The 115,343-nt window shown below is 47.8% G+C and carries 99 protein-coding genes, 1 tRNA gene and 1 pseudogene (1 of these 101 running past the window's edge); 41 read left to right on the forward strand and 60 right to left on the reverse strand.

Translation table 11 applies throughout. From position 1 onward, the window contains the following. The coding region (locus tag C8R30_RS15715) for a transposase (protein WP_146162679.1) at positions 1-572 on the reverse strand (572 nt) is incomplete at its 3' end. A gap of 268 nt (positions 573-840) precedes the next feature. Further along, positions 841-2,544 (reverse strand): FAD-binding oxidoreductase, encoded by a 1,704-nt coding sequence (locus tag C8R30_RS04980; protein WP_107789679.1) that lies wholly within the window; start codon positions 2,542-2,544, stop codon positions 841-843. Between the two features lie 246 nt (positions 2,545-2,790). On the opposite strand from C8R30_RS04980, the gene C8R30_RS04985 reads away from it, so the two are divergent. Together C8R30_RS04985 and C8R30_RS04990 are read left to right on the forward strand one after the other, a co-directional pair. Then, positions 2,791-4,026 (forward strand): ABC transporter permease, encoded by a 1,236-nt coding sequence (locus C8R30_RS04985; RefSeq protein ID WP_107789680.1) that lies wholly within the window; start codon positions 2,791-2,793, stop codon positions 4,024-4,026. Between the two features lie 263 nt (positions 4,027-4,289). Further along, positions 4,290-5,252 carry an ABC transporter permease gene (locus C8R30_RS04990; protein WP_338065848.1) on the forward strand — a complete coding sequence of 321 codons (963 nt, stop codon included), beginning with the start codon at positions 4,290-4,292 and terminating at the stop codon, positions 5,250-5,252. A gap of 87 nt (positions 5,253-5,339) precedes the next feature. Here the strand turns inward: C8R30_RS04990 and C8R30_RS04995 are convergent, their stop codons facing one another. Together C8R30_RS04995 and C8R30_RS05000 are read right to left on the reverse strand one after the other, a co-directional pair. Continuing rightward, positions 5,340-6,602, reverse strand: a complete 1,263-nt coding sequence (locus tag C8R30_RS04995; RefSeq protein WP_239654266.1) for a DUF1302 family protein — start codon at positions 6,600-6,602, stop codon at positions 5,340-5,342. A gap of 175 nt (positions 6,603-6,777) precedes the next feature. Further along, positions 6,778-7,467 (reverse strand): ABC transporter ATP-binding protein, encoded by a 690-nt coding sequence (locus C8R30_RS05000; protein WP_107789681.1) that lies wholly within the window; start codon positions 7,465-7,467, stop codon positions 6,778-6,780. Positions 7,468-7,494: 27 nt separating this feature from the next. On the opposite strand from C8R30_RS05000, the gene C8R30_RS05005 reads away from it, so the two are divergent. The 4 genes from C8R30_RS05005 (at position 7,495) to C8R30_RS05020 (ending at position 14,741) form a co-directional block, all read left to right on the forward strand. After that, entirely contained in the window at positions 7,495-8,301 is an 807-nt protein-coding gene (locus C8R30_RS05005) for an outer membrane lipoprotein-sorting protein (protein ID WP_239654265.1), read from the forward strand. A gap of 50 nt (positions 8,302-8,351) precedes the next feature. After that, entirely contained in the window at positions 8,352-9,161 is an 810-nt protein-coding gene (locus C8R30_RS05010) for a PEP-CTERM/exosortase system-associated acyltransferase (protein WP_107789683.1), read from the forward strand. A gap of 911 nt (positions 9,162-10,072) precedes the next feature. Then, positions 10,073-12,346, forward strand: a complete 2,274-nt coding sequence (locus C8R30_RS05015; protein ID WP_239654264.1) for a TonB-dependent siderophore receptor — start codon at positions 10,073-10,075, stop codon at positions 12,344-12,346. Positions 12,347-12,476: 130 nt separating this feature from the next. Further along, on the forward strand, positions 12,477-14,741 hold the full coding sequence (locus C8R30_RS05020) for a hypothetical protein (RefSeq protein WP_107789685.1): 2,265 nt from the start codon (positions 12,477-12,479) through the stop codon (positions 14,739-14,741). A 259-nt stretch (positions 14,742-15,000) separates the two neighbouring features. Here C8R30_RS05020 and C8R30_RS05025 read toward each other — a convergent pair whose 3' ends face one another. After that, positions 15,001-15,615 (reverse strand): calcium-binding protein, encoded by a 615-nt coding sequence (locus C8R30_RS05025; protein ID WP_107789686.1) that lies wholly within the window; start codon positions 15,613-15,615, stop codon positions 15,001-15,003. A gap of 158 nt (positions 15,616-15,773) precedes the next feature. Between C8R30_RS05025 and C8R30_RS05030 the strand changes: the two genes are divergently transcribed. The 6 genes from C8R30_RS05030 (at position 15,774) to C8R30_RS05055 (ending at position 33,251) form a co-directional block, all read left to right on the forward strand. Next, positions 15,774-17,318 (forward strand): adenylyltransferase/cytidyltransferase family protein, encoded by a 1,545-nt coding sequence (locus tag C8R30_RS05030; RefSeq protein WP_107789687.1) that lies wholly within the window; start codon positions 15,774-15,776, stop codon positions 17,316-17,318. 374 nt (positions 17,319-17,692) lie between these two features. After that, the gene (locus C8R30_RS05035; RefSeq protein ID WP_107789688.1) at positions 17,693-27,583 is read left to right on the forward strand and encodes a DUF4347 domain-containing protein; all 9,891 of its coding nucleotides are present in this window, start codon (positions 17,693-17,695) and stop codon (positions 27,581-27,583) included. A gap of 237 nt (positions 27,584-27,820) precedes the next feature. Beyond that, on the forward strand, positions 27,821-28,444 hold the full coding sequence (locus C8R30_RS05040) for a phage tail protein (protein WP_204800347.1): 624 nt from the start codon (positions 27,821-27,823) through the stop codon (positions 28,442-28,444). Between the two features lie 105 nt (positions 28,445-28,549). Further along, a complete protein-coding gene (locus tag C8R30_RS05045) occupies positions 28,550-29,524 on the forward strand; it encodes a tetratricopeptide repeat protein (RefSeq protein ID WP_107789689.1) in 975 nt (324 codons plus the stop codon). 321 nt (positions 29,525-29,845) lie between these two features. Beyond that, a complete protein-coding gene (locus C8R30_RS05050; protein WP_107789690.1) occupies positions 29,846-31,354 on the forward strand; it encodes an alkaline phosphatase PhoX in 1,509 nt (502 codons plus the stop codon). Positions 31,355-31,910: 556 nt separating this feature from the next. Next, positions 31,911-33,251 carry a DUF2325 domain-containing protein gene (locus tag C8R30_RS05055; protein WP_107789691.1) on the forward strand — a complete coding sequence of 447 codons (1,341 nt, stop codon included), beginning with the start codon at positions 31,911-31,913 and terminating at the stop codon, positions 33,249-33,251. A gap of 86 nt (positions 33,252-33,337) precedes the next feature. Here the strand turns inward: C8R30_RS05055 and corA are convergent, their stop codons facing one another. The 13 genes from corA to C8R30_RS05115 form a co-directional block, all read right to left on the reverse strand. Next, on the reverse strand, positions 33,338-34,303 hold the full coding sequence (corA, locus tag C8R30_RS05060) for a magnesium/cobalt transporter CorA (RefSeq protein WP_107789692.1): 966 nt from the start codon (positions 34,301-34,303) through the stop codon (positions 33,338-33,340). A 143-nt stretch (positions 34,304-34,446) separates the two neighbouring features. Further along, positions 34,447-35,781: a PepSY-associated TM helix domain-containing protein gene (locus C8R30_RS05065; RefSeq protein WP_107789693.1), complete on the reverse strand. Its 1,335-nt coding sequence runs from the start codon at positions 35,779-35,781 to the stop codon at positions 34,447-34,449. Positions 35,782-35,848: 67 nt separating this feature from the next. Then, positions 35,849-38,044: a TonB-dependent siderophore receptor gene (locus C8R30_RS05070; RefSeq protein ID WP_107789694.1), complete on the reverse strand. Its 2,196-nt coding sequence runs from the start codon at positions 38,042-38,044 to the stop codon at positions 35,849-35,851. A 630-nt stretch (positions 38,045-38,674) separates the two neighbouring features. Further along, positions 38,675-39,049, reverse strand: coding sequence for a DUF6746 family protein (locus C8R30_RS05075; RefSeq protein ID WP_177182299.1), 375 nt, complete (start codon positions 39,047-39,049; stop codon positions 38,675-38,677). A gap of 603 nt (positions 39,050-39,652) precedes the next feature. Next, on the reverse strand, positions 39,653-40,618 hold the full coding sequence (locus tag C8R30_RS05080; RefSeq protein ID WP_090667520.1) for a GlxA family transcriptional regulator: 966 nt from the start codon (positions 40,616-40,618) through the stop codon (positions 39,653-39,655). Between the two features lie 270 nt (positions 40,619-40,888). Next, positions 40,889-42,565 (reverse strand): carbon-nitrogen hydrolase family protein, encoded by a 1,677-nt coding sequence (locus tag C8R30_RS05085; RefSeq protein WP_090667522.1) that lies wholly within the window; start codon positions 42,563-42,565, stop codon positions 40,889-40,891. Positions 42,566-42,965: 400 nt separating this feature from the next. Then, a complete protein-coding gene (locus C8R30_RS05090) occupies positions 42,966-43,193 on the reverse strand; it encodes a hypothetical protein (protein WP_146162680.1) in 228 nt (75 codons plus the stop codon). A 227-nt stretch (positions 43,194-43,420) separates the two neighbouring features. Continuing rightward, positions 43,421-43,903 (reverse strand): lysozyme, encoded by a 483-nt coding sequence (locus tag C8R30_RS05095; RefSeq protein ID WP_219908821.1) that lies wholly within the window; start codon positions 43,901-43,903, stop codon positions 43,421-43,423. Positions 43,904-43,927: 24 nt separating this feature from the next. Continuing rightward, on the reverse strand, positions 43,928-44,389 hold the full coding sequence (locus C8R30_RS05100; protein WP_090667525.1) for a lysozyme inhibitor LprI family protein: 462 nt from the start codon (positions 44,387-44,389) through the stop codon (positions 43,928-43,930). A 25-nt stretch (positions 44,390-44,414) separates the two neighbouring features. Beyond that, entirely contained in the window at positions 44,415-44,915 is a 501-nt protein-coding gene (locus C8R30_RS05105; protein ID WP_177182300.1) for a phosphate-starvation-inducible PsiE family protein, read from the reverse strand. Then, positions 44,912-45,034 carry a hypothetical protein gene (locus C8R30_RS16385; protein ID WP_258191940.1) on the reverse strand — a complete coding sequence of 41 codons (123 nt, stop codon included), beginning with the start codon at positions 45,032-45,034 and terminating at the stop codon, positions 44,912-44,914. The genes C8R30_RS05105 and C8R30_RS16385 overlap by 4 nt, the downstream gene beginning before the upstream one ends. A 56-nt stretch (positions 45,035-45,090) precedes the next feature. After that, on the reverse strand, positions 45,091-45,570 hold the full coding sequence (locus C8R30_RS05110; RefSeq protein ID WP_090667527.1) for a phosphate-starvation-inducible PsiE family protein: 480 nt from the start codon (positions 45,568-45,570) through the stop codon (positions 45,091-45,093). A gap of 240 nt (positions 45,571-45,810) precedes the next feature. Then, complete coding sequence (locus C8R30_RS05115; protein WP_107789696.1) at positions 45,811-46,254, reverse strand: GNAT family N-acetyltransferase; 444 nt, start codon at positions 46,252-46,254, stop codon at positions 45,811-45,813. 75 nt (positions 46,255-46,329) lie between these two features. On the opposite strand from C8R30_RS05115, the gene C8R30_RS05120 reads away from it, so the two are divergent. After that, positions 46,330-46,851, forward strand: a complete 522-nt coding sequence (locus C8R30_RS05120) for an HPP family protein (RefSeq protein ID WP_258191941.1) — start codon at positions 46,330-46,332, stop codon at positions 46,849-46,851. Between the two features lie 24 nt (positions 46,852-46,875). On the opposite strand, the gene C8R30_RS05125 is transcribed toward C8R30_RS05120, so the two are convergent. Continuing rightward, positions 46,876-48,114, reverse strand: a complete 1,239-nt coding sequence (locus C8R30_RS05125) for an NnrS family protein (RefSeq protein ID WP_107789697.1) — start codon at positions 48,112-48,114, stop codon at positions 46,876-46,878. 237 nt (positions 48,115-48,351) lie between these two features. Here C8R30_RS05125 and C8R30_RS05130 point away from each other — a divergent pair, with 237 nt between their 5' ends. The 6 genes from C8R30_RS05130 (at position 48,352) to scpB (ending at position 53,386) form a co-directional block, all read left to right on the forward strand. Further along, on the forward strand, positions 48,352-49,203 hold the full coding sequence (locus tag C8R30_RS05130; protein ID WP_090667536.1) for a 3',5'-nucleoside bisphosphate phosphatase: 852 nt from the start codon (positions 48,352-48,354) through the stop codon (positions 49,201-49,203). An 84-nt stretch (positions 49,204-49,287) separates the two neighbouring features. Then, the gene (locus tag C8R30_RS05135) at positions 49,288-49,920 is read left to right on the forward strand and encodes an L-threonylcarbamoyladenylate synthase (RefSeq protein WP_107789698.1); all 633 of its coding nucleotides are present in this window, start codon (positions 49,288-49,290) and stop codon (positions 49,918-49,920) included. Continuing rightward, positions 49,913-50,578 (forward strand): site-2 protease family protein, encoded by a 666-nt coding sequence (locus C8R30_RS05140; RefSeq protein WP_107783799.1) that lies wholly within the window; start codon positions 49,913-49,915, stop codon positions 50,576-50,578. Before C8R30_RS05135 ends, C8R30_RS05140 begins: the two co-directional genes overlap by 8 nt. Positions 50,579-50,643: 65 nt before the next feature. Beyond that, complete coding sequence (locus C8R30_RS05145) at positions 50,644-51,846, forward strand: tryptophan--tRNA ligase (RefSeq protein WP_107789699.1); 1,203 nt, start codon at positions 50,644-50,646, stop codon at positions 51,844-51,846. Positions 51,847-51,963: 117 nt separating this feature from the next. Further along, entirely contained in the window at positions 51,964-52,782 is an 819-nt protein-coding gene (locus tag C8R30_RS05150; protein ID WP_090667548.1) for a segregation and condensation protein A, read from the forward strand. Further along, a complete protein-coding gene (gene scpB, locus C8R30_RS05155; RefSeq protein ID WP_107789700.1) occupies positions 52,748-53,386 on the forward strand; it encodes an SMC-Scp complex subunit ScpB in 639 nt (212 codons plus the stop codon). The genes C8R30_RS05150 and scpB overlap by 35 nt, the downstream gene beginning before the upstream one ends. Positions 53,387-54,073: 687 nt before the next feature. Here scpB and C8R30_RS05160 read toward each other — a convergent pair. Next, positions 54,074-54,889, reverse strand: a complete 816-nt coding sequence (locus C8R30_RS05160) for an inositol monophosphatase family protein (protein WP_090667558.1) — start codon at positions 54,887-54,889, stop codon at positions 54,074-54,076. A 50-nt stretch (positions 54,890-54,939) separates the two neighbouring features. Here C8R30_RS05160 and C8R30_RS05165 point away from each other — a divergent pair, with 50 nt between their 5' ends. The 6 genes from C8R30_RS05165 (at position 54,940) to C8R30_RS05190 (ending at position 60,287) form a co-directional block, all read left to right on the forward strand. Then, positions 54,940-55,677 carry an RNA methyltransferase gene (locus tag C8R30_RS05165; RefSeq protein WP_090667561.1) on the forward strand — a complete coding sequence of 246 codons (738 nt, stop codon included), beginning with the start codon at positions 54,940-54,942 and terminating at the stop codon, positions 55,675-55,677. 93 nt (positions 55,678-55,770) lie between these two features. Further along, a complete protein-coding gene (locus C8R30_RS05170; protein ID WP_090667564.1) occupies positions 55,771-56,517 on the forward strand; it encodes a 4-aminobenzoate synthase in 747 nt (248 codons plus the stop codon). A 429-nt stretch (positions 56,518-56,946) separates the two neighbouring features. Beyond that, a complete protein-coding gene (locus C8R30_RS05175; RefSeq protein ID WP_107783802.1) occupies positions 56,947-57,342 on the forward strand; it encodes a glycine zipper family protein in 396 nt (131 codons plus the stop codon). Between the two features lie 254 nt (positions 57,343-57,596). Continuing rightward, complete coding sequence (locus C8R30_RS05180; RefSeq protein WP_107789701.1) at positions 57,597-58,691, forward strand: alpha/beta hydrolase; 1,095 nt, start codon at positions 57,597-57,599, stop codon at positions 58,689-58,691. Between the two features lie 162 nt (positions 58,692-58,853). Then, positions 58,854-59,696, forward strand: a complete 843-nt coding sequence (locus C8R30_RS05185; protein ID WP_107789702.1) for a transposase — start codon at positions 58,854-58,856, stop codon at positions 59,694-59,696. Positions 59,697-59,999: 303 nt separating this feature from the next. Continuing rightward, the gene (locus tag C8R30_RS05190) at positions 60,000-60,287 is read left to right on the forward strand and encodes an Lpp/OprI family alanine-zipper lipoprotein (protein WP_090667576.1); all 288 of its coding nucleotides are present in this window, start codon (positions 60,000-60,002) and stop codon (positions 60,285-60,287) included. Positions 60,288-60,337: 50 nt separating this feature from the next. Here the strand turns inward: C8R30_RS05190 and C8R30_RS05195 are convergent, their stop codons facing one another. From C8R30_RS05195 to C8R30_RS05250, 12 genes are all read right to left on the reverse strand, one after another. After that, complete coding sequence (locus tag C8R30_RS05195) at positions 60,338-61,282, reverse strand: L,D-transpeptidase family protein (protein ID WP_258191942.1); 945 nt, start codon at positions 61,280-61,282, stop codon at positions 60,338-60,340. A 174-nt stretch (positions 61,283-61,456) separates the two neighbouring features. Next, positions 61,457-62,581, reverse strand: a complete 1,125-nt coding sequence (locus C8R30_RS05200; protein WP_090667582.1) for a Kae1-like domain-containing protein — start codon at positions 62,579-62,581, stop codon at positions 61,457-61,459. Further along, positions 62,571-63,488: a hydrogenase nickel incorporation protein HypB gene (gene hypB, locus C8R30_RS05205; protein ID WP_107789704.1), complete on the reverse strand. Its 918-nt coding sequence runs from the start codon at positions 63,486-63,488 to the stop codon at positions 62,571-62,573. Before hypB ends, C8R30_RS05200 begins: the two co-directional genes overlap by 11 nt. Positions 63,489-63,502: 14 nt before the next feature. Continuing rightward, positions 63,503-63,835: a hydrogenase maturation nickel metallochaperone HypA/HybF gene (locus tag C8R30_RS05210; RefSeq protein ID WP_239654261.1), complete on the reverse strand. Its 333-nt coding sequence runs from the start codon at positions 63,833-63,835 to the stop codon at positions 63,503-63,505. A 115-nt stretch (positions 63,836-63,950) separates the two neighbouring features. After that, positions 63,951-64,445, reverse strand: coding sequence for a cytochrome P460 family protein (locus tag C8R30_RS05215; RefSeq protein ID WP_258191943.1), 495 nt, complete (start codon positions 64,443-64,445; stop codon positions 63,951-63,953). 207 nt (positions 64,446-64,652) lie between these two features. Continuing rightward, positions 64,653-65,372, reverse strand: a complete 720-nt coding sequence (locus C8R30_RS05220) for a M48 family metallopeptidase (RefSeq protein ID WP_258191944.1) — start codon at positions 65,370-65,372, stop codon at positions 64,653-64,655. After that, positions 65,344-66,126 (reverse strand): lysophospholipid acyltransferase family protein, encoded by a 783-nt coding sequence (locus tag C8R30_RS05225; protein WP_107789705.1) that lies wholly within the window; start codon positions 66,124-66,126, stop codon positions 65,344-65,346. Before C8R30_RS05225 ends, C8R30_RS05220 begins: the two co-directional genes overlap by 29 nt. Next, positions 66,123-66,662, reverse strand: a complete 540-nt coding sequence (gene gmhB / locus C8R30_RS05230) for a D-glycero-beta-D-manno-heptose 1,7-bisphosphate 7-phosphatase (RefSeq protein ID WP_090667595.1) — start codon at positions 66,660-66,662, stop codon at positions 66,123-66,125. The genes C8R30_RS05225 and gmhB overlap by 4 nt, the downstream gene beginning before the upstream one ends. A gap of 1 nt (position 66,663) precedes the next feature. After that, positions 66,664-68,871 carry a glycine--tRNA ligase subunit beta gene (glyS, locus tag C8R30_RS05235; protein WP_090667597.1) on the reverse strand — a complete coding sequence of 736 codons (2,208 nt, stop codon included), beginning with the start codon at positions 68,869-68,871 and terminating at the stop codon, positions 66,664-66,666. A gap of 3 nt (positions 68,872-68,874) precedes the next feature. Beyond that, entirely contained in the window at positions 68,875-69,792 is a 918-nt protein-coding gene (glyQ, locus tag C8R30_RS05240; protein WP_107789706.1) for a glycine--tRNA ligase subunit alpha, read from the reverse strand. Between the two features lie 42 nt (positions 69,793-69,834). Next, positions 69,835-71,307 (reverse strand): apolipoprotein N-acyltransferase, encoded by a 1,473-nt coding sequence (lnt, locus tag C8R30_RS05245; protein WP_146162681.1) that lies wholly within the window; start codon positions 71,305-71,307, stop codon positions 69,835-69,837. Positions 71,308-71,401: 94 nt separating this feature from the next. Beyond that, the gene (locus C8R30_RS05250; RefSeq protein WP_090667604.1) at positions 71,402-71,770 is read right to left on the reverse strand and encodes a DUF6164 family protein; all 369 of its coding nucleotides are present in this window, start codon (positions 71,768-71,770) and stop codon (positions 71,402-71,404) included. Between the two features lie 131 nt (positions 71,771-71,901). On the opposite strand from C8R30_RS05250, the gene C8R30_RS05255 reads away from it, so the two are divergent. After that, positions 71,902-72,738 carry an SDR family oxidoreductase gene (locus C8R30_RS05255; protein ID WP_090667607.1) on the forward strand — a complete coding sequence of 279 codons (837 nt, stop codon included), beginning with the start codon at positions 71,902-71,904 and terminating at the stop codon, positions 72,736-72,738. A 244-nt stretch (positions 72,739-72,982) separates the two neighbouring features. Here the strand turns inward: C8R30_RS05255 and C8R30_RS05260 are convergent, their stop codons facing one another. After that, the gene (locus C8R30_RS05260; RefSeq protein ID WP_258191945.1) at positions 72,983-73,822 is read right to left on the reverse strand and encodes a porin family protein; all 840 of its coding nucleotides are present in this window, start codon (positions 73,820-73,822) and stop codon (positions 72,983-72,985) included. Between the two features lie 178 nt (positions 73,823-74,000). Here C8R30_RS05260 and aat point away from each other — a divergent pair, with 178 nt between their 5' ends. The 6 genes from aat to C8R30_RS05290 are packed head-to-tail and all read left to right on the forward strand — an operon-like array spanning position 74,001 to position 78,267. Beyond that, on the forward strand, positions 74,001-74,702 hold the full coding sequence (aat, locus tag C8R30_RS05265; protein WP_107789709.1) for a leucyl/phenylalanyl-tRNA--protein transferase: 702 nt from the start codon (positions 74,001-74,003) through the stop codon (positions 74,700-74,702). Between the two features lies 1 nt (position 74,703). Continuing rightward, positions 74,704-75,411 carry an arginyltransferase gene (locus C8R30_RS05270; protein ID WP_090667795.1) on the forward strand — a complete coding sequence of 236 codons (708 nt, stop codon included), beginning with the start codon at positions 74,704-74,706 and terminating at the stop codon, positions 75,409-75,411. A 60-nt stretch (positions 75,412-75,471) separates the two neighbouring features. Continuing rightward, positions 75,472-76,494 (forward strand): quinone-dependent dihydroorotate dehydrogenase, encoded by a 1,023-nt coding sequence (locus tag C8R30_RS05275; RefSeq protein ID WP_107789710.1) that lies wholly within the window; start codon positions 75,472-75,474, stop codon positions 76,492-76,494. Next, positions 76,491-77,153, forward strand: coding sequence for an electron transport complex subunit RsxB (gene rsxB / locus C8R30_RS05280; protein ID WP_107789711.1), 663 nt, complete (start codon positions 76,491-76,493; stop codon positions 77,151-77,153). The genes C8R30_RS05275 and rsxB overlap by 4 nt, the downstream gene beginning before the upstream one ends. 12 nt (positions 77,154-77,165) lie before the next feature. After that, complete coding sequence (gene nth, locus C8R30_RS05285) at positions 77,166-77,837, forward strand: endonuclease III (RefSeq protein WP_090667622.1); 672 nt, start codon at positions 77,166-77,168, stop codon at positions 77,835-77,837. Next, a complete protein-coding gene (locus C8R30_RS05290; protein ID WP_177182301.1) occupies positions 77,830-78,267 on the forward strand; it encodes a DUF1841 family protein in 438 nt (145 codons plus the stop codon). The genes nth and C8R30_RS05290 overlap by 8 nt, the downstream gene beginning before the upstream one ends. A 115-nt stretch (positions 78,268-78,382) precedes the next feature. Here C8R30_RS05290 and C8R30_RS05295 read toward each other — a convergent pair whose 3' ends face one another. From C8R30_RS05295 to C8R30_RS05310, 4 genes are all read right to left on the reverse strand, one after another. Then, on the reverse strand, positions 78,383-78,709 hold the full coding sequence (locus C8R30_RS05295) for a c-type cytochrome (protein ID WP_090667628.1): 327 nt from the start codon (positions 78,707-78,709) through the stop codon (positions 78,383-78,385). 28 nt (positions 78,710-78,737) lie between these two features. Next, positions 78,738-79,028, reverse strand: coding sequence for a c-type cytochrome (locus tag C8R30_RS05300; protein ID WP_090667798.1), 291 nt, complete (start codon positions 79,026-79,028; stop codon positions 78,738-78,740). A gap of 158 nt (positions 79,029-79,186) precedes the next feature. Then, positions 79,187-81,106: an ATP-binding cassette domain-containing protein gene (locus C8R30_RS05305; protein ID WP_090667630.1), complete on the reverse strand. Its 1,920-nt coding sequence runs from the start codon at positions 81,104-81,106 to the stop codon at positions 79,187-79,189. Positions 81,107-81,251: 145 nt separating this feature from the next. Further along, complete coding sequence (locus tag C8R30_RS05310) at positions 81,252-81,689, reverse strand: Hsp20/alpha crystallin family protein (protein WP_090667633.1); 438 nt, start codon at positions 81,687-81,689, stop codon at positions 81,252-81,254. A gap of 337 nt (positions 81,690-82,026) precedes the next feature. Between C8R30_RS05310 and C8R30_RS15825 the strand changes: the two genes are divergently transcribed. Next, on the forward strand, positions 82,027-82,191 hold the full coding sequence (locus C8R30_RS15825) for a hypothetical protein (protein ID WP_177182302.1): 165 nt from the start codon (positions 82,027-82,029) through the stop codon (positions 82,189-82,191). Positions 82,192-82,248: 57 nt separating this feature from the next. On the opposite strand, the gene C8R30_RS05315 is transcribed toward C8R30_RS15825, so the two are convergent. Further along, positions 82,249-82,950, reverse strand: a complete 702-nt coding sequence (locus C8R30_RS05315) for a hypothetical protein (RefSeq protein WP_090667636.1) — start codon at positions 82,948-82,950, stop codon at positions 82,249-82,251. Between the two features lie 356 nt (positions 82,951-83,306). On the opposite strand from C8R30_RS05315, the pseudogene C8R30_RS05320 reads away from it, so the two are divergent. After that, positions 83,307-83,752, forward strand: a pseudogene (locus tag C8R30_RS05320) (YbhB/YbcL family Raf kinase inhibitor-like protein). A gap of 142 nt (positions 83,753-83,894) precedes the next feature. On the opposite strand, the gene argB reads toward C8R30_RS05320, so the two are convergent. Next, positions 83,895-84,782 (reverse strand): acetylglutamate kinase, encoded by an 888-nt coding sequence (argB, locus tag C8R30_RS05325; protein ID WP_090667642.1) that lies wholly within the window; start codon positions 84,780-84,782, stop codon positions 83,895-83,897. A 184-nt stretch (positions 84,783-84,966) separates the two neighbouring features. Between argB and C8R30_RS05330 the strand changes: the two genes are divergently transcribed. Together C8R30_RS05330 and C8R30_RS05335 are read left to right on the forward strand one after the other, a co-directional pair. Continuing rightward, a complete protein-coding gene (locus C8R30_RS05330) occupies positions 84,967-85,545 on the forward strand; it encodes a BON domain-containing protein (RefSeq protein WP_090667645.1) in 579 nt (192 codons plus the stop codon). A gap of 10 nt (positions 85,546-85,555) precedes the next feature. Beyond that, complete coding sequence (locus C8R30_RS05335) at positions 85,556-86,923, forward strand: FAD-binding oxidoreductase (protein WP_107789712.1); 1,368 nt, start codon at positions 85,556-85,558, stop codon at positions 86,921-86,923. 66 nt (positions 86,924-86,989) lie between these two features. On the opposite strand, the gene cyoE is transcribed toward C8R30_RS05335, so the two are convergent. From cyoE to C8R30_RS05400, 13 genes are all read right to left on the reverse strand, one after another. Continuing rightward, a complete protein-coding gene (gene cyoE / locus C8R30_RS05340; RefSeq protein WP_090667649.1) occupies positions 86,990-87,883 on the reverse strand; it encodes a heme o synthase in 894 nt (297 codons plus the stop codon). Positions 87,884-87,990: 107 nt separating this feature from the next. Continuing rightward, entirely contained in the window at positions 87,991-88,572 is a 582-nt protein-coding gene (locus tag C8R30_RS05345) for a hypothetical protein (protein WP_090667653.1), read from the reverse strand. After that, on the reverse strand, positions 88,544-89,212 hold the full coding sequence (locus tag C8R30_RS05350) for an SURF1 family protein (protein ID WP_258191946.1): 669 nt from the start codon (positions 89,210-89,212) through the stop codon (positions 88,544-88,546). Before C8R30_RS05350 ends, C8R30_RS05345 begins: the two co-directional genes overlap by 29 nt. A 195-nt stretch (positions 89,213-89,407) precedes the next feature. Next, positions 89,408-90,256, reverse strand: a complete 849-nt coding sequence (locus C8R30_RS05355; RefSeq protein WP_107783817.1) for a cytochrome c oxidase subunit 3 — start codon at positions 90,254-90,256, stop codon at positions 89,408-89,410. Between the two features lie 28 nt (positions 90,257-90,284). Next, positions 90,285-90,494, reverse strand: coding sequence for a DUF2970 domain-containing protein (locus C8R30_RS05360; protein WP_107783818.1), 210 nt, complete (start codon positions 90,492-90,494; stop codon positions 90,285-90,287). A 20-nt stretch (positions 90,495-90,514) separates the two neighbouring features. Continuing rightward, positions 90,515-91,045 carry a cytochrome c oxidase assembly protein gene (locus C8R30_RS05365; protein WP_107789714.1) on the reverse strand — a complete coding sequence of 177 codons (531 nt, stop codon included), beginning with the start codon at positions 91,043-91,045 and terminating at the stop codon, positions 90,515-90,517. 131 nt (positions 91,046-91,176) lie between these two features. Next, positions 91,177-92,754: a cytochrome c oxidase subunit I gene (gene ctaD, locus C8R30_RS05370; protein WP_107783820.1), complete on the reverse strand. Its 1,578-nt coding sequence runs from the start codon at positions 92,752-92,754 to the stop codon at positions 91,177-91,179. 64 nt (positions 92,755-92,818) lie between these two features. Further along, positions 92,819-93,640, reverse strand: coding sequence for a cytochrome c oxidase subunit II (coxB, locus tag C8R30_RS05375; protein WP_107783821.1), 822 nt, complete (start codon positions 93,638-93,640; stop codon positions 92,819-92,821). A 492-nt stretch (positions 93,641-94,132) separates the two neighbouring features. Beyond that, positions 94,133-94,648: a hypothetical protein gene (locus tag C8R30_RS05380; RefSeq protein WP_107789715.1), complete on the reverse strand. Its 516-nt coding sequence runs from the start codon at positions 94,646-94,648 to the stop codon at positions 94,133-94,135. 242 nt (positions 94,649-94,890) lie between these two features. Next, entirely contained in the window at positions 94,891-97,650 is a 2,760-nt protein-coding gene (locus tag C8R30_RS05385) for a valine--tRNA ligase (protein ID WP_107789716.1), read from the reverse strand. 81 nt (positions 97,651-97,731) lie between these two features. Further along, entirely contained in the window at positions 97,732-98,091 is a 360-nt protein-coding gene (locus C8R30_RS05390) for a hypothetical protein (RefSeq protein WP_107783824.1), read from the reverse strand. Positions 98,092-98,197: 106 nt separating this feature from the next. Next, entirely contained in the window at positions 98,198-98,638 is a 441-nt protein-coding gene (locus C8R30_RS05395) for a DNA polymerase III subunit chi (RefSeq protein ID WP_107783861.1), read from the reverse strand. Between the two features lie 115 nt (positions 98,639-98,753). Continuing rightward, positions 98,754-100,244 (reverse strand): leucyl aminopeptidase, encoded by a 1,491-nt coding sequence (locus C8R30_RS05400; RefSeq protein WP_107789718.1) that lies wholly within the window; start codon positions 100,242-100,244, stop codon positions 98,754-98,756. A gap of 135 nt (positions 100,245-100,379) precedes the next feature. Here C8R30_RS05400 and serB point away from each other — a divergent pair, with 135 nt between their 5' ends. Beyond that, on the forward strand, positions 100,380-101,210 hold the full coding sequence (gene serB, locus C8R30_RS05405) for a phosphoserine phosphatase SerB (protein ID WP_090667682.1): 831 nt from the start codon (positions 100,380-100,382) through the stop codon (positions 101,208-101,210). Positions 101,211-101,639: 429 nt separating this feature from the next. On the opposite strand, the gene cysM is transcribed toward serB, so the two are convergent. The 4 genes from cysM to C8R30_RS05425 form a co-directional block, all read right to left on the reverse strand. Beyond that, on the reverse strand, positions 101,640-102,524 hold the full coding sequence (gene cysM / locus C8R30_RS05410) for a cysteine synthase CysM (protein WP_090667685.1): 885 nt from the start codon (positions 102,522-102,524) through the stop codon (positions 101,640-101,642). Between the two features lie 120 nt (positions 102,525-102,644). Next, positions 102,645-102,959: a ComEA family DNA-binding protein gene (locus C8R30_RS05415; protein ID WP_090667688.1), complete on the reverse strand. Its 315-nt coding sequence runs from the start codon at positions 102,957-102,959 to the stop codon at positions 102,645-102,647. Between the two features lie 123 nt (positions 102,960-103,082). Beyond that, positions 103,083-104,735, reverse strand: coding sequence for an MFS transporter (locus C8R30_RS05420; RefSeq protein WP_107783827.1), 1,653 nt, complete (start codon positions 104,733-104,735; stop codon positions 103,083-103,085). A gap of 105 nt (positions 104,736-104,840) precedes the next feature. Next, the gene (locus C8R30_RS05425) at positions 104,841-105,974 is read right to left on the reverse strand and encodes a Do family serine endopeptidase (protein ID WP_090667693.1); all 1,134 of its coding nucleotides are present in this window, start codon (positions 105,972-105,974) and stop codon (positions 104,841-104,843) included. Positions 105,975-106,030: 56 nt separating this feature from the next. Between C8R30_RS05425 and C8R30_RS05430 the strand changes: the two genes are divergently transcribed. Together C8R30_RS05430 and mltA are read left to right on the forward strand one after the other, a co-directional pair. Then, the gene (locus C8R30_RS05430) at positions 106,031-106,777 is read left to right on the forward strand and encodes a Nif3-like dinuclear metal center hexameric protein (RefSeq protein WP_107783829.1); all 747 of its coding nucleotides are present in this window, start codon (positions 106,031-106,033) and stop codon (positions 106,775-106,777) included. 248 nt (positions 106,778-107,025) lie between these two features. Next, complete coding sequence (mltA, locus tag C8R30_RS05435) at positions 107,026-108,249, forward strand: murein transglycosylase A (RefSeq protein ID WP_090667699.1); 1,224 nt, start codon at positions 107,026-107,028, stop codon at positions 108,247-108,249. 52 nt (positions 108,250-108,301) lie between these two features. On the opposite strand, the gene C8R30_RS05440 is transcribed toward mltA, so the two are convergent. Beyond that, positions 108,302-109,015 carry a DsbC family protein gene (locus tag C8R30_RS05440; RefSeq protein ID WP_107789719.1) on the reverse strand — a complete coding sequence of 238 codons (714 nt, stop codon included), beginning with the start codon at positions 109,013-109,015 and terminating at the stop codon, positions 108,302-108,304. A 46-nt stretch (positions 109,016-109,061) separates the two neighbouring features. Next, positions 109,062-110,231, reverse strand: a complete 1,170-nt coding sequence (locus C8R30_RS05445) for a UbiH/UbiF family hydroxylase (protein WP_090667705.1) — start codon at positions 110,229-110,231, stop codon at positions 109,062-109,064. A gap of 119 nt (positions 110,232-110,350) precedes the next feature. On the opposite strand from C8R30_RS05445, the gene C8R30_RS05450 reads away from it, so the two are divergent. Then, positions 110,351-110,426, forward strand: a tRNA-Met gene (locus tag C8R30_RS05450). 759 nt (positions 110,427-111,185) lie between these two features. Then, positions 111,186-112,724, forward strand: a complete 1,539-nt coding sequence (murJ, locus tag C8R30_RS05455) for a murein biosynthesis integral membrane protein MurJ (protein ID WP_107789720.1) — start codon at positions 111,186-111,188, stop codon at positions 112,722-112,724. Positions 112,725-112,742: 18 nt separating this feature from the next. Here murJ and folE2 read toward each other — a convergent pair whose 3' ends face one another. Further along, positions 112,743-113,558 (reverse strand): GTP cyclohydrolase FolE2, encoded by an 816-nt coding sequence (gene folE2 / locus C8R30_RS05460; protein ID WP_107783834.1) that lies wholly within the window; start codon positions 113,556-113,558, stop codon positions 112,743-112,745. 202 nt (positions 113,559-113,760) lie between these two features. Further along, positions 113,761-115,343 carry the 3' portion of a 1-deoxy-D-xylulose-5-phosphate synthase gene (gene dxs / locus C8R30_RS05465; RefSeq protein WP_090667714.1) on the reverse strand. 262 nt of this gene lie beyond the right edge of the window, so only the last 1,583 of its 1,845 coding nucleotides appear in the window; its start codon lies beyond the right edge, outside the window — the gene reads right to left on this strand; it ends in the stop codon at positions 113,761-113,763.

Below are 115,343 nucleotides of genomic sequence, written 5' to 3' on the forward strand. Positions count from 1 at the left end.
TTCTCACCAATCCACAGCAGTCGCTTGCAATGTGCATCAATCTGATAAACCAGCGTCAAATAACAGTGTCCTCGCTGCCAAGCAATTTCGTCAACGCCGATTGCCGTAACATTCGATAAATCCTGATGCTCACGCCCCCAGATCACAGCCCGTTCGACTGCGCTGAATACCTGATCCCAGGTCGTACGAAATGCTTGGGCAACTTCTTTCCAACTCAAACGCTTCGCCCAACCCGCTAAAAACCAACTATACGCCTCTGTCAGCCGATGTTTGCCAGACACCCAAGGCATCCATTCCACCCGAATACCACAATCAGGACACGCAACACGACGTGGCGCATAGAGAAAAAATACCTTGATGCCCCACAACGGAATAAATTCAGTGCGACGAACCGGCTGCCTGTCGTAACCAGGCCTCTCACGCCTGCATCCGCTACACACCGGGCGGCTATTCCTGCGTGGCTGTAGTTCAACATCTACTGTCGGGACTAACGCATTCTTCACCCAACAGACTCTTCCATATACAAAAGACTTGAATTTTTGAACACGATTGAGGATAGTCTTGATGTGCATCCTGTTCCTTTCCTTCTGGTTGATGGTTGCTCAACACCTCCATCTTCTCAGAAGAACAACAGGATGCACACCTCTTACCTCAAAAACCCAAAAAACTAGCGCCTTTGTTACATATTCGTTATAGCATTACCCACAAATTTTCCTGAAGAGCCAAATTTTTTTACGTTCTAGAATATATTCGTACATTTAACCACGGCCCACTGAACAGTGCCATACTTAAATTTGATCAGTTTTTTGAGACCAACACTATAACCCCACACAATAAGAATCAATCTATTCCATATCGACCTGGCGCCAATATTCCCTTGGGATCAAGAGCATTTTTGAGTTTACGATTGAAAGCTTTCAGTTCTGGGCAGCACTGATACAATTTCTTCCATCCATTAATACCCGCGCGAAAATGCTGATAACCCATTCTGTGTGATAAATCCAGAATAGCATCGTATAGTTGCTCGGCTCGCTTACATTCTATATCATCCATGCGATCATATAGAATGACCATCAGCGGACAAACACTGCGCGCATTGAAAATCATTATTGTCATGTAAAAATCAAAGTTAAATTGATCAAATAATAATTCGCACTCACGAGTAAATTCGACTACCTCGCTCCCCCTGAACGGCAGCACCGGTACAGACCATAAAATACCTAAATTGTCTCGCCCGACATGAATATCTTTTATAGGCCGTTTCTTCTGGTAACGAAAATAGCCACGCCTCACCACGGTTTCAACAGGCTTACCCTCATGCAAATCAACCAATCCAGGGAAAAGACGGATTAGCGCTGGTGAAGTACCAAATAATTTTTGAATAGTCGAATCAAATAATTTCAACAGCATTCCTGATTGAATTTTCTCTACTCTACCAATCATGTCACAAATCATGTGTGCGCGTTTTTTGGTGAACACATTGACACGTGAGCATGATCCTGATGCTTTCAATAATTTCTTTGCAAGTTGGCTCGCCGTTCTAATCAGAGGACTCTGTCCATAAATACCGAAAGAGCCCGTCCAGCTAGGCACATGGTATTTATGCTTGAGCCTTTCTAGTTCTTCCTGGCTGATTGCTTTTTTGAGTTCTATACCTTCATCTATTGCCTGTGTCAGCAAAGTAAGAATCGCCACGCTGTTTGAAAACCTCCCGGTCTCGTGAATCACACCCGAGAGCATCAGTTCGCGCACAGTATCCATACATTTTGCAAGCGAGATATTATCTTTGATATCCATACTAAATAAAGCATAATCGTCAGGTCTACGCATCAACCAGATTCCCGCTTTAGTTACAATACCGTAATTCGACTGACTGAAGAGTCCTTCTACATACGGTCCTACCCCCCATTTGTATAAATGAGCAGCCCCCTTACCACTGTTATTATTAGCTATTCCAGTATGAATAATACTTCCATCAGCAAGCACTACTTCATAACCACAAAGGTGGGCAAAGTGATCGCCATATTTAGTAACACCTACACCTCGATCTAAAGCATTACCGATAACACTACCTGTAGGTGGTCCACCGGGGGAATCCATCCATAAATTATAGTTATTTTCGGTAAGAAAACGATTTAATGCTTCGTAAGTCACGCCAGGTTCAATAATTGCATAAGCGAGCTCCTGGTCAATATGAATAATTTTATTCATGCGATTTAGAAGTACCACAACAGAATTCTCGCTAGCACTAGTATTCAAATAACCCCAATTCTTACCAGTGCTATATACCCATAGCTTTGCTCCATACTCCCCTGCGAGCTTAACGAGAGCTTGCACTTGTTCTGTCGATTCAGGATAGATAAATGCATAAGGTTTACGAGCATTGACAACAGGATCCTTGATCAGCAAATCAAAATCACTACCCGATCTAATAATTTGGTTCTCATTCAAAACAACCAGAAGCGATTCAATAAATAAATCCAAAGAAATGCTAGCCTTTTCATCGTTACCACTTCCCAATCCTGTTGCATTAGTTAGATTCATCCAATATCACCTCATAATATAAAAAGTGGCAGATTACTCATAAATTCATCATAAAAGAAACATACCAAAAAATGAAAGTATGAAGGCGAAATTTTCCAAACAAGATTAATACAGTAAAATTTTTTTGAGATTTACGATAGGATAGTTAGAACAGCTTACTACAATTATAAAATCCACAGCGCAACTTTTTGATACGATTCATACACAATGCCCTACAACATAATAAAGATTTTATCAAGGATATACATGCAGAAAATCTGGCTAAATCTTTCACTCGCATTCCGTAATATCACTCGTTATAAAAGACGCAGCGGTCTTTCGATCGGTGCGGTAATTTTTGGCGTTACTGCCATGATGCTAGTAAGTGGTTTTATTGAATGGATTTTCTATAATTTCCGAGAAACTACGATTAAATCTCATTTAGGACATTTACAAATTGTGCGGCCAGGATATCACGATATGGGTAAAGCTAATCCATATGCCTTTCTATTACCAAGTAATATATCGAACTCAATTACTACCATTGATAACAAGTTAGTTAAAATTAAAATAATCGCTCGACGTCTTTCATTTAGTGGATTAATTAGCCATGGCGAATCAACTCTCTCATTTATTGGCGAAGGTGTTAGTCCAGAAGAGCAATTTGTATTTGGAGATGCTTTAAAAATCTCTGAAGGCACACATCTGTCAATTGATAGACCAGAACATATCATTGTTGGTGAAGGATTAGCGCAAAATCTTGGCATTAGTGTTGGCGACCACGTTGTCCTATTAGTCAATACTGCCTCAGGTGGAATCAATGCTAAAGAGGTCATAGTTAGTGGCTTCTTTACTACAGTAACTAAAAATTACGATGACAATTCAATACGCATCCCTATCGAGACTGCTCACAAACTCCTTCGCACCACGGGTGTGCACAGTTGGATCATTTTACTGAGCGATACAGAACACACCAACGATGTTCTCGCGGAATTACGAAATAACTTGCCTAAAGACCAATATGAGATAATCCCATGGTATGAATTAGCAGATTTTTACAATAAGACAGTTGTACTATTCACGCAACAAGTAATGGGAATAAAAATTATTATTGCAGTAATCATTTTACTCAGCATTTTCAATACAATGAATATTAGCGTATTGGAACGAATTGGAGAAATCGGCACAGCTATGGCACTTGGCGTAAAGCGTTTCGATATTATGCGACAATTCTTAATCGAGGGTATGTTGATTGGATGCGTTGGTGGTTTGTTGGGTCTTGTCATTGGATTGTTGCTTGCCACAATTATCTCCAAAATTGGAATCCCAATGCCTCCTCCTCCAGGTATGGCACGTGGTTACATTGGTGAAATACTTGTGACTTCGAATATAGCCCTGGAGTCACTAATTTTAGCCATAACCACTACCTTGGTTGCCAGTGTTTATCCAGCATGGAGAGCTTCTCGTATGCAAATTGTCGATGCATTACGTCGTAACCAATAATTATTATGCTAAAGCTCACTTTCCGAAATATCATCCGCCAAAAGATGCATACCACAATGATACTCGTAGCAATTATGAGTGGAGTCGTAGGAATTATCCTGGCAGGTGGTTGGATTAACGATATTTACGTGCAAATGGGTGAAGCACTTATACACTCTCAAACCGGTCATCTCTAAGTCTATAGACAAGGATATTTTTCTTCAGGAGCACGCTCGCCTGAAAAATACCTTATCACTCAACCTCAAAATATTAAGAAACAGATCATTAAGGAGGAGGGTGTCGAGAAATTTGAAAGCATGATGGCGCGTCTCAATTTCTCTGGTCTTCTTAACAATGGCCGCAGTGATTTGCCTATTATTGGCGAAGGGGTGCAACCCGATATGGAGGCAAAGCTAAGTAGATCAGTACTAATCACTGACGGCAGACGTTTTACCAACGATGATCCTTTCGGCATCATGCTTGGCAAAGGTGTCGCTGGAGCACTGAAGCTAAAGCCTGGTGACCATGTAACCTTACTAACAAACACACTTGAAGGCGCATTGAACAGTCTAGATTTTGAGGTGATTGGTATTTTCCAGAGCTTTTCGAATGATTACGATGCTCGCGCTGTCAAGATCTCGCTTTCTGCTGCACAGGAATTACTTGGCACAACAGGTGTCAACGCGCTTGTTATTTTACTCAACAAAACCGAAGATACTGACATTATTGCCACTCGTCTTGCAACCAGCCTAAATAGCACAGAATTAGAAGTCAAAACATGGGTCGAGTTGAATGATTTTTATGAAAAAACTGTTGAATTATACAAAGGACAATTTGGTGTCCTCCAACTCATTATCTTGGTCATGGTGCTCTTGAGCGTTGCCAATAGCGTCAACATGAGTATTTTCGAAAGAGTAGGTGAGTTTGGCACAATGATGGCATTGGGTAATCGCAGTAATCAAGTTTTTCTATTAATTTTAAGCGAGAGTTTTTTACTTGGGATAATTGGGAGCAGCTTGGGTGTTGGAGCAGGGATATTACTCGCTCTTGCAATTTCAGCTATCGGTATTCCCATGCCACCACCTCCCAATGCTGATCTTGGCTATATCGCTCAAATTCAGATCGTTCCCTCAGTTTTATTAATGGCTTTCATAATTGGTTTAAGTGCTACTGTTCTAGCATCGTTACTCCCTGCTAGACATGTATCACGCATCAAGGTGGTCGATGCACTTCGGCAAAATTTATGATCAAGCAGCCTAGCTCATTGCTATTTCATAAATGCTGATCTAGCCAAGTAACTATTTATAGCAGTAAGCAGTACTCCCCGACATAATTCAAAACGAGAAACGCAATTCCGTATAAACGCGATCATTATTGGCAAATCGGCCAAAAAGACCCGTCGCTGGACCATCAAAAATATCTGCACCAATCGCTGCGCGCCAGTTTCTAGCAAGACTCCACATAAGCCTTGGTCGTAACATCCATTCACTACGATTCAGGCTATGAATCAACAATATCTGCGCTTCGATATCCCTCAAAATTTTTCCATGAAAAAAAACACTCGCACCGTTTTCCCATTTATCCGCAAAAATATCACGATCATAGTCAAGAAAAACACGTTGGATGAATTGCAGATTCATACGTACATCCGCAGGCAGATGAAAATCGACACCCAAAGCGTAGTCAATCACATCCTGTCTGACCAATCCGTTGGGTTGAAATAAACGCTTAACATTAAACTGTCGCCCATCGGTATAGACAAATTCCCCTTTCAGCACTGCACGGCCAAGATCCTTGGTTAAAGTCCAACCGATTTGGTCTATCTTGTCATGTCTTGGCTGAAATACAGGTTGTTCTGGTGTCCCGCCGACCAGATAAAAAGTAGGCGCCGCATCCAAGCTGTGGTAATAAAAAGCTGAAAGATCCCATCCACTAACTAGTTGCGATAAACGAATACCATAATTTGAATTAGCCGGATTGCGCTTGGAACGGTCTTCATCAAGAAAAACGGCATTCGGCGGATAAGTAAAAGGATAGAATTCGGCACCCGGCTTCCCTATCTTATCGAGCGTAGCAAAGGGTATCCAAATCAAATCTGCGTGAAAATCATTTTTTGAATATTCAGTCCGAACCGCCCATTGAGGAATGCGCAAAATATCGAAATCCTGCAAGACAAACTCTCGCGTATCCTTGGCTGACACTACATCTGCGAAGAATAACCCGACCATCTCCCCCCAGATGATATGCTGTCTGCCCAGACGAAAATCCCAATCCCCCCTGGAAATATCCAGGTAGTTTTCTCGCAACGAGAATTCAAAACGCTGATCCTCGCGCACTGCCAAGGGATAAAAATTAGAAATATCATGTATCGCATCGTAATCAATACGAGCGCTGATTTTCCATTTTATGTTTCTACTTAATTGTCCAACATTGGCGAGTTCGGAGCGTAGCCGCATTTTGGACAAATGATCTGGATTAGCATAGGTATGCGCCATTTCAAATTGAGAAAATCCACGCCAACTCATTGTTGGTTTGAAATGCTGAAGGGGTTTGGCAGTCGGGCTCTCATCTTCAAAAAGATCATCAAAGGAACGCACAGTATCTGTATTATTCGATCTTGCAAAAACACTTCCCCCCGAACAAAAAACTGTCGCGCTGCTAAAAGTAAATCCTATCAGCAGGAAAGTTAGCAGTCCTCTCTTTCTAAGCTTGTTCGTGCAGATCACTCAGTACCTTTAATGTTCGATGATAAAAGCTGTACACCCATCTAGTTTATTTGGTGATTTCGCTTGCAATTAGCTCACCATCTTCAATATGGATCAGTTGATCAGCCATCGCCATTACCCGCGCATCGTGGGTCGAGAAAATAAATGTCGTTTGCTCTCTGCGGTTAATTTCTTTCATCAGCTGCAAAATCCCTTCACCGGTCTTATGATCAAGGTTAGCTGTTGGCTCGTCTGCCAAGATGATCTTAGGATGTGTCGCCAATGCACGCGCGATGGCTACGCGTTGACGCTGTCCACCACTGAGCTGATTGGGGCGATGATCAGCAAACTTGGCTAGCCCTACAATGTCGAGAAATTTTACAGTTCTTTCACGGCGCTCTTTTGTGCTTATATCTTTAAATTGTAATAATGGATACTCGACATTCTCTTCGGCTGACAACACTGGAAAAAGATTAAATGTTTGGAAAATAAAGCCGATAGTCCTAGCTCTGAGATCGGAAAGCTCATCGGGTGTTTTACCACTGACATCCTGGCCGTTAATATAAATATTTCCAGAAGACGGTGTATCAATGCAACCGATCAAATTCAGAATGGTAGATTTGCCACTACCCGATGGTCCAGCGATCGCTAAAAATACGCCCTCTTCGATCTCAAGATTAATATCCTTCAGTGCCCGCACTTTCTGCTCGCCAAGCATATATTCTTTAGATACATTTACAAACCGTACAATACTCATTGACCTTACCCTGAAATATTTACCGCTATGGAAATTTTTTTCACTAAGGAGTTAGGAAACATGGAATCACGATACTTTTCACAATACATTTTAGCAATCTGTCTTATATCTACGCTTTTGCTGGCTCTGCCCCAGGCACGCGCCACTCCCAATGAACCTGACGAATTTGCTCAAAGTATACTGGAGAAAGCGGATGATATCCGCTTCCCTCGCGAAAGCTTCCAGGTCGATGTCGATATTCGCACGATCTCACAAGATAGATCCGACGATCTACACAAGTACCGCGTTTTATCCAAAGGAAATGAAAACAGTATTGTACTGGTCACAGAGCCGGTTTCTGAACGTGGCCAGGCAATCCTGATGAAGGGACGCGATCTATGGATCTTCATGCCAAGCGTAAATCAACCGATTCGCCTTTCCCTCTCCCAGCGACTCACAGGACAAGTCGCTAATGGCGATATAGCACGGGCTAACTTTACCGGCGATTATCACCCCAAACTTTTACGAACCGAAACTATCGATAACGAACAATATTACGTTTTAGAACTTACCGGTGTCGATCGTAGCGTAACCTACCAGAAAGTTATCCTTTGGGTAGAACAAGCAAGTTTTCGGCCCTTCCGAGCAGAATTTTATTCTTTATCTAATCGACTTCTCAAAACATGCCGTTATGAAAATTATGAGATGATTTTAGGCCAATATCGGCCAACCCGCCTTATTATGGAAAATGCCCTAATACAAGGCGAAACATCTATACTTGAATACTCTGATATGAAGTTGCGCGATCTACCAGACAAAATATTCACCAAGAATTATTTGAAAAGGCTTGAATAGCATCTCTTCAATAACATCGCAAATTATCAATTTGCCACAGGAGAACTAATATGTCGCCGCAAGATATGAACCTAGGTGCATCTTTTAAAGAATATTTTGAAATAATACCCGCATCGTCCAAGGAGCTAAAAAACGAAGCCTATAGAATACGTCATCAGGTTTATTGCGAAGATCTTAATTTTGAACCCCTGCGTTCTAACGGGTTTGAAACCGATGAATATGACTCATCTGCGCTTCATCTTTTGATACGCAGCATTAAATTTGACATGTTCATAGGTTGTACTCGAATAATCCGTCCAAAAGCTAACAAATTACACACCCCCTTACCATTTGAAAAAATTTGTACTAATTCACTCAACCGCTCAATTGTCGATCCTACACAACTCCCAAGAAACAAAATAGCCGAGGTTTCCCGCTTGGCAGTTATCGCCAGCTTTCGACGTCGTAAGGATGAAGCTAAGAGACCTATCAATATTTCTGATGAGGATTTCGGGAAACCGCAAGACCCGCATTCTCGCTTCCCGTACATACCACTTGGACTTTTTATTGGCACTATCGAGCTAGCACGCTTAAACAATATTGACTACCTGTTTATGCTCACCGAAGAGAGGTTAGCCAATCACTTCGGCAAACTTGGCGCAAACAACCAAATTATCGGCACCCCTATTGAACATCGAGGTACCCGTATTCCTTCAATGGTATGCATCGAAGAGATCGTCGGAAATATGCGACCAATATTCCGTCCTCTATATCAGGTAATTTCTAAAGATATTAGCAGTAATGCTGTCTGCACAGGTTACTTAACAACCCTACCTAGAGAAATGTCTGATACATTGATGGATGCTGGGGTGCTGACATAATGTAGACCGTATAAACGATCACGCACTTGATTTTTTGTTTTTTCGGAAACTGTCGACTGACATCGACAGATGAGTCTTTATTTATATACGATTTTTAAGCTACCAAGGCGAAACTTTTTATATCCAACGAAAATTTGAGTAATCAGAAAATTTTCTACTGTTAAGAACCATCACCCCAATCTCTTTTAGCCATAGCTACTTGCATTCTCTGCAAACATCAATATAATTACGAATCATTCTCATTATTAGCATAATTTGCGCGATATCTATCATCAACGTTCGCTATCGAATGCACCTTATTTTGGGATAGATTACGAAATCCATAAGAACCAAGAGACCCTCTTATAGGTGAGCCGGTACAAGAGAGGATTACCTGCGGTCTCGATTTAACAAACAAATCGCCGGTCAGCGCATATCGCTGTTAATAATGGATTATAAAAAAGCACAAGGTGAATGATTTGCGGGAAATTTACGAGCCTATTCCTAAAGCCACACCGAACGAAATATTGGAGTAAATAAAGACACAATCGGATACGATGCAAAAGATCGTTATCGAAAACGGGTTACAGCATTAACTATAGTTTTTTAAGCTGTCGCAGGCTCTAATCTAACCCTCCGCATAGTGCTTTAAAAACTCATTTCGTCCCTTGTTGCTCGGATAGATTCTTTTTTTGTGTTTAAACCATCGCTAATACTGAATACTGTTTAATTGTCCTGAAAATAACATAATGCATATCTTTAGTTTCTTAATACTTGTCTTTCAGGCGCTATCTAATAGGTCTCTCTTAACCGCGCAAAACAATAACAACCCTATCCATTCGAATTTTCTTTTTTATCCCGCAGTACTCCTCCTCGCTGGATGCGCTTTTCTTTCTCTGCCAACAACGGTTTCCGCACAATCATCCTCTAGCATGGAATCCGCGAACAAAAATTTCGATATCGCGGCGGGTTCTCTGGAAAATGCACTCAAACAATTTTCCGATCAATCAGGTGTAAAAATCTTTTTTGATCCGGCGATCGTAGCAGGACTATCGACCCAAGGCCTCGTGGGCAATTACGATATTCAAACCGGATTGGATCGTTTGCTGACCGGATCTGGGTTGCGCTCAGCGTCACAAGCAGATGGCTTTACTCTGGTTAAATCAACTTCCAGCCCGTCGGATGAACCGGTCATCACGACCTTCCCATCGATACAAATCACCGCCAACCGTGAAACGAGCCGTTACATGGCAACGAGCAGCGTGACCGCAACCCGCACGAATACCTTATTACGCGATGTCCCACAAGCGATTTCAGTCATAACTGAAGATATCATCAAAGACCAATCCATTCGCAGCATAGCCGATGCAGTGCGCTATGTGCCTGGTGTAGGTGTATCTCAAGGCGAAGGTAATCGCGATGCATTGATATTCCGTGGCAACCGCTCGACCGGCGATTTTTTTGTCGATGGCGTGCGAGACGACGTTCAATACATGCGCGATCTCTATAATATCGAGCGCATCGAAGTATTGAAGGGTGCCAATGGTATGATTTTTGGCCGCGGCGGCTCTGGTGGGGTGATAAATCGCGTAACAAAACAGGCGCACTGGGATACCAGCCGCGAATTTTCATTTCAGGGCGGATCATACGATCTGAAACGGATGACAGCAGATGTCAACCAGGTAATTAACGATCGCGTCGCCTTCCGTATCAATGGCGTATTCGAAGATGCAGGCAGCTTTCGAGAAGGCGTCGATTCGCTGCGCCTCGGCGTTTCACCCACCGTAACCATTAAAGCGACCGATCGCACAAAAGTGGTGCTCAATATGGAACGGTTTCATGACGAACGGACGGCCGACCGGGGCATTCCCTCCTTCCAGGGCCGCCCTGTCGATGTCAAAAGGTCGCAATTTTTTGGAGACCCGCGCAGAAGCAATTCGGATATCGAAGTCTTATCCTTTAACTCATTGATCGAACATAAATTCGACATAGGCGTCACCCTTCGGAACCGAACTAATTACGCTCAATTCGATAAGTTTTACGAAAATGTATTCGCTAACGGCCCTGTCAGCGGCGGACTGGTACCGCTTGGTGCATACAACAATACCACTGACCGTGAAAATGTATTCAATCAAACAGATTTTCTGTACTCGCTCGAAACAGGGCCTATCGCGCATACTTTGCTGGCGGGCATTGAAATCGGACAACAAATCACGCATAACAAACGGGATACCGGCTTTTTTAATAATGACCCGAGACCTTTCCGCGTGCCGTTAAGTAATTCGATCACGAATGTACCGATCGTATTTACCAATACCCCTGGAGACGCCAACCATCGCAGTCGAGTAGATATCACCTCATTCTACTTTCAGGATCAAATAGAGCTCATACCGCAGCTACAAGCCATCGTGGGCGTTCGTTATGACCTGTTTGAGGTCAATTTCCAGCAAAAAAATGGCGATGAAGATCGCTTGAAAACCAAGGATGGCCTGCTTTCACCGAGGTTTGGACTGATCTTCAAACCGATCGAGCCCCTCTCTATCTATGCAACCTTTAGCCAAGCATTCGTCCCGCGCGCCGGAGAACAATTGACATCATTGTCGGTCACCACAGACACACTCAAACCGGAAAAATTCACCAATCTGGAAGCGGGGATCAAATGGGATATCCGGCCGGATCTTTCTTTGACCGGCGCAGCGTTCCGAATCGATCGGACCAATGTCATCACGGTTAATCCGAACGATATTACCCGGTCTTTTTTGACCAAAGGACAGCGAACGGAAGGTGTTGAAGTCGGCATCAACGGTCAGCTAACACCTAATTGGAGCGTCATGGGCGGCTATGCTTATCAGGTTGGAGAAATCACCAGCGAGCAGCTCGGTGCGCCCAAAGGCAATACCGTTGCTGAATTACCGCGAAATACCTTCTCACTCTGGAGCCGTTATGACGTGACTCCTCGATTCGGTGCCGCGGCGGGTGTCATCTATCGTAGCAGCATGATGGCTTCGACAGACAATTTAGTGGTCGTTCCTGATTTTACACGTGTGGATGCCGCCCTATTCGCTCGACTCAGCAAAAATGTCCGCGCACAAATCAATATCGAAAATTTGCTCAACGCCAAATATTTCGCATCAGTACATAATAATAATAATATTTCACCTGGTTCACCCATTGCAGTTCGCGCATCGCTGATTGCTAATTTCTAGTCGGCGCACAGGCAGTAGTTAATACCCTTTCTTCAAAAAAGAGAAGGGTAATTTTTTTGTATTTAGTAATAATTATCATTTGTACTATTGCTAGTGTTTTTATTTATTTACTTTAACAGAGGAGGTTTAAATGAAGTTTTTTTCCCGTTTTCTGATAGTGCTTAGCAGCACTTTAGTCCTGTATGGCGGCAATGGCATGATAGACGCCATTCCGACCGCCCATGCCGCGACAGCGACGGCCAGCGCCAATGCCGAAACCATTGAAACGGCCGTTACCGCATTCCAAACGATCGGCACATTGCGCAGGGAATCCCCTATCAATACGGATGCGATCTTGAATGAATATGCTGGCGCTTTACAATCACTCGCCCAGGAAATCGATACCAAGCATGGATTGAGCCTCGATAGCGATATACTCGCTGCGATCGAAGATATCAAAAATAATAACGAGCCCGTTTTGGCCGGACAGGTGATCGACAAAGCTGCACAGCATATCTTCTTTCAAATCATAATCGATCGCATGACCGCCGCTAAAAATGATTTCGACACCCAAGCATCCGATGCGCTAATCTCGACATGGGGTGAGGCTAAAGCAGCGTTCGAAGCGATTAAGGGAACGGCAGCAAGAGAAAATAAAGTGCTGACAGCCGACAAGCAATCAGTGGAAAGCGGCGACAATCCTCAACTGGATGTTCAGATTGCAGAAGCATTCGCCCGCGGTGAAACAGCACTCAACAAGGAAAATCCGGCTGAAGATAAAATCAACCTGAGCATCGAACGCCAAATCATCCGACTTTCTCTAGCACGCGCTTATTACATTGGTGTGCTTCGCGAAGTTGAAGGCATTATTTCCAACCGAGGTCGGGATTTGCTCGAAGCACGCGAGAAACAAAAGGAAGGTGAGATTTTTTATCGCATCATCGAGTCCTTTATCAAACAGGATAACCCCACTGGAAACGCCCTGATAAAAGCACAATTTACCGGCAATGTCTCTAACGTCGTAGCGGACAAAATCGTCAGCGAATTGAGCAAAGGGTTCATCGGCCGTGTAAATGCCGAGCTGAAAGCGAATGAATCGAGCATCGGCACCGACCGCGGGCGCGCGATGGAAGTTGCGGAAGAAGCGTTACTCTATGCAAATATATTCCTGGATGACCTGGCGCTGCGCATGGACGGCGGCGCACGCAGCAACTTGGAAAATGCGCTAACCAGCCTCAAACAAGCCAGCGATAGCAATGATGAAGCAGGCGCCGCAACCGCACGCCAGGCCATAGCGGACATCCTGGCAAGCTACGCACAACTGCTCGATACCGCTCAATATCAGGTCACCACTGACACGAGCTTCATCGACAATGCCGTTGCCGCCTACCAGGCCATTGGCACACTGCGCAGACAAAATCCAATCGATGCAGAGGCAATCGCTGCAGAATACGCGGGCGATCTGCAACAGCTCACGCAAATCGCCGACAGCGTCTATGGCTTGTCAATGCACAACGACATCCTGACCGCTATCGAATATCTCCGCAATAACGATCAAACAGCGCTCGCCGGACAAGCGATCGACAAAACCTTGCAACGCGTTTTTGCGCTGGTCATCTACAACCGCACGACGCTTGCGCTAGAGGCCTTTGAAAACCTATCGTCCGATGAGCTCAAACTCGAATGGGATCGTGCCTATGCCGCCTATCTCGCAATCATCGGCACAGTAGGCAGGGAAAACAAAGTGCTTACGGCGGACAAACAAGCCATCGAATCGGGCAGCAACCCCGATCTGGACGACCATGTCACATTGGCATTTATCGATGGCAAAGCGTCATTGGATAAAAGCATCGGAGATGACAAAAACAAGGTAGCACTCGCACGTGAGAACATCCTCATCCCAATCGTGAGAGCCTTTTTGATCGGTGTGCTGCGTGAAGTGGAAGGCATTGTCTCCAACAGAGATAGGGATATCGACGAAGCGAGAGAAAAACAAATCGAAGGAGAATTCTTTTACAAAATCGTCGAAGGCTTCATCGCCCAGACCAACCCTGCAGGCAGCGACCGCATCATGGCCAAAATGAAAGGAAGCCTAGCCAGTGTAGTCGCCAATGAAGTAGTCAGCGAAATCAGCAAAGGCATCATTGGCCAAGTAAGAATCAACATGGCGCAGATCGAATCGACATTTAGCACCGATCGCAATCAAGCCGTACTGGCGGCTGAAAGACTGGCGCTCTATACGCACGTTTTCCTGCCGGATCTGGCATTACGCATCGGTTCCATCGAGCGCGTCAGAATGGAAAATGCACTGCAAGATCTGAAAGAGGCAACCGGCCAAGGCGAAATGGAGAAAGCCATCAATGCAGCACAAGCGATACTTTCTATCATCGCGAACTATGAAAGTACATTGATCTAACCGACACCCCTCTGCTTTCACAGCAGAGGGGGCTACTCAACAATCAGGCCGCGATCAGGGATGGAAAACCCCAATCGCGGCCTGTTTGTTTTACTTCTCTGTTATGTAACGGCCAACAAAGAAGAAATATTCTTTATCAACCTATTTTTACACACCCCTTACAAATTCAGCATCGGTATTCCCAAGTAGAAAGAAAAACGAATAAGGGGGTTATTCAAACCGATTTACGTCGGTGCGAGTAGTCGAATCCCAAGTTCAATCAAAGATTAAAAATCACCATGTCGGCTGTAATATCGTTCAGATTGATGCCGACAAGCTCGATTGAAGCATCGGGCCCAAATTCTACAGTCACACCCTCAGCTGTTTGATGCGTATTGGTGATGTGGGAAACCAGTTCTTCGACACTATTGACACCGAGCCTCTCGGAATCGAACAGCAAGCGATCTTGCCCAAGGGTGAAATCGCTTATTTGGAAATGACCCAGTGCATAGAAGCCAAAGATATCATTGCCTTTCTCTCCCAGTCCGCCATCGCCCGTCAATCTGTCATGGTCATGGCCCGCCCACAAAAGATCGTCCCCCGGCCCGCCATACAGTTTATCGGTCCCTTCCTGCCCATCGAGTACATCATTACCAGCATCACCAAACAACGTATCATTAAACCCTCCGCCTTGCAGCGTATCATTACCCCCTTTGCCTTCCAACATGTCATGCCCAATACCGCCTTGTAGCAGATTATCTTCATCATCACCGATAATTTGTAGATCGTTTGGGCCAAATCCGCCGGAACCGAAACCCTCGAAAGGGATTCCATCGATGAACTCGATCAAACCGGAAGTTCCGATATTAGGACGTCGCTCTGTAATAACTGCCATTTCATTTCCTCCAATTACATTAATTTTTAATCAAAAATGCTAGATTTACTTATACTACTCATATAATAAATAGAAATAATAATGAGAGTAATTCTCAATAGTAACAAATATTGACTGAAACACCAAAGAATCCCGCAAAATTTATCAAAAATTGAATCATGGCTAACGAATTGATCGAATTATTAAAACAGGCACAAACTTTCATCCAAATGGGTGATTTTGCCGAGGCGGGCAGAATCCTCGATCCCTTGAAAAATGCCCACCCCCGGTCTCTCGATATTGCCCGGCTATGGTGCGCGCTTGCCATGCGAACGGACCGGGCCACCGAGATACCCGCCTACGCAACCGATATTTATGCCACCGCGCAAGGTGATTTTAAAAAAGCGCACTGGGCGCAGATCACCGGAACAGCCTACTTCCTGCAGCCTGAATTGAACCAGGCGCATGCTTATTTCCGCAAAGCGATCACCCATCTGACCGAACTCGCCAAAACGGGTAAAGCGCCTGCTAAAAAAAAGCACACGAATGCACCAGAAAACCAGGAAAATATTTTCGCTTCCGGAAAAGCCGAGCAACTGTTGTGGGCGACCTGCGCTGAACTCGCGTCGCAAGGCATCCCCGCCTTTCCCTTTGCCGGTACGTTACTGGGTATCGTGCGTGACGGGCGATTGCTGGATTTCGACAAAGATCTCGATATCGCCGTCTGGATGGAATCCTGGGAAGCCTGCTGCCAAGCGCTGGAAAAAATGGGGTGGCGCAAAGTGTCCATGGGGCTCCCCTATAGCAATTACCGCGATTATGTCCATACTGAAATGGGCATCTCGCTGGATTTATGCGGCCTGCAACGCAGGAACGCACAGCAGATCGTCGGCGGTTTTTCTCTACCCGGTCAACCCGCAGACTACCAGCGTGTTTCCCTATTCCCGCTGTTCGAATTGATCGAACGCGCCACCAACTGTGGCAAAGTATGGTTTCCACAGCCTCCCGAAAAAATTCTCGACGCATTTTATGGCGACTGGCGCACCCCCAATCCTTATTGGGATACGGTCATCTCCGCTCGCAATCTTGAAAAATTCACCCTACTGGTAAGATGCTATGCATACCATCGTCTCGCCCAGCGCTGGTTATCCGGCGATCTCGCCAAAGCTTGGTCATACGCCCACCAAATTGCCTTGAGAGATCCGGACGATTTGATCGTTCTACGCGCACGCCAGCGTCTGGAGAAAATCATGACAAGTCTCGATCAAGCCATCCCCTCCTGGCCAGCCATCCGCTCTCAGAAGCGTGTTTACACCCGCATGGTGGCCGATTTGTTCCATGAAGGCCATGTCAATTTTCTCCGCAAGGCGCGATCATTGGGTACGCACCTCACGGTATGCGTCGTGCCGGATGAACGCGTGCTGGAAAATAAAGGAAAACGTCCTGTCATGACGCAGGCCGAGCGCGCGGCGATCGTAGCAGCCTGCAAGTATGTCGACGCCGTCATAACCGATAGCCCCACCTACACTACGCCGGAATTTATGGAAAAGCACGGCTTTGCCATTTATACGTTTGCATGCGCTTCCGAACAGGAACGAAAAGAAAAATACAAGCTATGCGCGGCACTCCCCGCCAACATGATCCAGGAAATCGACTATACCGCCGGCATCTCCACCTCCGAGTTAGTCGCGCGTATTCAAAAAGGTGCTGGCAGCCAAGAATAATATTACTCAAATAATCTGCAGGTGACAGCGTATTCTGTCTTACCTTTCACAAAAAATTTCACGTAAGGCTCCATGGGCGCAAAGCGCATGCTGGCTTTCCTTCCGACAACACAAAAACCCATCATCGCTTGTAGCGATCGCCGTCTGTATAACATTTTTTGAAAAAATAAAACGCCAAATAGCCCAACTATTAGCCTCAATTCGCTTCTTTGACTCAGCCCGCTATCCCTATAATGGGCTGATTTATCGCAATCTTATAGAGGAAAAATATGCTGTTTTCATTATGTACAAAGCGTGATTGAAGCGTAATTGACAGCATATCGGCAGCCCATAGGCATGTATTCAACCCACTCTACCTGCAGAGGAGCAGATTAATGGTACGCAAACCAACCACCCGCCCAGCCCTAACCAACGCCAAGCCAGACAATGCCATGGATCGTACCGAGGACATGCCAGCGGCAAAACGGCACGCCCCGCTCTCCCCTGCAAACAAAACCCCATTACAACCGCTGTCACGCAAAGAACTCGTATTCATCGATCAAGGGGTCGATGATTACCCAACACTGATCGCGGGCGTCAAAGAAGGCGTCGACATCCACCTGATCGACCCCACTCGAGATGGCGTGCTGCAGATCACCGCTATTCTGAATCAGCAAACCGATATCAGCGCCGTGCATATCGTCTCGCATGGCAATGTCGGCTACCTGGCATTGGGCAATAGCGTGCTCTCCACAGAAACCCTCACGCATTATCAAGACGCCCTATTCTCGTGGCGGCAGGCGCTCGTCAGCGATGCGGATATTTTGATTTATGGTTGTAATGTTGCAAAAGGTGCATCAGGCAAGCAATTCATTCAGCGATTAGCGCTGCTAACGGGTGCAAATATTGCAGCATCCAACAATCTAACCGGCAATAGCAAACTGGGTGGGGATTGGGTACTGGGCGTTTTTACCAGCAGTATCACCTCAAAGCTTGTTTTTTTTGAAAAAACTCTCGAACACTATTCCTCAACTTTTGTTTCAAACACCCTCAATTTTTCAAGCGATGTAGTTTCTGACTATGTTACCGCAACCCATCCAACGGCTAATTTCGGGACGATAAATTTTAAAATAGTTAAAGATGTAGATTCAACAGGTACAGCAAATGCCTCGCTAACCTTAGCATTAACTGGTCAAGTCGATCAATCTTATAATGACTTTTACTATAGTGGATCGGATGGTGAATACCTTGTTATTTATACGGATGGGCGCGAAGTAGACTTCCAGTCAGTCAAGTTCGGCAGTCTCGGCCTTACCGTTTTTACAAATTTAACGGCTTATGCCTACAAAGACGGCAGTCTACTGGGCAGCCAAACGTTTAACCCTTCAGGAGCTAACTTTCCAAATGATTCAAGCTCAATAACCCCTGAGACAGTCACATTTACCAGCGCTATCTTCGACAATGCCGATGAAATCCGTTTAATTGGCGCGAATAATTTTGGTGATGATGTCGGTGGATCATTGATTGATGATTTAGTCATCGCTGATCCTATACCGCCTAATGCTTCCCCATCCATCTCCGTTAACGATTCTCCCCTCTCATATACTGAAAACACTGCAGCCATCCAGACCGATACGTCTGCAACACTAGCCGATACAGATGGTGACACAGATTGGAATGGCGGCACACTCACCGTTCAAATCACTGCCAATAGCCAGGCAGCCGATCAGCTCAGCATCATCGATAATGTAGTAGGCACCATCAACACTAACAACACATCTTTGCTTAACGGCGCGACGGTAATCGGTACATTAAGTGCTTCCGAAGGCACTGTCAGCGATAGCACGGCCCTGACCATTACATTTAATGCTAGCGCAACCAATACCCTGGTCCAACAGGTCATTCGGGCTATCCATTACGACAACACCTCCGATGACCCCGGCACAGCCAATCGCACCATCACCTTTACCGCAACCGATACGCACGGAGCAACCGCCAGCGATACACGCACCGTCACCGTTACCGCTGTCAACGATGCCCCTACCCTGACGGCCACTGGCAGTAGCCCTACCTTCAACCAGGGTGGAACGGCCGCCGATCTGTTCAGCGGCATCTCGGCCAGCACAGTAGAAAGCAACCAAACGCTGGAGCAATTGATCATCACCGTCACCAATGTTACCGATGGCGCGGGTGCCAATGAGTTCTTGATCATCGATGGTGAGGATGTTGCCTTATCCAATGGTAATGCAGGCAGCACTGCAACCCTTGGCATTGGCTATAGTGTCGCATTAGTCGTTGACACAGCAACCGTCACGCTGACCAAAGCGGGTATGAGCACCGCGGACGTGCAAACCCTCATCGATGGGCTCGCGTACAGCAATACCAGTTCATCACCCAGTAGTGCCAATCGGGTTGTCACGATAACCAGTATGCAGGATAACGGCGGCACTACTAATGGTGGCGTGGACACCGCCACGCTATCCATTTCGTCCACAGTGACAGTCGTCCCTAAACCCGTCATCACCAGCGCAACCTATGATGCAGCGCTCGGGAAATTGGTCGTCACCGGCACCAACATCCAAGCGAACAACAGCGGCGCGGATATCGATGTGTCCAAGTTGACGTTCACTGGTGAGGGGGGCGCAACCTATACCTTGACCGACTCGGCCGACGTCGAACGTGATTCCGCTACACAATTTAACGTCACACTCAGCGCCACCGATAAAGCCGCCGTTAATCTGATCCTCAATAAAAATGGAACAGCATCTACCGATATATCTACTTACAATCTCGCCGCAGCGGACGACTGGAATACCCATGTAACAGACGGCGATACCGCCGATAACACGGGCAACGGCATCACCGTCAGCAATGTCGCCGTTCCCACTATCACCGCTGCCTCCTATGATGCCAATTCGGGTGCTTTGACGGTCACCGGCACTGGGTTCCTGAGCCGTTCAGGGGCTACCAACGATATTATCGCTGCCAAATTCTCATTTACCGGTGAAGGGGGCACAACCTATACCCTGACTGACACAGCCGATGTCGAAATCACCTCGGGCACAGCCTTTACCATTATGCTGAGTGCGACCGATAAAGCTGCTGTCAATCAGATCACCAACAAGAACGGCACCGCTTCGACCAGTGGCACCACTTATAACCTGGCTGCCGCCGAAGATTGGGCGGTGGGTGCCGATGCTGCAGTAACCGTTGCCGATACCACTGGCAACAGCGTCACCGTCAGCAATGTCGCCGTCCCCACCATCACCGCTGCCTCCTATGATGCCAATTCGGGTGCTTTGACGGTCACCGGGACTGGGTTCCTGAGCCGTTCAGGGGCTACCAACGATATCGTCGCGTCCAAATTTACCTTTACCGGTGAAGGTGGCGAAACGTATACCCTGACCGACTCGGCCAACGTCGAAATCACCTCGGGTACAGCCTTTACGATTACGCTAAGTGCGACCGATAAAGCTGCTGTCAATCAGATCACCAACAAGAACGGCACCGCTTCAACCAGTGGCACCACTTATAACCTGGCTGCCGCCGAAGATTGGGCGGTGGGTGCCGATGCTGCAGTAACCGTTGCCGATACCACTGGCAACAGCGTCACCGTCAGCAATGTCGCCGTTCCCACTATCACCTCAGCCACCTATGATGCCAATTCGGGTGCTTTGACGGTCACCGGGACTGATTTTCTGAGCCGTTCAGGGGCTACCAACGATATTATCGCTGCCAAATTCTCATTTACCGGTGAAGGCGGCGCAACCTATACCCTGACCGACTCAGCTGATGTGGAAGTCACTTCGGGTACCACCTTTACCCTTATGCTGAGTGCGACCGATAAGGCTGCTGTCAATCAGATCGTCAACAAGGACGGCACCGCTTCGACCAGTGGCACTAGTTACAACCTGGCAGCTGCCGAAGACTGGGCGGCGGGTGCAGACGCTGACGTGAATATTACCGATACCATTGGCAACGGGATCACCGTCAGCAATGTTCCTGCTCCCACCATCACCTCTGCCACTTATGATGCTAGCACAGGCACTTTGGCGGTGACTGGGAATGGGTTCTTAAGCCTTGCGGGCGCAACCAATGATATCGTTGCTTCCAAATTCACCTTTACTGGTGAAGGTGGCGCAACCTATACGCTGACCGACTCGGCCAACGTCGAAATCACTTCGGGTACAGCCTTTACGATTATGTTGAGCGCGACCGATAAAGCTGCTGTCAATCAGATCGTCAACAAGAACGGCACTTCTTCGACCAGCGGCACCACTTATAACCTGGCTGCCGCCGAAGATTGGGCGGTGGGTGCCGATGCTGCAGTAACCGTTGCCGATACCACTGGCAACAGCGTCACCGTCAGCAATGTCGCCGTCCCCACCATCACCGCTGCCTCCTATGATGCCAATTCGGGTGCTTTGACGGTGACCGGGACTGATTTTCTGAGCCGATCGGGTGCAACCAACGATATCGTCGCCACTGCTTTCACCTTCACCGGTGAAGGTGGCGCAACCTATACCTTGACCGATTCGGCTGATGTGGAAGTCACTTCGGGCACCGCCTTTACCCTTATGCTGAGTGCAACCGATAAAGCTGCTGTCGATGCGCTTCTCAACAGAAATGGGACGAGTGCTTACGATGCGACTACCTACAATCTCGCTGCAGCAGACAATTGGGCGGCCGGCGCCGATGCGATCGTCAACGTCACCGATTGGATGGGTAATAGCATCACCGTCAGCAATGCCGCCACACCCAGCATCACGTCGGCAACTTACAATGCCAGCACGGGGATAGTGATCGTCACCGGTGCCAATATCCAAGCAAACAGCAGCGGCGCGGATATCGACGTGTCTAAGTTGACGTTCACTGGTGAGGGGGGCGCAACCTATACCTTGACCGACTCGGCCGATGTCGAACGTGATTCCGCTACACAATTTAGCGTCACGCTCAGCGCCACCGACCAGGCCGCCGTCAATCTGATCCTCAATAAAAATGGCGCAGTTTCTACGGATGTATCGACTTACAATCTCGCCGCAGCGGACGACTGGAATACCCATGTAACAGACGGCGATACCGCCGATACCACGGGTAATGGCGTTACCGTCAGCAATGTCGCCGTTCCCACTATCACCTCAGCCACCTATGATGCCAATTCGGGTGCTTTGACGGTCACCGGGACTGATTTTCTGAGCCGATCGGGTGCAACCAACGATATCGTCGCCACTGCTTTCACCTTCACCGGTGAAGGGGGCGCAACCTATACCCTGACCGATTCGGCTGATGTGGAAGTCACTTCGGGTACCGCCTTTACCCTTATGCTGAGTGCGACCGATAAGGCTGCTGTCAATCAGATCACCAACAGAAACGGCACCTCCTCGACTAGCGGCACCACTTATAACCTGGCAGCTGCCGAAGACTGGGCGGCGGGTGCAAACGCTGACGTGAATATTACCGATACCACTGGCAACGGGATCACCGTCAGCAATGTTCCTGCTCCCACCATCACCTCTGCCACCTATGATGCTAGCACAGGCACTTTGGCGGTGACTGGGAATGGGTTCTTAAGCCTTGCGGGCGCAACCAATGATATCGTTGCTTCCAAATTCACCTTTACTGGTGAAGGTGGCGCAACCTATACGCTGACCGACTCGGCCAACGTCGAAATCACTTCGGGTACAGCCTTTACGATTATGTTGAGTGCGACCGATAAAGCAGCCGTCAATCAGATCGTCAACAAGGACGGCACCGCTTCGACCAGTGGCACCACTTATAACCTGGCTGCCGCCGAAGATTGGGCGGCGGGTGCCGATGCTGCAGTAACCGTTGCCGATACCACTGGCAACAGCGTCACCGTCAGCAATGTCGCCGTCCCCACCATCACTGCTGCCACCTATGATGCCAATTCGGGTGCTTTGACGGTCACCGGGACTGATTTTCTGCGTCGTTCAGGGGATCATAACGATGTCGTCGCGTCCAAATTCACTTTTACCGGTGAAGGCGGCGCAACCTATACCTTGACCGATTCGGCTGATGTGGAAGTCACTTCGGGCACCGCCTTTACCCTTGTGCTGAGCGCGACCGATAAGGCTGCTGTCGATGCGCTTCTCAACAGAAATGGGACGAGTGCTTACGATGCGACCACCTACAATCTCGCTGCAGCAGACGATTGGGCGGCCGGCGCCGATGCGATCGTCAACGTCACCGATTTGACGGGTAATAGCATCACCGTCAGCAATGCCGCCACACCCAGCATCACGTCGGCAACTTACGATGCCAGCACAGGCGCCTTGGTCGTCACCGGTGCCAATATCCAAGCAAACAGCAGCGGCGCGGATATCGATGTGTCTAAGTTGACGTTCACTGGTGAGGGGGGGACAACCTATACCTTGACCGACTCGGTCGATGTCGAACGTGATTCCGCTACCCAATTTAGCGTCACGCTCAGCGCTACCGATCAGGCTGCTATCAATCTGATCCTCAATAAAGATGGCGCAGTTTCTACGGATGTATCGACCTACAATCTCGCCGCAGCGGACGACTGGAATACCCATGTAACCGACGGCGATACCGCCGATGACGCCGGTAACGGCATTACTGTCAGCAATGTCGCCGTTCCCACGATCACTTCAGCCACCTATGATGCCAATTCGGGTGCTTTGACGGTCACCGGTACTGGGTTCCTGAGCCGTTCAGGAGCCACCAACGATATTATCGCTACCAATTTCTCGTTTACCGGTGAGGGGGGCGCAACCTATACCCTGACCGACTCAGCTGATGTCGAAATCACCTCAGGCACAGCCTTTACCCTTATGCTGAGTGCGACCGATAAGGCTGCTGTCGATGCGCTCCTCAACAGAAATGGGACGAGTGCTTACGATGCGACCACCTACAATCTCGCTGCAGCAGACGATTGGGCGGCCGGCGCCGATGCGGCCGTCAACGTCGCCGATTTGATTAGCAATAGCATCACCGTCAGCAATGCCGCTTCGCCCAGCATCACGTCGGCAACTTACGATGCCAGCACAGGCGCTTTGGTCGTCACCGGTGCCAATATCCAAGCAAACAGCAGCGGCGCGGATATCGACGTGTCTAAGTTGACGTTCACTGGTGAGGGGGGCGCAACCTATACCTTGACCGACTCAGCCGATGTCGAACGTGATTCCGCTACCCAATTTAGCGTCACGCTCAGCGCCACCGACCAGGCCGCCGTCAATCTGATCCTCAATAAAGATGGCGCAGTTTCTACGGATGTATCGACTTACAATCTCGCCGCAGCGGACGACTGGAATACCCATGTAACCGACGGCGATACCGCCGATAACACGGGCAACGGCATCACCGTCAGCAATGTCGCCGTCCCCACCATCACCGCTGCCTCCTATGATGCCAATTCGGGTGCTTTGACGGTCACCGGGACTGGGTTCCTGAGCCGTTCAGGGGCTACCAACGATATTGTCGCGTCCAAATTCACTTTTACCGGTGAAGGGGGCGAAACCTATACCCTGACCGATTCGGCTGATGTCGAAATCACCTCGGGTACAGCCTTTACGATTATGCTGAGCGCCACCGACAAAGCGGCCATCAATCAGATCGTCAACAAGAACGGCACTTCTTCGACCAGCGGCACCACTTATAACCTGGCTGCCGCCGAAGACTGGGCAGCGGGTGCCGATGCTGCAGTAGTCGTTGCCGATACCACTGGCAACAGCGTCACCGTCAGCAATGTCGCCGTCCCCACCATCACCGCTGCCTCCTATGATGCCAATTCGGGTGCTTTGACGGTAACCGGGACTGGGTTCCTGAGCCGTTCAGGGGCTACCAACGATATCGTCGCGTCCAAATTTACCTTTACCGGTGAAGGGGGCGAAACGTATACCTTGACCGACTCGGCCAACGTCGAAATCACTTCGGGTACAGCCTTTGCGATTACGCTGAGCGCGACCGATAAAGCTGCTGTCAATCAGATCGTCAACAAAAACGGCACTGCTTCGACCAGTAGCACCACTTACAACCTGGCTGCCGCCGAAGACTGGGCGGCGGGTGCCGATGCTGCAGTAACCGTTGCCGATACCACTGGCAACGGGATCACCGTCAGCAATGTTCCTACTCCTACCATCACTTCTGCTGCCTACGATTACGCTACCGGCGTGCTGGTGGTGACCGGTGAAAATTTCGTTAAAGCGAACGGTGCCGCTAATGATATTGATGTTTCTAAGTTTACGTTTACTGGTCAAGGCGGAGCGACTTATACCTTGACAGATTCAACCGACGTCGAAATTACTTCGGACACTTCCTTTACAGTAACGTTAAGTGCCACGGACAAAGCGGCAGTCAATCTGCTGCTCAATAAAAATGGCACAGCCTCTAGTGATAATATTACTTACAATCTAGAAGCGCTGGATGATGTAATAGGGCAGTGGGCAGTCGGCGTAGACACTGGTATCAATGTTGCAGATACAATGAACGGTATCACCGTCAGCAATGTTCCAGCCCCCTCCTCTGGGAGCGAAACGCCACCACCTGTCAATACCCCCGTCGATGGCATCGACGTCAGCACGATCTCTCAACCAGATGGTTCAGTGTTGATCACCGCACCCATCGTAACCGGCACTCGCCAGGATGATCCAACTTCTTTACACACCGACTACGCGGATATCCCTATCCTCAACGATACACAGGGCGACGCGCTTCTGACTGTCAGCCTGCCCGTTGGCGTGGGATTGCGTGCATCTGGACAACCCCAGGCGCAAAGTGGAGAACAAGCGATCAATGAGCTGATGCAGCGCATCGCGCAAAAAACCACAGAAGGTAGCGAGGAACGGCAGGCAATATCAAACAACGGCCAATCTTTCCTTGATGCTTTACCGCCTGGCGAAGCGATCAATGTCCAAACGATCGAGCTGACCACAGGCGGCAACCCAACGCCCGATGTGCCGATTCTCATCACGGGATCGGATGCCCCTACCCAAAACAAACAAGTACTGGTCATCGATGCTCGCGATCTACCCGCCGGGACGATTCTGCAATTGGACAATGTGGCGTTTGCGGTCATCATCGGTGCCGTGCGCACGGTCGGTGGCAAGGGCCAGAACTTCGTTACAGCGAGCGGACAGGATCAGATTATCATTTTAGGCGAAGATGACGATATCCTGTTTGGCGGCGATGGCAGCGATACGGTCGGCAGCCTCGGTGGTAGCGATCAAGTTTCCGGCGATGCCGGCGATGATATCGTGTATGGCGGCACGGCAAACGATATACTGAGCGGCGGCAGCGGAAACGACCAGCTAAATGGGGGCTTAGGTTACGATATCGCTCTCCAGGAAGGCCAACTGTCCGATTATCGAATCGACATTCATGGCCACGAAGTCGTTTTGACACATACTAATGGGGAAACGGACACCCTGACGGATATCGAGCAAATCCGCTTCACCAGCGGGCCGAGTCTCGCCATTGCCCATTCCGAAGTGGAAGCGGCTGCCCATCATTTGGCAAAAAACTGGCTGAACCGCGATTTGACGGTAACCGAGGGACAAGCAGTACAAGATTGGCATGGCGCCACCCTCGACGATATTATCGTGGCATTCCACGCTCTCCCCGAGGCGAGCGGGCTGAGTGATCAGACCAGTAATACGTTGTTGGCCGGACTGGGAGAGAATCCACATATCCTACGGCTCGATGTCGAACGTGAATTTATCGGCAGCGTTGATGATGATCAGGGCTATCTGCCACTGGGGCTCGCTTTACACGCAGACGGCGATACCGGCCATGATGTGCTGCAGATGCAAGGTAGCCGCACTGACGTGCACCTCGAATTCAATGGTAACGCTTTAGAGCTGACCCGTCTGAGCGATGGGGCCATGCTGAGCCTTCAGAATGCCGAAGCGATCGCCTTCGATAGCGGCGATACCGTCATATTGGCGCACAATATCACAGAAGGGATTTTAGGGCGTCTGTTCCACACCTTTCTGGGTCGAGATGCGACCTCCGCAGAATGGCAATTAGGACGGGAAGCGCTTGCCAGTGAGGTCGATCCAGATATCATTCTCGATTGGTTTCAGCAAAGAGCTGGTCTGGATGCACTGTCAAACTCGGACTATATCCAAACGATCTTCTCCCAATCATTCGGGCGGCAGGCAACCGAAGCCGAATTAAACGCGCAACTCCTTCGGCTGGAGAACAACCAGATCAGCCGTGAGTGGCTAGCTGTCGAAGTGGCACAAACCACCGAGGCGGAGATTCATCTGGTTGGCAGCGTCATGCTGCAAGAGGGATGGGTATAGTGAAATCTAACGGGCCGCTACGGGGTAAATTGGATGTCGTCCACTTCCCCGTTCCGTCCTGGTCTCCCAAAAAATAAGCGGTAAAGACAAATAAGCAATGTTATTTGCCGCTATTTCTCCTTTTCCAAAGTAATCTTTAAAGGCACAATGGCGGTGATGCCATTTGAATAGTTGAATCATACGTCAGATGAGCATCTTTAATTTTTCCCATGTATTCCAATCGAAAAGGAGCAATTCGTGACTAAATCATTACGTCGTTCCGCTTTATCCCTCTCCCTCGGCATCATGCTCACTTCTGGCGCCCTGCTTAGTAACCCAGCGCAAGCTTGCAGCACCGAGCCTTTGCTGGGCAGCCTCTGCGTATTTGCGGGTAATTTTGCGCCGCGCGGCTGGGCGCTGGCAAATGGCCAAATAATGAGTATCTCTCAGAACACTGCCTTGTTTTCGATTTTGGGAACAACCTATGGTGGCGATGGCAAAACAACCTTTGCGCTGCCCGACACGCGCGGACGTGCTGTAATCGGCGCTGGCAGCGGGCCGGGTCTATCGACATACCAACTCGGACAAATGGGGGGCGTTGAAACCGTAACACTCACCCAGGCAGAACTGCCTGCCATTTCTCCAACCGCCGTCGTTCATGCACAAAGTGCTGCCGGTAACAGCGATTCCCCTGCGAATAACGCCTGGGCGACACTGAGTCGTCAAAACGTTTATTCTAGCAGCGCACCCAACGTCACCATGAATCCTGGCACCATCACCATCAATCCGATCGGTGGCGGCCAAGCGCATGAAAACCGCCCGCCCTTTATCGCGATGAACTGGATCATTGCGACCCAGGGCGTTTTCCCCTCTCGCGAATAACGTTGCACCGCTGTTCAAGTGACTGCCGAGTCAGACTATTCGGCAGTCTTTCTGCTCGTACAAGAACAAAAATGAACGATCATCGGAGAAATCCAGGTTCAATCCATGCTGAAAATATATAAAACCGGCTATTGGCTGATCAGTATCCTGATCGGGATATTGAACATTCCGCTATCGTCCGCCGAATCTCCTAAAAACCAGAATGAGCTGGCAGCCGCACAGCAATGGTTGGCGGAGGGTGACTACCCGAAAGCCTTCGACGCGTTTCAGTATCATGCGCAAGAAAAACAAAACCACCTTGCGCAATTCACCCTGGCGCTCTTTTACCAGCAAGGTTGGGGTATAGATCATGACGCCGTGCTTGCCTGCCGCTGGTTTGAAAAAGCGGCCAAGGGCGGAATTCCTGCAGCCAGCCATTTCTATGCTCAATGCCTGCAAGCGGGCACTCGTCAACCAGTAGACTATCGGGCGGCAATTCATTGGTATCAGCAGGCAGCCGATTTGGGACATACCCTATCGTTGTGCGCCATTGCCGAGCTCGCAATGCAAGGAAAAGGCATGAAGAAAAACCCGCAGATGGCGCTGGGTTACTGCGAACGCGCTGCGTCAGCCGATTCAGTGCCGGCTCAGCTGCAAATGGGGCGATTCTATTTGCAAGGTGATCCATCCATCCGTGATCCGCAGCAAGCCGCGCTTTGGTTTGGTCATGCCGCTGAAAAGGGTTCCATGGAGGCGTGTTATCACCTTGGCATTCTCAATCGCGATTTTTTCCACCGCGCTGACCGTGCCCTCCACTGGTTTGAAACAGCCGCGAGCCAAGGCTATGCTCCCGCCTACTTGCAGACCGCCAAATTATATTGGGCTGCGCCTGTAGCGAATGAAACGGGCATGCCTACAGCGGAAAATTTGGCCAAGTCTTATTTATGGCTAGCCGCTGCTCAACGCCTGCCCCAACAGGATGACGAACGGCAAGCGGTAGCAAGGATGCTCGAACAAGTGCTGCAAATCATGCCGGCAAGCTGGCAGACTGATCTCGACCAAAAAGTTGCACAACATATGCAAAACTATCATTCCCCTTGAATCGTGCAAGGGGCACATCTGCATCGCTTACTGGATTTGCTTTCCCCTCTTGCAGCTTATTCATCCCCGTTTCTCTGCCAGTACGTCTTACCTTCATTCTTTTCCGGTAACAAAAACATCATCGAATTTTCTCGTAAACGTCATCGATACTTCATCTTTTCCGCCTAATCTCTACCCCTGATTCCGGTAGTCAAACTGGGACTCTCGTTTGTCATCGCCCTGTCACGCACGGTCAGTGCTATGCCGGACGCATTCAGGTTGCACTGACACCTTTTATTAATCAGAACATTGCAACACCGATCTTAACAAGGAGAATTCGTTATGTATTCTTTGACTCGACGTAAATTCATCACCATGCTCTCTGCTGCGGCCGCTGGAACAGCCGTTGCACCGCTTGCAAAACTCTATGCGCAAAATCACCCACACGGTGTTTTCAATCGCCCCGAACCCGGCTTATGCCTAACCAATGGCTTGGGTGAAGGCTTTGGTCCCATCGTTGACAAACTGCCAGTTAATGCCGTTGAATTGACGGATACCGTGGCAGGTAACTTGAGCCAAATTCCATTGCTGAAACTCCCTCAGGGATTCTCTTACACAGCGCTCTCCATCACCGGTCAACCTATGGGAGATGGTTCGGTGGTGCCAGGCGATCATGATGGCATGGCTTGTTTCCTTGGTCAAAATGGGCACTACGTGCTGGTACGCAACCATGAACTCAGTCCTGCTGAGAATAAATTTGGTAACCGTACAGGCTGCCTGCCACCCAATGGCAAGGTTTATGATCCATTCAACCTGCCAGTAGGTCAGGGCGGAGGCGGCACCACTACCCTGATCGTCGATCGTCAAGGCCGTTTAGTGATGGATTATATTTCGCTTGGCGGGACGATACGCAACTGCGCAGGCGGACTGACGCCCTGGGGTTCCTGGATCAGCTGCGAGGAAGATGTCTCGACCCTTTCGAATGGAGTCAATACCAAAATGCATGGCTACAATTTTGAAGTGCCTGCCATGCTCGGCCAGGCGGTCGACCCCATTCCGCTGATCGACATGGGGCGTTTCAATCACGAAGCTGTCGCATGTGATCCCAGAACTGGTTTTGTCTATCAAACCGAAGATCGGGGCGATAGCCTGTTTTACCGTTTCGTGCCGCATGTCAGACAGCCCCGCCATTTCGGCGACTTGCAGCAAGGCGGCACACTCTATGCCATGGTGATTGATGCCAACATCACGGCAATCTGCGATGGATCGAGCCTACCGGCCTTCAATGAACACGCGAGCGTCGATACCCGCAAAAACGTGCAATCCTTCCTAGGGCAGCCGTTGCCCGTTCGCTGGGTCAGAATAGAGGAAGTCAATCCAGCAACCGACACCCTGCGCTTCGAAGGGCATGCCAAGGGCGCTGCCGTATTTTCCCGCGGCGAGGGTGCTTGGTATGACAATAACGACGGTCTGATCTACTTCGTCGCAACTGGCGGCGGCAACAATGGCGACGGGCAAGTCTGGGCCTATAATCCCAAACAGGAGACCGTCACTTTGCTAGTCGAATCGACCGATAGTGGTGTGCTGGACAATCCAGATAATATTACGGTTGCACCCGATGGGACACTCTACCTGTGCGAGGATGGCGGCGGCGAGCAATTTGTGGTCGGGGTCGACCATCAAGGCAATCTGTTTCCCTTTGCAAAAAACAACTATAACAACAGCGAATTCTGTGGCGCCTGCTTCTCGCCTGACAGCCGTTTCATGTTCGTCAACGTTCAATCATTTGGCGTTACCTACGCAATTTTCCGCGACGATTACCGTCCAATCAAACTGCAAGTACCCGCCTAATCGTTAATAACCATCAAAATACTCAAGCCCTTCGGTTTTGCACTGGGGCTTGAGGCTGGCGCTTTCAAGCAGGATTTTCAAATATTTAACTGATATCAATAGTATTCAAACCACACAACTATCAGAAATCACGCCCTCTCGACACTTATTGACTCTCGAGATTGAGTGGCACACGATCTCTTGCATCGATCCAGACTTTACAGCACTAATAATAATCATTATCATTTGCACTGACAGTCGGATTATAGATACCTCAACTTATACGCAATTAACCTAAGTAAGACCACACGTTCACATAGTCCGTACGGTAATTTAAGCTGCAATCAATGTGCTTGTTACTTATAGCGTACGAAGATTAATTTACGCTCGAAGCCAGCAAGTTAAGCAAAACTGCTAACCAGCCAGCCATTCACAATGATAGGAGAATGGCTTTATGCATAAAATAAAACGCTTCGCACAATTCAACGAAATCATCTTCCAGGGAAATTCAATTTCAGCTTCACATATTGCAGAAACGCTTTTCTTGCCATCAACTTACCAAAAAAAGGAGGCATAAATGGATAATTACCCGACAAATGCTCCCTTCCCCTATTTACAGTCCGTACCCCGCAACCTTACCAATGACACACCCGATCAATCCATTCCGCGCTCTGCATTGACCGAAAGATCGAAATCGGTCCAGCGCAGCAAAATCTGGCAACTCAAAGAAGCCAACCACTGTCCGATTATCGGCACCTGCCTGTCGATGGATGAGTTGATACGCTTTGCCAGACGCTTCCACTTTGAAGCATCGCTAGACGACACTTTTCGGCTGCATGTCGAAATGGTCGATCGCATGGCGACCCGAAACAATGTTTCCGAGGCTATTCAAAAACATCTCGATACACGTTACCAACTCTACCTCTCACGCTTTGAAACAGTCAAAACGGATGGTGAAGCGCTGAATTTATGGAAAAAATACTTTAACAATGGAGAAATTGCGGGTCCACTGTGGGCTGCGCTCACCCATAAGAGGATCACCGATGAAACCCGAGGAAAAATTTACGGCGATATCCACATGCATGCCCATCAGATGGGAGCAGGCCAAGCGGCAGATGCTCGCCGCCTGGTCCAATTGGAAAAAGATTGTGCCGAAATGAAAACGACTCTATCGCAGCAAAAGTCGAAACATGTACAAATTGAAACAAAGCTACGCCAGCGGCTACAGGAGGCCATGGCGGAAATCCAGCATCTACGTCAGGCCGAGAAAGAGTTTGCAAAATGCCAAGCTCGGCTAGCAACGATTGAATCCGGCAAAACCATAGTTGAAATGGGTCAGCGCTTGATGAAACTCACCGTCATGAACGAACAATTGCAAGAAACAGTCAAGCAATTCGACCACATCAAACAATCCCTGCAAGTCGCTTGCAATAAAATCGCATCGTTGATGCAAACGCGTGATGCTTTAGTTGAGGAGCGCGATGCACTCAAAGCACGCCTGTTGGCCGATCAGACCCATTCCGTTTCTGCTGTGCCCCTGCCACCCGATGAACAAGCCAAGCAGCAGTATGGCTGCATTATTTGTGTAGGTGGACGCATCGACCTCTTCCCGCAATATCGGTTAATAGCCGAACAGCTGGGTATTCTCCTCCTCCAGCATGATGGGGGGCGGCAAGACGCGCTTTCCCGGCTCTCTGAAATGGTCAATCGCGCCGACGCTGCCTTGTGCCCCACGGATTGCGTCGGCCATGCTGCCTACTATCAATTGAAGCGCTTATGTAAACGCAGTGGCAAACCTTGTTTGCTGTACAAAGGAAAAGGGGTATCCAGTTTCGCCGCAGCACTCACGCAACTTGCCACAGGCAAAACAAGCCTCAGCCGCACGATTAACGGCTCTTTGCTAGAAACAGCGGAATAAGCGCACGCTTTCCATTCGCTACAGCGCATAATATTTTCCTACCCCTTATGAGCAACGAGCAGCCGATAGCAGCAATCCACGGCCATTTATAACCAACCAATTCGCTTGAGACGGATATAAAGGACGAGGCATGCCAGGAAAATAGTCAACATCGCCAGCGGATAACCGTATTCCCACTTTAGTTCAGGCATGTGCTCGAAGTTCATTCCCCAAATTCCGGCTAGGGCTGTAGCGACTGCGAAAATCCCCGCCCATGCGGCTAGACGTTTGCTTACCTCATTGCTCTCAATGGCGCCTATGGAGAGATTGACCTGGATGGCAGTGCCGATAGTATCTCGAACGGTGTCGACAGCCGCATCAATCCGCAGCAAATGGTCGTAGACATCTCGGAAATAGTCCCGGATATTGGGACAGACAACAAGCCCCCTGCTGCTAGCAAGCTTGCCAGCCACTTCCATGAGTGGAGCGACGACGTGTTTCAGAACCATGATTTTTCGTTTGAGGCTGTAGAGTTGCTCAATATTGGAACGAGCAGCGCCTTTGTTGAAAATCTGCTCTTCGATTTCTTCCAACTCGGATTCCAATTGGTCGATTATTGGAAAATAACGATCGACCACGGCATCCATCAGGGCATAAAGGACAAAACCGGATCCCTCTTTCAGGAGGTGCTGTTCCCGTTCACAGCGCTCGCGTACCTCAACAAAATGCTGTTGACTTCGATTCCTGACGGACAGTAGGTAGTTGGGTCCGACAAACACATTCAATTCACCTAGGTTGCTTTCCCCGTTGTTAAATTCGAGTAAATGCATAACCACGAAGACCGATTCGCCATATTCCTCCAGTTTGGGCCGTTGGTGACCGTGACGCGCATCCTCTACGGCCAATTCGTGGAGACTGAATTCTTCTTTCATCTTGTCGAGCTCTTCGGGCGTTGCGTCCCGCAAAGCCACCCAGACAAAACATTCTGGCCGTTTCAGATAGTCGCTGATTTCCTCCACCGTAAGATCGGTCAAGCGCACACCGTTCTCGTAAGCAACGCAGTTAATGAGCACGATAAAATCTCCCTCAATCTGTTCAAAGGAATATTATCACGCTAAACTCCCCTATTAATCATAACCCTGCGTGATCATCGGGTGAATTTTTGAAATGTCCGGGCGAGTATGATTTACCAGAAGCATAGTCTCAAGAATCTACGCTAATCTCTCCTCTGCGCCGAGAAAAGTAATTCTACGCGCCGAGTAGCGGCAGGGTCAGCGCGTGCCAATTGCTTGCTTCGCGCAATACGCTTTTTCCACCAGATATAGACTCCTGTCACACTGAGCATAGCTACGACCAATCCCAACACCGAAATCAAAATTCGCCCAGGCAACCCTAAAATACGGCCTGAGTGCAATGGAAATTGCGCTTGGATAAAAATATCGGCTGCCGTTCCTTTCCAAGGTTGCCGATCTCCCAGATAACGCCCATCGACTGCATCATAATACAACCGCTTATGCCCTACGCCACCAACGCCATGGTCAGCCTCCGGGTGGAAAAACTGCACGCCATAAATGCCGAAATTCTGTGCGTAGAAAACGCTCCCTGCAGGCTCCTCCCACCCTCTCGCCTGTGCATCCGCCCGAGCGATCGCAATCACCTCGGCAAAACTCAGCTCGGGCGTAACCGGCTCATGCTTCGGCGTGCGTTCACGTTGATCGAACGGTGTCGGTGTCACTTGCGAGAAGGTGTTCATCATCGGATGAAATACTTCACGAAATAAATTAAGCGAGAACGCTGTGAAAGCCACGATGAACAATATTCCCCACGTCCACAAACTCACCGCCCGGTGCAAATCGAAATTGAGTTTATAAGGACCTGCACCCATGCGAATCTTCCAGGCTGGCTGCCAGCGCTGCCAGAAACTTTTACTCACGATCACCATGTCATCAGCCAATGCATCGTCACTCGCCTGTCTATCCCCTGCCTTAAGCTGGGAGCGCTTGCGGGCGGGCAACGTGAGATAAGCTCCCACGAAACAATCAAACATCCAGAGAATTGCGATGATACCTAGCAACCAGATACCCCAGCGATCGATCCCCCACATTTCTGGCAAATGTAAGGTGTAATGTAGTTTGTAAAGAAATGAGACAAAGGTTTCTTTGCTGAGGGGCCAGACTGCGCCCCACTCCCGTTTCCCCAGTTCCTCGCCCGAAACGGGATCGACGAATACCTGATTGAAGCCAGGTTCGAACAGCTTTTTTGTCACTGGGTCGACGCGCGGCGCAACCCCGAATACCAGGGATTCACCTTCTTCCACAAACAGGGGAAGAGAACGAACCGCGATCTCTGGATAGCGCGCTTCAATCTGCTCAGCAAGCAACAACGGCGATTGAGCTGACCCTTGGGTATGCGCCTCCACCAAATGCGGGTTGAGCCAATCGTCCAGCTCGTGATCCCAGGAAATCACCGCGCCGGTAATTCCCGTCAGAAATAAAAACCCAGCCGTAATCAAGCCGACCCACCGATGCACAACTGTCCAAAATGCACGCATAATAGCTCGCTCCTAAAAATAATCGTTGCAGACAAAGTATCTATACAGCGGAAATGTCAGGCTGCCCCTACCAAAGATAGCGGATGGAACCAATCACGGTCCGCTGTGCGCCGAATGAGCAGAAACTTCCCCCGCTAAAACAGACGAACGCCTCCTCGTTGAACAGATTACTGCCATTTACGGCGAAACGGTATTGACGCCAGTCATAGTGGATCACAGCATCCACAACCGTGTAGGCAGGGGATTTGAAGCTATTAGGCGCATTGGCATAACTTGCGCCGGTATAACGCACACCCGTTCCCAAACCCAGTCCCCGTAAAAGACCCTTTTGCAGGGTATAGTTCCCCCATATCGAGGCAAAATGTTCCGGCACTTGCGTGGGCCGTTCGCCCTTTTCCCCGGCCACATTGCTTTTGGTGATTTCAGCATCCAGATAGGTATAGGAAGCGATCAAATTCAACCCAAAATCAAAGTTGGCCACCCCTTCCACTTCAACCCCTCGAACGCGGACTTCACCCGTCTGTACTTGATTCAAAGGATTGTTCGGATCGGGTGTGCGCACATTTTGCCGTTGCAAATCAAACGCGGCCAAAGTGATGAAGCTGTTCCAGCCCGTTGGCTGAAATTTAACACCGGCCTCATATTGCTGCGCGGTTTCAGGTGAAAAAGATTGGCCAAATAGATTGACACCCGCTGTCGGCAGAAAGGATTGCGAGTAGCTGACATACGGCGTCAACCCTGTTTCCGAAAGATAGACGAGCCCCGCGCGCCCCGTGAAACGACTATCGTTTTGCTCGGTACGCATCCCTCGTACATTGTTTTTTAGTTCCGTGGATGCCCAATCGTGGCGCCCGGCCAGCGATAGCACCCATTTGTCATGAATTTTAATCTGGTCTTGCAGGTAAACGCCTATTTGACTCACGACGGTATCATTATGACCAATGACGGGGGGCGGCAAAACCGCGGCGCCGTATACGGGTCGGTAAATATCGATGGAAGGGGCATTGCCAAAAGTTGTCACGCTGCGCGCATCGAAATGCTGATAATCTACCCCCAACAGCACGGTGTGACCGATTGAGCCGGTAGCAAACTTGACTTGCGCTTGATTATCCAACGCCACCGTGTTCAGCTGCTGGTCATTTCCGAAGGCAACCCGGTTCAAGGTGCGCTTGTCCGCTTGGAGTCCGGCACTATAAACAACCGCCCGATCCAATGCGTTATTGCTGTAGCGAAAATTTTGCCGCAATGTCCAGGCATCGTTCAACTGGTGTTCAAACAAATAACCGATCGCATATTCCCTTCGATTCAATTTATCGAACCCGGGCTCCCCGGTGAACCGGCGAGCAGGCAAACGTCCATTAGGATTGGCCAGCACCGTTCCCTCGCTCGGTAAAAATTGAAAATCGCCCAGTTTTTCATCCTGAAATTGACTGAGCAGCGTCAGCGAAGTACGTTCACTCGGGCGCCAAGCCAGAGCTGGTGCGATATAGATACGATTATCGTTGATGAAATCAACCTGTGTGCCGCTATTGCGAACCAGACCAGTCAACCGATAAGAAAAAGTTGCTCGCTCATCGATCGGCCCGCCGAGATCCCAGCGGCCATCATAGCGGGAAAAATTACCGGCCAGAAATTGTATTTCTCGCATCGCTTGCCGGGGCGGCCGCTTGGTCACGAAGTTAACGAGTCCCCCCGGACCGCTTTGCCCATAAAGAACAGAAGCAGGCCCTCGCAATACCTCGATGCGTTCTGCGCCATACGGTTCCGGATTGAATGACTCACCCGATGGCGTAGGCGTGCGAAGCTGCAGCCCATCGCGAAAAAGTCCGGTGGTAATCGAATCGAATCCACGAATTTTCAGGGAAGTCGCACGCGGATTGAAACCGAAAGTCTCGCCCTGGACACCCGGGGTGTAACGCAACGCCGTACCCAGGCTATCGGCGCGCTGATCCTGCAACTGCTCCTGGGTAATAATGGAAATCGATTGCGGTGTCTCAATGAGCGGCGTATCCGTTTTCGTCCCTACTGTAGTGGTTTCAGCTCGATAGCCTGCCGTTCTTTTTTCCGTCTTCACCTCCACCGTAGGCAATGTGACAATAGCTTCTTTGGTATTATCGGCAACCGGCTTCTTCACGCTGGGATCGGCCTCATCAGCACCCGCAAATCCGTGTATCGCACTACCCAGCAGTAATCCCGCAACCCATCTCGATAGGGTTGACGTAGCCACATTCGCTTTACCTAAAGCGTTAGGCGTGATTAGCATTCAGTCTCCTTGGAAATATCATTTTTAATATCAATTTCTTATTCAAAATAGTGGCTGCCTGGCTATCATGCTGGGTGGCTGTGGGGTAAACGTTGGGTAAATGTGTTTTTGAAAAGGGGCGAAAGGGTGTCGCGCATGACAAGGCTGCAAACAAGTACAACCACCGGTACACGCTCAAAGACCGGTCACAGAGAAGAGAGAGGAATTGTTTTCTACGTGTGCGCATCGCCTGCCTTATCAAATCAAATCGAGTGGCTGGCGACCAAGTCACTTTGGACTTGGTTGGCTGGCTAGGTCACAAACTGAAAAAGTAAGTAAATTTGCTTGGTTAGATGATTAACTTCAGTCGAGTTGGCTGCAGCAAAATAAAGCCTGCAACGACCGCTCCAAAAATGTACTTAAACGATCATTAAACGGGTAAGAACATCCCACAGGCAGCAGAAGTCGCTGCTACCTGTGCTTATCCGAAAAGACCTCTATCCAAGAACAGCGCGAATGATAATAATTATCATTCGTTTGATCAAGTGTTTCTATACGATTCGTTAACGTTGCATCAACTTATCTTTATCTGGAGGGAAATGAATAACGTCATCATCCTAATTGAGAAGAATCGCGTGTTATCAATGAGGGCTACTTGATTACCTTGCGTGCAGTATCCAGATAGCGCGCGCCCTGCTCTTTGGTCGTCTTGGCATCGCCGTTTTCTGATGCGACATGAACGGCTTCAAGCGTATTGGCTAGCTCGGTTAACTCTGCATTGAGTTTTTCCAATGCATTTTCCAAGGTATAGGTTAACTCGTGCACTTGATGCAGATCTTGCAGGCTCAAAGCATCCTTAGCTAAAAGATCCGCCAATTTACCGTTATATTCTGAAAAATTAGCCACTGCCTGCTCCAATGTTTCAGAGGGCTTGCCCTTGAAGTGATCTGGACGTTCTTCCGCCTGTATCATTGCAGAGAAACTCAGCGCAAACAAACTGGTTATCAGAAATGTTATTTTTTTCATGGTAGATCCTCTTGAGTATAAAAATCATGTTTAAATTAAGCATCCGATCATAATCGGATATTTAATGGATTGCATCGCACTCGCCGACAATCAAAATGCACGTTAGTAAAAGCATACAACCTTCCGTTAAGGACAAGCTACTGAAAACCCGAAAACTTTAGCCAGTCCAATTTTCAGTGGTTTTTTATCGCAAATAAAAATTGACAGCTCACACACATCTCTCATCATATAGGAATGATTCTCATTTGCGCAACAACTAAGCGTAAACTGCCAGCCTGCCAGCGAAAGAGAATTAGTGATAGTGTCATTGCCATTCAATCGATCAGTTACACACAATTTACCCTCACTGAAGCCTGGCGCAGGCTACCTTGACGATAGAATTTATCGATTGATGTCGCATTCATTTCATAGGCACACAAACGCTTTCATACCCGCGAGATCATCAAAAGCTGGTATCACAATACATCGGCGATATCGATGACTTTCAGCCCAATTCTCATACACCCACCGAACAAGCCCTAGCCGATAGGAAGATCGAATGACGTGCTTAACACCCGGCAATCCATCCCTGTTGATCTGGGACACCCCCGAGTGGAAACAAATTCAAACTGGATGCCTCGTGCTTTGAAAACGCCTGCGGTAATCTAATGGATTGATCTCGAGGTTTCGCAGGAATGCTCGCCGCATGCGATCGGTGGTGCCGAAACCGCAGTGGAAAGCGATAAGTTGTAGTGACATTGCCGTATCTTCCAGTAGGCGCCGGGCTGCATCAAGCCGAACAGCTTCGACAAAATCAGCGGGCGTCATACCGGTTTCTTGGCGAAAGATGCGCGAAAAATTGCGAGTGCTCATGCACGCTTGCGCCGCCATCTCCTCCACCGAAAGAGGTGATGAAAAATTTTGCAGCACATATTCCTGCGCACGCCGGATGGGAGGTGTACGTTCCGACATTTGCACGACCAAATGTGCGCTAAATTGCGATTGTCCACCGGGTCTTTTCAGAAACATGACCATATAGCGCGCGACGATCAGCGCGAGATCGCGTCCATAGTCTTCTTCGATCAAAGCTAGGGCGAGGTCGATTCCCGCGCTTACGCCAGCTGCAGTGTATAATACACCTTCTTGGATGAAGATCTTATCAGCATCCACAATGAGCTCTGGGTACTCGGCTTGTAGCTTATCAGCACATTCCCAATGCGTCGTAACCTTTCGTCCATTGAGAAGGCCCGCCTTCGCCAACAAGAAGGCACCCGTGCAGACCGACCCATAGCGACGAACCTCCGGCACACGTCGCCTCAACCAGGCTATCGTGTCTGCCGTGACCTCCTCGAAGGAGGGGTCGCCAGCGACGAGCAGTGTGTCGATCGGCTCATCCGGATCATATATCGTGCGGTCTGGTACGAACCGGAGGTTCCCCGTTCCAGTGATAGGTCCGACCTCGGTTCCGACGACTTGCACTTCGTATGCGGATGGGTTGCCAAGCCGCCGTCCAGCTTCCCAAAAGATTTCTGCTGGCCCAACGACGTCAAGCGACTGCACACCCGGCGGAGCGAGCAAGGCTATCCGCATCGTTCATTTCCTTCAGTGATAAGCCCAATAGACAGCGACTAAATAATCTCATCCTTTAGATCGACAACGGCCGTCAGGCCGAGCAGGCTAACGATCGCGTTGTGCGTGTTGAACGATATTGTACCGGAGTTGGGAAATGTCGATCCCCGATCATTGAAAAACGACAGACTGGAGATTTAGCTTATCAGCAAAGCTTGGTGGCACGAATAGCGAATGTGTGCCACCAGAGATTCCCGAGCCTAGTGGCGGCAATGCCCGTTAACGACATATCTACTGCGCCACCAACGCATTATAGGTCCAAGGCTGGCGCTTGGCGAACATATGCACATTAGCCATCATGTTCTTCTGGCGTGCACCGGCAATCTCAATGACCTCCAGAATGATTTTGTGCATATCTGGATAGTACGGTGTAGCTACATCGACATCCCACACGGGGAACTGCGCCGGCAGCGCAACCATGCTTCCGCCGCCGAACGGCGCATCAATTCGGTTAGCAAGGATAACAGCACAGCGATTATCAACAGCGCGCGGCACTGCGATCAGCGTGCGCTCCTTCCTGTCTTGCAGGCGAGCTGGCCACAGGATCACATCGGCGCCATTGATACCCAGGCAACGTGCGGCCTCCGGGAACATGCCATCATAACCCATCATTATGCCGATACGTCCGTACGGCGTATCCACAACCGGATATTCGGAGCCGGCCGTCGCCCACGCACGCTCGTCACTAAAGAGGTGAACCTTTCGATAGGACATTAGCACATCGCCTTTCGGCCCGATAAGGAACGAGGTGGGATAGAGCTTGCCGTCCACTTTTTCGACGTTCGGAACCAGGATCGCGCATTTGCTGGTCTTACAGACCTCGCCAAATTTCTCGAGCAGTTCGCTGTTGATGAACGCCAGCCGCTTGGCCTCAGTCTCATCGATCCGCCAATTCGGTGAGGCGACATATTCCGGCAGAACCATCAGTTCGACGCCGAAGCGAGCACCGTGACTGACCTGTTCGACCACGCGGTCGAGAGTCGTGGGCTGTGATTCGGAGACATGGGTTTGTGCTGCGGCCATATTGAACGTCATCTCACCTGGAACGATTGGCTCCATGCTCGTCTTCGATACAACCGTTTCCTCATAAGGCCATGTCAGCACAGTGTAGGTATCGGGACGGCGATCCGCAAACTTGTCAGTACCCAGGATAGAGCGCTTGTTGTCAGCAAGTGTGGGATCAATCTCGCCGATCGCCATTCCATGCGTACCCCAAGCAACTTTCGCTCGAAGATTGCCATGGGGATCGACGATCAGACTTCCGCCGGGATAATAGATTGAGCGTTCTTGACCTGCCTTCGTGGCAGCGCAGATCCATACTCCGTTTTCGAGTGCCCGGGCAGGGCGCCACATATCGGCCTGATCGATGAGGAAGAAATTAGCCATGTCCAGAATGACTTGCGCTCCTCCCAGTGCGGTACAGCGCGGGATCTCAGGTATACGACCATCGAAGCAAATCATCAGACCAACGCGGCCAAGCTCAGTGTCGACCACCGGGAATCCGCGCTCACCGAATTCAAACCAGTTTTGATCGTGGGTAGTAAGGAACTGCTTATGATAATGAACAACCAGATCGCCCTTCCGATCAAGGAGAATGCCCGTGTTGAAAACCTTTTTTGCCTTCGGATCCCATTCGGTCATACCACTTGCGATGTAAACATCATACTGGCGTGCCAGCTTTGCAAGGCCACTGACGAATTTCCCGTTGATCGGTTCGGCCACTTGACGCGCGTGCGGTATGGAATCATAGAGATAACCCGCATTCATGCACTCGGGGAACACAATCACTCGGACATCTTGTTGCGCAGCTTGCTTCACATAGTGTGCACAGATTTCGAGATTCGCATCGGCATTGCCGACTTCGGCGAGCGTCTGCACGGCGGCAGCGCGATATTCATAAGACTTCATTTTGACCTCCATTTTGTTATGGCTGAACAACTTTGATATATTTGACACGGTCATGAAGCTAACCAGCGGACTGTTAGGCTGCTGCTTCAGCCAGTCCGATGTGATTATTACACCGCAGCACTGTCGGCGTAGCAATTGTCAAATGACCTCATTTACAGCCAAACTTCCGTATATTTCGGCCAACTAGATTGATGGTTATTGAGGTGAAATTACGCTTCATCTAAGTGCCTAAACAATAGGCAGAGTGGCTAAAAATTAGCCAGCGCCAATCTAGGACCATGACTATACTGTCATCATGATATCAATCTTGAATAATTTGCCGACAACCACCGCACTACCCTACAAACCTCACCGCTTGACCGTTGCCGATTACCATCGGAAGACTGAGGCCGGTATCTTGTCAGAGCATGACCGGGTGGAATTGATTGAAGGAGAACCGTTCGATAGGCATGCTATTGGCAGTCTGCATGCAGGTACGGTCAAATGCTTGAGTAGCTTGCTCAAGCCGACAGTAGGCGAACATGCCAATGGTATCTATCCAAGATCCTATTTTTTCTTGGTTAATTTTCCAAACCACAACCGAATATTGCGCTACTTCGGCCAAGCCGATTTTTACCGCAGCAACCATCCGAGCGCAACAGATAGCCTTACATGGTATCCCGGAACTTGGATCGTCGATTTGGATAATCGCCGGTTGCATAGCTCTCGCGAACCTGCTCCAGGGAACTATCGATCTCAGCAATCCTTATCCGAACTCCCTACATTGGCAGCCGTCATGCTGCCGGGACGCTTGTTTGATCTAACGAAGCTTCTAGGTTTGACAATAGCATTCATTACCTCAAATCGTACACTTCCTCATGCCGGCGTATTCCAGAGCACAATTTCCTTTTCGCGCCGGTTGACCAAACCTTGTACGATTTTTCCGCTATCTCTTACCCATCGTCTCAACTGCGTGGGTACCTGATCATATTGTCCTTGATTCAGGAGCTTGAGTAACGTACTGCTACTGAACGCACTCGTTCCCACGTTAAAAACGAACGAAACCAAGGCATCGAACTGATTTTGATTAAGTGGGACTTTCACCTTTTCGTTGACAACCTTTTCAGCTACGTCCAAATCCTGATCCAGCAAATCCCAGCATTGCTGCTCGGTCAGCCCATTTTGATAGTTGACTACTTGCCCCTGGATCATGATTTTCCCCGATGTGCGCTCCGAACGTGTCAGCAAGTGGCCGATACCTATTGTAGGCTGACCGCCTGAGTCAAGATACACGTGCGTTTTCAGCCCTTCCCACTCCTTGAACAAATTTTTTCCTGATCGTCCTACCTGCATAGGCATCGCTCGTCTCCTTAACCTTGGCTATTATTGCGTTGATTGGATGCGCAAGGATCCTGCGCAAAGATCGCCCTCTTCCGCTCCTTCGAGCCATTCCTGCAGCTGTTTGATTCTCTCTTGCGTGCGTTGTGCCAAAAACCGAGCTGCACACATGGGATAAACCGATCCATAGTAAGATTGCTTGTCGTTTTCAGGAAATTTTGCTTCTAATTCGGCATCACGGAATAGTAACCAAGCACGTTGTGTTTTGCGAAACTTTTCGAGAAATACCCGATCCTCGCTGTATTGCTTGAGAATGGCTTGGTAAATACGATTCAGTTCATCATCCGCCTGCTGCAACCGATCTGCTGCACACTGGTTGAGATCCACTTGCACTGAAACCTCTCCATTACAACTTGTGGGATCTGCACCCTCTACTGAAAAGGGAAGCATAAACGCAACAACCAACATCGAACCCGCTATTTTTCTTAATGATACTGATCGCCACATCGCTTGCTCCTGAAAAGGCAATACCTCATGTTTTCTTCGTTATGAGCCAATACGTTATCCCTAATCCCACTACTACTGCGGCGGTTGCATAAATATAGTCTGGCGTCACCTTGTCATAGTCCAGAACAATCACCTTCCGTGCTATCGCCATGAGTGCGGTCGCGATCACGAGTTGCACAGGAAGAACAGGCGCGCCCAGGTAAAGCCGGATATTGATAAAAATCTCAATGGCGATCAGAACAATAAGGAATGCACCAAATGTCTCCAATATATCGCCAATATTTAACAAGAAATAAGGGGGCGTGATTATACGTTGGTATAACACATGGATTACATCAATAATGGACAATACGATAATGATCACCATCAATATTGCCAACACCCTGACCGCGCCCCGTATGATGATATGTAAGACCCTAATCATCGGATCTTCATGCTCTTTTGGCAGCTCCTCATGCAACAGCGTCCGGCGATCTTCCTCTCTGCGCCTTAAAAAGAGTGGACTATGCTCATCCTCTTTACTCATAGGTTGTGGCTCCCAGCCATGACAGGGGTGATCTGACTCAATAGCGCCAAATCGTTGAAGATAGACAGCATAGATTCAATTAACCAAGGACGCAAGCCACGAAACGGTTCATCACGCATGATAAATCGCTAAGAATTCGCAACCACTCATTTTCAGCAGCAGATGTTTCAGCTAATCATCCGTCCCGCTCCTGCTCGACACGATCATCCCGTTCACGCATCAACCAATAGGTCACGCCAACCGCGAGAGTCACCCCCGCCAAACCAAACAATACCTCGGGTGGTGTTGTTTTGAGATCAAGAATGATCAGTTTGCGCGCGAGCGCCAATAAGGCAATCAGCAAAACAACCTTGGTTTGAATGATGCTTTGCTGACGGTTCACCACGTACTGCAGTGTATGATTGAATTCTAGTGCGATCAATAACGTCATGATTTCGCCAAAAACTGTTTGAAAAACCGTGTATTCCAACGGATTCAATGCACCAAATACCAACCCCCCTACCACGCCCACGAGTAAACGAAACAACGCGACAATGATCACCAGCGTAATCAACAGTGTAAGAACGAGTGCAACGATACTTTCGAAGCGTTGATAGAACGTCTGTGTAGACCATTGGTCTATGACCACACGCCATCTTGACAGGATTTCTTTCATCTTTGCTCAATTCACTCCTTCATTTCATCTGGATCATCCTTGGAGCGGATAGCATGGAGTAAGCGAGGGAGTTATGTGGCGCGCGCGATCAAGCCGGCCTGCTCCCCTGTAGGCCTGATGCAAGACACGATGTGCCTCCCGACCGATTTCATCCACCCGTCGCAACAGAAAAATCGATCAACCGGTAAGATTATGCAACGGGGTAGGTCAGCCCGCAGCCGGTTACGGTTTCCAGGACGATCATTCCTTGCGACAATATATGTCGGGATAATGAATTTCCAAGAACCATTCCGGATGCCGCAATGGCACAAAACCATTTTGCTCATACAGACCGTGCGCATCCAACGTGGCCAACATCCAGCGGCGTAACCCCTGTAATTCGGGATGAATCAGGATGCATGAAACCAGCCATTTGCCGAGACCACGTCCCCTGTAATCGGATAAGACAAATACATCGGCGAGATACGCGAATGTCGCGTGATCCGAAACTGCACGGGCAAAACCGATCTGTTTGCCCGCATGATAAAGCCCAAAACACAATGAATGCGCCATTGCCTTCTCAACGGTCGCCCTGGGAATATGTTCTGCCCAGTAAGATTCTCTGCACAAAAAGCCATGAATTACTTCAATGTCGAGGTCTTCACGGTTATCGGTCACAGTAAAATCGCCTTGCTGCCACTTCATAAATCCGCTCTTTGCAAAAAATTAATTTCGGTTTGTTAAAATCACACAATGACTTAACTTGACGTTCGAATCATCATGCCTATACATCGTCATCCCGCGATACGTTTGCTCTGGTGCGTCGTAGGCGCAACGGCCGGCATCATGCTTGCCCTCATCCTGGTCGGGCCACCCCTTACCCCTTTCCTGCTTGCCTCCCTGGGTGGCACCACCGTTTTTCTCTTTGGACTCACGCGAGCACCCGCGGCGCAGCCCCGTGCACTATTCGGTGGCCATGTCGGTGGAGCATTCATCGGCATCGCCTGCTATCAAGCATTTGGCGATGCTTTATGGGTTTATGCGCTCGCTCAAGTCATCACGCTATGTTTCATGCTACTGACCAAAACCGTTCACCCTCCCGCAGGCGCTAACCCCATGCTCATGATCTATGCGCATGCAAGCTGGTCGGCATTATGGCAACCCGTCTTGATTGGCGTTACCTCGCTTGCGGTCGTGGCCTATTTCTGGAGCCGTATCTACCCGGACCTCTGCCACTATCCGGTTGCCTGGCTGGAACGTTCCCCTCCGCATACATTTTGGGGTGGTTGGCAGGACAAGTAGACCATTATGCCTTGATGGCCACGATCACCCCGGCTTGCCATCCACCCTTGGGCGCCAATAGATAGGCGCGAAACGCGCCGCCCAGAGCGTAAAACATATAAACCATACCGTCCCTGCCAATACGTACAGTACCGGTGCGAGCGTAGCAATGGCCGGAATGATATCCGGCAAAATTCTGAATAAAGTAGCGGCCTGAAATCCCAGGAATAGCTGCCAGGTAAAATGATCCAGCACCAGCGGACGACCAGAATGCCCGATCGTCACGCGGGAAGCCATGCCCAATACCATGCTGGCGAAATAGCCAATGGCCAAGGCATGCAGTGGTGCCAGGCCCAACCACATGCGCTCCCCGTCGCTTAACCACGTTATCAAGCTCTGGGTAGCGAACAACAGCATCGATACGCTCAGCCAGGCAAATGAAATGTGCAGCACAGCCAACAGACTCACGCTGAAACTACGTAAAAACCCCCATGCCCATGATAAATAAAGCGCACAGCCCGCCAAAGGAAAATCGACCCACCAGGTGTACTGCGGCATCCCCATAAGTTGCAGTAAACCATGCCCAGCCGAGCAAGCAAGCATCAGCCAAAGCAATGCATAAGGCCTGACCATGACATAATTCTCCAGCACCCGGCTCGAGAAAAAGGGGATCATGCGATGTGAAACCGTCAGCAAGATGGGTAGCAGAAAAAACCAGATTCCCGCCTGCCGTGAAAAATCCAGAAAAACCCATTGGTCGGTCAATAACCAAACGAGATAGGCAGCCATGCCCAACCACCCAAATATAAATGCGACGCTGGCAACGCGCGCATGGCGTTTATCCTCTGCTTGGGTACTCAGCAATACGCGCAATAATGCAAGGATCGCGATGCCCCATCCTGTCAGCATCAATACTATCCCCCCCAGCAAAATATTTTTCCCGGCAAACAAACCCGCATAAAACAGCATTACCCCTCCCGCCATGAACAAACAAGTAGCCAAAAACTGACGGGGCTTGATCTTTTCCCCATTCATCCAATTTGGAAAGGTAGTAAACAAAAAACCAAAAATAAAAAAGGGAAAAAACCCGTAGACCATCAGGAACGCATGCGCCCAAATAGGCGCCATGCTCCAGACTGACATGCTGCCCACGATGCCATAACGACCTATCAAATCGAATACCCACCATAGCAAAGTCAGCACGCCTTGCAGCGCGCCAACCAAGAACAGGCTGCGATGAGGCGCAGCAGATAAGTGATGCCAAACAGTTGCTTGTGTATTCATAGTTTTTCCTTTTAGCGCGGTTGATTATAGAGCTGCCCATCGATCGACAGGGATGCTTGATCGCAATGCTAAGCGATACTCTCACCCGATCATTCTCGGCAGCTACTTTATTGTTATGGTAGGCTGATTAACCTTGCGGTGATATCAGCCTTTTTCGCTTATCGTTTTTATCAAGCTATATATTTGTTATGATGTAGATATTGTTCGTTTAACCACCTATTTTAATGTCCATTATCAATGCTCAATATCGATTTGCATTGCCACTCTACCATTTCAGATGGCCTTTTGACTCCGTCTCGGCTCATAGAACACGCAGCGTTGCGTGGCGTCGAGGTACTGGCACTGACCGACCATGATGATGTAACGGGATTGGTTGAGGCGCGTATTGCTGCGCGTGAAAAAAATATCACACTTATCAACGGTGTGGAAATCTCTGTAACTTGGCGAGGAAGAACGCTGCATATACTCGGCCTGGGCATCGACCCGGAATATCCGCCGCTGCAACAAGGCCTCGCATCAATACGAGCCGGGCGCGTGGAACGGGCGCGCAATATCGCAGCACAATTGGATCGTTTCGGCATTACCGGCAGCTTCGAAGGCGCTTACGCGTTCGCCGGGGACGGGCGATTGATCGGACGTACCCATTTTGCACGCTTTCTCGTTGCGAAAGGCCATGCCAAGGATGTGCGGTCAGTGTTCAAGAAATACCTCATCAAAGGTAAACCTGGCTATGCGCCGCATCAATGGACCACGCTGGCTGAGGCGATCGGCTGGATACGTGGCAGTGGAGGGCAGGCGATCATCGCACATCCTGCACGCTACCAACTCGGTAAAAATGTATTGGAAGCACTGTTAAATGAATTTTGCGAGCTTGGCGGCGTAGGCCTCGAGGTCATTTCACCCAGTCACACGCCAGACCAAATCAATCTGTTCGCACACCATGCGCAACGGCTGAATTTACTCGCTTCATGCGGTTCGGATTATCACGGGCCTGGTGAAAGTTATTTCGATCTCGGTCAGCTACCCCCTCTCCCGGCTGGATGTACGCCTGTCTGGCGTGATTGGAAAATCGAGCTGGCTTTATCATGATAGAGGTGGTTGCAGCGCAATAACGCTCAACTTACCTTTCAATACGGTAAAATATCAATAATCCAACCTGGATCCTAATTAATCATGGCACAATTTTTTTCTATCCATCCACAAAACCCTCAAGCTCGGTTGCTAAAACAAGCTGTCTCGATTCTGCATGACGGCGGCGTGGTGGTCTATCCGACCGACTCCTGCTATGCGCTGGGTTGTCTCCTCGGCAACAAAGACGCAATGGAGCGCATCCGCACCATACGACAAGTCGATGAACAGCATCATTTCACATTGGTATGCCGTGATCTGGCCGAAATTTCGAACTATGCCAAGGTAGATAACTCCCAATACCGTCTGCTCAAAGCCTGCACCCCCGGCAGTTATACCTTCATATTGCAAGCCAGCCGCGAGGTTCCGCGCCGCTTTCAGCACCCTAAACGCCATACCATCGGTTTACGCGTGCCGGAACACCCTGTAGCGCTAGCATTGCTAGCGGAGCTGGATGCCCCCTTATTAAGCTCTACTTTGATCCTCCCCGGGGATGAGCTGCCACTGAACGACGCGGAGGAAATCCGCGAACGGCTGGAACACCAGGTCGAACTCATCATCGATGCTGGCCCATGCGGGATCGACATGACTTCGGTGATCGATCTGACTGGCGAGACACCCGTATTGATCCGCGCAGGCAAAGGTGATCTCGCACCTTTTGGAATCGCGCATGGATAGTATCATACTCGGCATTTCGATTTACGCACTACCCGTTATTTTTGCCATCACTTTACACGAAGCGGCGCATGGCTACGTTGCCAAACATTATGGCGATATGACGGCCTACATGGCAGGACGCATCACGCTCAATCCGATCAAACATATCGACCCGATAGGCACCATCATCGTCCCGCTAACCCTATTTGTCATCAGCAAACTGACGATGGGTGCCGGCTTTCTGTTTGGCTGGGCCAAACCGGTGCCCGTCAATTTCAATCAATTGCGCCACCCCAAACGGGATATGCTGTGGGTTGCTGCCGCCGGTCCCGGCGCAAATCTGTTCATGGCCTGCTGCTGGGCGTTGATCATCAAGCTGGGGCTGATATTCCCGGAAAGTGTCTACGCCAAGCCAATGATCCTGATGGGCATGGCTGGCATTGAAATCAACCTCATTCTGATGGTGCTGAATCTATTGCCACTTCCTCCGCTCGATGGGGGGCGCATGGCTGTGAGCTTACTGCCCCATCGGCTCGCCTATCAATTTTCGAAAATCGAGCCTTACGGGTTTATGATTTTATTGTTATTGCTGATAACAGGGGTATTGGGTGCGATTGTCTGGCCGGCGATCATTATGCTGAAACAACTCATCGCCTGGATCTTTGGCCTCTATGTCTGACCCTACATCACAAATAATGAACATTATTGAATCTTCAACTCATTCCATAATCTAGGACTTGTAGCATGTTTGCTGATCGCGTTTTATCGGGCATGCGCCCGACGGGTAGTCTGCATTTAGGCCATTACCATGGTGTGCTGAAAAACTGGATAACCTTGCAACAACAGTATAAATGCTTGTTTTTCGTCGCAGACTGGCACGCCCTCACTACACATTACGATTCGCCCGAACTGATCGAACAACACACTTGGGACATGATCATCGACTGGTTGGCTGCCGGCGTCGATCCGGCTCAGGCAACGCTGTTCATCCAGTCGAAAGTACCTGCACATGCCGAGCTTTATTTGTTGCTGTCGATGATCACGCCGCTTGGCTGGTTGGAACGCGTGCCTACCTACAAAGATCAACAGGAAAAATTGAGTGAGAAAGATCTGAGCACTTATGGTTTTCTCGGTTATCCGCTGCTGCAAAGCGCAGATATTCTCATCTACCGCGCCAATCTCGTTCCGGTCGGCGAGGATCAAGCACCGCACCTCGAATTCACCCGTGAAATCTCACGCCGCTTCAATCATATTTTTGGCAAAGAACCGGGATTTGAAGAAAAGGCGGAGCTGGCGATCAAAAAGCTCGGCTCGAAGAAATCCAGGCTGTACCGCGAATTGCGCAACCGCTACCAAGAGCAGGGCGATGAAGGCGCACTCGAAGAAGCCCGCTCGCTGCTCGATGAACAGCAAAATCTCAGCATGGGCGACCGGGAGCGGCTATTTGGCTACCTGGAAGGCGGCGGCAGAGTCATTCTGTCGGAACCTGAAACCCTGCTCACCCAGGCATCGAGAATGCCCGGATTGGACGGCCAGAAAATGTCCAAATCCTACAACAATACCATCAGTCTGCGCGAAGATGCCGACAGCATCGTCAAAAAAATCCGCACCATGCCGACCGATCCGGCACGCATACGCCGTACCGATCCGGGCGATCCGGCCAAATGTCCGGTCTGGTCTTTCCATACCGTATACTCGAACGACGAAGTCAGGAACTGGGTACAGCAAGGCTGCAAAAGTGCAGGCATAGGCTGTTTGGAATGCAAGCAACCTGTCATCGATGCCATTCTGGCAGAACAAGCCCCTATCTGCGAACGTGCCAAGATGTACGAAGAAGATCCGGCACTGGTCAGAAATATCGTCGCCGACGGCTGCGAGAAAGCCTGCAAGCTGGCGGAAGAAACCATGCGCGATGTTCGGGAAGTCATGGGATTAAACTATCCCTGACAAAAATCTAGGCAAAGGCAACCGCATGACATGTGCTCCGTCGCACCTGTTTTTTCAGATATTGCGCGTTCTTTTGTTTTTAATGCCCGCAAACGGGAAAGTGGGTAGTTTCTCATTATGAACACGCTGGATGAAGCCCTGCCGCAGACCGAAAACCAGCCCATTGCCAGGATTTGCGGCCAACCTCTGCTGGAAATTCCGCGCGATCTCTATATTCCACCGGAAGCACTCGAAGTTTTCCTCGAAACTTTCGAAGGCCCGCTCGACCTGCTGCTCTATCTGATCCGCAAGCACAATCTCGATATCCTCGATATCCCGATGGCGCAACTCACCCAGCAGTACATGACCTACGTCGAGATGATGCGCGCCGATCAATTCGAACTGGCTGCCGAATATCTACTGATGACTGCGCTGCTGATCGAGATCAAATCACGCACCCTGCTGCCCCGCCCCGTGACCGAGGAAGAAGTGGAAACCGATCCGCGCGCGGAGCTGGTGCGCCGCCTGTTGGAATACGAGCAAATGAAAAAGGCTGCTTTGCGTCTCGATGTCTTGCCACAAGCGCAGCGGGATTTCGCGTTGGTGGAAGTTTGGATCGATCATATCGCCGCACAGCCGTTGCCTCAGGTCAATATAGACGACTTGCGTCTCGCTTGGTTGGCGTTGATCGAACGTGCCAAGGTCAATCGCCACCATCAGATCGGGCATGAAGCGATTTCGGTACGCGCCTGCATGAGCCAGATCCTGCGTCAGCTTCAGAGCGGCAAAGCAGTCCGTTTCGATGAATTGTTCAGTCCGACGGTCAGCGTGACCGAAGTCGTCGCCTATTTTCTCGCCCTGCTGGAACTGGCCAAGGAAATGCTCGTCACGATCGACCAACCGGATAATTTTGCAGTAATTTATGTCAAATCAGCCCAACCCACTGCTGCCGTCTGAAACCCGCCTTGCTTTCAGCGAGTACGACATCGTCCGCATTCTGGAAACGGCGTTGCTGACCGCGCCGGAACCGCTCGCGCTGTCGGAACTGAAAAAGCTGTTCGAAGGTGAAATCAGCAATAAACAATTGCAAGCTGCGCTCGATACCCTGCGCACCAAATGGCAAGATAGCGGCATCGAATTGGTCCAAGTCGCCGGTGGCTGGCGCTTTCGCAGCAAACCGGAAATGCAGGTATTCCTCGACCGGCTCAGCCCGCAAAAACCGCCGCGCTACTCGCGTGCCGTGCTGGAAACATTGGCGATCATCGCCTACCGCCAACCCGTGACACGCGGCGATATCGAAGAAATCCGCGGTGTCGCCGTCTCTAGCAATATCCTGAAAACCCTGGAAGCGCGCGGCTGGATCGATTCCGTCGGTCAACGCAATGTTCCCGGTCGTCCCACCCTCTACGCTACCACCGAACGATTCCTCGATGACCTTAACTTGCAATCACTCGAACAACTGCCCCCTTTGGATGAACTGGTAGCTCTGACCGAATCCCAGGATCAGCCACCACCATCTGAGCCCGCGTCAGAGGATACGACAGAAGACGAGCAAACGTAGCCACCGCCCACCTTCAAAGCTGCGCCATGAGCGCGTTGAGCATAGCGGTTTACTTGCCCGATGCTGCGTCAACCTGGTTTTCCAATGTATCGCAAATGCCATTAACTGGCCAACTTAGGAGACAGTGCGATCTTGTTCGGGATGGGGAGGGGGAGGAGTAACCGGTATCGTGCAGGCGTAATTTTTGTAATCGCCCTTGTTCGACACATGATCAACCCATTCATGCGAAAATGTGATGCTGATCTCTCTCCCTGCCAAGAATAAGCATGGGGGTAAAAATTTTAACCTAGATTCCTCGGTTGGACGGGGCGGAGTGTGCGGTTTTAGGAGTGCAGGGCAAGGCGCAACGACGCGGAATAGTCACTCTATTCCAAGGAGTTGCAACGCAGTCATGCGTCTATAAAATCGCGCAATCCGCAGCGTAGCGTTGACAACCCGAAAGGTGAAGGCGAAAATTGTTGCAAAGCTAGAATATTCATAATATTAGCGCCAGAATTAGCAACCAACTGAATCTAGGTTAAAGATCTGGACAATACGTTCTTTGGTCAGCAGGCATTCTTCGCGGATTTGGTTAGCGCTATTCCACCCAGCCTGCTGCAAGGCAAGTGTGGTGAATTAACTGCAGATATCGCGTTCGGAGAGCTGTTGTTTATTCATCACGCAACGTGCCCGTGCTTCTTCTCCCGATTACCGGTTAGCCGCGATCAACTGCGGAGTCAAGTGAGGAGCGAGCGTTTGCAGTAACTGCACGAAAATCTTGGGGTTGCCAGCGACGATCTGTCCGCTTTTCAGGTAGTTTTCGTTGCCCTCTAGATCGCTGATCATGCCGCCTGCCTCGAGAATGAGCAGGCAGCCAGCGGCGATGTCCCAGGGAGACAAGCCAATTTCCCAAAAACCGTCATAACGTCCGGCCGCGACATAGGCGAGGTCGAGCGCGGCAGACCCTGGCCGGCGAATTCCGGCAACTTTGGGGATGATATCCTTGAACATGGCCAGATACGGCTCCAGGAAGGAAAGATCACGGAACGGAATGCCGGTGCCGATCAGCGAATCGGCCATTTGTGCGCGTTTGCTGACGCGGATGCGCTGATCGTTGAGATAGGCGCCCCGCCCCCGGCTGGCGGTAAATAACTCATTATTGACCGGATCGTACACCACTGCCTGCGACAGAACGCCCCGATGCAATAACGCGATGGATACCGAATATTTCGGAAAGCCATGCAGAAAATTAGTGGTGCCATCCAACGGATCGATAATCCATTGATATTCTGATTTTTTCGGGTCTCCGCGATTGCCGCTCTCTTCTGCTAGAATCGAATGATGAGGATAAGCGTCCAGCAATACCTTGATGATGGCTTCTTCTGCCGCTCCATCGACTTCACTGACAAAATCGCTGTGCGATTTGCGCGAAACGTTGAGGATATCGAGATTTCGAGAAGCTTGATTGATGATGCTGCCAGCACGGCGCGCGGCTTTGACCGCGATTGTAAGCATGGGATGCATTTTATAAGCCCAAGAAAGATAAATAATTAAACAAAAGGCGTAATTTTAATATGAATCGCCCCTCTCCGCTCGATAATGTCCGTATCGTATTGAGCCACACCAGCCACGCCGGCAATATCGGCGCAACTGCGCGCGCCATGAAAACGATGGGATTGAGCGTCCTCTACCTGGTCAACCCCAAATCGTTTCCGAGCAATGAAGCCGATGTGCGTGCCAGTAATGCACGCGACATTCTCGAGCAGGCCAGGGTGGTGGGCTGCCTCGAAGAGGCGCTGCAGGATTGCGTGCTTGCGGCAGCGCTGACTGCCCGACCACGTGATCTTGCGCATCGGACATTGGCTGCACGGGAAGCCGCCGGGGAGCTGTTCCATCATGCCCGGCATGCGCCTGTCGCATTGGTTTTTGGCAGGGAAAGCTCAGGTTTGACCACGCCCGAAATCGGCAAATGCCAGATTACGGTGCATATCCCAGCCAATCCAGATTACGCTTCGCTCAACCTCGCAGCCGCCGTGCAACTTATGGCCTATGAGCTGCGCATGGCGTCAACTGTAACAATGCCTGCCGCTTCTCAGCAATCCGTCTATCGGCTCGCCAGCTTTCAGGAGATCGAACTGTTTTACAGTCACCTGGAACAGGCCATGATCCACAGCGGCTTTCTCGATCCTGCTCAGCCCAAGCGGCTCATGCAGCGAATACGCCGCTTGTTTGCCCGCGCACAGTTGGAAAAAGAGGAAGTGAATATCCTGCGCGGCATCATCAGCGCTTTGGAAAAGCATCGATCGAAGTAAGTTGCTCCTTTTGGATTGACTTGATCGAGTTATTTAGCGATGATTGCGCATGATAACTCTTCATCCACATCGTTTTTACATAAAGGAACGACCATGACAACAAACGCACTTTTTAAACACAAAGTCAACGCCATCATTAGCGACAAACATTTATTGAAACATCCCTTTTATATGGCCTGGACCGAGGGCAAACTGACCAAGGATCAATTGCGCCACTACGCGGAACAATACTTCTACAATGTATTGGCAGAACCTACCTATTTAAGTGCGGTACATTTCAATACCCCGCACCTTCATTCAGAAACCAATAGTGGTGATATCAGCGTGCGTCAGGAAGTACTCAAGAACCTGATCGACGAAGAGCACGGCGATGGCAATCACCCGGCTTTATGGAAAGCGTTTGCTTTTGCCTTGGGTGCAGACGACAAAAGCCTAGCCAATGCGCCCGCACTGCCTGAAACAGAAAATCTGGTATCCACCTTCCGCGATATCTGCCTGAATCAGCCCTTTTACGCGGGATTGGCGGCGTTGCATGCTTTCGAGTCTCAAGTCCCCGATATTGCCGCTGTCAAAATCGATGGCCTCGCCCGTTTCTATGGCATGGATAACCCGAAAGATTATGAATTCTTCTCGGTTCATCAAAAAGCTGACATTTATCATTCTCAAGCGGAATGGGCCATCATCGAGCGCTTTGCCGATACCCCAGAAAAACAGGCTGAAGTGTTAACGGCAACACAGCGCGCATGCGATGCATTATGGAAATTCCTGGATGGCATCCATGAAACTTATTGCGCCAATCTGATTTGTGACAAAGAAGCTGCTGCGGTCACACTGCACTAATCTCACGCTTTCGGGTGGATAAGTTCGCTTGTCCACCCTTTCTCTTTTCCATTTGTCCCCCATTCCTTTGCGCCCAAGCTTCCACCCTAGGCCACATCACCGAATTTTTCCTCTGAACCCATCACAAATTAAGCGAATAGCATGCAGCGCCCGCCTTGCAGAAACTTGAACTTAATTTCAACACAAAGACTCAGTTTACAGGGTAGGTACTGATCGATAAGTGCGCCTTTTGTTCAAAGGGTACATCAAAAAAACCATATATCGATATCGTTAAATGCTTCGTAACTCACAAAGTTTATTTCTTACATACCGGTTTGATAAAACATATTCTGTTCCCGCTTCATCTTATTTAAGACGCAGAATTCCTAAAGGGATTCTTAATGCATACCGTTATATTTTTGTTACAACTTACCCATAGAGGAGAGTTTCATGAATAAAACAACAATTGGAATCATGTTAATCACGAGCCTATTGGTGTCTGCTTGCGCTTCACAAACCCGATGGACGCCGACTGTTGATACTTACAACAATCCCAATGCCTACCGGCTCAACCAAGACTTATACGAATGCGATCAGATCGCCCGACGCTCTTCGGGCGGCACAGCTAAAGAAACAGCGGTTGGTGCTGGTGTTGGTGCCGCAGTCGGCGCGGCAGGCGGCGCAATCGTGGGCGCTTTCACCGGTGATCCGGGGAAAGGAGCCGCCATCGGCGCAGCGGCAGGGGGGTTCGGTGGCGGCGCCAAACAAGGATTTGAAGCAGAAGAAGCTTTCAAGATGGCTTACCGGACTTGCTTACGTAACCGCGGACACAATGTCGTGAATTGATGGTTAAACAAGACAATCTTGACATACCGAGCAATTAATCCATTTGATCAATCCTCCCTATCATCTCAGCTCCTTTCTCGCCTGTCAGCAGAAGGGAGCTAATTATTTTTTTCCAATTCCCTCTCTCCTCTCCAGGATTCTGCCGAATCAGCAATTAACCGCTATACTGTTAACCCATCAATAAGGCACGATTTTCCAATGTAACCGCTGTTGCAATTAACAAATAGTTCATTCCCTAAAAGGAGCGCCTGATCATGTCGATATTGGCAGATTATGTCACCCAGGTTGAGCGGTACGAGCCTCATTTAACCCATTTGACCGAACGTACGCTTAGGGCAGATACGCCCCAAATCTATTTTTTCACCAGCTCCGATGGCGTTTCGCTCCGCCTCAAGCGTTACCGAGGGGGAAACAAGGGGCCTGTCATCCTCTCGCATTGCATCGGCGTCTCTTCGCTCATGTACTCATTGACGACCATCGAAACCAATCTGCTCGAATACTTGTTTGAACGGAGTTATGACGTTTGGCTGCTGGATCATCGTTTGAGTATCGAACTGCCAGCCTCTGGCCAGCTTTCCACTATGGACGATGTCGCTTTGAAAGATTACCCGGCGGCGGTGCGGAAGGTATGTGAATTAACAGGTAGATCATCCGTGCAGATAGTGGGTCATGGGGTCGGCGCATCGACACTCACCATGGCCTTATTGGGGGGATTGCAACAAGTCAGCGCAGCCGTTTGCTCGCAAGTATCGACTCACTTATACTCGCTGCCCATCAATGAATTCAAGGCACGCATGTTCATGCCTCGAATTCTGCAACTGCTCGGTAAACACTGGCTGACGGCTTACACCGATATTCATGCGGGTATTTCGACGCGGCTGTACGATGCCGCTTTGATGCTCCATCCCATACCCCGGCATGAACGCTGTGCCAACGCAGTTTGCCATCGTATTACCACATTGTTTGGCGAATTATATGAACATACCCAACTCAATCAAGCCACCCATGACACCCTCGCCCGCTTGTTTGGACGGGTCAACATAGCCGCCATGAAACAGCTCACATCGATTCTCCTGCAACAGCATTTAATCGATGCGCGAGGAAAAGATACCTATCTCCCCCATCTCGATCGACTAAAACTACCCATGACATTCCTATCTGGCGGAAGAAACGACTGTGTATTGCCCAAGAGCACACAAAAAACATTCGATTTATTGGTTGATGCGAATGGTGCACAGTTTTACAAACGTTTCGAATTGACCCATTATGGCCATGTAGATTGCATCATCGGTCAAAATGCCGCCCAAGATGTATACCCCCTTATCCTGGATCGTTTGGAAACGGCATAAAGCTAGCCAGACGCTTACTTACAGTTGGTCAGAAATTTTGCTGTGAATAATCGATAGTATTGTTAATATAGCCTAGGTAATGGAATGGACGCCCACTACCCACTACGGCACTCTCAATAGCGTGCCAATGTTACCCTGCCGAAGGGTTGTGATAGGTAGATTATGGTCAGACCGCTGAGACTAGAATTTCCAGGTGCGCTTTATTATGTCACCTCCAGAGGAGACAAGTATGATATTTATCTGGATGAGGACGATCGAAGAGCCTGGCTTGAAGTTCTTGACCAGGTCTGCCATCGTTTCAAATGGATTATCTTCGCCTACTGCCAGATGGACCGTGACTTCCATTTACTGGTAGAAACGATGGATTGCAATTTGGCAAAAGGCATGCGCCAGTTGAATGGCGTCTATACACAATACTTCAATCTGCGCCATAACAAAACAGGCCCACTCTACCGTGGCCGATACAAGGCCATTCTGGTGCAAAAGAAGCGCTATCTGCTAGCCGTAACGCGCCATATCGCCCTACTCCCGCTCTACCGCGATATGACAACCACCTTGGAGAACTGGCCCTGGAGTAGCTACCCTGCGACCATAGACACAGTAAAAGCACCGCAATGGCTGGCACGGAAAAAACTACTCAACAAATTTGCCAAGAAGCGTAAAAAAGCGATCCAAGCCTACCGTCAATTCATCATGGAAGGAAAAGGATTGCCCAGCCCACTCGAACAAACCCAGCATCAAATCTTGCTCGGAGACGACGATTTTGTCGCACGTTACCAGCAAGGTATTCATTCTGAATTCCCGCTTGAACGGGCTGAATCCTCCGACAAAGCCAATATTCTGCCACTGCACAGCTATCAACAACGTTACCCGAACAAAAAAGAAGCAATGGCAAGGGCTTATTTATCGGGAGCGTATACCATGGCTCAAATTGGCGATCATTTCGGGGTAAACTATATGACAGTTAGCCGGGCTGTCCGACAATTCGAGAAAAAAGACGATTAACTGCATGCCCTTCATAATCGCTCTAAAATGCCGTATAGATTTAACCCGCACTAAGAAAAAAAGCGGAGCTGGGTTAACGCAAAATACGCTAAAGCGGCAAAAATTTTGATGCTAATCATGACGTCATCCGTCAATGGTAAAAACCTTGGTATATTACGCGTTTGCACACTTTATATTGCTCGAGAAATCATGTAGCATCTCGAGGTTGTCGCTGATTTTTCTTAGGTATAGGCTTGGATGACAACGACTTATGCTGAAAATTCCGGGTTTTGTCTTAATCATATAAACAGTAAGGAGCTAAAGATGAATGAAAAAATGAAATATGTATTTACTGTAGTGGCAATTAGCGCTTCCGTAGCACTCTCAGGTTGTGCGTCCACAGGACAACTCGATGAGTTGAGATCTCAAGTCAATGCTGTCAAAGCAGATGCGGATGCTGCAAAAGCTGATGCGGCTGCTGCAAGAGCGACAGCAAATGAAGCAAAGGATATCGCGAATAGAGCGCTCAGCACGGCTAATGAAGCCAATGCGCGCTCAATCGAAACTGAAACTAAAATCGATCGCATGTTCAAACGAGCCATGCATAAATAAAATCTGCCAGTTCAATAAAAAAGCCCCGCAAGGGGCTTTTTTATTGGCAGCTACTTCGAAATCATTACGGGGTAGCCGCTCTTCTGAAATACCGCCAGTTCGAGCATTTGCTCATCGAGCACGATATTCTTTCTTGCAGAGTTTGCTTTCTTGTCGTTATTACTTTTCTCCAGAAAGCGATCGATCTCTTCTCTCACCTTCTGCATGTAATCCGCATATTGCTCTTCGTCTTCTTCAAGCGGCGGATGCAATTCTATAAACAGTGAGTCGGCCAACCATCCTAGCTTAATTGGTTGGTTGATAAGCTGGACGGGTGTTCCGACCGGTACCCGATCAAACAGGCTTTCGATATCTTCAGGGTACATGCGCAAGCAGCCGTGGGTCACGCGCATGCCAATACCGTAGGGCTTATCCGTTCCATGAATCAAATAACCTGCAGTCCCTAGGTACAGGGCATGGCGGCCCAATGGATTATTCGGGCCGGGGGGCACATAATCCGGCAATGGCGGATTGCCCGCTGCGATCGCTTCCATCTTGATCGATTGTGGGGGTATCCAGGGCGGATCCTTCTGCTTTCTAACAACCGTTGTTTTACCGAGCGGAGTTCGCCAGTCCATCCGTCCTATACTGATAGGGTAAGTAATGACTGTCGGTTTTTTTCCTTTCTCGGGTTTAGGAAAATAATAAAGCCGCATCTCAGGCAGATTGATGACCAGGCCATTTCGTTCGGCTTGGGGAATGATATATCGGCTAGGAATCACTACATCCGCGCCATCCGGGGGAAGCCAGCGGTCTATAAGCGGATTGGCCCAAAGCATTTCATCCTGTCCGATGCTGTACCTGCGTGCAATGTCAAGCAGCGTTTCATCACGACTTGCTGGAATGACTTGCAGCTGCCCAAAAATATCAATATCGGCTGGAGGCAAGATCCAGCTCGCAGCCTGTCCCCATGGCGTTGCCAACAAGGTTGCTAGCAATAGAAAAAATTTACGCATCACCTCGCTCATCCTCAATAAATATATTCATCTCTTTCATCATATGAAAATTATCTAAAATTTGTCTGTTCAAACCAATAACGGCAGTTTCCAGTCCTAACTATAGCAGATAGCGAAAATCCCGAATAAAATCAGAAAGCAAAATATTGACCGCTTTTCAACGATCATGGTTTCTTATCGATGCGCTGCAACCCACGCCTGCCCCAATGAAATCGCGCTATCGCTTGGGAGAAGCTGTTGTGCGGATAATACGCTGAGATTCATACCAGTCAGATGATGAATCAATAGCCGCGAAAGAAGCCCATTATGGAAACAACCTCCTCCGAATGCGATCGACCTGCAATGGCGCTCGCGAGCTGATAAGGCCGCCCACTCAGCCAACCCAGCTGCAAGCGTCGCATGAAATACGGCGGCACCTCGTGAAATATGACCGCATTGCATGAGCCATGCAAGCAAAGGAGAAAAATCCAGCGTATTATCGGGAGTTATTTGATAGCCACGTGCGAGTGGGGTTACGCAACCATGAGATTCCGCCAATGCCTGCAACTGGATTGCCGCTTGCGCTTCATGAGACTGAATTTCATTCACGCCCAGCAAACCGGCTGCAGCGTCGAATAGCCGGCCCATGCTGGAAGTCAGCGGGCAATTCAGGTTGCGTTGCAGCATCGACACAACCGTTTTTGCCGCTAGCTGATTTGGAAAGCGCGATGAAATCTCATTTGCATAACCTAGCTGAAATAATACCGCCGCTGCCATGCGCCAGGGTTCCTGCGCCGCGCGATCCCCCCCGGGCATCGGAAGTTGCGCCAAATGGCCGAGACGCACAAAATCGCCTCCCTCGACATACAGCAATTCACCCCCCCATGGTGTCCCGTCCAATCCCAACCCTACGCCGTCCAATGCCAGACCGATTACTGGCTGATTGATTCCATGCTCGGCGCAAATGGCAGCGATATGCGCATGATGATGCTGAATGGCCATCGCAGGCACACCTCGCTTTTCTGCATAGGCAAGCGCAAATTGCGTGCTGTAAAAATCAGGATGGAGATCATGCGCGACGATTTCTGGTTCCACTCCGAGTATTTGGCACATCCGGAACGCAGTCTCCTCCATCCGAATACGTGCCTGAGGGGTATCGAGATCACCTATCAACGGTGAAATGTAGGCTTGCCGATGCCGTGTGACGCAGAGCGTGTTTTTCAACCAGGCGCCGCACGCAAGCACAGAAGGCACGTCAATCGGAAAAGTAATCGATTGATATATCCCATCCTTACTGGAAAAAAGTGCGTTACTCGCCATGAGGCGGCCAATCCTTCAGCTTCGACTTGGCTGCTTGCATACGTCGGTGACCCGCTTCGATCCACGCAAGCCATGCGGGCATACCCTCGCCTGTGACGGCCGAAAGCTGAATGACTTGCAGAGTGGGGTTGATCCGATGCGCATAGTCAATCGCTAACTCCAGATCGTAGGCCAGATAGGGCATCAGATCACATTTATTAAGTATCATGAGGTCGGCCGCACGAAACATATCCGGATATTTGAGCGGCTTGTCTTCGCCTTCGGTGATTGAAAGCACTACGACTTTGTGTGCCTCACCCAAATCAAAGCTAGCGGGGCAGACCAGATTACCGACATTCTCGATAAACAACAGGCTGCTCTCTTGCGGATTCAGTTGTTGCAACGCACGACCGACCATATCGGCATCCAGGTGACACCCTTTACCTGTATTGATCTGCAACGCCCGAGCGCCCGTAGCGCGAATACGGAGCGCATCATTTTCTGTTTGCTGGTCGCCTTCGATCACGTAGATGGGTTGGACTGCTGGTAAAGCGGCAATGGTTTGAACCAATAAGGTCGTCTTGCCCGAACCCGGGCTAGAGACGAGATTGAGCGCAAAAATACCATGCTCAGTCAAGTAGCGTCGATTTGCATCGGCATAATGATTATTTTTGGCAAGGATATCCCGTTCAATTTTGACTATGCGTGACTGGCGCATGCCGGGCACGTGTGTCTCTGCAACCCCCGAGCCGAAATCGATCAAGTCATGAGAATGAATGGGATGATTTGCGGATGCTGTCGAGCGTGCATCCGCAGTTTGATTGGCAGTTGCCCGATAAGGGGTCGTACCTTCTAGTTTGTGGCGTGGCTGCCGTCGTTTTCCACCAATGCGCATCACACCGCTACGACAACCGCAGGTCGTACACATCAGAGTGGCTCCTTTTATTCCACTTCAAGTTCTTTGACACGTAAATCATCACCGGACAATACCACTAACCCATAGCGACCGCATCGAAAACAAACATCATGCAGTGTCGTCATAGGCACCTCTTGCGCACACGAATGACACCAGCCTAGGCCGGAGATTTCCAGGATTTCCAGCCGAGCCTGCTGAGCGATGCTATCACGCGTTAGGATGTCGAAGCAAAAACGGAAAGCAGCTTGTTCCACGCAGGCTAGCTGGCCGATTTCCAACCACACTGTCTTGACACGGGCAAATGACTGCCGAAGCGCAGCTTCTTGGATAATCTGCATGACTTCCTCAGCTAAGGACATTTCATGCATTGCTAACGGGCTCGCTAGTTGGTCCAAAGATGAAACAGGCTGCCGATTAAGATATATGCAGCCTGTTCAGTTTTTTCCTCTAGCGAACCTGCTGCAATCTCAAAACTTAGCGATTTTTAGCAAAATCCACCAACTTCTGGAAACTAAACAAATAGTCCTGGTTCTTCAGCGGTGTATGACATTGCACACAATTCAGATCGTTGCTTTTCGGGGTTCCATCAGGGTTATAGACCGCAAATCCCCAGTCACCTGTCCTGTTATCGGATGAAAACGCTTTATCCCAATTGTTTCTTTTTTCCATAACGGCAACTGCCGCTAATTTTTCGATTTCAAAAAGGCCTTCTTTACCTGTAACAATTTTACCCTCAGCATCTTTCTTAGGTTCGTATATCTCCATGATCACCACTGAACCGGGAGCCGCCTCTTCGCCTTTTTTGTAACTCTCTACGGCGATTTCATTCGCATAGAATTTTGCAACCTGCGTCTGATTGGCCCGATTAGCGGTATCGTATTGCGTAAAGATTTGCTGATATCCCTCCGGATATTTGACAAAATCAGGGTCCCCTCCGGCAAGGGCATAAAAGGGTAACAATGCACTCATCAGGGTAACGAGCTTAAGTCTATATTTCATTTTTTCTCTCCTCACTTGTTGTATTTGATGTTACGTGATGATCGGAATTTTCCCAAACTAGTAAACTTGTTTATATGCTGCTTGAAGCTGCATTATATTCACAATCCTCGATTGTAAAGAAATCTTGTACGATGTCACTGGAAAATGCCTGCTTTTGCAGGCGAAAGGGGGTAGTGATCAGCCAATTTTCTTGAGTGCGCTTCGCGCCTGCCGATAATCGGGGTAAATACCTTCGACCACTTCCCAGAACGCTGCAGAATGATTCATCTCGATCAGATGAGCAAGCTCATGCGCAACCACATAATCTACGAGCGTAGCCGGCAACAGTATCAAACGCCAATTAAGACATACCGTCCCACTAGAGCTGCAGCTCCCCCAGCGGGTACGTGCATTGGATAACCTGAGCTTGGGCATAGGCACACCCAATTGGCTTGCGTACCCTATCACTCGCTCACGCATGTAAACCAACGCTTGCTCACGATACCAGGCCATCACAAATGGTTCAATCTGTTGAGGCGTTAATTGAATCTCTGCTGCGGGTTCCATTTTGTGAATTTGCTCGCTACGCGGCATCATCTGCAGGCTGTTCGATGCAGTCATCACCAACCGATAAGGCTCTCCCAATAACCAGAACTGGCTGTCCTGCTTCCATTCTGGATAAATGAATTTCTTCTCCTTCCATGCATCGAGCTTGCTAATCACCCAGGCGGCTTTACGACGCAGGACCTGTTCGATGCTGTTGGACGTAGCATGCAAAGGAACACGAACGATCAAACCGGCTCGATTGACGATCAGCCCTATAGTTTTCCGGTTACGTCGGATAAGGGTATAAGCCACTTCCTGGCCGACAAGGGTGATATTACACGTCTCACTTTTCTGTATCTTCGATGGGCTCATTGGCAATCGAACCGAATTGTCCAACAGGCTTTGTTTTCCCAAAGCGACTGATCCGCGCTACCTCAGACTCGATCCAGGCTTGGACGCGTTCGTTGAGCTCGCCAGGTTCCATACCAGCGGGATCAATCGGCTTTCCGATGCTGACGGTAATCGTCCCCGCATATTTGATGAACGAATTCTTTCCCCAGAATTCCCCGGCATTGTGTGCGACGGGCACGACCAGCGCGCCCGTATGAACGGCAAGCCACGCACCGCCGATGCGATATTTAACCGTCTGGCCAGGTGATACGCGCGTTCCTTCGGGAAAAATAACAATCCAGAAATTCTGCTGCAGTCTATCACGCCCCTGTTCGACGATCTGTTGCAGCGCAGCTTTTCCCGAACTGCGATCAATCGCTATCGGGTTGGTCATCGCTAATCCCCAACCAAAAAAAGGAATCCGTAGCAGCTCTTTCTTGAGCACCCATACCTGGGGGGGGAAAATTTGTTGCAACGCCAATGTTTCCCAAGCAGATTGGTGTTTCGACAGGATAATGCTCGGCCGATCCGGAATATTCTCAGCACCTATCACGCGGTAGCGCAGTCCGCAGATGACACGCAGTAGAAACAACATGATGCGCGTCCACCCATACGTCACCTGATAACGATAATGCGGCGGAAGCGGATAGCAAGCAAGCGTAAAGATTGCATAGGGAGGTGTGATAATGAGTTGCAACAATGTATAAAGCAGTGAACGGAATGCAGCGAGTATCATTTATTTTTCACGAGAGCATCAACGACGGAAGCCAGATCCGCATAAATTTGCGTTTCTTCCGGCAGTTCCCCATTCGCATGGGTCCTTTCCCCTTTGCCGGTCAATACCAAAATCGGAATTGCACCCACAGCCACTGCGGCTTGCAGATCACGCAATGAATCACCAATTGCCGGCACACCTTTGAGATCAGTGCTATAGCGCTGCATGATCTCTTGAAACATGCCGATCCCGGGTTTACGGCATTGACATTTATCCTGCTGGGTATGCGGGCAGAAAAAGAGTGCGTCCAGGCGGCCGCCTACCTGCTGCACCGCTTTGAACATCTTGTCATTGATCGCGTTGAAAGTGGCCATATCGAGCAGCCCGCGCCCGATACCCGATTGATTGGTCGCCACGATCACACGATAACCCGCGTGGGTAAGTTGTGAAATGGCTTCCAAGCTCCCCGGCAAGGGCTTCCATTCATCGGGTGATTTAATAAAAGTGCTGCTGCTTTCATTGATCACGCCGTTGTTATCGAGAATAACCAGTTTCATGTCAGCTCGCTAACCTGGAAATATCGGCAACCCGATTCATGGCCTGCTGCAATGCTTTTAACAATGCCAAACGATTGCTTCGCAGCAGTGCATCATCGGTATTCACCATGACATGATCGAAAAAAGTATCGATTGGCGCTTTTAACTCAGCAAGAATTTGCAAGGCGATCGTATAATCCTTCTCGAGGAAAGCTTCCTCTATTTTATCTTTTATCTCGATAAGCGCTTGGTACAGCGTCCGTTCAGCAGGCGCCTGCAGTCGCTCAGGCACGACTTCAGCCGGGATAGCTTCAGCCGCTTTCTTCAGAATATTGCTAACACGCTTGTTGGCAGCGGCAAGACTCTCCGCTTCAGGCATCGTAGCAAAAGTACGGACTGCAGCCAATCGTCTGGGAATATCATTCAGATGCTGCGGATGGAGTGCCAGCACCGCGTCCACTTCTTGCGCGCTATACCCTTGCTCGCGCAGGTTGCTGGCCAGCCGGTCATAAATGAATTCGATTAACTGATCGCTTACTTCAGCAGAAATCTGGGATCGAGCATTGCGATGCGTTAACCCTTTACCCGCTTCTTCTGCCTGGACGGAAGATTTAGCGGTTGCGGTTCGCTGCATCCATAGTTGCGCGATGCGTTCATCCTTAACAATTCCAATGGCCTGTTTTAGGAGCTGATTCAGTTCGAGTGGCAGGTCTTTTTCGATGAGTATGCGCACCACACCTAGTGCATGACGGCGTAGCGCAAAGGGGTCCTTATCGCCTGTCGGGACCTGACCGATGCCAAAAAGATTGATTAAGGTCTCTAGCTTATCAGCCAGCGCTACACAAACCCCTACCAGGTTACGCGGTAGCGCATCCCCTGCAAAACGGGGTTTATAGTGATCTTCTATCGCATAGGCAATGGTATCGCCGAGCCCTTCATGCAATGCATAGTAGCGTCCCATGACACCCTGTAACTCAGGGAACTCACCGACCATGCCGGTCAGCAAATCCGCTTTAGCTAATTGTGCTGCCTGTCCAGCCTGTTCAGCCAGAAGATTGCCCCCGAGCCATTGACCGATTTCATGGGCGATGGCACGCACATACTCGATCCGCAATCCCTGTGTACCAAGTTGGTGATGATAAACCACTTTATCCAGTCCAGGAATGCGTGCGGCCAGAGTATGTTTCAGATCCTGCTCGAAGAAAAATTTTGCATCGGCCAAACGTGATCGCACCACGCGTTCGTTCCCATCGACAACCAGATGTGCGTCTTGGGGGCAGATATTGGCCACGATCAAGAAAGTGTTGACCAACCTTCCCTCGTTATCCAGCAGAGGAAAATATTTCTGATTGGCTTTCATCGTCAAAATCAGGCATTCTTGCGGAACGCTGAGAAATTCTGGCGGAAACTTACCGACCAACACATTGGGATGCTCAACCAGTGCGGTAACCTCATCCAATAAGGCTTCATCCTGAATGAGCTGCAAATTTTCTTTCGCTGCAGCAGTACTCAACTGTTGCATAATTCGCGCACGGCGTTCTACGAAGCTCGCAATCACGGCACCTTCCGTTTCCAGTTGTTGCGCGTAACTTTCCGTATCCCTGATTATGATAGGATGAATGCTAGCCTCAAAGCGGTGTCCCTGCGTCACTTTGCTCGAGGTTAGGCCAAGCACGCTGACAGGTACGATTTCGCTACCGTGCAGCGCTACCAGTCCATGTGCGGGGCGGATAAAATGGACACTATTCCACCCATCCGCCAATTGATAGCTCATCACTTTAGGGATAGGTAAATCTGCAATGGCATCATCGAGCGCTTTCTGCAACCCCGCTGCCAATGCGATTCCTGGTACCTTACGTTCCAGAAAAAGCGTCTCGGTTTTGCCTTCTTTCACGCGACCTAGCTGTGAAACGACAAACGCCTCTACCCCAACGCTGCTCAGTTTTTTGACTAAAGCTGGCGTAGCTCGTCCTTCACTGTCCAACCCAACCGAGACAGGCATCAGCTTGGTCGTCGCCAACTGGTCGGATGCCTGCGCCAATACTTGCGTAATATGAGCCGCCAATCTGCGCGGTGTTGCAAAAACAGTCATCACGGCATCTGATTGTAGAAGATGTTGCTGTTTTAAACCATTCATCAGTGATTCCGCAAAATGCATACCCAGTTTATTCAACGATTTGGGTGGCAATTCCTCGACCAATAACTCAATCAACAGATTTTTTGTCGTCATCGCTTACCCCACCTTTTTGGGGAGTTGTGCTACCCACTCACGGGGAGCTAGGGGAAAGGGCGGATCCAAACGTTCACGGCTATCATAGTAAGCTTGCGCGACGCGCCGTGCTAAATTACGGATACGCGTAATATAGGCTGCACGTTCGGTCACCGAGATTGCCCCGCGCGCATCCAATAAGTTGAAAGTATGCGCCGCTTTCAGCACCTGCTCATACGCGGGTAATGGCAATTGTCTCTCCATCAACGCGTTAGCCTGCTCTTCATGCTTGCTGAAAGCCAAAAATAGAAATTCAGTATCGCTGCATTCAAAATTGTAAATCGACTGCTCGACTTCATTCTGGTGGTAGACATCGCCGTAAGTCAGCCCTTCTGTCCAGGTCAAATCGAATACGTTTTCCACGCCCTGCAGGTACATGGCGAGCCGTTCCAATCCATAGGTAATTTCGCCGGTAATCGGCCTGCAAGGAATGCCGCCGACCTGTTGGAAATAAGTAAACTGGGTGACTTCCATGCCATTCAACCAGACTTCCCAGCCAAGTCCCCAGGCACCAAGCGTCGGATTCTCCCAATCATCTTCCACCAATCGGACATCATTTTGTTGCAAATCAAGCCCCAATGTCTGCAAAGAACCAAAGTACAAATCCAGGATAGCCTGCGGCGCAGGTTTCAGCACGACCTGATATTGATAATAATGTTGCAGCCGATTCGGATTGTCACCATAGCGACCGTCCTTGGGGCGGCGTGATGGCTGCACGTAGGCCGCGCGCCACGGTTCTGGACCCAAGGCGCGAAGAAATGTGGCCGTATGGCTGGTACCCGCACCCACCTCCATGTCATACGGTTGTAACAAAGCGCAACCTTGGCTGCTCCAGTATTGCTGGAGGGTCAATATCATTTCCTGGAATGTGGGCTTAGGCATGAAAGAATCGTTGAAAAATCGGTTTTGATCGAAGTCGCAATTCTACAGGGTTTTACGCTTGCCATAAAAGACTGAAGCCATGCCAGCCATCAGCACTAGCCCTGCAAATCCCAATATCAAGGCATTGCCGAGGAATACATAGAGGGTGGCACCTTGATAACCCTGCGCTTCCCCATGCAAACCGCCGGTCGTGAACATCTCCAGTTTCTGCAGAACACGTCCTTTTTGATCGATAATTGCGGTCACACCGGTGTTCGTTGCGCGCAGCATGTAACGGCCTGTTTCCAATGCGCGCATTTGTGATATTTGCAAATGCTGCCAGGGGCCGATAGAACGTCCAAACCAAGCATCATTGCTGACATTGACCAATAAGGATGCTGCGGGAAGCGGCAAGATAATCTCTTCCCCGAATACATCTTCGTAACAAATATTGATTGCGACCCGTTGTCCCGCAAGTTGCAAAGGGGGTTGGTCTAACGCACCACGCGAAAAATCTGATAAGGGGATGTTCAATACCTGAATGATCCAGCCAAATACCGGCTTGAGCGGAATATATTCACCAAAGGGTACCAAATGGTGTTTGCGATAGCGTTGCTCAGGAGACTTGCCAAGACTGAACATCGTATTGTAGTACTGTTGCCTGCTCGACGAGACCGATTCCGCCATGCCGATCAGCACATCCCCCTCATTGCCGATGGCATGCGCAGCGAGACCCGCTAAATAATCATTCGGTACATCGTCGTGAAACAGGGGTATCGATATTTCCGGCGTGACGATAAGCCGGCTGTCACTTTCCTGGATAAGCTTTGCATAGATATCCATCGTCGTGAGGATGTGATCCTCCCGCCATTTCATATCCTGCGGAATATTTCCCTGCAATAAGCTGATCGTTACCGGGTCACCCTCGGGCTGGGTCCAGTTTATCCACTGCAATCCCAGACCCAGCGCCCATAACAAACCTAGCGGGGATAATCCCTGCCAGGTCTGCTTCAACTTTCGCTGCTCGAACCAGACACATAGCCATGCAGCGCTCAGTACGAGCAGCCATGAAACCCCATAAACCCCCACCAGCGGAGCAAAGCCTGTGAGCATGCCATAGGGCGCTTGCGAATATCCCAGTGCCAGCCAAGGAAACCCGGTAAATAAGGTCCCTCGCCCCCACTCCGCAAACATCCATAGTGAAGCCACCCAACATGGCCAGAGCGCTGGCGCCATCGCCCGCCATTTTATCGAGAGCCATCCGGTCAATGCAGGAAAAAGGGAGAGATAGGCACACAATAATAGCAACGCAACGACTGCCATCGGCATCGGCATGTCACCGAAATCGTGCAGGCTGACGTAAATCCAGGTAACGCCCGCTCCAAACAAGCCCATGCCAAAAGAAAACCCTAGTTTGGCAGCCTGTCCGGCTCGGATGCTGTTACGCCACAGAAAGAGCAATGCAGCAAGCGTAATAAATGGAATAGGAAAAAGGTAGAACGGTGCAAAACCCAAAACAGTGAGTGCACCGAGCATTAAAGCCAAGAGTGTTTTGGAGCGGATGATGCGATTCAAATTGAGCTATAAATTGAACGATTGAAAATAATTGATCGGGCAGGTAAGTAAAAAGTTACGGCTCAACCAGCGCCATGATCAGCTTAAAATGCAGGTAAAACAACGCCAGTACAATCAAGATATAGGCAATAAACAAAACGGGGCGCGCTTTAAAATTATCCAGCATCGTTTTGTTTTTTCCTTCTCTCTTGAGACGCGCATATTCTGCTCTGGCTCGCAACGAACGTGCTTCCTGGTAAGTATCCAACAATTGCTTGGCTTGCTGGAATTGCCGCTCATCCCTCACCCAAATAGCGGGCATCGATATCCCCCAGTTTCCAGCCGATGTCTCATAATAATCAATATGATGATCAGTCAATAAAGCGCGCACCTCCTCGGCTTCATCGTCCGGAACGTTTCTGAGCTTAAATAAAATTTTTGACATGGGTAGGATAATAGCTGTTGTCACGCCGTTTTGTAATGAAAATTACGTTACGATGCTATGATTATGACCATTCTGATGTCAAGTTAAAGGACATGGCGCAAAATGGATTGTTTTCGGATTAAGTTCGCTCAATGAAAAAAACTATTTTAATCACTGGTTGCTCCAGCGGAATCGGCTATTGTACCGCTCATGCTTTGCATAAACGGGGATATCGCGTCTTTGCTACCGCGCGGCGGCAGCAAAGTGTCGAAATGTTGCTCAGTGAAGGATTGGAAAGCCTACGGTTGGATCTGGATGACTCCGCTTCGATTCAGCAAGCCTTTCAGGACATTATGCATCGTACCGGTGGAGAATTGTACGCACTGTTCAATAATGGTGCCTATGGCTTACCAGGCGCAGTTGAAGATTTGAGCCGGGAAGCCTTACGCGCACAATTTGAAACCAATGTCCTCGGCTGGCTGGAATTGACCAATCTCGTTTTGCCGATCATGCGGAAACAAGGATACGGGCGTATTATCCAGAACAGTTCCGTTCTTGGGTTTGCTGCGATGCCATTCCGCGGCGCCTACAATGCATCCAAGTACGCGATCGAAGGCTTGAGTGATACGCTGCGCCTTGAATTGATGGATAGTCAAATATTTATCAGCCTGATCGAACCCGGCCCGATTGCCACGCAATTCCGCGCCAATGCACTCAAAGCGTTACAAAAATACATCAATGTAGAAAACAGCGCCCATCGTGACAAGTATCTGGCCGTATTGAACCGATTGAACAAACCGGGTCCTGCTGTCCCATTCACGCTCCCGCCAGAAGCCGTGCTCAAGCGAGTCATCCATGCCCTCGAAGCACGCAAACCTCAACCACGTTACTACGTGACCTTTCCCACCTATCTATTTGGCTTCCTCAAACGATTCTTGAGCGTTCGCTTATTGGATCGGCTACTTGCCAAGGCAGGCAATAACAATTGAACCTGGATTCCTTAAAGGAATCCAGGTTAAACCAAAGCAAAAAAAAACGCCCCTACTAACAAGCAGAGGGGCGCAAAGGCTTCGTCACAAAATCATTGTTTTCTCAATGACCCTGTTCAGAACGAAGAGAAAAACAACTAAACAACTCATCAAATTGAATACATAACACAACATACCACTACAAACGACTACCAGGAGATAATCTCTAAAAATATTAAATTCTTCTTTTCTCCTTCAAACATCATTAGAAACCAATTCCAAGATAAGCACCCGCAGTGAGTCCACTCACATTGATGCCATCTGTCTTGCCAAACGTTTCATGATAGCGGGCATCAACTCCCACATAAAACTCTTTCCAGATTCGATAATCTGCACCGGCAGCAAACATCATTCCAGGAAACACATAAGTGATCGATTCTGTTGCAGGACTGACCACGTGCACTGCAAAACCTGCCGGTATAATCCAAGGCCTAAAATCACTGCCTTCCATGAACTTAATTTTGGGTGCAGCAGACACCGTAAACTGAGTCACCGTTACGCCGAGCGGATTAAAAGCCCCGCCCGCCAATTGAGAAGGGGCATTAGCCAGCGCGTTACCTTGCGCCCTGCCAAACTTTTTGTATTCAAACATCAATTCGGCAAAAACGCTTGTTTTAGGCAACATTCCCCACACATCCCTTGTGAGATTCCAATCGAACCCTGCGCCAATATACCAGCCATCATTGTCACCCGCCTCCTGAGCGCCGAGCGGTACGACATTGCTCTGCAAAGAAGAACCATTACGCCCTTGCAAATTGTGCGCATAGCCACCTCGGAAAAATAACAACCGTTCTCTGCGAGCCATTTCCCGGTAGATTTCTTCATGCTTTACCTTTATCTCTTTTACTTCTTGTTCTTCTCGAGCAACTTCTTCTTTTACTTTTCGGATCTCTTGTTCGTCCTGAACAGTTCTCTCTTTCACATGATCGAGCTCTTGCCGAATCGCTTTTAATTGATTTTCGAGTACCTTGATTTGTTGCTCCAAAGCGTGCGTCTTTGCGCTACTTTGGGCAAATGTTTGTGAGGAAACCACTAAACTGCTCATAGCAAATAAACCTGCGATTGCATTCGTTATTAAACGCATTTTGTGACAAAAGTGATACATTCCGCGCTCCTTTTGTATTTTTATTTAACAGATGATGCGTTGTTATGATAATAAAAAAATAGGGCAATTTGAACTTTGATCTAAATCAAGTTTTCTGTAATCAATACCCAATAAACTTATGATCCACTGGCTCGCTCCCAATGATGAGTATTTTCCCCCTCTGGAAAGAGCGCTCGATGCACCGAACGGCTTGCTTGCCGCAGGAGGTGATCTTTCACCGCAGCGTCTTTTGAATGCGTATCGTGCCGGCATTTTTCCTTGGTTCAATCAAGGTGAGCCTATACTATGGTGGAGTCCCAATCCACGTATGGTGCTATTTCCAAAAGAATTAACAATAGCGCGTTCGCTACACAAAACATTGAAGAAACATCATTATGAAATCCGCACCGATAGCGTTTTTACTTCTGTCATGCAAGCATGTGCTGCGCCCCGCAAAGCACAATCGGGCACATGGATTCATCCAGAAATGATTTTGGCCTATACTGCGCTCCATGAACGTGGCATTGCTCACTCAGTTGAAACGTGGATCGATGGAGAGCTGGCAGGAGGACTCTATGGCATTGCAATTGGAAAAATGTTTTTTGGCGAATCGATGTTTTCCCGTGTCACGGATGCTTCTAAAATTGCCTTTGTGCATTTGGTTAAGCAATTGGAATGCTGGAATTTTGGCATGATTGACTGTCAGATGAAAACAAAGCACCTTGCCTCGTTCGGTGCCAGAGAAATTCCTCGGGCAGATTTCGCTCAAATACTAAACAACCTTGTCAACAAACCCGAAATAGCCAGAAAATGGCATTTTGATTATGTTTATCCGGATTGATATGATGAGATTTCATACTACCGAATTATATCCGTGCAGCTACTTGCCCAGTAAACTTGCCCGCTCTCAAATCGCCATACCTGATCACCTGATCGATACACCGACCTACGCGCAATTGATCAGAAAAGGATTCCGCCGCAGTGGCAGCTTTGTTTATCGCCCAAACTGCGAGCAGTGCGAGGCCTGTATACCCGTACGTATCATCGTCGATCAGTTTAAGGCCAACCGTGCACAGCGTAGAGTTTGGAAACGGCATCAGCATCTAGCAGCTACCCAGCATCAATTGCACTATCACCCCGATCACTACCGACTGTACCGGCGCTATCAGGCAAAACGGCATGCTCATGGTGGCATGGATTACGATAACCGCGACCAATACAGTAACTTTTTGCTGCAAAGCAATGTCGACTCTCGCCTGATAACCTTCCATGAACACCATCATCTTCGGATGATCAGCATTATCGACCAGCTACCGGATGGTCTCTCTTCGGTCTATACTTTTTTCGACCCGGATGTGTTGAATGCCAGTTTTGGCACTTACAACATCTTGTGGCAGATAGAGCAGTGCCGCATCAATCAACTGCCCTATCTTTATTTGGGCTATTGGATAGGAGAGAACCGAAAAATGTGCTACAAGGCCAATTTTCAGCCCCTGCAAAGCCTGGTCAATGGACAGTGGCAAGCCTTTAACCAGCATTCATCCTCTTGATCAAGATACTGCGAGTTAACTAATACACACCATCTGCTGTTCAGGATAAAATAGTTGCCGATGCTATACCGCCTCGTTCGACCATTTCTGTTTTCACTTGACCCCGAAACCGCGCATAGCGCTTCTCTCGGGGGTTTACGATTTTTGGAGAAGCTTGGGTTACTTCCAAATTACGTATATCCCTGCCAAGCGCGCAGGGTGATGGGGTTGGATTTTCCCAATCCAGTCGGGTTGGCAGCCGGATTGGATAAAAATGGCGCTTATATCGATCCGTTGGCAAAACTAGGATTTGGTTTTATAGAGGTTGGCACGGTCACACCCCGTCCACAGCCGGGTAATCCCCGCCCACGTTTGTTTCGTCTACCACAAGCTAATGCCATTATCAACCGCATGGGATTCAACAATGATGGCATCGATCAATTGATCGTCAATATTAGGAACAGCCATTTCCAGGGCATATTGGGCATCAATATCGGTAAAAATTTTGATACCCCCGTAGAAAAAGCGGTCGAAGATTATTTGATTTGTTTTCATAAAGCTTATCGATACGCAAGCTATATTACTCTCAACATATCTTCTCCCAATACCCGAGACTTGAGACGATTGCAGAATGCTGCCGCGTTAGATCAACTTTTAGAAACACTGAAAACTGCGCAAACCCAACTAAGCGATCAGCATGGTAAATACACGCCGCTCGTGGTTAAGATCGCACCTGATCTAGAATGCGTACAGCTAGAAGCTATTGCCGCACTCTTGCTGAAGCATCGCATCGATGGCGTCATTGCCACCAATACGACTATTGCACGTCAGGATGTGGCACACTTGCCGCATGCTGACGAAACAGGTGGTCTAAGCGGCACCCCGCTTAAGTCACCCAGCACGCGGATCATTAAGAATTTGCATGCTTTGTTAGCGGGTGCACTGCCTATTATCGGCGTCGGTGGTATCCTATCTGCAGAAGATGCAAAAGAAAAAGTAGATGCTGGCGCAAGCTTGATTCAAATCTATACTGGCCTGATATACCAAGGCCCTAGCCTGATTAGGCAATCCATCAAAACCATTTGCACGCCCTCGTCACGATGACTGATAAAAGTAAATTAATCGAACAGATCGATGCAATTCTGCCACAGACACAATGCGGTCAATGTGGCTATTCCGGTTGTCTGCCTTATGCAACGGCCATTGCTGAGGGGAACGCCGATATCAATCAATGTCCCCCTGGAGATGCAGAAGGTATCCGGAAGCTTGCGGCATTATTAGGCGTTGCATTTAAGCCTTTAAACACATTGCATGGCGTGCCCAAGCCCAAATCGGTCGCATTTATCAATGAGGAACAATGCATAGGCTGTACGTTTTGCCTACAGGCATGTCCTGTCGATGCGATTGTCGGCGCAGCCAAACAAATGCATACCATCCTGGCTGCTGAGTGCACGGGATGCGAGCGATGTGTCGCACCTTGCCCGGTTGATTGCATCAGTATGATTCCAGCTGCACCCTATCCTGCAGACGATGCTCAGGAGATGAAACAAAAAGCGGCCGATCGTGCACGCATCCGCCATCAATCCAGATTACAAAGGTTGGCACGCGAGAAACAGCAGCAAACCCAGAAACTTGCTCAAAAATCCCAAGTAGTCGATGATTTCGCCTCAGAAACCGGGAAAGCTGATCTGAAAAAAACAGCGATTCAAGCAGCCATGGCGCGTGTACTAGCAACGCGCACAGAAACTTCCGATCGGCAATAAACGTTCACAACCATGAATGCCGCCAAACGTTACGAAATTTTTACCCGCTTCAGAGCAGCCAATCCCCACCCAACAACCGAGCTCGAATACAACACACCATTCGAGCTACTGGTGGCAGTCATACTTTCTGCGCAAGCTACAGACAAAAGTGTCAATCTAGCAACCAGAAAATTATTCGCATTGGCCAATACACCTGAACAAATAATTGCATTGGGTGAAACAGGCTTAAGCAATCTGGTTCAACGTATTGGCTTATATCGAACAAAAACGAAAAATATCCTGGCTACTTGCCAACTACTTATCCAAAATCATCATAGCCAAGTACCAAGAACGCGCGAGGAACTGGAGAAACTGCCAGGGGTAGGCCGCAAAACAGCTAACGTGATTTTGAATACGGCCTTCGGTGAAGCGACTATCGCGGTAGATACACACATTTTCCGAGTAGCCAACCGTACAGGTATCGCTCCGGGCAAGAACGTGCTTGAAGTAGAACGCAAACTCATGAAAGTTGTTCCCACAGCATTCCGTCATGATGCGCACCACTGGCTGATTTTACATGGGCGATATATTTGTAAAGCTAGAAAACCTTTGTGTAGTCATTGTTGTATCAATGATTTATGTGAGTATAAACATAAGAATTTTGAAAATACCCTGTTAATCCCATCAAGTTCTGCCAATGTTTAATCCATCAAGAACACAGGTCCGCCAATTATTCTTCGACACATGGCGCAAATACCACCGACAGGAAATCTTATCTGGAATAGAAACGATCGCGCTGGAGGTCATTTTATTACACCCAGAATACCAGGGCATACTTGATGATGAAGAACGTTATCGCGATAAAGATTATTTCCCTGAAATGGGCGAAACCAACCCTTTCCTTCACATGAGCATGCACGTTGCAATCAAAGAGCAATTATCTATCGATCAGCCCATTGGGATTCGCCAGAAATTCGAAAATCTCCGAGCAAAAACGGGTGACGAGCATAGCGCCACCCACATAATCATTGAATGTCTAGCCGAGATGCTTTGGCAATCCCAGCGTCATCAGACTCCCCCAGATGCGCAGATCTACTTCGACTGCCTAGCTAAAGTAGAAGAATCATTGAAGTAGAATGATCGTTGGATGCGATAAAAAAACGGAATGTATGAAGGCATACATTCCGTTTTTATTTTTTCTTATTCTATAAAAAACCGGTCAAATTATGATCAACCCGATCACAAACTCCTTACCGCTTTACATATAAGCCAGATTGGCTGGAGTAATAAAAAGCCAAATTCTCGATATCTGCCTCACTCAGTGCTGCAGCCATACCAGCCATAATGGGGTCTTTACGCTCGCCCGTTTTATAATCCTTGAGGGCTTTCTCGATATATGTTCTAGGTTGACCAGCAATCTTCGGAAAATTAGGTACTGGGCTATTTCCATCCGGTCCATGACAGGATGCACAAACTTCATCAGCTTTTCTTTTACCGGCTTCAATATCGGCAGCAATACTTTGTCCGGCAAAGAAAAACACCACACCGCTCACTGCGGCAACAACATATTTCTTCATGATCTAATCCTTGCGTTAATGGAAAAAATTAATTGTCGGCATTAGCATAATAAGCTGCCAAATCCTCGATATCCTCATCCGAAAGCGTTGCCGCAACTGCGGTCATGCTAGGATGGTTACGCTCACCTGATCTATAGTCTTTTAACGCTTTGGCTAAATACGCCGCATGTTGACCACCAAGTTTTGGTACATGGTAGACGATAGGATATGCAGTTTTATAACCTTCAATTCCATGGCAACCTATACACATGGAAACTTTATCTTTGGCTGCTTCAGCATTGCCGGCTGCTTGTACTGCACCCGAAAAGGCCAAAATCATGCCGGTAGCAAGTAATAGTTTAACGGCTACTGACTTTTTCACTTTGTGCGTTCTCCTCTCAAAAAGATGAACTTTAAACGATGAGTGATGTTAAGTCAATGAATATAATAGCAATCTCCCTATTGCGGATAGGGAAATTATCCGCAGAATTTGTCCCTCTAGCGTTCTGATGCTGATTGCTTGGCTTCCAATTCCTCCCAGCGCACAAAACATTTTGCCAGCTCTTCTTGCAAGATTGAAAAACGGTGCTGTAATGCTCTGGCTTCCTCTGGTCCATTACGATAGATGGCCGGATCACTCAATCGTGTCGAGAGGGTTGATTGCTCCTGCTCAAGCTGATCAATTTTTTCTGGCAATGCAGCCAGTTCTCGCGCTTCTTGATAGCTCAGCTTGGAGCGGGATGGAGATTTGATTTTCTTATCCTGAGCAACAGCAATGGATTTTGCCTTGCTCGTTATCTGAGAGGCTGTTTGCGTTGCCTGCTTACTCTGCATCCAGTCCGCATATCCTCCGACATATTCTACCAACCGACCATTTCCCTCAAAAGCAATTACTTGAGTTACGATATTATCGAGAAATGCACGGTCATGACTGACCAGAAACAAGGTGCCCTGATAATTCTGCAGCCATTGTTCTAACAATTCGAGTGTATCAATATCAAGATCGTTGGTCGGTTCATCCAGCACCAGCACATTTGCGGGGCGCGTAAACAAGCGTGCCAGCAGTAGCCTGTTTCGTTCTCCGCCCGACAATGATTTAACCGGCGAACGTGCACGCAGCGGTGCAAACAAAAAATCTTCTAAATAGCTGATAACATGCTTGCGTACGCCATTGACCTCGACAAAATCGGAACCTTGACTGATGGACTCTACCAAGGTCAGTTCATCGTTCAACTGATCCCGCATTTGATCGAAATAAGCGACCGCGAGCTTCGTTCCTTGACGGATACTGCCCTCATCAGGCGTCAGCTCTCCCAAAATTAGTTTTAGCAGTGTTGATTTACCAGCTCCATTTGGGCCAAGTAGCCCAATGCGATCTCCTCGCATGATCCTGCATGAAAAATCATTGATCACGCATTTGTCACCGAAACGCTTACTCACATGTTCAAGTTCTGCTATCAGTTGCCCCGAGCGTGCACCAACCTCAATATTAAAATTAACAGAACCCATACGGTCACGTCTTGCCGCACGCTCCAAACGCAGCGCTTCCAGCCGCCTCACTCGCCCCTCATTACGCGTGCGCCTGGCTTGAACACCTTTACGTATCCAGATTTCTTCTTGCGTTAGCACTTTATCGAATTTCTGCTGGTGCACGGCCTCAGTCTCGAGCATTTCAGTTTTTCTTTGCTGATATGCTGCAAAATTTCCAGAAAAACTCTCCAAACTGCCACGATCCAACTCGATAATTCGGGTAGCAACATTGTCCAGGAAGCGCCGGTCGTGCGTGATGAAGATAACGCTCCCGGAAAAATCTTTAAGCAAGCCTTCCAGCCATTCGATTGAAGCAAAATCCAAATGATTGGTTGGTTCATCCAGCAATAAAACATCCGGCATAATCACTAAAGCACGGGCAAGTGCAACACGCTTGCGTACACCCCCAGATAAGCTTCCAATGAGGGCATCCTCAGGTAGCTTTAGACGATCTATCACCGCCTCGACTCGACTCTGTATACGCCAGCCGTCTTGCGCCTCCAAAATATTTTGCATTTCTTGTAAATGTTCGAGCAATACTTGCGTATTTTTTCCACTATTACTCAATTTCTGAGAAATCCGATGATATTCAAGCAATGCTTGGCTCAGATTGCCTAGCCCGCTGGCAATCTCTTCAAATACTGTGTTGCCATCTACAAATTGAGGTTCCTGGGATACATAAGCTAATTTCAAGGCAGGCGCATGCCAAAGAATGCCATCATCAAGTTCGATCTCTCCAGCAATTGCACGCAATAGACTCGATTTACCGGTTCCATTACGACCGATTAGACCGATACGCTCGCCTGGATCGAGCTGTAAGTTCACGCGATCGAGTAACAGATGGTGACCGAATGCTAGACAGGCATTCTCGAGTGTTATGAGGGGCATGAGAAACCGGATGTGTTGATTGACAGAAAATAAAGCGAGCCATTCTTACATGAATAGCAATGCACGGCAAAATAATTCGCTACGATGATCCGTAACGAATTATTTTGTTGAAAGCTAAAGAAATGGAGCCCGAGGGCTCCATTCATTACTCAGCTGATGTCACGTTGATCTTCTTGGGTTGCACAGATTCTCGTTTAGGAATCGTGATTTCCAGCACACCATGTTTAGAAACGGCCGATATTGCTTCCGGATTTGCTGTATCGGGTAGGCTAAAGCGGCGATAAAATGAACCAAAGGTTCTTTCTACTCGCTTATATCCCTCTTTTTCTGTTTTCGCCTCGGTTTTTTTCTCACCTTTGATCGTCAATACGCCATTTTCCATGCTAATATCGATTTCTTCTGGCTTAACTCCAGCCAAATCGGCATACAAAACAAACTTATCGGGCTCTTCTTTGATATCAACTGCCGGCGCCCACTCCGCAGTCGCTGAAGAACCTTCTCGGACTACATCGCCTCGCATTTGTTCCAATTCTTTTTGAAGTTGGGTTAACAAACCCCAAGGTTCATATCGTGTAATTGCCATAACTACCTCCATGTTAAATAATAGGCTTCTCTTGAGTACAACCTCATGAGGAAACCTTTATAACTTCTCCTCAGGAAAACCCTTCGATTAAGTGGTAAAGGATTATGGCAGTAATATAGGATCACTGATCCTGTTTTCAACTTATATTCAATAAAAACTTATAGTGATCGATTGAATAAAGAGCTCATATGATCATGCACAGCGCTCAGGGCACTAATTGATAGAAAATCTGGTCTATTTCTAAAAAGACCTGTCATAAAGCGTTATGATGCGAATAAAGTATCAATATGTTGTAGCGATTCAAGCATAATTTTTCAGCCACTATGGAGAATTACCGATGTTCAAAAAACCTCGTACCAACCGTGTATTATCCATTCCCCTATTTATTCTGGGTGGCTTACTCATCTTATTTGCACCCGAGAATGCATGGATCGGGACGATCCTTCTAGGCCTTGGCCTGGGTGTGGAAATTGTCGCATTGATAGTCAATCACCGTAAATAAAGCTCGATGTCATTATTCTATGTTCAAGTAATCGAAGCCCTGGACACACGGGAACAATTACTGCCCTATCCCAACCAGTCTCCGATGACGACCCTCGCTCCGTCTAATCTCCAGTCCCTTCCTGATCATTGCTGCTTCAAAATCACAAAAGCGCTCTGCCGTCATTCCGCATTTTTTCCATAACCCCTGCAAATAGGCGAGCACATCATCAGGATCACCGTTCCAGTTATCCGGAAAATAACCGAGTATCTGCGCCGCCTTAAGCGCAAGGGGTGACAGCGGGGGATTTGCTTTTATCCATCTCCCACGTAGCTCTCGTAAAAAAATATTGACTGTTACCTTACCCACTCCCTTGCCTAGATCCATGATACGTTGCTCTAGATCCCGATCATCTGTAGCTGCAGCATGTAGCTCATTAAGATTGCCTGCATAGTCCTTTAGTAAAGCATGATTGACATCAAGTAGCTTGGTCGCAGTTTTATAGTCATATCGTACATAGCCTCCTTGATCTAGCAAACTGACCAACTTGTCCCAGCCCCTCTCAATCATCCGTTTTGGTGTGAGTATGTCATTCTTCGCAAATACATGCCAAGTACGCGTAGCAACACTTCCAGAAATAGGCGCACCATAAAGTAAAGACGCAACAAACCATTTGTAAACTTCATGGGTGTTTAAGCTATCTAAATTGATTCCAAGCTTCGCAGCATAGCTTCCTCCCATTTGAGTCACCAAGGCCGGTGGGGATAAATGATTGCTCATTTCATGAGCTCTCTTGATTCAGCATCAATTACTTTGAGATAGATATCACTTTTTTCTATTTGCTTGTAGATGCACCATAAAAGCAATATTCTTTTCATACCTTGATCCGCTGGTCAGTGATCGAAACTGATTGGTTATTTGCACAGAGAGGAAATAACATGAAATATTACCGTGAATCTTATCTAGGAAATGCCGACCGCCCTCGTTTCTTCCCTCAGATAGCGCTTATTGCGCTAATGATTGCACTTTTCGCCTGTTTCATCCAGACAACCCGCGCCGAGGATAACACTTCATCAATTAATAAGGAGAAGACAATGGCACTCACCCTGACATCCCCTTCTTTCACTCATGATGGTATGATTCCGACCCTATATACCTGTGATGGCCAAGATATTTCCCCGGCACTTTCCTGGTCGGGAGTTCCCGATCATGCTAAAAGCCTGGTACTGATTGTCGATGATCCCGACGCTCCCGACCCTAATGCACCTAAAATGACATGGGTGCACTGGGTTCTTTATAACATTCCTGCACACGTCAACGAATTGCCCGAAAACATCGCAGGAAACAAACTACCAACGGGTACCTTACAGGGTATTAACGATTGGAAGCGTACTGGATATGGTGGACCTTGCCCCCCATTGGTGTGCACCGCTATTTCCACAAATTATATGCTCTGGATGTTGTCTTACCTGATTTAAAACATCCGACCAAATCTGAGCTTGAAGCTGCTATGCAAGGCCACATTATTACACAAACAGAATTAATCGGACGTTATCACCGCCATTCGCAGGAAACCGATTAATTTATATAGCGCACCTTATACAGACTATGCTGCTTATCTTTCCGAAAAAGCGCATAAATAATCTATAAGAATAATGCTCTGCGCCTTGCTCCACCGATACCCTACTCATGCTGACATCGTGCTTCTTATGAATAGGGTATTGTCAATTTTCCCTAATCAATGTACCCACCCCTTCATCTGTCAGAATTTCCAATAACAATGCATGTACTACGCGCCCATCGATGATATGGCAAGACTTAACACCATTTTTTACCGCATCCAATGCTGAGCTAATCTTGGGTAACATCCCGCCGGAAATAGTCCCATCTGCAAACAGCTCATCGACCCGACTTGCTGTCAACCCTGTTAATAAATTACCATGTTTATCGAGCACACCAGGCGTGTTAGTCAGGAGTATTAATTTTTCAGCCCTCAGAATTTCAGCTAGCTTGCCAGCAACCAAATCCGCATTGATGTTGTATGACTGACCATCTTCACCCACACCGATTGGCGCTATCACCGGAATAAAATCACGTGTATCGAGCAATGCTATCAGCGAGGGGTCTATTCGCTCAATTTCACCTACTTGACCGATATTGATCCATTCCCCCGCCCTCTCTTTATCTTGTATGAGCATTTTCCTAGCTCGAATAAATGCACCATCTTTGCCAGTCAGGCCAACAGCCTGACCACCATGACGGTTAATAAGATTTACGATATCCTTATTCACCAGCCCGCCCAGCACCATCTCGACGACATCCATGGTTTCAGCATCAGTAACGCGCATTCCTTGAATAAAAACCCCTTCTTTCCCTACGCGCTTTAACATCCGATCTATCTGCGGTCCACCACCATGCACGATCACAGGGTTCATACCAACGAGCTTCAATAAAACGACATCACGAGCAAAACCCTGTTTGAGCTCTTCTTCTATCATTGCATTCCCCCCATATTTGATTACGATGGTTTTATTGTGGAAACGCCGGATATAGGGAAGTGCCTCAGCGAGGATTTTAGCTTTTTCTTTTGCAGTAGAAGGAGATAGCGTCATTTTTATCTAAATGTGAACAGTTTAAATTAAATATTTCCAGCAATATCAAGTTATGATTGCCAATTAGTCAATATTAGGCTGATTTACACTTCTTTCGTACCAAATTATTGGTGATACGATTCCGTTTCAACGCTATTTTACTGTAAGATCAAAAATGAATTTACTCATACCAAAAATGAAACGCATGAAATATAAAAATCTTTTGTTACTTGTATTGCCTTTTCTTATCCTATCTGGATGCGTGCCGCTTGCTGTAACCGGTGTGGGTGTCGGTGCTGGGACGGGAGCACTCATGAGCGAGGATCGCCGCACCACAGGAATTTTTATTGAAGATCAAGCGATTGAACTTAAAACAAGCAGGCGGATCCACGAACAACTCGAACGCAATGTTCGTATCAATGTCACCAGTTTTAATCGCAATGTGCTCTTGACAGGAGAAGCTCCCAATGAATCCATGAAGATGGAAGCCGAGAAGCTCGCTATGAGCATCGATAATGTTCGTAATGTTTTCAATGAAATTGAAATAGCTGAAAGAACTGCACTTTCTGCACGAACGAATGATTCTCTGATTACATCAAAGGTGAAAGGGCGTTTTCTTAGCCAAAGAAAATTTCAAATAAACTATATCAAAGTGGTTACCGAGAATAGCGTTGTCTATTTACTCGGGCTCGTTACCCGTGAAGAGGCGGATGATGCAGCTCAAATAGCGAGCACAACAGCCGGAGTAAGGAAAGTTGTCAAGGTATTCGAATATCTTAACTAGTTTCAGTTGAATGCTACCGATCGATTTTATAACTCAGCTCCATACGCTACTTCCTCCCGAGCGGATTTATACTGATCCGGTAGAATGCTATAGCTACGCATACGATAATAGTAGAAAAATTTTCCCACCTGAGGCGGTTGTTTTTCCACTTACTATCGAGGAAATTCAAGCAATTACGGTACTTTGCAATGCCCACAATATCCCTCTAACCCCACGCGGACGTGGAACAGGCACATCGGGAGGTAGTCTCCCCGAAAAAGGCGGGGTTGCATTATCACTTGAGCGCATGGTAAGGATCATCCAAGTTGATCTAGCGAACAGGGTTATCGTTGCCGAGCCCGGCGTACTCAATCAAGAGATTCAAGAGGCTGTCAAGCCTGCCGGTTTTTTTTGGCCACCCGATCCATCAAGCGCAGGCTTCTCTACTATTGGAGGAAATCTCGCCACCAGCGCGGGGGGGCCTCATGCTGTAAAATACGGCACCACACGAGATCATGTATTAGGATTAAAGGCAGTAACCGGCGCGGGGATACCCATTAAAACGGGCTGTTACACGACAAAAGGTGTAGTTGGTTACGACCTCACACGATTGCTCATTGGATCTGAAGGCACGCTTGCGATCATTGTAGAAGCAACCCTTAAACTAACACCCTTGCCCGAGAAGCTGGGCGGTTTAGTCGCGCATTACCGAGATTCCATCAGCTGCGCAGCCGCAATCGTGTCGATCATGGGGATTTCCAAGGGGCCCAGCGCCTTAGAATTCCTTGATGCAGGCGCTTTAAATCTGATACGAAATCGTTTCCCAGATTTACTGCCTGCACACTCCCAGGCAATGCTGATGATCGAAGTTGACGGATCACAACACGATATTTCTGAAATCTCGCAAACTATTCTAGCCGCTTGCCGCAACCCAGGTCTGCTACATGCAGAACAAACCACTGACACAGCACATTTATGGAAAGCTCGAAAAGCGTTATCACCACTGCTACGCGACATTGCGCCGAAGAAAATCAATGAGGATATCGTGGTCCCCGTAAATACATTACCACAATTTCTAGATCAGCTCGCATCACTCACTCGTCACTATCAAATAGCGAATGTCAACTTTGGGCATGCCGGTAACGGTAACATTCATGTCAATCTTCTTATCGATCCAGATAACAAGGAGGAAAGCATCCGGGCGGAAAAATGCTTGAATGAAATTTTTGACCTCGTTATCAATCTTAACGGTACGTTGTCGGGCGAACATGGTGTTGGAAGCGAGAAACGTGCTTATATTCATAAAGAAATCGATCCTCCCACGCTTACCATCATGAAAGGTATTAAGCAGTTATTCGATCCTAACAATATCCTTAATCCAGGAAAATTATTTCCTTAACAAGCTCAACAAAAAACCCCGTTATTAAAACGGGGTTTTTTGTTTTAGTTACTACTGATTGGGTGACTAAAAATAAAAATAATGGTCAACAAGCAGAACTACGAATAGTAGTGCCAGATAAAGAATTGAATATCTAAAGGTGGTTCGTGCTATTTGATCGCTATAGTTGCGGTAAATTTGCAAAGCATAGTAGAAGAAAATAGCATTAAGCACGATCGAGCCACCCAGATAAATCAAACCACTCATTTGAGAAATATAAGGTAGCAATGTCACTACACAAAGGATGATGGTATACAACAACACATGTAACCGTGTGAAATGATCACCATGCGTAACCGGTAACATAGGCATACCTATCTGTGCGTATTCGGTTTTCCTGTAAAGAGCCAGCGCCCAGAAATGAGGAGGGGTCCATGCAAAAATGATCAAAAACAACAGTAACGCATCGGAGGAAATCTCACCGGTTACGGCAGCCCATCCTAAAACCGGGGGCATTGCGCCTGACGCACCACCAATAACAATATTTTGTGGTGTCAAAGGCTTAAGTATCACAGTATAGATGATAGCATAGCCTACAAAGGTTCCAAGGGTGAGCCACATGGTCAAAGGGTTGACCCATTGATGAAGGATAAATAACCCTAGTCCTCCTACCAACCCTAAGAAGAATAGTGTCTCGGGGACACTTACTTTTCCTTGAGGTAGCGGGCGACCGCGTGTACGTGCCATAACTGCATCAAATTTGTGTTCAACAAGACAATTCAAAGCAGCAGCAGCACCCGCAACCAGCGCTATCCCAACTGTTCCAAATATCAGTTTGTCGAAAGGAACGGCGCCGGGAACAGCAAGAAACATACCGATCACAGCGGTAAATACTATCAATGACACAACGCGGGGTTTAGTAAGTCGATAGAATTGATTTATTCTCGACGTAGTTTGCCGCCATACTAAATCAGCGCTCATTGTAATTTAACCTCCTAATTATCGTATTAAGTCTTTATTCTTATGATTAGCCTACTTATCCAGTAAGCACGATGTACTTGTCGCTCTCATCAGGATATTATCTAAACTCAATGCTCGAAATGAGATAGCTTGAGTAATAATTTCAAATCATCAGAAATCTTTTTGGGTTCGGGATCTCGCGGGTATCTCATCATTAAATTTCCCATTGGATCAACCACATAAATGTGATCTCGTTGTGAAGATTGGGCTGGAAATTCACTCAGAAGATCACTATCTTTAGCGCTCAACAGAATAGTGCCTTCATATTCTTCTTTAATCTCTTGTTTAGGCAGCGATTGATCATCGATAAGCCATACTCGTTCTATACGGTCTTTCTCAGTGTTTTGCACCAAACGTATTTGCCTCATCAGATAAAGCTTTTTTTGGCAGTATTCATCACAGCTTCCAGAATCTATCGTGATCAATGACCACTTTCCTCTTAATTGCTTCGGCCGAAAGATTGCGTTATTCTCGATATCGTGCGCTTGCCCTTGCAATGCTTTGACTTCTAGCAATTCACCATAATTGACGGTTCCTTCTGGGCGTATTTGTAATACGTGAAATAGATATGATGCAATGACTGGAGACAACATGAGTAGCATCAATAAAATCAGTTTAATTCTATTTTTCCGAACTGTTTCGTTTGACATTTAATATCAGAAATATAATGCTTAGGGTTAAGGCAAAGAAAAACCATTGAAATGCGTAGCCAATATTTTTCGATGCGCCTGAATCGGATTGCGCCCACTGACGAATCAATCCATCTTCTATCCGATTATCCTGCTGTAGCAGCAATACTGGGTGTAACGGAAGACCGGTTTTTTCTTTGTACAGATCAAAATCCAGGCTCACCCACAGATTACCTGATACCACTTCATCCGTGAGCTGTATCGCCCGAACCATTGGCGAAGCTACGATACCTGATATAACCACCTCTTCATCAGGAAAAAAAATTTCGGGCAGATTTAATCTGTCACCTCCTGAAGCTACCCATCCACGATTTACTAAAACGTGAAATTCGCCATTCCGCATCTTCAACGGTGCTAAGATTTCATATCCGACCCTGCCTTGATAAATTTTATTATCAAGGTAAATCGCGTGTTCTTTTATAAAATGCCCACGCACCTCTACCTGCCTATGCAAAAAATCTTCAAGCTTAATTGGTGAGGATGGCAACGTAACGATGGGTTCTTGAGCATACTGTGCAATTTTTTCATGGCGATCTATTTTTTCATTCGCCCGCGATAACTGCCAGATTCCCAATCTTACAAAAATAGCTACAAAAACCAATGTAAGTATGACTGTCCACCATCGTGGCCTAAATTGATAGCTCATTTTAATTGCTGAATGCAGCTCTGCATTCGTAACAATATTAGCCGCTTGTTCAATTCAGCGTAGGCCACTTTATTATTCTAGACCCCGAATCTTTAGTTTCAATATAAAAGCCCAAGGGTCTAGAAATAATTTCCAACAGTGTTTATACGCTTATACCAAATAAACAAATATAAACAGACCTAACCAGACCACATCAACAAAGTGCCAGTACCATGCTACCCCTTCGAAACCGAAATGATGCTCTGGTTTGAAGTGGCCAGCCGCACATCTGAAATAGATAACTATCAGCATGATGGTACCAATCGTCACATGAAAACCATGGAATCCTGTCAACATAAAGAATGTCGAACCATAAGCGCCTGAGGTCAATTTGAGGTTGAGATCCGCATACGCATGACCATACTCATAAATCTGAAAGCCGAGAAATACCACACCCAGCGCAATGGTTGCAAGCAGCCATAGCTTGAGCGCTTCCCGTCTATTTTCTTTTAACGCCCAATGTGCCAAGGTTACCGTTACACCGGAGGAAAGTAATAAGAATGTGTTAATGGCCGGTATACCCCATGCTCCCATCGGGGTAAATTGTTCAGTGATACCTGGCCCAGCTGTTGGCCATCCACCCGCGAAATCAGGCCAAAGCAGATCATGCTCTGCATCGGCAAGCCATGGGATGGACAACGCACGCATATAAAAGAGTGCACCGAAGAAAGCAGCAAAGAACGCGACTTCTGAAAATATAAACCAGCTCATTCCCCAACGGAATGATTTATCTTCCTGTGCTCCATATTTGCCGCTTTCGCTCTCTCTTGCAACTTCACCAAACCAACCAAACAACATATAAATGAGAATAGCGAAACCTATAGCCAGAGACCAATAGCCTACTGGCATTTTATTCATGGTAAATACAGCGCCAAATCCCAAGAAGAAAAGCGCTGACGATCCTACTATAGGCCACTTAGATGGCGCAGGCACATAATAATGACCCGTTCCTTGACTCATACCAATTCTCCTGATTTTCTATAATGAATTAATGTGTAACTAATCTAACTACTAGCAATATGGTTAATACAAAAATTGCGCCGCCAATAAGTCCGCCAATGATAATTTGATGCGGCCTTATCATCTTTGCATCCTGATCGAGATCACTCTTTTTTCGTATGCCTAGAAATGACCAAAAAACAGCTTTTGCCACTTGCCAGGTAGATGCCTTCTCCGTTGATTGTTGCTGATTGTTCATATCCTCGCACTTTTTATTCCCTACTTCCCTGTCTCCAACGAAAAGAAAGTATATGAAATTGTTACAGTACCGATATCAGCAGGTAATTGCGGATCAATCACAAATTTAACCGGCATCTGCCTAACCTCACCCGGCTCAAGAGTCTGCTTTGTAAAACAAAAACATTCAAATTTCTTTAAGTGTTTCTCTAAGAAACGCGGGCTATAGCTTGGTATAGCCTGAGCACTTAGCTTATGATCTGAATCATTTCTGATTTCATACATTATTTCTATTGATTCACCAGGATGTATCTTTGCGTTAGATTGTAGCGGCCTAAACTGCCAAGGTAAGCCGCGTACATTCGCATCGAATTCCAAAGCGATTAAGCGTGTCGTATCTACTTTGATATTTTTATCAACTGTATCCGGTTGTAGCAAATTATTGATCCCGGTCACTTCACAAAACTTTTCATACATAGGAACAAGTGCGTAACCAAAACCAAACATTACCACTGTAAAAATCAACAGTTTCTTTAGCATTGTTAAATTGGTCTTAGTTACGCTCTGTGTCATTGTTTTATCAGTACCGTTAAAAAATAAACTACTATCACCATGAGTAATAATAAAAAAGCAGTCCTCACTTTTTTACGCTTTAGTTCTTTTTCTTTATCACCATCTTGCGACATATTCAACGTTCACTTTTATTATTTAAGCACCGGAGGTGTTTCAAAGCTGTGATATGGCGCTGGTGAAGGTAATGCTGTCCACTCAAGTGTGGTAGCACCTTCCCATTGTTTATCAGCCGCTTTCTCACCACTGCGGATACATTTAATGACGATATACAAGAACAATAATTGCGTTAACCCGAATCCAAATGCACCAATACTAGAAATCATATTGAAATCAGCAAATTGCAATGAATAATCAGGAATTCTACGCGGCATTCCAGCTAATCCGAGGAAATGCTGCACAAAGAATGCCATGTTAAAGAAGATCATTGACAACCAGAAATGGAGCTTGCCCAATTTCTCGTCATACATACGACCAGTCCATTTTGGTAACCAGTAGTAAACGGCACCAAAGATAGAGAACAATGCACCTGATACTAGAACGTAATGGAAGTGTGCAATTACGTAATAGGTATCTTGGACTTGAATATCGATAGGTACGATTGCGCAAATCACACCACTAAAACCGCCAATTACGAACAGGAAGATAAATCCAATTGCAAATAACATTGGCGTTTCAAATGTCATCGACCCCCGCCACATGGTGGCTGTCCAGTTAAAAACTTTCACACCGGTTGGCACAGCAATTAACATAGTCGCATACATGAAAAACAGCTGCCCTACTGTTGGCATGCCCACAGTAAACATGTGATGCGCCCAAACTACACATGAAAGAATCGCAATTGAAGCCGTGGCATATACCATCGATGAGTAGCCAAACAATGGTTTACGAGCAAATGTCGGGATGATTTCCGAAACAATACCGAATGCAGGCAAAATCATGATATAGACTTCAGGATGACCAAAGAACCAGAAGATATGCTGAAACAATACCGGATCACCACCGCCTGCCGCGTTGAAAAAGCTCGTACCGAAATGCCGATCGGTCAGAAGCATCGTTACGACGCCCGCTAGTACAGGCATCGCCAGCACGAGCAAGTACGCTGTGATTAACCATGTCCAAACAAACAAAGGCATTTTCATCAATGTCATGCCTGGCGCACGCATGTTAAGAATCGTTGTAATGATGTTGATTGCACCCATAATTGAAGAAGCCCCCAATATATGAATAGCAAAAATCATCATATCTACACCTATTCCACCTTGAGTCGAAAGCGGAGGATAAAATGTCCAACCACCTGCTGCTGCACCACCTGGCACGAAAAATGACGATACCAATAGCAAGCCTGCTACCGGCAGCAACCAGAAGCTCCAGTTGTTCATACGGGCAAAAGCCATATCTGGCGCCCCAACCATCAAAGGTACCTGCCAGTTAGCCAACCCTACAAATGCTGGCATAATGGCACCAAACACCATGATCAGCCCGTGAAGCGTAGTGAATGAATTGAATAACTCTGGTTCCAAAATCTGGATGCCTGGCATAAACAATTCTGCGCGAATTCCCATCGCGAGAAAACCACCCACCAAAAACATGGAAAAACTGAACCATAGATACATTGTGCCTATATCTTTGTGATTGGTTGCGGCTACCCAGCGCATTATCCCAGTGGGATGATGATCATGATGACCGTGCACATCTTGAACTACTGCCATGATTATTTCTCCTTAATACTTACTTCATTATTTTTTTGAATTTACGACTCTCGAAATCAGAATTTCAATTCTCTACTGCAGCCGTGGTTACAACACCCGCAGTAGCCTTTTTCTTTTCAGCAACCCATTCTGCATATTTGTCTTGCTCCATAACCTCAACTACTATCGGCATATACCCATGATCTTTACCACACAACTCTGCACAATTGCCACGATATATGCCAGGCTTCTCCGCAGTAAACCATGCGTCACGGATAAACCCAGGAATCGCATCCTGCTTGACCCCGAAAGCTGGCACCCACCATGCATGGATTACATCGTTAGCCGTGGTGATTATTCGAATTTTCTTACCGACAGGTACAACTAAATTATTATCTACTTCCAGTAAGTAATTCTCACCCTTGGGTTCTTTGTTCCGCATTTGAGCCGGTGGAGTAGATAATTTACTATAGAAACTAATCCCCTCCCCCTCACCCTGGAGATAATCATAACCCCATAACCACTGATAACCTGTCGCCTTGATGGTGATATCAGGTTCAGAAGTATCTTTCATTGCAATCACTGTTTTGGTAGCTGGCCATGCCATTGCAATCAAGATCAAAACCGGGATTGTCGTCCAGATAATCTCTACAGCTGTGCTGTGATGAAAATTTGCCGCTTTATATCCCAATGATTTCCGATGTTTCAGAATCGAATAAAACATCACTCCGAAAACAGCTATAAAAATTGCCAAACAAATCCATAGCAACATAATATGCTGATCATAGATATCCCTAGCAATAACAGACTGCGGCTCCTGAAAATTATATTTACTGGAAAACGCCATGCCTGAGTAAAAAGCAAGAGTGATTGACCCTACTAGGGCCGCTACTGATTTACTGCTCATATTTCCCCCCACATTAATTACTAACCTTATCTAATTTCGTGTACTAAAAAATACGACCATATGATTTGTAAATAAGCAGCATTCACCACGAATTTACAAACCGCTCCAAAATCTATAATTTCTATTCTTTTCTTGATAGCTTTTGGCATTACTTAACTGCCAATATTACTGGCAGGAATTCTAGCATGTCAGATTTGCTCTAACAAGGGAAAATCATGATTTTTATAGAAAAATTCCCCTATTTTGAATGTGGTATTTTTCAAATTTAGCGATCACTCGATAAAAAAATATTCAATTTACGAGGTTAGCTGATGAATTTTTTTACCTATTTTTTGTTAAGAAACTGACGATGAAATGAAGATAAAAAAGTAATCTCAGAGATCGATCAAATTGCAGCGCAGAATCTCATATGATAAAAAATTTGATTAGCTTGTGCACGTGGATCGACTATCAAACAAAGCACGATGCCGCAACCATGCAACCCTATTTGCTCTACTTTTCGATGGTCGATGTTCTTTTTTGCAAAAACTCAGGTAAATACTCTCCAACACCCTTATATTCTGGCCTAATTTGGCTATAGCCTCTAATTTCAGGAAGAATTTCATTTTCATTTGTTCGGAAACTTTTCTGGGTTTGCTGTTGGGCAAAGGCTGGAATACCTCCAAACACAGGCTGCCCAGCTGACTGATTACGCTGCTGCCGCTGCGCTCTTTGTTGACGCCGCACCAATGACTGGTATTGATGAAAAACAATACAATTCGCAAAAGGGTAGCAAGGACTATAAAACCCGTGGCCGAGATAGGGGAATGTATGAAAAATGGCGGCATCGCCAGCTCCATATACGCCCAGCCTAACATCACCGACCATTCGACCATCAACATACAAATTACTGGAAACTGACTTACCCGCATAAAAGGAAGCGCTCACCGCAAGGAGACATGACACGATGATTAGCTGCCTGGCTTGATAGCTTGCTAAAGGAATACCATTTTCGCTACAGTTAACCATTTCCCGGCCCCTCCTGTATTCTCGATCGCCAGTTTCTTGTGGGAGCCTCTAAAAACCCCTATATCGTCACAATACGGCATTGATCAATAAATAATTCTTTACCTATCAATCTTAGGCCACGACAACGTTCTTTTGTTCTCAGCTCACCTTGCGTAAGGCACTGAACTTTTTGCCCCCCTTAATTTCTGTTGCCGTTACCCAAAAACCCAAACCTAGAAAATGGATAACGCATCCCTAGCAGGTTAGTCTAATCTTTTCAATTGCTCCAATAGTTTTGTCATCGTTTCATTGAATCCCGCCAATCTCTTTTTTTCCTGATCAACAACCTTTTCTGGTGCACGTTGTACAAAATCCGGATTATCAAGCTTTACCTTTGCTTTATTAATCTCGATTTCGATACGAAGAATTTCCTTATTAAGCCGTTCTCGCTCAGCCGTCACATCAATTGTAATTTTAAGCATCAACCGAAATCCACCTACTACCGAAACCGGCGCATCGGTTAACGGCAATCCATTCGTCATAATTTCAACACTGGATAACTTAGCTAATGCCGCTAAGTAGGCCACGTGATCTGCCAACAAAGCATTATCGCCTTCAATAAGCAAAGGGACTCTGTCGGCCGGGGACAGCTTCATCTCTCCTCGCAAAGCACGACAAGCATTGACCATTTCTTTGAGCAGCACAATCCGATCGTTGGCTACTTTGTCGATACGTGCAGGATCAGCCCGGGGATAAGGCTGGCGCATGATACTTCCACCTTGTTTACCCGCCAGGGGTGCAATTTTCTGCCATAGTTCTTCCGTAATAAAAGGTATTACCGGATGCGCTAGCCGGAGCGCAGTCTCCAGAACACGCACCAAGGTACGGCGTGTCGTCCGCTGCACAATGTCGTCACCTGTACTTAATTGCACCTTAGCAAATTCCAGATACCAATCACAGTACTCATCCCAAACAAACTCATAGATCTCGCGAGCAGCCATATCAAAACGATAGCCGCTAAAAGCTTGTGCCAAACCCTGCTCAGCTTGCTGCAAACGACCGATAATCCATTTATCGGCATGCGTCAATGTTATAGGCATCGACGCATCCAAACCGGTATCTTTTCCATCACAATTCATGAGCACAAAGCGGCTCGCATTCCATAACTTATTACAGAAATTCCGGTAACCCTCGCATCGCTGTAAATCGAATTTTATATCCCGGCCATACGATGCTAAGCTTGCGAAAGTAAAACGCAACGCATCAGCACCAAATGCCGGTATCCCCTGTGGAAATTGTTGCCGTGTATTTTTCTCGATAGGTTCAGCCTGTTTTGGATTCATCAGACCTGTCGTACGCTTTTTAATCAATTTCGGCAGCTGAATACCATCGATCAAGTCGAGCGGATCGAGCACATTTCCCTTCGATTTACTCATCTTCTGACCTTCCGAATCACGAATCAACCCGGTCACATAAACTTCCCGGAAAGGCACTTTACCGGTAAAGTGCAACGACATCATGACCATACGCGCGACCCAAAAGAAAATAATATCAAAACCCGTTACCAGCACCGAAGTAGGCAGAAAAGTTTTGAGTTCGGTCGTCTGTTGGGGCCACCCCAAAGTAGAAAAGGGCCATAAAGCAGATGAAAACCAGGTGTCGAGCACATCTTCATCTTGTTTGAGATTCTTTTTGCCAGAAAGCTGCCGCGCTTCCTCAAGATTGTGCGCAACCGTCACATTACCATCCTCGTCATACCATGCTGGAATACGGTGTCCCCACCACAATTGACGAGATATGCACCAGTCCTGAATATTTTCTAACCATTGGTTATATACATGCGTCCAGTTTTCTGGTGTGAAACGTACTTCGCCATTTGCCACTGCGGCCAACCCACGTTTTGCCATACCTTCCATCGCGACATACCACTGGTCGGTCAGCATTGGCTCTATAATGGCCTGGGTACGGTCTCCCCGAGGTACCATCAGTTTATGTGGACGAGTTTCGAGCAGCAAGCCTTGCGCCTTTAAATCAATCAAAATCTTCCTACGAGCATCAAGACGATCTAACCCCTGATACTCGGCTGGCGCTAATTCATTAATTTTCCCATCAAGGGTAAAAATATTGAGTGGGATCAACTTATGACGCAACCCAACTTGGTAATCATTAAAATCGTGCGCAGGCGTGATTTTCACGCAACCTGTGCCGAACGCAGGATCAACATAGTCATCCGCAATGATGGGAATGGTGCGCTCACTCAGAGGCAGTCGCAGGTGCCGTCCGATCAAGTGCCGATAACGCTCGTCCTCAGGATGAACGGCAACCGCCATATCACCCAGCATCGTTTCTGGTCGCGTCGTTGCAACGACCAATCCCGCTTCACGCGATGCGGTATTTGAATCTTCTTCTAAGGGATACTGGATTAACCAGAGAGAACCGGTTTCTTCCGTGGAAACGACTTCCAAGTCGGAAACTGCAGTTTGCAGCACAGGATCCCAGTTGACTAGCCGTTTCCCGCGATAAATCAGCCCTTCCCTATATAGTCGCACAAACACTTCCGTTACAGCACGGGACAGTCCTTCATCCATGGTAAATCGTTCGCGTGACCAGTCACAGGACGTGCCCATTCGACGCATCTGACGCGTAATGGTTGAACCCGAGGCTTCCTTCCACTGCCAAACGCGTTTAAGAAACGCATCGCGCCCGAGTGCACGCCGATCGAGATTCTCCTGATCCAACTGGCGTTCGACAACAATTTGCGTCGCAATACCTGCATGATCGGTACCTGGCTGCCATAATGTGTTATCCCCCAACATGCGGTGATAGCGTATCAGTGCATCCATCAACGTATGCTGAAAGGCATGCCCCATGTGTAAAGTGCCCGTAACATTGGGCGGAGGCAACATAATGCAATAGGGGGTTGCACCTTCTTGATTGGTCGGTCTGAAATAGCCTGCTGACTCCCACTCAGAGTACCAGCGCGCTTCGATTAACTTAGGGTCAAAACTTTTAGCAAGCTCCATGGAAATAACCGTTAATTTAACAACAATAGTAAACTTGTCATTATATCGGAGGGATGTGCAGCCGAGTGATAAACCCTGCAGTTAAAGATTTTTAGGCAACCGGTGTGATAATGCCCGGAGCAGCGCCAATCGATCCGCGGGGCTGAGATTGATTCGAGTTTCCCTCAGCGCAGCATCGAACGCATAGCAAAGCAAGAGAGAAATATCCGCCTCTTCCGGCCAATCTCGCGAAAGCAGCGAGCATCGTTCAGTTAATTTTGGAATGACTCGAGCTCCCGAAGCCGTTGTATTGCCTGAATGAGCTTCTTCGACTTGGACAGGATCCCGAAAAGGAGATATGGTTTCTTTGGGATGAATCACCGCGGAAGATTCCCGTCGATACTTCAGTAGCACTGCATCGATTTTATTCAGCAAGACTTCTTCATCTAAATCGGAAGGCATCTCAGAATGATCGGTCATAAATAGATAAATAAGATAAGGAGAAAGTATAGGCACCCGCTACTTAGATCGGTGATAAACCACGAAGCCGCATCTGAAGCAATAGGGTTCATTCTTGATTACGATCGAGCCGATGATGATGCACGCTGAGCCCCTGTTCTTGATAGAACCGATACCGTGCGCGAGCAGCTTCTCTATCCTCAGGCTCAATACCCACAATTTCGATCACTCGCTGGAACTGTTTATAGTGAGGCGGTATATCGTTGTGCAGATTAAGCATTATTTCATAATGCCTAATCCATTCACTTTCATCGCTACGCTCACTTAAGATAACGGGCGTTTTACTCGCCGCGCTATCCTCGATCCTACAATGGGGCACAAAGCTGATTGGTGAGAATGTCCAAAGTAGTTTATCAAACTGCCTCAACAAGTTTGCATCCGGTATATAAATGATCATACTCGTCGCGTGTTGAACCGCTTTAGCACTTAATCGGCATGCAACCAACCATTTATCAGTGGCACCTGAATAAAAATCGACCTTCGTTACCATAACATCACAAAAGCAATCCTCACGAACCAACCGAACCATCACACGCCGCAGCAGACCATATCTATCTATTATATTTATTTGAATAATGCGCCCATTCTCTGCCATTCATCATGTACTAAGCTTTTGCTCTCGAAATCAGGAACTGCGTCAACAGCGGGACCGGCCGGCCCGTCGAACCCTTTTCATTACCCGATTTCCAGGCCGTTCCCGCGATATCCAGATGCGCCCAAGCATACTTCTCTGTGAAACGTGACAAAAAACAAGCTGCCGTGATAGTCCCTGCCCACCGTCCACCGATATTCGCCATATCCGCAAAGTTACTTTTTAACAGATCCTGATAATCATCCCATAAGGGTAACTGCCAGACGCGATCCGAAACCGTATTGGAAGCCTCTATCAATTCTTGGGCTAACTGCCCATTATTACTCATCAATCCGGAAGCGACATGACCCAGCGCGATGACGCAAGCACCGGTTAGCGTGGCAATATCGATTACCACATCAGGTTTATAACGTTCGGCATAGGTCAGCGCATCACACAATATCAACCGCCCCTCAGCATCCGTATTTAGAATTTCGATGGTTTGCCCCGACATGCTGGTGACCACATCTCCCGGCTTGGTCGCGTTACCTCCAGGCATATTTTCAGTAGCAGGTATGATGCCAACAAGATTGAGCGGGAGCTTCATTTCCGCTACCGCAGTCAATGTTCCTAACACGCTTGCCGCGCCACACATATCGAACTTCATCTCATCCATTTCTGCAGCAGGTTTCAATGAAACGCCCCCGGTATCGAATGTCACCCCCTTTCCTACCAGCACTATTGGATTTTCCATCTTTGGGAGACCACGATATTCCAGCACGATCAGTTTAGCCGGTTGATGACTACCGCGGGCTACTGCCAGGAATGCACCCATTCCTAGCTTTTCCATGTCTTTAGCGCCTAAAACGGATACTTTTAATTTATATGCTTTGGCCATATCGGTAGCCTGCTCAGCCAGATAGGTCGGCGTACAGATATTCGGCGCGAGATTGCCAAGGTCTTTAGCCATAGCCATGCCATGAGCAATGGCAGTTCCCTGGTTGATCGCTTTTTCTCCAGCAGACAGTGATGCTGGGTCATTCACAACAATTGTGATTTTGTTTAAAGGCGGCGGCTCTTTTTCCGGTTTACTTTTTAGCCGATCGAAACGATAAACAGCGTCCGAAGCCAGAATCACCGCCTGGATGACTTTCCAATTAATATCCCGTTGTTTTAACGGAACATCCGCCAGAAAAAAATTGGCATCACTCGCACGCGTTTGCAGCAACGCTTTAAGTGCCGCGGACACAGCCTGCCGATATGCCTTGTCGTTAAAATCTTTTTCTTTGCCCAAACCAACAAGTAATACGCGCTTGCTCGGTATATCAGGAATATGATGCAATAACAAGGTCGTGCCTACTTTGCCTTCCATATCACCCTGACGCAAGATATCGCTGAGGTAACCTTTCGAAGCATCATCTATAATACGAGCCGGCTCGCTCAGTTTGCGCGATTCAAATACACCCACTATGCTACAAGCACCACGCAACTTATCCGGGGCACCGATCTTGATTGCAAAATCCACTTTTTACTCCTTGTTCATTTAACGACAATTAAATCTACATGGATTATCGCTGCTCTTCTTACATAAAGTCAAAGTAAGCGATACCGCAGAACTAGGTTAAAATCTCTTTCATATCAATTTACAGTTAAATTTCTCATGAATCTCATTATTCAAGGGTTAAATATCGAAAATAGCGATCTCAGAGCACTCGCCAAACTTGCTCACGCAAGCCATATCGAACGCGTTACCGGTCAAGCATTTCGCCTTGTCAATGCTGCCCCCCACCATGATATTCCCAACTACTGCCAAGAAGCACAACTCGATTTCGCTTTTGTTCCAGCCAGTATGAAACTCTCTGATTTCGGGTTGGTTGCCATGGATATGGATTCGACGCTCATTGCCATCGAATCGATCGATGAAATCGCCGATATGGGCAAAATCAAACCACAAGTTGCAGAAATTACACAATGCACCATGCGAGGTGAAATCAATTTTGTTGAAAGTCTCATTCGCCGCACCGCCCTGCTGTCAGGACTACCACAAGAAGCATTGCAAACTGTTTATGATGAAAAAGTAAGATTGAATCCAGGCGCAGAAAAAATGCTTCAGCGCATGCAGCAGGCGGGAATCAAGACTATGGTAATCTCAGGAGGCTACACATTTTTCACCGACAAAATTAAGACGAAGCTTGGCTTGGATTATGCTTTTGCCAATAAATTGGAAATCAGCGACGGCAAGTTAACCGGACAGGTTCTCGGTAAAATCATTGGCGCCGAAGGAAAAGCCGAGGTACTAGAACGGATTCGAAATGAGTTAGGTCTCAGAAAAGAACAAGTCATCGCGATCGGTGACGGCGCAAACGATCTTAGTATGCTGATGTCTGCCGGTATCGGCATTGCCTATCATGCCAAACCTATCCTAAAAGAAAAATCAACTTATTCGATCGATTATGTAGGATTGGATGGTGTTGTTAATCTGTTTGAATAATTATACCCCACACTCAACGTGACACGTCTTTTGTGGCTTGGCATAGGCACAATGTTCGCTTAGGCAAAATTACTTGCAGCAGCCTATATTACGCACGATCTGCCAGGTGTTTGAACCAATGCTTTTTCAACTTTTAGGAAATACGGATAGCCTAATATTGGTTTTTAAAGAATGAACATAAAAAAGTTTACCGTAAGTATCACCCGGAATAGTATCTGGAGTATTTTATTATTGTTTCCCTTCACTGCAGGTTGATGGTCAGGGCCGATGCTGTCCGCATTGAGCTTTAATAACGGCATCTAATTGATTGATTGGCATGGCAGCAGCCGGCACAAGCGTCATCTTCTACACAGGCTGCTGGCATCGCAACGGTTACGCATAAACATATAGATATCGGTTTTATGCGGTTTTGATTCGATTCGATTCGCTTTAATCAAATAGACCCGTCGACAAATAGCGATCACCGCGATCGCACACAATAAATACTATCACGGCATTTTCTACCTCGGCTGAAACCTTGAGCGCTGCGGCCAAGGCTCCACCAGATGAAACACCTGCAAAAATACCTTCCTCTCGCGCTAAGCGTCGCGTCATCGCTTCTGCCTCCTGCTGGGAAACTAACAGAATACGATTTATTCGATTGGAATCGTATATTTTTGGCAAATAATTCTCTGGCCATTTACGTATACCAGGTATTTGTGAACCCTCTTCTGGCTGCACTCCGATAATTTGAATCGCAGGTTTTTTTTCTGTGAAAAATCGAGCACATCCCATAATTGTCCCCGTTGTTCCCATACTGCTCACAAAATGGGTGATTGTCCCATTGGTATCTCGCCAAATCTCTGGAGCAGTCCCTACATAATGGGCCAGTGGATTATCGGGATTAGCAAATTGGTCCAGAATGATGCCTCTTCCTTCATCGCGCATTTTTCCAGCAATATCGCGCGCCTCTTCCATACTCCCCTCCTTAGGTGTCAGTATGATTTCCGCACCGAACGCGCTCATTGCCTGCCGCCGTTCTACACTTTGATTTTCCGGCATAACTAGAATCATGCGATAACCCATCATCGCCGCTGCCATCGCCAATGCTATGCCGGTATTGCCGCTTGTTGCTTCGATCAGGGTATCACCCGGTTTAATGTCACCACGCTGTTGCGCGCGCATGATCATAGAAAGCGCAGGCCGGTCTTTGACTGAGCCTGCCGGGTTATTTCCCTCGAGTTTAGCAAGCAAAGTATTGGTGGTATTACCTGGAATCCGTTTGAGCTTTACTAAGGGTGTATTACCGACAAAATCTTCGATAGTTTTAAACATAAGCCATACTTTTGCTGAATAGCTATCAATTATCGCATACACCACTCGCAATGAACGCGAAAAAACAATGCAAACGCCCCCCAGAAATCAAATTTTCTGGGGGGCGTTCAGCCTATCAACTTATGGATTGGAAGCTTCTTTCTGTCCAACTGCAACTTTTTCTTGCTCTTCTGCAGTCGATGCGTTATCTACTGTGATTTCATTTCGGATTTGGTTGAGAGTTCCAGGCCCAATCCCATTGACCTTTGCTAAATCATCGACTGATCCGAACAAGCCGTTCTGTGTACGGTATTCGATGATCGCCTTTGCCTTAGCTGGCCCAACGCCTTTCAGTGCTTCGAGCTCCGACTGTGAAGCAGTATTGATATTAACACCTGCATGAACAACGCTACTCAACACAAAAAAAACAACCAAAAACAACAATTGTATTCTCATAATTTTTCCTCGTTGTTGATTAAGATATTTTTGCTTCCAAACCAATACAGTTAAAAAGCAAAAAATATATCGGCACTTCTTTCAATCAACTTGAGAAAAATTGTGATATAGCGAGATTATCCATTAAGCGAAACGGAAACGGCTTCGCTTGATAATCAAAATAGTCATCAGCGGCAGGATAAAATTGATCGCTGTCACAGCCATTAGCAACCATCCAAGTTCACTGTAGTCGGCTGGTATCATGATTTCACCTGTTAGGGGATCAGTTACTTCTCGAGTAATGGTAAAAAGTTGATTCATGTATTTAGTACTGAGCTGAGATGCAGACAATGCTAAATTTGTGAATGATGCCATAACTGCAAAAAAAGTCGCCTTAAGCTTATCAGGCGCTGAATTAGCTATCCATGCCAGCATGGGAATCATGGCAATTTGACCCAGGGGAGATTCCAGTGCAGTGTCGATAATGGCAATAAAGCGCGCATCGACAACCCCCCCCGTATGTGCGGCAGTCCACTCATGCAAGCCATAGTACATTCCGATAATAGGAAACGATAATAATGTCCCCGCAATCGTCAGTGCTCCGATAATGTAAGCCATCGAACGTTCTGCCATGAAACGGCGGAATATAAACATTCCAACCAGTGTCAAGGCAGCGCCAATCAGCGATAGGGTTGCTAGAAATTGCTGATCGAAGTTCAGTTGATCGATCATCCACCAGGTCGCGCCTGCCCCCGGCGTCGGCAATGCGCGAAACACAAATATTAAAATGGCGGTACCGACTAATACACGCCTCGCGTCAACATCGAGCTCTCCGGAAAGCTGCCCTATCAGAAAAAGGACGATCCCCATCGATAAACAGAATACGATTTCCTCAGCAGCAGGGAAACCGCCTAAGCCGATACTCAACGAAACAATCGTAAATGCCGCACCGCCTCCTAATATCCACCAATTGATGGGGGGTGCTTCGGCATGCACGCTCAATAATGCCTCAGATTCCTCCCGACTATACCCTTGCGCCACAAAATGCTTGATATTTTTTCGCCGCAACCAGCTTGCTATAAAAACCCCACAAACTGAGATCAATGGAATGATCAAGGCAAGCTCATATACGAGCAAATAAGCAGCTGTTTTATCTTCCTCAGGCATGGAACCCACATCGCGCATCAGAAATACATTGGCTGCTGAAACAAGTACACTCCCCCCAATGATCGCGACTCGACCCAGGGTTTGCATCGTGACATGCATTTGTTTGCGCTGATCTAGTGGCAAAGGTTGTCCATCCTCTGTCACTCGCGGGACAGCCTCGACTGTCATCGCATCCGCTACCACGTCCTGTAAAACATAGCCGACTGGTGCGAGCAAAGTCGCCGCAATATACCAGCTTTCAACCGATGCGATAGCAAGCATCGTATCAGTATAACCAAGCAGCCCGATCATAATCAGCAAGCTCATCATAATCAGGCTCGCACCCAGATAAACAAGCAAGCTCTTCCAACGCCACATCAAATCGACAAGATGACCCAGCGGCATTTTCAGTGCCCACGGCAGGGCCATCCAGAATCCCAACGCTGCCAAAAACTCGGCCGAAAGCCCTAGCCGTTCTTTAACGAAAAAGGTACCGACGATAGCTGTCAGACTGGAAATACCTGCTGCCAAATAAACCATCAAAGGAGGCAAATAGGCAAACCGCATCTCGCGACCTAGCGAAAATACATGTCTATCAAACCAATGATGTACAGCAGTCAGCACCCTCACTCCGGTTAAATTTACATCCATTTATTTTTATGTTTGTTTTGATAATAATTCATGGAGGGTTATCCCCATCAAGCAAAAATCGCATTCCAGAACGAGATGTTTACCATGACTTCATGATAGGTTTGCTCAGGTTGGGCGTTTTCCAATTTTAACCTTGACCAGTCTTTCTGCATTGTTACGCAATAATGTCAAGGTCACTTTCTGACCAGGCTGGATAGCCGCCACTAGATTGAGCACTTCGGAAGAATCCATAACCGACTTACCCTCAACGGCCAATAGAATATCACCCGGTTTTATTCCTGCTTCATCTGCCGGACTATTTCTCAATACGCCGGCGATCAATGCGCCGCCCGTTTTTTTCAGCCTGAATGATTCTGCAAGTTCAGGTGTAATATCCTGCATGCTTACACCCAACCACCCTCGCGTGACCCCTCCTGTTTCGATAATTTGTTCCATAATCTGTTTGGCTGCATTGGCAGGAATGGCAAAACCGATACCGAGCGACCCGCCTGTTCGAGAGTAAATCGCCGTGTTGATCCCGATCAAGTTACCCGCTGCATCAGTTAGCGCCCCTCCCGAGTTACCTGGATTGATCGCAGCATCGGTCTGAATAAAATTCTCGAAAGTATTAATTCCCACTTGAGATCTTCCCAGCGCTCCGATAATACCCATAGTGACCGTTTGACCGACCCCAAAAGGATTACCGATCGCCAGCACAATATCCCCGACTTTAGCTTGTTCAGATTGACCGAACTTTATACTCGGCAAGTTTTCCATATCGATCTTTAGTACAGCGAGATCACTCTCCGGATCTGAGCCAATGTTACGTGCTTTGGCACTACGGCCATCGAGCAGCGCAACTTGGATTTCGCTGGCAGCTTCCACGACATGATGATTGGTTAAGATGTAACCCTCTGGGCTAACGATAACACCCGAGCCCAGACTCGACGTTCGCCGTGGCCTCGACTCAAAACGCTCACCGAAGAAACGCTGAAAGACCGGATCATCAAATAGCGGATGAGAAGGCATCCGAACTTCCTTGCTGGTAAAAACATTGACCACTGACGGCATCGCGATTTCAGCAGCCATATTGAAGCTACCGGGTCTGGGAAGATAATCGGTTGGCGCGACCTCTCGTATTGTGGCCAGCTTGCCTCGAGGGGTCCATGGCAATAACTCAGGGCGAAGCGTAGAAACAACAAAAAAAATGGCCAACATGACCGTGACTGTTTGTGCAAAAATTAACCAAAGTTTATTCATATCAGCGCATTAATTAAGAATGACAATATTCAGACATAGGGGATAGTGAAGAAAAAATGCAACAAAATGCACTTGAAAATTATTTGAACCAATTATTGGATATTCCACGTTTTCATGATTATTGCCCAAACGGACTGCAAGTGGAAGGGCGCACTCATATCCATAATTTAATCAGTGGCGTAACGGCTTCACTGGATTTCCTGAATAATGCGGTTGCCATGGATGCCGATGCCGTCCTAGTCCACCATGGATACTTCTGGCGTGGTGAAGATCCTGCCTTACGCGGCATGAAGTATCGTCGTATCGCTTTATTGATAAAACATGAAATCAATTTATTTGCCTATCATTTACCATTGGATGCGCACATCGAGCTCGGCAACAACGCACAGTTAGGGAAAAAATTAAATTTCATGACAAAAGGCTACTTCGGCGAACAAAATCTAGCGGTATATGGCCAGCCAATACATGAGTTAACCCTACAACAGCTAGAAGCGCAAATATCATCTACTTTAGTTCGCAAACCCGTGATCATAGGCGATCCAGCCAAATCTATCCGGCGCGTAGCATGGTGCACCGGTGCTGCTCAGAGCTATTTCGAGGAAGCTATCCGATTGGGTGTAGACGCATTCATTACTGGCGAGATTTCCGAACAAAACGTGCATGCGGCGCGGGAATCAGGGGTTGCATTCATTTCAGCTGGACATCATGCAACCGAGCGTTATGGCGTGCAAGCACTGGGAGAACATATTGCCCAGCAATTCAATATCGATCACCAATTCGTAGATTCGGATAACCCAGTTTGATTCGATCGATCACAAATGAAAAAAGAATAGCCAGAAATAATCACCCTCTTATTATAAAAATGCCTCTAAAAGCCATTAATCTTTTTTCTTGTCCTTATCCTTGTCCTTCTTTTTTGGCAAAGTCCACCAAATGATAAAAAGAAACAATCCCAGCGCCACTGCAGCTTCAACAGCTAATATCCACATATTTTTCCGCTTGTTGTATAGTTTGTAATTATTTATGAGATATAACTTTATCTAAAAACTCGATGAAAAACCAATCAACTTTAGCTGTTCTTGCATTTTTACTGGGGTGGCTTACCGCTTGCAAAACCGACACAATCTCGCCAGCACCTGTCCCGACGCCTTCCTCTCCAACTGCTAGCGCAAAAACGCCTGTCAATCCTTCGCCCTCCCCGATTACCCCAAGCATCAGTAAGCTCAAAGCAGTCGATTGGTCTCAGTTGAAGCAATGGGAGCAGGATACCTTTTTGCCGGCATGGAGCGCGTTCCTGCAAAGCTGCAATGCTTTAAGAAATCAGCCTTTATGGCGTGAATCCTGCAATCAAGCAAATGCAATCAAACAGCCCAATGAAAATACCATCAGGCACTTCTTCAAGCACCATTTCATCCCGCATCAAGTATTCAATCTGGATGGCAGCGACGAAGGGTTAATCACGGGCTATTATGAGCCATTGCTAAGAGGCAGCCGCACACCCAATCATCAATATCGCTATCCATTATATGCACCGCCCGATGAATTGCTCATCATTGATTTAGGCGACGTTTATCCAGAGCTCAAGAATCTACAACTGCGTGGCCGCCTGGAGGGCCGTAAGGTGGTGCCCTACTATAGCCGTGCGGAAATTGAAAACAATCTTCCTGCATTGAAAGGAAGGGAATTGCTATGGGTGGACGATCAAGTCGAACTTTTTTTCCTGCAGATTCAGGGTTCCGGTCGTATTGTGCTAGAAAATGGAGAAATTCTTCGAGTTGGATATGCTGAACAAAATGGCCATCCCTATCAATCAATCGGTAGACTGCTGGTTGAACGAGGCGAACTACCATTGGAACGCGCCTCCATGCAAGGAATTAAATACTGGGGACAACAAAACCCTGATAAATTGACTGAATTACTGCATCAGAATTCACGCTTCATTTTCTTCCGCGAGCTTCCAGACAACTTACCCGGCCCAGTCGGTGCGCTCGGCGTGCCACTCACTGCGGGTAGAAGCCTCGCCATCGACCCACGTGCCGTACCGCAAGGCGCTCCCGTCCTGCTCTCTACCACCTGGCCGAATACCAATCAACCGCTCAATCGGCTGATGGTGGCTCAAGATACCGGCAGTGCGATCAAAGGGGGTGTACGTGCCGATTTCTTCTGGGGATATGGCCAGGAAGCAGCGAATCAAGCAGGAAAAATGAAGCAGAAAGGTAAAATGTGGGTATTGTTACCCAAGAATTATGCTTCACATCTTCAGGCGAAGAAATAGAGATATACTCAGGCTGCTGCATCAGCAGTCTGAGTATATAACCGTCAAACGCCTAATTTTTCCCTGTATTATTCAACCGTTTCTCGATTTCAGCAGCTGGAATCAAACCTGACACGACCGATCCATCCGCAAAAATCAAAGTCGGTGTACCGGTAACCCGATGTTTCTGGCCAGATTGAAGCAACGTATTTAGGGGTGTTTCACAATCCTTACCGGTGGGGGTAATGCCGCGCAGCATAAAATCATCCCACGCTTTGAGCCGATCCGCCGAGCACCAAATCGCCGTAGCTGTCGGCATTGAATTCCTTAGTATAGGATAAAGCAAGGTATAAATGGTAACGTCCGTTACATTGGCAAGTTCTTCTTCTAATTTTTTGCAATAGGGACAATGGGGGTCGGAATAAACGATCAGCATTCGTTTTCCATTTCCTTTAACTGCTTTGATTCCCAGTTCCAGAGGCAAGGTATCGATCGCTATTCGCCTCGCATCTTTGATTTGCTGCATGCGTTCACTCGTCAGACTTACCCGTGTCTGGGTATCAACAACGTGCCCCAGAAAGAAATACTTAGCTTGCTCATCGGTATAGAAGATCTCGCCGCCTACTACCACTTCATAAAGACCTAAATAGGGGGTTTTACGGAGGCTTTCGATCTCGCTTTCAGGAAAATGCACCTGGATCGATTTTTTAAGCTGCGTCTCATCAGCCGAAGCATAGTTGAAAACAAAGCCTAGCAACACAAGCACTAAAATGTGATGTAAACGCATGATTATTCCTACTCCTGTTTAAAAATTAGAATTCAGTATGCCTATTTCAACTCAGTGCATGTTGCATCAACCTATTTTTTAATAGCGGCATGCGATTAGTCATCTCGAAACCTAGATTGCGCAAGCGAATCAAAATCGGGTCTGCGCTACCAAACAATTTTTGCAAACCGTCAGTCACCAATTCCATCGCCAGAATGTCTTCTTTTCGCGCACGCTCATAGCGGCGTAACAATCGATAATCGCCACAATCCGTCTGCAGGCCACGATTTATCAGGATTCCCGCCAGTTCACGCGCATCACGCAAACCGAGATTGACTCCTTGCCCCGCCAAGGGATGAATGCCATGTGCCGCATCACCGATCAGCACTAATCTTGGTTTTACCAGTGTTCTGACATGGACAAAATTCAGTGGAAAACCGATCGGTTGAGTCACTAATTGTAACTTTCCAAGCGTATGGTTAGCAGCCACAGCCACCTCTTGGCATAATGCCTCATCGGATAGCGCACGCAACTTGTTCGCTTGAGATTCGTTCGCAGACCAAACCATAGAAACATGCTCATTGGGTAATGGCAAAAACGCCAGTACGCCATCTCTCCGGAACCACTGATACGCCGTGTTGTAGTGAGGCAATTGTGTGCTGAAATTGGCTACCAGGCCTATTTGATGATAGGCATGCTGCGTCACTTCAATCCCTGCTTGTTTTCTTACCCATGAATTGACACCATCCGCACCGATAACCAATGCGGCTTGCAGTATATTGCCATCCGACAATTGCAAATCAACCCATGATTCCTGCCATGTAAGCGAAACACATTGCGCTGGACAAAAAATCGTCAGATTTTCATCCAATTGGGTAAGCGCATTCCACACCACATTTTGTAATTGCCGGTTCTCGGCGATAAATGCCAGTTCGGGCAAACCACTGTCGTAGGCACTAAAATCAAGTCTTGCAGCACCATCGTCACCAAACACCTTCATTTCATAAATAGGTGTGAGGCGCTCTTTGGCAAGTTGCTGCCATAGACCCAACGATTGCAGAAAAGCAGCGCTTCCCGGGCTAATCGCATAAATCCGGCTATCCCAGCCAGCATCTTCCGGGATTGGCGCAGGTGCACGTGACTCAATGAGCGCCACCTTTAACCCGCTTTCTTTCAGCGCAGCAATCAGGCTCGCACCGACCAGCCCCCCACCGATCACAACAATATCGAATTTCATAATTGGATTATACAGACGCTTTTTATAAGGGAACACTGCAAACACAGAATGGAGACATTATTATAACAATCTTGACAGTTCTCCCACTCCAAAGGCACAATGCACGCTTTCATTTCTATGGCGAATTAGCTCAGTGGTTAGAGCAGCGGAATCATAATCCGTTGGTCCGGGGTTCAAATCCCTGATTCGCCACCACTCCTACCCCGGTTTAAGGCCAAGAAAAAATGTCTGACAATTCTTGATACTTACACTGTTAGCCATGATCGCTCAATCATTAACAAATGCGAAGCAATCCAACCAAACTGATGATTGCCCCTTGGAACTCTGTTAAACAGTTTGCTCAAACGGCTGATCTGATGCCAAATAGCCAACAGGGCGCGAAAACGAGCCGCAGACAGCGTGACCGTACGGTGAATAGCCGACGAAATAGTTAGATAAATTTATAAATGGAGCAAGAAGTACCGGCAAGGGCTTTTGATGAAATGACAAAGACTGGCACACACAGCGATTACCCTTTAGAAAAGCTAACCGGCCTTCATTACACTCGATAAATGAAACGCAAAAAAGTGGGATAGCTAAAAATAACTAACCATTAAATAAATATAGCCGATCACAAAGATAGATGCGATAACAATGACGAGTAATTTCATTTTCTCTATTCCTCCTTGGTTAGTTATTTACAGAATTTTGAGTATTTTAACAATAAAAGCAAAAAGGTCTTTATTTTTTGGTTTCTGACTATTGTTTCATACGCTCAACCATGCCAACCAAATCATCTAGGTGAGCTTTCTATAATGGTTACTGAGTACAGAGCATCTCTAAAAATCCTAATTTCGTCACAATACATCGTTTTCGCGAAAAATGTTTCCTTACCTATCAATCATAGGCAGCGTCAACATTTTTTGCTCTAGCCTCGTCTTGTTCAAGACTCTGAATTTTTAGAGGTACCTTACATTGAATCTACTCAAAGCACTCGCGACTATCAGTAGCATGACACTGGTTTCACGTATTCTTGGATTCTTGCGAGACGCGCTTATCGCCAGAACTTTTGGTGCAGGCATGGCAAGCGATGCTTTCTTTGTCGCATTCCGAATACCTAATCTATTGCGCCGATTATTTGCAGAAGGCGCCTTTTCACAAGCGTTCGTACCCATCCTCGCCGAATATAAAAACCGCCGTTCAGCAGAGGAAACCCGTAATCTTATCGACCATGTTGCCACACTGCTGGGAATAGCACTCAGTATTGTAACGCTAGTGGGAATATTAGCTGCACCCGTGATCATTTACGTTAGCGCCCCAGGGTTTTCTGCCGATCAGGAAAAATTCACACTGACGATCGAACTTCTTCGTATCACCTTTCCTTACATACTGTTTATTTCTTTCGTGGCGCTCGCAGGCGGCATACTTAATACCTATAGTAAATTTTCAATTCCCGCATTCACGCCTGTATTACTGAATCTATCATTTATCGGTTGCGCCTTATGGTTAGCACCTTTACTTGACCCCCCGGTACTCGCCTTGGCATGGGCCGTTTTTATCGGAGGGGTGTTGCAATTTGCGTTTCAAATACCATTTCTGATTCGCATCAAACGGATGCCGCGCCTACGATTCAAATCCAAGGATACGGGCGCATGGCGCGTACTCAAGTTGATGGGGCCAGCAGTTTTTGGCGTATCTATTGGGCAGATCAGTATGCTGATCAACACGATATTCGCTTCCTTGCTTGTCACCGGCAGTGTTTCCTGGCTTTATTATGCCGATCGATTGATGGAGTTTCCGGCAGGATTACTCGGTGTCGCTCTAGGCACGATCTTACTCCCCTCTTTATCTCGCCACTATACCAGTCAGAATAACGACCACTATTCGCGCCTGCTAGATTGGGGGCTGCGGTTAACTGTCATGCTGACACTGCCAGCCGCCATCGCATTGGCTATGCTCGCAACACCGCTTATCACAACACTCTTTTACTATGGCGTATTTACAGAGGAAGATGTTTGGATGACACGCCAAGCGCTTATCGCCTATAGCGTAGGATTGCTGGGATTAATTCTCGTGAAAGTGCTTGCCCCTGGATTTTATGCCCGGCAAAACATAAAAACCCCCGTCAAAATTGCTATCGTCACGCTCATCGCAACTCAACTGATGAATCTTGCCTTTATCTTTCCATTGCAACACGCTGGCCTAGCTTTAGCTATTGGCCTCGGTGCCTGTCTTAACGCCGGATTACTCTACTACAAGCTTCGTCACTATGCTATTTATCAACCGCAACCAGGCTGGACAGTTTTTATGCTGAAAATTTTAGCGGCGTTAACCGTAATGGGAGGCGTGTTATGGTTCGCAGCTGGCAGTGACGTATCATGGCTGCAGTACACCGCGCAGGAGCGAGCTTTACGCCTGACGCAAGTCGTTTTTCTGGGAGCGATCGCCTACTTTGCCACCTTATGGTCTTTAGGATTTCGCTTAAGCGATTTTTCTCGGCATGGTGAAGCGTAAAATCAAAGCGCTGTTTATCTAAGAATGGGGCGCTGCCTTCCGCTTGTCTCGTTCAATCAATGCATATGCAGAATGATTATGAATCGACTCGAAGTTCTCTGATTCGACCACATAGGCATCAATGCGGTCATCTTTGTTCAATACTTCCGCAACATCACGCACGATATCTTCGACAAATTTCGGATTATCATACGCCCTCTCTGTCACAAATTTCTCATCTGGCCGTTTAAGTAAACCATAAAGCTCGCAAGAAGCCTGGTCTTCCGCAATTCTGATAATATCTTCAATCCAAACAAAGCTGTTGGTACGAACGGATACTGTGACATGGGAGCGCTGGTTATGGGCTCCATAATCCGAAATTTTCTTCGAACATGGGCAAAGACTCGTTACGGGCACGACCACTTTCATGGTGAATTCATACTGACTTTTTTTAATTTCACCGGCAAAAGTCACTTCATAATCCAGCAAACTTTGGACACCAGAAATTGGTGCTGACTTATTAACAAAATAAGGAAAAGTCATTTCGATGTGACCCGACTCTGATTCCAGCCTTGTAACCATCGCGCGCAAGATATCCTCAAATGATTCAACAGAAATCTCGCGTTCATGGCTATTCAAGATTTCGACAAATCGCGACATATGCGTTCCCTTAAAGTTATGGGGCAGATTGACGTACATATTGAAAACAGCGACTGTATGTTGTACGCCCCCATCTTTATCCGCCACTCGGACAGGATGACGGATGGCTTTGATACCTACTCTATCAATTGCAATCCGCCGGGTATCCAACGTACTCTGCACATCGGCGATCGGTAAATCGGTTTGTTTGTTCATGGTGATTCCTTCTGGAAAGATGGCGGCTATATGTTTTACTATTACAAGCCCCCAGAGATGATAATTTATCAGATAGGCAGCCTCATCCGCACCTGACTAAATAAACGTTTCTTAATCAGACCTTTGACAATATGGATGGTTCTAGAAGCACAGGACTCAGAGCATGCCTTAATCAAACAAACCCTTTCTGCCGCTTCATGCATTACCCTGATAATTTGTTTTGCACTGATTTGATGATGCCATTTTTGTCTAACCCACAGTCTGCCAACATTTGTGCCGGGTCACCCTGGTCGATAAAATAATCGGGCAAGCCCAACAAAAGCAGCTTAACCAGAATTCCTCTGTTTGCCAATGATTCCATCACGGCGCTCCCAGCTCCACCCATCACCGTATTTTCCTCAACCGTGACCAGCAACTCATGGTTTGACGCAAGTTCTGCCACCAAATCATCATCAAGTGGCTTTACGAACCGCATATTAGCAACGGTTGCACCCAACACTTCCGCCGCTTCCAGGCAAGGCGCCAACATCGTGCCAAAAGCGAGCAAAGCGACCCTATCGCCCGTACGGCGTATCTCACCCCGCCCTAACGGCAGCGTGTGCATTTCCTTTTGGACACTCACGCCCACTCCGGTGCCTCGTGGATATCTCACGGCTGTCGGTGTATTCATTTGATAAGCTGTATAGAGCATTTGGCGACATTCGTTTTCATCGGCAGGCGCCATCACCGTGATATTCGGAATACAGCGCAGATAGGTCAAATCGAAGCTACCCGCATGCGTCGGTCCATCTGCACCCACCAGCCCCGCACGATCAATAGCGAACACGACAGGCAAATTTTGAATAGCAACATCATGTATCAACTGGTCGTAAGCACGCTGTAAGAATGTTGAATAGATGGCCACCACCGGTTTTAATCCATCACATGCCGCTCCGGCAGCGAACGTCACCGCGTGTTGCTCTGCAATTCCAACATCGAAGTAACGATCAGGGTATTCTTGAGAAAATCTGACGAGTCCCGACCCTTCTCGCATTGCAGGTGTAATACCGATCAAGCGAGGATCTTTAGCGGCCATATCACATAACCAATCACCAAATACTTGATTGTATGTCGGTTTACTAGCTGGCTTGGAAATAATACCTTGAGCAGGATCAAATTTTCCGACACCGTGATAAAGAATTGGATCTTCCTCAGCCAACTTATAACCCGCGCCCTTACGTGTAACAACATGTAAGAACTGGGGCCCATCAAGGTGTTTGATATTGTTCAGTGTCGTCAACAATACATCCAAATCATGTCCATCGATTGGCCCGATATAATTGAAGCCAAATTCCTCGAATAGTGTCCCCGGTGTCATCATGCCCTTAACATGTTCCTCTGCGCGGCGCGCCAGTTCCAAAACAGGGGGCACTACACCCAGCATCTTTTCCCCCGCACGGCGGGCCGTAGCATAAAATTTGCCAGACATCAATTTGGCAAGATAGTTATTGAGCGCACCCACGGGAGGGGAAATCGACATATCGTTATCATTCAAGATCACCAACAGATTGCTGTCCATCACCCCCGCGTTGTTCAGCGCCTCAAACGCCATGCCAGCACTCATGGCCCCATCACCGATTACAGCAATGGCTCGCCGTTTTATGCCGCTCAACTGCGCAGCGATCGCCATACCCAAAGCGGCACTGATAGAAGTGCTCGAGTGCGCTGTACCAAATGCATCATATTCACTTTCGTCACGCCGCGGAAATCCGGCAATCCCTCCATGCATGCGCAACTTGATCATCC

The organism is Nitrosomonas nitrosa (genome assembly GCF_003051105.1).
Taxonomy (GTDB): domain Bacteria; phylum Pseudomonadota; class Gammaproteobacteria; order Burkholderiales; family Nitrosomonadaceae; genus Nitrosomonas; species Nitrosomonas nitrosa.

Excerpts from the sequence above, each read along its gene's own strand:
- C8R30_RS04980 (WP_107789679.1), bottom strand. The coding sequence starts at position 2,544 with ATGAATCTAACTAATGCAACAGGATTGGGAAGTGGTAACGATGAAAAG.
- C8R30_RS04985 (WP_107789680.1), top strand. The coding sequence starts at position 2,791 with ATGCAGAAAATCTGGCTAAATCTTTCACTCGCATTCCGTAATATCACT.
- C8R30_RS05000 (WP_107789681.1), bottom strand. The coding sequence starts at position 7,467 with ATGAGTATTGTACGGTTTGTAAATGTATCTAAAGAATATATGCTTGGC.
- C8R30_RS05005 (WP_239654265.1), top strand. The coding sequence starts at position 7,495 with ATGGAAATTTTTTTCACTAAGGAGTTAGGAAACATGGAATCACGATAC.
- C8R30_RS05010 (WP_107789683.1), top strand. The coding sequence starts at position 8,352 with ATGTCGCCGCAAGATATGAACCTAGGTGCATCTTTTAAAGAATATTTT.
- C8R30_RS05015 (WP_239654264.1), top strand. The coding sequence starts at position 10,073 with ATGGAATCCGCGAACAAAAATTTCGATATCGCGGCGGGTTCTCTGGAA.
- C8R30_RS05020 (WP_107789685.1), top strand. The coding sequence starts at position 12,477 with ATGAAGTTTTTTTCCCGTTTTCTGATAGTGCTTAGCAGCACTTTAGTC.
- C8R30_RS05025 (WP_107789686.1), bottom strand. The coding sequence starts at position 15,615 with ATGGCAGTTATTACAGAGCGACGTCCTAATATCGGAACTTCCGGTTTG.
- C8R30_RS05030 (WP_107789687.1), top strand. The coding sequence starts at position 15,774 with ATGGCTAACGAATTGATCGAATTATTAAAACAGGCACAAACTTTCATC.
- C8R30_RS05035 (WP_107789688.1), top strand. The coding sequence starts at position 17,693 with ATGGTACGCAAACCAACCACCCGCCCAGCCCTAACCAACGCCAAGCCA.
- C8R30_RS05045 (WP_107789689.1), top strand. The coding sequence starts at position 28,550 with ATGCTGAAAATATATAAAACCGGCTATTGGCTGATCAGTATCCTGATC.
- C8R30_RS05050 (WP_107789690.1), top strand. The coding sequence starts at position 29,846 with ATGTATTCTTTGACTCGACGTAAATTCATCACCATGCTCTCTGCTGCG.
- C8R30_RS05055 (WP_107789691.1), top strand. The coding sequence starts at position 31,911 with ATGGATAATTACCCGACAAATGCTCCCTTCCCCTATTTACAGTCCGTA.
- C8R30_RS05065 (WP_107789693.1), bottom strand. The coding sequence starts at position 35,781 with ATGCGTGCATTTTGGACAGTTGTGCATCGGTGGGTCGGCTTGATTACG.
- C8R30_RS05070 (WP_107789694.1), bottom strand. The coding sequence starts at position 38,044 with ATGCTAATCACGCCTAACGCTTTAGGTAAAGCGAATGTGGCTACGTCA.
- C8R30_RS05075 (WP_177182299.1), bottom strand. The coding sequence starts at position 39,049 with ATGAAAAAAATAACATTTCTGATAACCAGTTTGTTTGCGCTGAGTTTC.
- C8R30_RS05080 (WP_090667520.1), bottom strand. The coding sequence starts at position 40,618 with ATGCGGATAGCCTTGCTCGCTCCGCCGGGTGTGCAGTCGCTTGACGTC.
- C8R30_RS05085 (WP_090667522.1), bottom strand. The coding sequence starts at position 42,565 with ATGAAGTCTTATGAATATCGCGCTGCCGCCGTGCAGACGCTCGCCGAA.
- C8R30_RS05090 (WP_146162680.1), bottom strand. The coding sequence starts at position 43,193 with ATGGTTGCTGCGGTAAAAATCGGCTTGGCCGAAGTAGCGCAATATTCG.
- C8R30_RS05095 (WP_219908821.1), bottom strand. The coding sequence starts at position 43,903 with ATGCCTATGCAGGTAGGACGATCAGGAAAAAATTTGTTCAAGGAGTGG.
- C8R30_RS05100 (WP_090667525.1), bottom strand. The coding sequence starts at position 44,389 with ATGTGGCGATCAGTATCATTAAGAAAAATAGCGGGTTCGATGTTGGTT.
- C8R30_RS05105 (WP_177182300.1), bottom strand. The coding sequence starts at position 44,915 with ATGAGTAAAGAGGATGAGCATAGTCCACTCTTTTTAAGGCGCAGAGAG.
- C8R30_RS16385 (WP_258191940.1), bottom strand. The coding sequence starts at position 45,034 with ATGCGTGATGAACCGTTTCGTGGCTTGCGTCCTTGGTTAATTGAATCT.
- C8R30_RS05110 (WP_090667527.1), bottom strand. The coding sequence starts at position 45,570 with ATGAAAGAAATCCTGTCAAGATGGCGTGTGGTCATAGACCAATGGTCT.
- C8R30_RS05115 (WP_107789696.1), bottom strand. The coding sequence starts at position 46,254 with ATGAAGTGGCAGCAAGGCGATTTTACTGTGACCGATAACCGTGAAGAC.
- C8R30_RS05120 (WP_258191941.1), top strand. The coding sequence starts at position 46,330 with ATGCCTATACATCGTCATCCCGCGATACGTTTGCTCTGGTGCGTCGTA.
- C8R30_RS05125 (WP_107789697.1), bottom strand. The coding sequence starts at position 48,114 with ATGAATACACAAGCAACTGTTTGGCATCACTTATCTGCTGCGCCTCAT.
- C8R30_RS05130 (WP_090667536.1), top strand. The coding sequence starts at position 48,352 with ATGCTCAATATCGATTTGCATTGCCACTCTACCATTTCAGATGGCCTT.
- C8R30_RS05135 (WP_107789698.1), top strand. The coding sequence starts at position 49,288 with ATGGCACAATTTTTTTCTATCCATCCACAAAACCCTCAAGCTCGGTTG.
- C8R30_RS05140 (WP_107783799.1), top strand. The coding sequence starts at position 49,913 with ATGGATAGTATCATACTCGGCATTTCGATTTACGCACTACCCGTTATT.
- C8R30_RS05145 (WP_107789699.1), top strand. The coding sequence starts at position 50,644 with ATGTTTGCTGATCGCGTTTTATCGGGCATGCGCCCGACGGGTAGTCTG.
- C8R30_RS05150 (WP_090667548.1), top strand. The coding sequence starts at position 51,964 with ATGAACACGCTGGATGAAGCCCTGCCGCAGACCGAAAACCAGCCCATT.
- scpB (WP_107789700.1), top strand. The coding sequence starts at position 52,748 with ATGTCAAATCAGCCCAACCCACTGCTGCCGTCTGAAACCCGCCTTGCT.
- C8R30_RS05160 (WP_090667558.1), bottom strand. The coding sequence starts at position 54,889 with ATGCATCCCATGCTTACAATCGCGGTCAAAGCCGCGCGCCGTGCTGGC.
- C8R30_RS05165 (WP_090667561.1), top strand. The coding sequence starts at position 54,940 with ATGAATCGCCCCTCTCCGCTCGATAATGTCCGTATCGTATTGAGCCAC.
- C8R30_RS05170 (WP_090667564.1), top strand. The coding sequence starts at position 55,771 with ATGACAACAAACGCACTTTTTAAACACAAAGTCAACGCCATCATTAGC.
- C8R30_RS05175 (WP_107783802.1), top strand. The coding sequence starts at position 56,947 with ATGAATAAAACAACAATTGGAATCATGTTAATCACGAGCCTATTGGTG.
- C8R30_RS05180 (WP_107789701.1), top strand. The coding sequence starts at position 57,597 with ATGTCGATATTGGCAGATTATGTCACCCAGGTTGAGCGGTACGAGCCT.
- C8R30_RS05185 (WP_107789702.1), top strand. The coding sequence starts at position 58,854 with ATGGTCAGACCGCTGAGACTAGAATTTCCAGGTGCGCTTTATTATGTC.
- C8R30_RS05190 (WP_090667576.1), top strand. The coding sequence starts at position 60,000 with ATGAATGAAAAAATGAAATATGTATTTACTGTAGTGGCAATTAGCGCT.
- C8R30_RS05195 (WP_258191942.1), bottom strand. The coding sequence starts at position 61,282 with ATGCGTAAATTTTTTCTATTGCTAGCAACCTTGTTGGCAACGCCATGG.
- C8R30_RS05200 (WP_090667582.1), bottom strand. The coding sequence starts at position 62,581 with ATGGCGAGTAACGCACTTTTTTCCAGTAAGGATGGGATATATCAATCG.
- hypB (WP_107789704.1), bottom strand. The coding sequence starts at position 63,488 with ATGTGTACGACCTGCGGTTGTCGTAGCGGTGTGATGCGCATTGGTGGA.
- C8R30_RS05210 (WP_239654261.1), bottom strand. The coding sequence starts at position 63,835 with ATGTCCTTAGCTGAGGAAGTCATGCAGATTATCCAAGAAGCTGCGCTT.
- C8R30_RS05215 (WP_258191943.1), bottom strand. The coding sequence starts at position 64,445 with ATGAGTGCATTGTTACCCTTTTATGCCCTTGCCGGAGGGGACCCTGAT.
- C8R30_RS05220 (WP_258191944.1), bottom strand. The coding sequence starts at position 65,372 with ATGAGCCCATCGAAGATACAGAAAAGTGAGACGTGTAATATCACCCTT.
- C8R30_RS05225 (WP_107789705.1), bottom strand. The coding sequence starts at position 66,126 with ATGATACTCGCTGCATTCCGTTCACTGCTTTATACATTGTTGCAACTC.
- gmhB (WP_090667595.1), bottom strand. The coding sequence starts at position 66,662 with ATGAAACTGGTTATTCTCGATAACAACGGCGTGATCAATGAAAGCAGC.
- glyS (WP_090667597.1), bottom strand. The coding sequence starts at position 68,871 with ATGACGACAAAAAATCTGTTGATTGAGTTATTGGTCGAGGAATTGCCA.
- glyQ (WP_107789706.1), bottom strand. The coding sequence starts at position 69,792 with ATGCCTAAGCCCACATTCCAGGAAATGATATTGACCCTCCAGCAATAC.
- lnt (WP_146162681.1), bottom strand. The coding sequence starts at position 71,307 with ATGCTCGGTGCACTCACTGTTTTGGGTTTTGCACCGTTCTACCTTTTT.
- C8R30_RS05250 (WP_090667604.1), bottom strand. The coding sequence starts at position 71,770 with ATGTCAAAAATTTTATTTAAGCTCAGAAACGTTCCGGACGATGAAGCC.
- C8R30_RS05255 (WP_090667607.1), top strand. The coding sequence starts at position 71,902 with ATGAAAAAAACTATTTTAATCACTGGTTGCTCCAGCGGAATCGGCTAT.
- C8R30_RS05260 (WP_258191945.1), bottom strand. The coding sequence starts at position 73,822 with ATGAGCAGTTTAGTGGTTTCCTCACAAACATTTGCCCAAAGTAGCGCA.
- aat (WP_107789709.1), top strand. The coding sequence starts at position 74,001 with ATGATCCACTGGCTCGCTCCCAATGATGAGTATTTTCCCCCTCTGGAA.
- C8R30_RS05270 (WP_090667795.1), top strand. The coding sequence starts at position 74,704 with ATGATGAGATTTCATACTACCGAATTATATCCGTGCAGCTACTTGCCC.
- C8R30_RS05275 (WP_107789710.1), top strand. The coding sequence starts at position 75,472 with ATGCTATACCGCCTCGTTCGACCATTTCTGTTTTCACTTGACCCCGAA.
- rsxB (WP_107789711.1), top strand. The coding sequence starts at position 76,491 with ATGACTGATAAAAGTAAATTAATCGAACAGATCGATGCAATTCTGCCA.
- nth (WP_090667622.1), top strand. The coding sequence starts at position 77,166 with ATGAATGCCGCCAAACGTTACGAAATTTTTACCCGCTTCAGAGCAGCC.
- C8R30_RS05290 (WP_177182301.1), top strand. The coding sequence starts at position 77,830 with ATGTTTAATCCATCAAGAACACAGGTCCGCCAATTATTCTTCGACACA.
- C8R30_RS05295 (WP_090667628.1), bottom strand. The coding sequence starts at position 78,709 with ATGAAGAAATATGTTGTTGCCGCAGTGAGCGGTGTGGTGTTTTTCTTT.
- C8R30_RS05300 (WP_090667798.1), bottom strand. The coding sequence starts at position 79,028 with ATGATTTTGGCCTTTTCGGGTGCAGTACAAGCAGCCGGCAATGCTGAA.
- C8R30_RS05305 (WP_090667630.1), bottom strand. The coding sequence starts at position 81,106 with ATGCCCCTCATAACACTCGAGAATGCCTGTCTAGCATTCGGTCACCAT.
- C8R30_RS05310 (WP_090667633.1), bottom strand. The coding sequence starts at position 81,689 with ATGGCAATTACACGATATGAACCTTGGGGTTTGTTAACCCAACTTCAA.
- C8R30_RS15825 (WP_177182302.1), top strand. The coding sequence starts at position 82,027 with ATGTTCAAAAAACCTCGTACCAACCGTGTATTATCCATTCCCCTATTT.
- C8R30_RS05315 (WP_090667636.1), bottom strand. The coding sequence starts at position 82,950 with ATGAGCAATCATTTATCCCCACCGGCCTTGGTGACTCAAATGGGAGGA.
- argB (WP_090667642.1), bottom strand. The coding sequence starts at position 84,782 with ATGACGCTATCTCCTTCTACTGCAAAAGAAAAAGCTAAAATCCTCGCT.
- C8R30_RS05330 (WP_090667645.1), top strand. The coding sequence starts at position 84,967 with ATGAAATATAAAAATCTTTTGTTACTTGTATTGCCTTTTCTTATCCTA.
- C8R30_RS05335 (WP_107789712.1), top strand. The coding sequence starts at position 85,556 with ATGCTACCGATCGATTTTATAACTCAGCTCCATACGCTACTTCCTCCC.
- cyoE (WP_090667649.1), bottom strand. The coding sequence starts at position 87,883 with ATGAGCGCTGATTTAGTATGGCGGCAAACTACGTCGAGAATAAATCAA.
- C8R30_RS05345 (WP_090667653.1), bottom strand. The coding sequence starts at position 88,572 with ATGTCAAACGAAACAGTTCGGAAAAATAGAATTAAACTGATTTTATTG.
- C8R30_RS05355 (WP_107783817.1), bottom strand. The coding sequence starts at position 90,256 with ATGAGTCAAGGAACGGGTCATTATTATGTGCCTGCGCCATCTAAGTGG.
- C8R30_RS05360 (WP_107783818.1), bottom strand. The coding sequence starts at position 90,494 with ATGAACAATCAGCAACAATCAACGGAGAAGGCATCTACCTGGCAAGTG.
- C8R30_RS05365 (WP_107789714.1), bottom strand. The coding sequence starts at position 91,045 with ATGACACAGAGCGTAACTAAGACCAATTTAACAATGCTAAAGAAACTG.
- ctaD (WP_107783820.1), bottom strand. The coding sequence starts at position 92,754 with ATGGCAGTAGTTCAAGATGTGCACGGTCATCATGATCATCATCCCACT.
- coxB (WP_107783821.1), bottom strand. The coding sequence starts at position 93,640 with ATGAGCAGTAAATCAGTAGCGGCCCTAGTAGGGTCAATCACTCTTGCT.
- C8R30_RS05380 (WP_107789715.1), bottom strand. The coding sequence starts at position 94,648 with ATGGTTAACTGTAGCGAAAATGGTATTCCTTTAGCAAGCTATCAAGCC.
- C8R30_RS05385 (WP_107789716.1), bottom strand. The coding sequence starts at position 97,650 with ATGGAGCTTGCTAAAAGTTTTGACCCTAAGTTAATCGAAGCGCGCTGG.
- C8R30_RS05390 (WP_107783824.1), bottom strand. The coding sequence starts at position 98,091 with ATGCCTTCCGATTTAGATGAAGAAGTCTTGCTGAATAAAATCGATGCA.
- C8R30_RS05395 (WP_107783861.1), bottom strand. The coding sequence starts at position 98,638 with ATGGTAACGAAGGTCGATTTTTATTCAGGTGCCACTGATAAATGGTTG.
- serB (WP_090667682.1), top strand. The coding sequence starts at position 100,380 with ATGAATCTCATTATTCAAGGGTTAAATATCGAAAATAGCGATCTCAGA.
- cysM (WP_090667685.1), bottom strand. The coding sequence starts at position 102,524 with ATGTTTAAAACTATCGAAGATTTTGTCGGTAATACACCCTTAGTAAAG.
- C8R30_RS05415 (WP_090667688.1), bottom strand. The coding sequence starts at position 102,959 with ATGAGAATACAATTGTTGTTTTTGGTTGTTTTTTTTGTGTTGAGTAGC.
- C8R30_RS05420 (WP_107783827.1), bottom strand. The coding sequence starts at position 104,735 with ATGGATGTAAATTTAACCGGAGTGAGGGTGCTGACTGCTGTACATCAT.
- C8R30_RS05425 (WP_090667693.1), bottom strand. The coding sequence starts at position 105,974 with ATGAATAAACTTTGGTTAATTTTTGCACAAACAGTCACGGTCATGTTG.
- C8R30_RS05430 (WP_107783829.1), top strand. The coding sequence starts at position 106,031 with ATGCAACAAAATGCACTTGAAAATTATTTGAACCAATTATTGGATATT.
- mltA (WP_090667699.1), top strand. The coding sequence starts at position 107,026 with ATGAAAAACCAATCAACTTTAGCTGTTCTTGCATTTTTACTGGGGTGG.
- C8R30_RS05440 (WP_107789719.1), bottom strand. The coding sequence starts at position 109,015 with ATGCGTTTACATCACATTTTAGTGCTTGTGTTGCTAGGCTTTGTTTTC.
- C8R30_RS05445 (WP_090667705.1), bottom strand. The coding sequence starts at position 110,231 with ATGAAATTCGATATTGTTGTGATCGGTGGGGGGCTGGTCGGTGCGAGC.
- folE2 (WP_107783834.1), bottom strand. The coding sequence starts at position 113,558 with ATGAACAAACAAACCGATTTACCGATCGCCGATGTGCAGAGTACGTTG.